The sequence below is a fragment of the Mycolicibacterium sp. XJ870 genome, assembly GCF_053483975.1.
In genome coordinates, this window is sequence record NZ_JBEFTI010000001.1 from 55840 (window position 1) to 168493 (window position 112654).

Annotated in this window: 120 protein-coding genes and 2 pseudogenes (2 of these 122 running past the window's edge); 85 read left to right on the forward strand and 37 right to left on the reverse strand. The window is 66.5% G+C overall.

The window, feature by feature from the left end; all coding sequences use genetic code 11:
* A protein-coding gene (locus ABQF30_RS00305) for a DUF2505 domain-containing protein (RefSeq protein WP_448460052.1) crosses the window boundary here: on the reverse strand, nucleotides 1-102 show its 5' portion. It extends 405 nt beyond the left edge of the window; 102 of the gene's 507 nt are visible here — the first part of the coding sequence; its start codon is at nucleotides 100-102; its stop codon lies off the left edge, out of view.
* Between the two features lie 26 nt (nucleotides 103-128).
* On the opposite strand from ABQF30_RS00305, the gene ABQF30_RS00310 reads away from it, so the two are divergent.
* The gene (locus tag ABQF30_RS00310) at nucleotides 129-1196 is read left to right on the forward strand and encodes a UDP-N-acetylmuramate dehydrogenase (protein WP_448460054.1); all 1068 of its coding nucleotides are present in this window, start codon (nucleotides 129-131) and stop codon (nucleotides 1194-1196) included.
* 6 nt (nucleotides 1197-1202) lie between these two features.
* A complete protein-coding gene (locus ABQF30_RS00315) occupies nucleotides 1203-2531 on the forward strand; it encodes a L,D-transpeptidase (protein WP_448460056.1) in 1329 nt (442 codons plus the stop codon).
* Here ABQF30_RS00315 and ABQF30_RS00320 read toward each other — a convergent pair.
* Entirely contained in the window at nucleotides 2515-3273 is a 759-nt protein-coding gene (locus tag ABQF30_RS00320; protein WP_448460058.1) for an SDR family NAD(P)-dependent oxidoreductase, read from the reverse strand. The two genes, ABQF30_RS00315 and ABQF30_RS00320, sit on opposite strands and share 17 nt — an antisense overlap.
* A 195-nt stretch (nucleotides 3274-3468) precedes the next feature.
* Here ABQF30_RS00320 and ABQF30_RS00325 point away from each other — a divergent pair, with 195 nt between their 5' ends.
* The 6 genes from ABQF30_RS00325 to regX all read left to right on the forward strand — a co-directional run bounded on the left by ABQF30_RS00325 (nucleotide 3469) and on the right by regX (nucleotide 9372).
* Nucleotides 3469-4767 carry an ROK family protein gene (locus tag ABQF30_RS00325; RefSeq protein ID WP_448463320.1) on the forward strand — a complete coding sequence of 433 codons (1299 nt, stop codon included), beginning with the start codon at nucleotides 3469-3471 and terminating at the stop codon, nucleotides 4765-4767.
* Between the two features lie 10 nt (nucleotides 4768-4777).
* A complete protein-coding gene (mshA, locus tag ABQF30_RS00330) occupies nucleotides 4778-6076 on the forward strand; it encodes a D-inositol-3-phosphate glycosyltransferase (RefSeq protein WP_448460060.1) in 1299 nt (432 codons plus the stop codon).
* On the forward strand, nucleotides 6073-6576 hold the full coding sequence (locus tag ABQF30_RS00335) for a type III secretion system chaperone family protein (RefSeq protein ID WP_448460062.1): 504 nt from the start codon (nucleotides 6073-6075) through the stop codon (nucleotides 6574-6576). Before mshA ends, ABQF30_RS00335 begins: the two co-directional genes overlap by 4 nt.
* A gap of 49 nt (nucleotides 6577-6625) precedes the next feature.
* A complete protein-coding gene (locus ABQF30_RS00340; protein WP_448460064.1) occupies nucleotides 6626-7369 on the forward strand; it encodes a phosphoglyceromutase in 744 nt (247 codons plus the stop codon).
* Between the two features lie 133 nt (nucleotides 7370-7502).
* Nucleotides 7503-8678 carry a sensor histidine kinase gene (locus ABQF30_RS00345; protein WP_448460066.1) on the forward strand — a complete coding sequence of 392 codons (1176 nt, stop codon included), beginning with the start codon at nucleotides 7503-7505 and terminating at the stop codon, nucleotides 8676-8678.
* A 7-nt stretch (nucleotides 8679-8685) separates the two neighbouring features.
* Nucleotides 8686-9372 (forward strand): two-component sensory transduction protein RegX, encoded by a 687-nt coding sequence (regX, locus tag ABQF30_RS00350; protein WP_448460068.1) that lies wholly within the window; start codon nucleotides 8686-8688, stop codon nucleotides 9370-9372.
* Between the two features lie 26 nt (nucleotides 9373-9398).
* Here regX and ABQF30_RS00355 read toward each other — a convergent pair whose 3' ends face one another.
* The 4 genes from ABQF30_RS00355 to ABQF30_RS00370 form a co-directional block, all read right to left on the reverse strand.
* Entirely contained in the window at nucleotides 9399-10166 is a 768-nt protein-coding gene (locus tag ABQF30_RS00355) for a DUF3109 family protein (RefSeq protein WP_448463322.1), read from the reverse strand.
* A 112-nt stretch (nucleotides 10167-10278) separates the two neighbouring features.
* Nucleotides 10279-11820 carry a tripartite tricarboxylate transporter permease gene (locus ABQF30_RS00360; protein ID WP_448460070.1) on the reverse strand — a complete coding sequence of 514 codons (1542 nt, stop codon included), beginning with the start codon at nucleotides 11818-11820 and terminating at the stop codon, nucleotides 10279-10281.
* Nucleotides 11820-12329 carry a tripartite tricarboxylate transporter TctB family protein gene (locus tag ABQF30_RS00365; protein WP_448460072.1) on the reverse strand — a complete coding sequence of 170 codons (510 nt, stop codon included), beginning with the start codon at nucleotides 12327-12329 and terminating at the stop codon, nucleotides 11820-11822. The genes ABQF30_RS00360 and ABQF30_RS00365 overlap by 1 nt, the downstream gene beginning before the upstream one ends.
* On the reverse strand, nucleotides 12329-13339 hold the full coding sequence (locus tag ABQF30_RS00370; RefSeq protein ID WP_448460074.1) for a Bug family tripartite tricarboxylate transporter substrate binding protein: 1011 nt from the start codon (nucleotides 13337-13339) through the stop codon (nucleotides 12329-12331). The genes ABQF30_RS00365 and ABQF30_RS00370 overlap by 1 nt, the downstream gene beginning before the upstream one ends.
* Before the next feature lie 133 nt (nucleotides 13340-13472).
* Here ABQF30_RS00370 and ABQF30_RS00375 point away from each other — a divergent pair, with 133 nt between their 5' ends.
* From ABQF30_RS00375 to ABQF30_RS00430, 12 genes are all read left to right on the forward strand, one after another.
* Nucleotides 13473-14171 (forward strand): GntR family transcriptional regulator, encoded by a 699-nt coding sequence (locus tag ABQF30_RS00375; protein WP_448460076.1) that lies wholly within the window; start codon nucleotides 13473-13475, stop codon nucleotides 14169-14171.
* The gene (locus ABQF30_RS00380) at nucleotides 14168-15685 is read left to right on the forward strand and encodes an MmgE/PrpD family protein (protein WP_448460078.1); all 1518 of its coding nucleotides are present in this window, start codon (nucleotides 14168-14170) and stop codon (nucleotides 15683-15685) included. Before ABQF30_RS00375 ends, ABQF30_RS00380 begins: the two co-directional genes overlap by 4 nt.
* Nucleotides 15682-16599 carry a methylisocitrate lyase gene (gene prpB, locus ABQF30_RS00385; RefSeq protein ID WP_448463324.1) on the forward strand — a complete coding sequence of 306 codons (918 nt, stop codon included), beginning with the start codon at nucleotides 15682-15684 and terminating at the stop codon, nucleotides 16597-16599. Before ABQF30_RS00380 ends, prpB begins: the two co-directional genes overlap by 4 nt.
* Before the next feature lie 57 nt (nucleotides 16600-16656).
* Nucleotides 16657-17628, forward strand: coding sequence for a Ppx/GppA family phosphatase (locus ABQF30_RS00390; protein ID WP_448460080.1), 972 nt, complete (start codon nucleotides 16657-16659; stop codon nucleotides 17626-17628).
* Nucleotides 17629-17658: 30 nt separating this feature from the next.
* Nucleotides 17659-18738, forward strand: a complete 1080-nt coding sequence (locus ABQF30_RS00395) for an Rv0497 family membrane protein (protein ID WP_448460082.1) — start codon at nucleotides 17659-17661, stop codon at nucleotides 18736-18738.
* A gap of 38 nt (nucleotides 18739-18776) precedes the next feature.
* Nucleotides 18777-19622 carry a sugar phosphate isomerase/epimerase family protein gene (locus ABQF30_RS00400; protein ID WP_448460084.1) on the forward strand — a complete coding sequence of 282 codons (846 nt, stop codon included), beginning with the start codon at nucleotides 18777-18779 and terminating at the stop codon, nucleotides 19620-19622.
* 17 nt (nucleotides 19623-19639) lie between these two features.
* Nucleotides 19640-20455 carry a thioesterase family protein gene (locus tag ABQF30_RS00405; protein WP_448460086.1) on the forward strand — a complete coding sequence of 272 codons (816 nt, stop codon included), beginning with the start codon at nucleotides 19640-19642 and terminating at the stop codon, nucleotides 20453-20455.
* Between the two features lie 26 nt (nucleotides 20456-20481).
* Nucleotides 20482-21342, forward strand: a complete 861-nt coding sequence (gene proC, locus ABQF30_RS00410) for a pyrroline-5-carboxylate reductase (RefSeq protein ID WP_448460088.1) — start codon at nucleotides 20482-20484, stop codon at nucleotides 21340-21342.
* Nucleotides 21343-21480: 138 nt separating this feature from the next.
* Nucleotides 21481-21708: a cell division/environmental response transcriptional regulator gene (locus tag ABQF30_RS00415; RefSeq protein ID WP_014876915.1), complete on the forward strand. Its 228-nt coding sequence runs from the start codon at nucleotides 21481-21483 to the stop codon at nucleotides 21706-21708.
* 111 nt (nucleotides 21709-21819) lie between these two features.
* The gene (locus tag ABQF30_RS00420) at nucleotides 21820-21921 is read left to right on the forward strand and encodes a 30S ribosomal protein bS22 (protein WP_003402602.1); all 102 of its coding nucleotides are present in this window, start codon (nucleotides 21820-21822) and stop codon (nucleotides 21919-21921) included.
* A 29-nt stretch (nucleotides 21922-21950) separates the two neighbouring features.
* Nucleotides 21951-23072, forward strand: coding sequence for an SDR family oxidoreductase (locus tag ABQF30_RS00425; protein WP_448460091.1), 1122 nt, complete (start codon nucleotides 21951-21953; stop codon nucleotides 23070-23072).
* Nucleotides 23073-23108: 36 nt separating this feature from the next.
* Nucleotides 23109-24176 (forward strand): lysophospholipid acyltransferase family protein, encoded by a 1068-nt coding sequence (locus ABQF30_RS00430; RefSeq protein WP_448460093.1) that lies wholly within the window; start codon nucleotides 23109-23111, stop codon nucleotides 24174-24176.
* Nucleotides 24177-24198: 22 nt separating this feature from the next.
* On the opposite strand, the gene ABQF30_RS00435 is transcribed toward ABQF30_RS00430, so the two are convergent.
* Entirely contained in the window at nucleotides 24199-24735 is a 537-nt protein-coding gene (locus ABQF30_RS00435; RefSeq protein ID WP_448460095.1) for an FAS1-like dehydratase domain-containing protein, read from the reverse strand.
* A gap of 102 nt (nucleotides 24736-24837) precedes the next feature.
* Entirely contained in the window at nucleotides 24838-25734 is an 897-nt protein-coding gene (locus ABQF30_RS00440; protein WP_448460097.1) for an HAD family hydrolase, read from the reverse strand.
* Between the two features lie 38 nt (nucleotides 25735-25772).
* On the opposite strand from ABQF30_RS00440, the gene ABQF30_RS00445 reads away from it, so the two are divergent.
* The 13 genes and pseudogenes from ABQF30_RS00445 (at nucleotide 25773) to ABQF30_RS00505 (ending at nucleotide 38481) form a co-directional block, all read left to right on the forward strand.
* Nucleotides 25773-26054 carry a glutaredoxin family protein gene (locus ABQF30_RS00445; RefSeq protein WP_448460099.1) on the forward strand — a complete coding sequence of 94 codons (282 nt, stop codon included), beginning with the start codon at nucleotides 25773-25775 and terminating at the stop codon, nucleotides 26052-26054.
* Nucleotides 26055-26112: 58 nt separating this feature from the next.
* Nucleotides 26113-27468 carry a glutamyl-tRNA reductase gene (locus ABQF30_RS00450; protein WP_448460101.1) on the forward strand — a complete coding sequence of 452 codons (1356 nt, stop codon included), beginning with the start codon at nucleotides 26113-26115 and terminating at the stop codon, nucleotides 27466-27468.
* A 3-nt stretch (nucleotides 27469-27471) separates the two neighbouring features.
* Nucleotides 27472-28428: a hydroxymethylbilane synthase gene (hemC, locus tag ABQF30_RS00455; protein ID WP_448460103.1), complete on the forward strand. Its 957-nt coding sequence runs from the start codon at nucleotides 27472-27474 to the stop codon at nucleotides 28426-28428.
* Nucleotides 28425-30110, forward strand: coding sequence for a bifunctional uroporphyrinogen-III C-methyltransferase/uroporphyrinogen-III synthase (locus ABQF30_RS00460; RefSeq protein ID WP_448460105.1), 1686 nt, complete (start codon nucleotides 28425-28427; stop codon nucleotides 30108-30110). Before hemC ends, ABQF30_RS00460 begins: the two co-directional genes overlap by 4 nt.
* Nucleotides 30111-30115: 5 nt before the next feature.
* Nucleotides 30116-31096: a porphobilinogen synthase gene (gene hemB / locus ABQF30_RS00465; protein WP_448460107.1), complete on the forward strand. Its 981-nt coding sequence runs from the start codon at nucleotides 30116-30118 to the stop codon at nucleotides 31094-31096.
* On the forward strand, nucleotides 31093-31524 hold the full coding sequence (locus ABQF30_RS00470) for a hypothetical protein (RefSeq protein ID WP_448463325.1): 432 nt from the start codon (nucleotides 31093-31095) through the stop codon (nucleotides 31522-31524). Before hemB ends, ABQF30_RS00470 begins: the two co-directional genes overlap by 4 nt.
* A gap of 19 nt (nucleotides 31525-31543) precedes the next feature.
* Nucleotides 31544-31927, forward strand: coding sequence for a hypothetical protein (locus ABQF30_RS00475; protein WP_448460109.1), 384 nt, complete (start codon nucleotides 31544-31546; stop codon nucleotides 31925-31927).
* A complete protein-coding gene (locus ABQF30_RS00480; RefSeq protein ID WP_448460111.1) occupies nucleotides 31920-32417 on the forward strand; it encodes a transport-regulating membrane protein Mce1N in 498 nt (165 codons plus the stop codon). Before ABQF30_RS00475 ends, ABQF30_RS00480 begins: the two co-directional genes overlap by 8 nt.
* Nucleotides 32414-32641: a hypothetical protein gene (locus tag ABQF30_RS00485; RefSeq protein WP_448460113.1), complete on the forward strand. Its 228-nt coding sequence runs from the start codon at nucleotides 32414-32416 to the stop codon at nucleotides 32639-32641. Before ABQF30_RS00480 ends, ABQF30_RS00485 begins: the two co-directional genes overlap by 4 nt.
* On the forward strand, nucleotides 32642-33415 hold the full coding sequence (locus ABQF30_RS00490) for an APH(3'') family aminoglycoside O-phosphotransferase (RefSeq protein ID WP_448463327.1): 774 nt from the start codon (nucleotides 32642-32644) through the stop codon (nucleotides 33413-33415).
* Nucleotides 33416-33868: 453 nt separating this feature from the next.
* The gene (locus ABQF30_RS00495; RefSeq protein ID WP_448460115.1) at nucleotides 33869-34843 is read left to right on the forward strand and encodes a MarR family winged helix-turn-helix transcriptional regulator; all 975 of its coding nucleotides are present in this window, start codon (nucleotides 33869-33871) and stop codon (nucleotides 34841-34843) included.
* A 1794-nt stretch (nucleotides 34844-36637) separates the two neighbouring features.
* Nucleotides 36638-37279: pseudogene (locus tag ABQF30_RS00500) on the forward strand (PE family protein); the annotation flags it as partial.
* A gap of 740 nt (nucleotides 37280-38019) precedes the next feature.
* Entirely contained in the window at nucleotides 38020-38481 is a 462-nt protein-coding gene (locus ABQF30_RS00505) for a hypothetical protein (protein ID WP_448460117.1), read from the forward strand.
* 346 nt (nucleotides 38482-38827) lie between these two features.
* Here ABQF30_RS00505 and ABQF30_RS00510 read toward each other — a convergent pair whose 3' ends face one another.
* Nucleotides 38828-40417: an HNH endonuclease signature motif containing protein gene (locus ABQF30_RS00510; protein WP_448460119.1), complete on the reverse strand. Its 1590-nt coding sequence runs from the start codon at nucleotides 40415-40417 to the stop codon at nucleotides 38828-38830.
* 121 nt (nucleotides 40418-40538) lie between these two features.
* Between ABQF30_RS00510 and ABQF30_RS00515 the strand changes: the two genes are divergently transcribed.
* From ABQF30_RS00515 to ABQF30_RS00525, 3 genes are all read left to right on the forward strand, one after another.
* Complete coding sequence (locus ABQF30_RS00515; RefSeq protein WP_448460121.1) at nucleotides 40539-41393, forward strand: oxygenase MpaB family protein; 855 nt, start codon at nucleotides 40539-40541, stop codon at nucleotides 41391-41393.
* Entirely contained in the window at nucleotides 41380-41973 is a 594-nt protein-coding gene (locus tag ABQF30_RS00520) for a TetR/AcrR family transcriptional regulator (protein WP_448460123.1), read from the forward strand. The genes ABQF30_RS00515 and ABQF30_RS00520 overlap by 14 nt, the downstream gene beginning before the upstream one ends.
* A gap of 93 nt (nucleotides 41974-42066) precedes the next feature.
* Entirely contained in the window at nucleotides 42067-42723 is a 657-nt protein-coding gene (locus ABQF30_RS00525) for a hypothetical protein (RefSeq protein WP_448460125.1), read from the forward strand.
* Here ABQF30_RS00525 and ABQF30_RS00530 read toward each other — a convergent pair.
* On the reverse strand, nucleotides 42715-43071 hold the full coding sequence (locus ABQF30_RS00530; RefSeq protein WP_448460127.1) for an ANTAR domain-containing protein: 357 nt from the start codon (nucleotides 43069-43071) through the stop codon (nucleotides 42715-42717). The genes ABQF30_RS00525 and ABQF30_RS00530 overlap by 9 nt on opposite strands.
* A 124-nt stretch (nucleotides 43072-43195) precedes the next feature.
* Between ABQF30_RS00530 and ABQF30_RS00535 the strand changes: the two genes are divergently transcribed.
* The 3 genes from ABQF30_RS00535 to ABQF30_RS00545 all read left to right on the forward strand — a co-directional run bounded on the left by ABQF30_RS00535 (nucleotide 43196) and on the right by ABQF30_RS00545 (nucleotide 44393).
* Nucleotides 43196-43399, forward strand: coding sequence for a hypothetical protein (locus tag ABQF30_RS00535; RefSeq protein WP_448460129.1), 204 nt, complete (start codon nucleotides 43196-43198; stop codon nucleotides 43397-43399).
* A 36-nt stretch (nucleotides 43400-43435) separates the two neighbouring features.
* Nucleotides 43436-43918, forward strand: a complete 483-nt coding sequence (locus tag ABQF30_RS00540) for a pyridoxamine 5'-phosphate oxidase family protein (protein ID WP_448460131.1) — start codon at nucleotides 43436-43438, stop codon at nucleotides 43916-43918.
* A gap of 175 nt (nucleotides 43919-44093) precedes the next feature.
* The gene (locus tag ABQF30_RS00545) at nucleotides 44094-44393 is read left to right on the forward strand and encodes a carboxymuconolactone decarboxylase family protein (protein WP_448460133.1); all 300 of its coding nucleotides are present in this window, start codon (nucleotides 44094-44096) and stop codon (nucleotides 44391-44393) included.
* Nucleotides 44394-44449: 56 nt separating this feature from the next.
* On the opposite strand, the gene ABQF30_RS00550 is transcribed toward ABQF30_RS00545, so the two are convergent.
* Nucleotides 44450-44830, reverse strand: coding sequence for a nitroreductase family deazaflavin-dependent oxidoreductase (locus ABQF30_RS00550; protein WP_448460135.1), 381 nt, complete (start codon nucleotides 44828-44830; stop codon nucleotides 44450-44452).
* 805 nt (nucleotides 44831-45635) lie between these two features.
* On the opposite strand from ABQF30_RS00550, the gene ABQF30_RS00555 reads away from it, so the two are divergent.
* From ABQF30_RS00555 to ABQF30_RS00590, 8 genes are all read left to right on the forward strand, one after another.
* Nucleotides 45636-47018 carry a cytochrome P450 gene (locus ABQF30_RS00555; RefSeq protein ID WP_448460137.1) on the forward strand — a complete coding sequence of 461 codons (1383 nt, stop codon included), beginning with the start codon at nucleotides 45636-45638 and terminating at the stop codon, nucleotides 47016-47018.
* 35 nt (nucleotides 47019-47053) lie between these two features.
* Nucleotides 47054-48358, forward strand: coding sequence for a glutamate-1-semialdehyde 2,1-aminomutase (hemL, locus tag ABQF30_RS00560; protein ID WP_448460139.1), 1305 nt, complete (start codon nucleotides 47054-47056; stop codon nucleotides 48356-48358).
* Nucleotides 48359-48396: 38 nt separating this feature from the next.
* Nucleotides 48397-48984, forward strand: coding sequence for a histidine phosphatase family protein (locus ABQF30_RS00565; protein ID WP_448463329.1), 588 nt, complete (start codon nucleotides 48397-48399; stop codon nucleotides 48982-48984).
* Nucleotides 48984-49598, forward strand: a complete 615-nt coding sequence (locus ABQF30_RS00570; protein ID WP_448460141.1) for a TlpA disulfide reductase family protein — start codon at nucleotides 48984-48986, stop codon at nucleotides 49596-49598. The genes ABQF30_RS00565 and ABQF30_RS00570 overlap by 1 nt, the downstream gene beginning before the upstream one ends.
* Nucleotides 49595-50368 (forward strand): cytochrome c biogenesis CcdA family protein, encoded by a 774-nt coding sequence (locus ABQF30_RS00575; RefSeq protein ID WP_448460143.1) that lies wholly within the window; start codon nucleotides 49595-49597, stop codon nucleotides 50366-50368. Before ABQF30_RS00570 ends, ABQF30_RS00575 begins: the two co-directional genes overlap by 4 nt.
* Entirely contained in the window at nucleotides 50365-51942 is a 1578-nt protein-coding gene (resB, locus tag ABQF30_RS00580) for a cytochrome c biogenesis protein ResB (protein WP_448460145.1), read from the forward strand. Before ABQF30_RS00575 ends, resB begins: the two co-directional genes overlap by 4 nt.
* Entirely contained in the window at nucleotides 51939-52907 is a 969-nt protein-coding gene (gene ccsB, locus ABQF30_RS00585; protein ID WP_448460147.1) for a c-type cytochrome biogenesis protein CcsB, read from the forward strand. Before resB ends, ccsB begins: the two co-directional genes overlap by 4 nt.
* Nucleotides 52908-52988: 81 nt before the next feature.
* A complete protein-coding gene (locus tag ABQF30_RS00590; RefSeq protein WP_448460149.1) occupies nucleotides 52989-54266 on the forward strand; it encodes a MinD/ParA family ATP-binding protein in 1278 nt (425 codons plus the stop codon).
* A 6-nt stretch (nucleotides 54267-54272) separates the two neighbouring features.
* Here the strand turns inward: ABQF30_RS00590 and ABQF30_RS00595 are convergent, their stop codons facing one another.
* Complete coding sequence (locus ABQF30_RS00595; protein WP_448460151.1) at nucleotides 54273-54437, reverse strand: hypothetical protein; 165 nt, start codon at nucleotides 54435-54437, stop codon at nucleotides 54273-54275.
* Nucleotides 54438-54513: 76 nt separating this feature from the next.
* On the opposite strand from ABQF30_RS00595, the gene ABQF30_RS00600 reads away from it, so the two are divergent.
* From ABQF30_RS00600 to ABQF30_RS00625, 6 genes are all read left to right on the forward strand, one after another.
* Complete coding sequence (locus ABQF30_RS00600) at nucleotides 54514-54795, forward strand: DUF4229 domain-containing protein (RefSeq protein ID WP_448463331.1); 282 nt, start codon at nucleotides 54514-54516, stop codon at nucleotides 54793-54795.
* Nucleotides 54792-55829: an aminotransferase class V-fold PLP-dependent enzyme gene (locus ABQF30_RS00605; RefSeq protein WP_448460153.1), complete on the forward strand. Its 1038-nt coding sequence runs from the start codon at nucleotides 54792-54794 to the stop codon at nucleotides 55827-55829. The genes ABQF30_RS00600 and ABQF30_RS00605 overlap by 4 nt, the downstream gene beginning before the upstream one ends.
* A gap of 189 nt (nucleotides 55830-56018) precedes the next feature.
* Complete coding sequence (locus ABQF30_RS00610; protein WP_448460155.1) at nucleotides 56019-57035, forward strand: TAXI family TRAP transporter solute-binding subunit; 1017 nt, start codon at nucleotides 56019-56021, stop codon at nucleotides 57033-57035.
* A 2-nt stretch (nucleotides 57036-57037) separates the two neighbouring features.
* Nucleotides 57038-59083, forward strand: coding sequence for a TRAP transporter permease (locus ABQF30_RS00615; protein ID WP_448460157.1), 2046 nt, complete (start codon nucleotides 57038-57040; stop codon nucleotides 59081-59083).
* Between the two features lie 138 nt (nucleotides 59084-59221).
* Nucleotides 59222-59437 carry a helix-turn-helix domain-containing protein gene (locus tag ABQF30_RS00620; RefSeq protein WP_448460159.1) on the forward strand — a complete coding sequence of 72 codons (216 nt, stop codon included), beginning with the start codon at nucleotides 59222-59224 and terminating at the stop codon, nucleotides 59435-59437.
* A gap of 2 nt (nucleotides 59438-59439) precedes the next feature.
* Nucleotides 59440-60003 carry a Clp protease N-terminal domain-containing protein gene (locus ABQF30_RS00625; protein WP_448460161.1) on the forward strand — a complete coding sequence of 188 codons (564 nt, stop codon included), beginning with the start codon at nucleotides 59440-59442 and terminating at the stop codon, nucleotides 60001-60003.
* 108 nt (nucleotides 60004-60111) lie between these two features.
* On the opposite strand, the gene ABQF30_RS00630 is transcribed toward ABQF30_RS00625, so the two are convergent.
* Nucleotides 60112-60984, reverse strand: a complete 873-nt coding sequence (locus ABQF30_RS00630; RefSeq protein WP_448460163.1) for a 1,4-dihydroxy-2-naphthoate polyprenyltransferase — start codon at nucleotides 60982-60984, stop codon at nucleotides 60112-60114.
* A gap of 48 nt (nucleotides 60985-61032) precedes the next feature.
* Here ABQF30_RS00630 and ABQF30_RS00635 point away from each other — a divergent pair, with 48 nt between their 5' ends.
* Genes ABQF30_RS00635 through ABQF30_RS00655 form a run of 5 tightly spaced genes read left to right on the forward strand, consistent with a single transcriptional unit; the run spans nucleotide 61033 to nucleotide 65024 of the window.
* Complete coding sequence (locus ABQF30_RS00635) at nucleotides 61033-61269, forward strand: hypothetical protein (RefSeq protein WP_448460165.1); 237 nt, start codon at nucleotides 61033-61035, stop codon at nucleotides 61267-61269.
* A gap of 6 nt (nucleotides 61270-61275) precedes the next feature.
* Nucleotides 61276-62052 (forward strand): S-methyl-5'-thioadenosine phosphorylase, encoded by a 777-nt coding sequence (locus tag ABQF30_RS00640; RefSeq protein ID WP_448460167.1) that lies wholly within the window; start codon nucleotides 61276-61278, stop codon nucleotides 62050-62052.
* Nucleotides 62049-63080, forward strand: coding sequence for an NAD-dependent epimerase/dehydratase family protein (locus tag ABQF30_RS00645; RefSeq protein WP_448460169.1), 1032 nt, complete (start codon nucleotides 62049-62051; stop codon nucleotides 63078-63080). Before ABQF30_RS00640 ends, ABQF30_RS00645 begins: the two co-directional genes overlap by 4 nt.
* Nucleotides 63080-63892 (forward strand): alpha/beta hydrolase, encoded by an 813-nt coding sequence (locus ABQF30_RS00650; protein WP_448460171.1) that lies wholly within the window; start codon nucleotides 63080-63082, stop codon nucleotides 63890-63892. Before ABQF30_RS00645 ends, ABQF30_RS00650 begins: the two co-directional genes overlap by 1 nt.
* A gap of 13 nt (nucleotides 63893-63905) precedes the next feature.
* Nucleotides 63906-65024 carry an NAD(P)H-dependent flavin oxidoreductase gene (locus tag ABQF30_RS00655; RefSeq protein ID WP_448460173.1) on the forward strand — a complete coding sequence of 373 codons (1119 nt, stop codon included), beginning with the start codon at nucleotides 63906-63908 and terminating at the stop codon, nucleotides 65022-65024.
* Between the two features lie 14 nt (nucleotides 65025-65038).
* Here ABQF30_RS00655 and ABQF30_RS00660 read toward each other — a convergent pair whose 3' ends face one another.
* A complete protein-coding gene (locus ABQF30_RS00660; protein WP_448460175.1) occupies nucleotides 65039-65443 on the reverse strand; it encodes a type II toxin-antitoxin system VapC family toxin in 405 nt (134 codons plus the stop codon).
* Nucleotides 65440-65676, reverse strand: coding sequence for a FitA-like ribbon-helix-helix domain-containing protein (locus tag ABQF30_RS00665; RefSeq protein ID WP_448460177.1), 237 nt, complete (start codon nucleotides 65674-65676; stop codon nucleotides 65440-65442). The genes ABQF30_RS00660 and ABQF30_RS00665 overlap by 4 nt, the downstream gene beginning before the upstream one ends.
* An 80-nt stretch (nucleotides 65677-65756) precedes the next feature.
* Between ABQF30_RS00665 and ABQF30_RS00670 the strand changes: the two genes are divergently transcribed.
* Both ABQF30_RS00670 and ABQF30_RS00675 read left to right on the forward strand, forming a co-directional pair.
* Nucleotides 65757-66404 (forward strand): glycosyltransferase family 2 protein, encoded by a 648-nt coding sequence (locus ABQF30_RS00670; protein ID WP_448460179.1) that lies wholly within the window; start codon nucleotides 65757-65759, stop codon nucleotides 66402-66404.
* Nucleotides 66404-67072, forward strand: a complete 669-nt coding sequence (locus ABQF30_RS00675; RefSeq protein ID WP_448460181.1) for a TIGR04282 family arsenosugar biosynthesis glycosyltransferase — start codon at nucleotides 66404-66406, stop codon at nucleotides 67070-67072. Before ABQF30_RS00670 ends, ABQF30_RS00675 begins: the two co-directional genes overlap by 1 nt.
* Here ABQF30_RS00675 and ABQF30_RS00680 read toward each other — a convergent pair.
* The gene (locus ABQF30_RS00680) at nucleotides 67044-68399 is read right to left on the reverse strand and encodes a hypothetical protein (RefSeq protein WP_448460183.1); all 1356 of its coding nucleotides are present in this window, start codon (nucleotides 68397-68399) and stop codon (nucleotides 67044-67046) included. The genes ABQF30_RS00675 and ABQF30_RS00680 overlap by 29 nt on opposite strands.
* A 74-nt stretch (nucleotides 68400-68473) precedes the next feature.
* Here ABQF30_RS00680 and ABQF30_RS00685 point away from each other — a divergent pair, with 74 nt between their 5' ends.
* On the forward strand, nucleotides 68474-69298 hold the full coding sequence (locus ABQF30_RS00685) for a GNAT family N-acetyltransferase (protein ID WP_448460185.1): 825 nt from the start codon (nucleotides 68474-68476) through the stop codon (nucleotides 69296-69298).
* Here the strand turns inward: ABQF30_RS00685 and ABQF30_RS00690 are convergent.
* Together ABQF30_RS00690 and menE are read right to left on the reverse strand one after the other, a co-directional pair.
* On the reverse strand, nucleotides 69295-69909 hold the full coding sequence (locus ABQF30_RS00690; RefSeq protein ID WP_448460187.1) for a pyridoxamine 5'-phosphate oxidase family protein: 615 nt from the start codon (nucleotides 69907-69909) through the stop codon (nucleotides 69295-69297). The genes ABQF30_RS00685 and ABQF30_RS00690 overlap by 4 nt on opposite strands.
* A gap of 17 nt (nucleotides 69910-69926) precedes the next feature.
* Nucleotides 69927-71015, reverse strand: coding sequence for an o-succinylbenzoate--CoA ligase (menE, locus tag ABQF30_RS00695; protein WP_448463333.1), 1089 nt, complete (start codon nucleotides 71013-71015; stop codon nucleotides 69927-69929).
* A 433-nt stretch (nucleotides 71016-71448) separates the two neighbouring features.
* On the opposite strand from menE, the gene ABQF30_RS00700 reads away from it, so the two are divergent.
* The 3 genes from ABQF30_RS00700 to ABQF30_RS00710 are packed head-to-tail and all read left to right on the forward strand — an operon-like array spanning nucleotide 71449 to nucleotide 75262.
* Nucleotides 71449-71877 (forward strand): MmpS family transport accessory protein, encoded by a 429-nt coding sequence (locus tag ABQF30_RS00700; RefSeq protein ID WP_448460188.1) that lies wholly within the window; start codon nucleotides 71449-71451, stop codon nucleotides 71875-71877.
* Nucleotides 71874-74777, forward strand: a complete 2904-nt coding sequence (locus ABQF30_RS00705) for an MMPL/RND family transporter (protein ID WP_448460190.1) — start codon at nucleotides 71874-71876, stop codon at nucleotides 74775-74777. The genes ABQF30_RS00700 and ABQF30_RS00705 overlap by 4 nt, the downstream gene beginning before the upstream one ends.
* Before the next feature lie 35 nt (nucleotides 74778-74812).
* Nucleotides 74813-75262: a DUF5078 domain-containing protein gene (locus ABQF30_RS00710; protein WP_448460192.1), complete on the forward strand. Its 450-nt coding sequence runs from the start codon at nucleotides 74813-74815 to the stop codon at nucleotides 75260-75262.
* Nucleotides 75263-75266: 4 nt separating this feature from the next.
* On the opposite strand, the gene ABQF30_RS00715 is transcribed toward ABQF30_RS00710, so the two are convergent.
* Genes ABQF30_RS00715 through ABQF30_RS00725 form a run of 3 tightly spaced genes read right to left on the reverse strand, consistent with a single transcriptional unit; the run spans nucleotide 75267 to nucleotide 77666 of the window.
* Nucleotides 75267-75839, reverse strand: a complete 573-nt coding sequence (locus ABQF30_RS00715; protein ID WP_448460194.1) for a TetR/AcrR family transcriptional regulator — start codon at nucleotides 75837-75839, stop codon at nucleotides 75267-75269.
* Between the two features lie 12 nt (nucleotides 75840-75851).
* Nucleotides 75852-76235, reverse strand: a complete 384-nt coding sequence (locus tag ABQF30_RS00720; RefSeq protein ID WP_448460196.1) for a VOC family protein — start codon at nucleotides 76233-76235, stop codon at nucleotides 75852-75854.
* Nucleotides 76236-76283: 48 nt separating this feature from the next.
* Nucleotides 76284-77666 (reverse strand): PucR family transcriptional regulator, encoded by a 1383-nt coding sequence (locus tag ABQF30_RS00725; protein ID WP_448460198.1) that lies wholly within the window; start codon nucleotides 77664-77666, stop codon nucleotides 76284-76286.
* A 165-nt stretch (nucleotides 77667-77831) separates the two neighbouring features.
* Between ABQF30_RS00725 and ABQF30_RS00730 the strand changes: the two genes are divergently transcribed.
* From ABQF30_RS00730 to ABQF30_RS00750, 5 genes are read left to right on the forward strand one after another with little or no spacing between them, the layout of a single operon-like run.
* On the forward strand, nucleotides 77832-79301 hold the full coding sequence (locus ABQF30_RS00730) for an APC family permease (RefSeq protein WP_448460200.1): 1470 nt from the start codon (nucleotides 77832-77834) through the stop codon (nucleotides 79299-79301).
* Nucleotides 79294-79992: an SDR family NAD(P)-dependent oxidoreductase gene (locus ABQF30_RS00735; RefSeq protein WP_448460202.1), complete on the forward strand. Its 699-nt coding sequence runs from the start codon at nucleotides 79294-79296 to the stop codon at nucleotides 79990-79992. The genes ABQF30_RS00730 and ABQF30_RS00735 overlap by 8 nt, the downstream gene beginning before the upstream one ends.
* Entirely contained in the window at nucleotides 79989-80750 is a 762-nt protein-coding gene (locus ABQF30_RS00740) for an SDR family NAD(P)-dependent oxidoreductase (protein WP_448460204.1), read from the forward strand. The genes ABQF30_RS00735 and ABQF30_RS00740 overlap by 4 nt, the downstream gene beginning before the upstream one ends.
* Entirely contained in the window at nucleotides 80747-81736 is a 990-nt protein-coding gene (gene speB / locus ABQF30_RS00745; RefSeq protein ID WP_448460206.1) for an agmatinase, read from the forward strand. The genes ABQF30_RS00740 and speB overlap by 4 nt, the downstream gene beginning before the upstream one ends.
* Nucleotides 81729-82571, forward strand: a complete 843-nt coding sequence (locus tag ABQF30_RS00750) for a polysaccharide deacetylase family protein (protein WP_448463335.1) — start codon at nucleotides 81729-81731, stop codon at nucleotides 82569-82571. The genes speB and ABQF30_RS00750 overlap by 8 nt, the downstream gene beginning before the upstream one ends.
* On the opposite strand, the gene ABQF30_RS00755 is transcribed toward ABQF30_RS00750, so the two are convergent.
* Entirely contained in the window at nucleotides 82572-83441 is an 870-nt protein-coding gene (locus ABQF30_RS00755) for an SDR family oxidoreductase (RefSeq protein WP_448460208.1), read from the reverse strand.
* 83 nt (nucleotides 83442-83524) lie between these two features.
* Between ABQF30_RS00755 and ABQF30_RS00760 the strand changes: the two genes are divergently transcribed.
* The gene (locus ABQF30_RS00760) at nucleotides 83525-84019 is read left to right on the forward strand and encodes a pyridoxamine 5'-phosphate oxidase family protein (protein WP_448460209.1); all 495 of its coding nucleotides are present in this window, start codon (nucleotides 83525-83527) and stop codon (nucleotides 84017-84019) included.
* Between the two features lie 56 nt (nucleotides 84020-84075).
* Here the strand turns inward: ABQF30_RS00760 and ABQF30_RS00765 are convergent, their stop codons facing one another.
* On the reverse strand, nucleotides 84076-84990 hold the full coding sequence (locus ABQF30_RS00765; RefSeq protein ID WP_448460211.1) for a 1,4-dihydroxy-2-naphthoyl-CoA synthase: 915 nt from the start codon (nucleotides 84988-84990) through the stop codon (nucleotides 84076-84078).
* 120 nt (nucleotides 84991-85110) lie between these two features.
* Here ABQF30_RS00765 and ABQF30_RS00770 point away from each other — a divergent pair, with 120 nt between their 5' ends.
* A complete protein-coding gene (locus ABQF30_RS00770; protein ID WP_448460213.1) occupies nucleotides 85111-85386 on the forward strand; it encodes a hypothetical protein in 276 nt (91 codons plus the stop codon).
* Between the two features lie 8 nt (nucleotides 85387-85394).
* Here the strand turns inward: ABQF30_RS00770 and ABQF30_RS00775 are convergent, their stop codons facing one another.
* From ABQF30_RS00775 to ABQF30_RS00795, 5 genes are all read right to left on the reverse strand, one after another.
* Nucleotides 85395-85844: a nitroreductase family deazaflavin-dependent oxidoreductase gene (locus ABQF30_RS00775; RefSeq protein ID WP_448460215.1), complete on the reverse strand. Its 450-nt coding sequence runs from the start codon at nucleotides 85842-85844 to the stop codon at nucleotides 85395-85397.
* A gap of 10 nt (nucleotides 85845-85854) precedes the next feature.
* On the reverse strand, nucleotides 85855-86532 hold the full coding sequence (locus ABQF30_RS00780; protein ID WP_448460217.1) for an HAD family hydrolase: 678 nt from the start codon (nucleotides 86530-86532) through the stop codon (nucleotides 85855-85857).
* 5 nt (nucleotides 86533-86537) lie between these two features.
* Nucleotides 86538-87785 carry an RNA polymerase sigma factor gene (locus tag ABQF30_RS00785; RefSeq protein ID WP_448463337.1) on the reverse strand — a complete coding sequence of 416 codons (1248 nt, stop codon included), beginning with the start codon at nucleotides 87783-87785 and terminating at the stop codon, nucleotides 86538-86540.
* Between the two features lie 51 nt (nucleotides 87786-87836).
* A complete protein-coding gene (gene fadD8, locus ABQF30_RS00790) occupies nucleotides 87837-89438 on the reverse strand; it encodes a fatty-acid--CoA ligase FadD8 (RefSeq protein WP_448460219.1) in 1602 nt (533 codons plus the stop codon).
* Between the two features lie 105 nt (nucleotides 89439-89543).
* Nucleotides 89544-90002, reverse strand: a complete 459-nt coding sequence (locus tag ABQF30_RS00795; protein ID WP_448460221.1) for a YciI family protein — start codon at nucleotides 90000-90002, stop codon at nucleotides 89544-89546.
* A gap of 185 nt (nucleotides 90003-90187) precedes the next feature.
* Between ABQF30_RS00795 and ABQF30_RS00800 the strand changes: the two genes are divergently transcribed.
* The 5 genes and pseudogenes from ABQF30_RS00800 (at nucleotide 90188) to ABQF30_RS00820 (ending at nucleotide 96702) form a co-directional block, all read left to right on the forward strand.
* Nucleotides 90188-91807, forward strand: a complete 1620-nt coding sequence (locus ABQF30_RS00800) for an amidohydrolase (RefSeq protein WP_448460223.1) — start codon at nucleotides 90188-90190, stop codon at nucleotides 91805-91807.
* A 29-nt stretch (nucleotides 91808-91836) separates the two neighbouring features.
* Nucleotides 91837-93402, forward strand: a complete 1566-nt coding sequence (locus ABQF30_RS00805) for a long-chain-fatty-acid--CoA ligase (RefSeq protein ID WP_448460225.1) — start codon at nucleotides 91837-91839, stop codon at nucleotides 93400-93402.
* A gap of 148 nt (nucleotides 93403-93550) precedes the next feature.
* Nucleotides 93551-94456, forward strand: coding sequence for an esterase family protein (locus ABQF30_RS00810; protein WP_448463339.1), 906 nt, complete (start codon nucleotides 93551-93553; stop codon nucleotides 94454-94456).
* Nucleotides 94457-94480: 24 nt separating this feature from the next.
* Complete coding sequence (locus tag ABQF30_RS00815) at nucleotides 94481-95452, forward strand: o-succinylbenzoate synthase (protein WP_448460227.1); 972 nt, start codon at nucleotides 94481-94483, stop codon at nucleotides 95450-95452.
* Nucleotides 95453-95554: 102 nt separating this feature from the next.
* A pseudogene (locus ABQF30_RS00820) lies at nucleotides 95555-96702 on the forward strand (LLM class flavin-dependent oxidoreductase).
* 86 nt (nucleotides 96703-96788) lie between these two features.
* On the opposite strand, the gene ABQF30_RS00825 reads toward ABQF30_RS00820, so the two are convergent.
* Entirely contained in the window at nucleotides 96789-97148 is a 360-nt protein-coding gene (locus tag ABQF30_RS00825; protein ID WP_448463341.1) for a type II toxin-antitoxin system HicB family antitoxin, read from the reverse strand.
* Nucleotides 97149-97237: 89 nt separating this feature from the next.
* Between ABQF30_RS00825 and ABQF30_RS00830 the strand changes: the two genes are divergently transcribed.
* The 5 genes from ABQF30_RS00830 to ABQF30_RS00850 are packed head-to-tail and all read left to right on the forward strand — an operon-like array spanning nucleotide 97238 to nucleotide 101891.
* Nucleotides 97238-98203: a GlxA family transcriptional regulator gene (locus tag ABQF30_RS00830; protein ID WP_448460229.1), complete on the forward strand. Its 966-nt coding sequence runs from the start codon at nucleotides 97238-97240 to the stop codon at nucleotides 98201-98203.
* Between the two features lie 10 nt (nucleotides 98204-98213).
* Nucleotides 98214-98930 carry a DJ-1/PfpI family protein gene (locus tag ABQF30_RS00835; RefSeq protein ID WP_448460231.1) on the forward strand — a complete coding sequence of 239 codons (717 nt, stop codon included), beginning with the start codon at nucleotides 98214-98216 and terminating at the stop codon, nucleotides 98928-98930.
* Between the two features lie 37 nt (nucleotides 98931-98967).
* Nucleotides 98968-99747, forward strand: a complete 780-nt coding sequence (locus ABQF30_RS00840) for an alpha/beta fold hydrolase (protein ID WP_448460233.1) — start codon at nucleotides 98968-98970, stop codon at nucleotides 99745-99747.
* A gap of 21 nt (nucleotides 99748-99768) precedes the next feature.
* Complete coding sequence (gene menD, locus ABQF30_RS00845; RefSeq protein WP_448460235.1) at nucleotides 99769-101388, forward strand: 2-succinyl-5-enolpyruvyl-6-hydroxy-3-cyclohexene-1-carboxylic-acid synthase; 1620 nt, start codon at nucleotides 99769-99771, stop codon at nucleotides 101386-101388.
* Nucleotides 101385-101891, forward strand: a complete 507-nt coding sequence (locus tag ABQF30_RS00850) for a DUF3592 domain-containing protein (protein WP_448460237.1) — start codon at nucleotides 101385-101387, stop codon at nucleotides 101889-101891. Before menD ends, ABQF30_RS00850 begins: the two co-directional genes overlap by 4 nt.
* On the opposite strand, the gene ABQF30_RS00855 is transcribed toward ABQF30_RS00850, so the two are convergent.
* Entirely contained in the window at nucleotides 101881-102552 is a 672-nt protein-coding gene (locus ABQF30_RS00855; RefSeq protein WP_448460238.1) for a DsbA family protein, read from the reverse strand. The genes ABQF30_RS00850 and ABQF30_RS00855 overlap by 11 nt on opposite strands.
* 109 nt (nucleotides 102553-102661) lie before the next feature.
* On the opposite strand from ABQF30_RS00855, the gene ABQF30_RS00860 reads away from it, so the two are divergent.
* Nucleotides 102662-103789 (forward strand): glycosyltransferase family 4 protein, encoded by a 1128-nt coding sequence (locus tag ABQF30_RS00860; protein ID WP_448460240.1) that lies wholly within the window; start codon nucleotides 102662-102664, stop codon nucleotides 103787-103789.
* Here ABQF30_RS00860 and ABQF30_RS00865 read toward each other — a convergent pair.
* From ABQF30_RS00865 to ABQF30_RS00875, 3 genes are read right to left on the reverse strand one after another with little or no spacing between them, the layout of a single operon-like run.
* Complete coding sequence (locus ABQF30_RS00865; RefSeq protein ID WP_448460242.1) at nucleotides 103786-105735, reverse strand: aconitate hydratase; 1950 nt, start codon at nucleotides 105733-105735, stop codon at nucleotides 103786-103788. The genes ABQF30_RS00860 and ABQF30_RS00865 overlap by 4 nt on opposite strands.
* Before the next feature lie 39 nt (nucleotides 105736-105774).
* Nucleotides 105775-106599, reverse strand: a complete 825-nt coding sequence (locus tag ABQF30_RS00870) for an alpha/beta fold hydrolase (RefSeq protein WP_448460244.1) — start codon at nucleotides 106597-106599, stop codon at nucleotides 105775-105777.
* Nucleotides 106600-106619: 20 nt separating this feature from the next.
* Nucleotides 106620-107444: an SDR family oxidoreductase gene (locus ABQF30_RS00875; protein WP_448460246.1), complete on the reverse strand. Its 825-nt coding sequence runs from the start codon at nucleotides 107442-107444 to the stop codon at nucleotides 106620-106622.
* A gap of 70 nt (nucleotides 107445-107514) precedes the next feature.
* Here ABQF30_RS00875 and ABQF30_RS00880 point away from each other — a divergent pair, with 70 nt between their 5' ends.
* Entirely contained in the window at nucleotides 107515-108204 is a 690-nt protein-coding gene (locus ABQF30_RS00880) for a demethylmenaquinone methyltransferase (RefSeq protein ID WP_448460248.1), read from the forward strand.
* A gap of 292 nt (nucleotides 108205-108496) precedes the next feature.
* On the forward strand, nucleotides 108497-109006 hold the full coding sequence (locus ABQF30_RS00885) for a hypothetical protein (RefSeq protein ID WP_448460250.1): 510 nt from the start codon (nucleotides 108497-108499) through the stop codon (nucleotides 109004-109006).
* Nucleotides 109007-109096: 90 nt separating this feature from the next.
* Here the strand turns inward: ABQF30_RS00885 and ABQF30_RS00890 are convergent, their stop codons facing one another.
* On the reverse strand, nucleotides 109097-110002 hold the full coding sequence (locus tag ABQF30_RS00890) for an oxygenase MpaB family protein (protein ID WP_448460252.1): 906 nt from the start codon (nucleotides 110000-110002) through the stop codon (nucleotides 109097-109099).
* 10 nt (nucleotides 110003-110012) lie between these two features.
* Nucleotides 110013-110177, reverse strand: coding sequence for a hypothetical protein (locus tag ABQF30_RS00895; RefSeq protein ID WP_448460254.1), 165 nt, complete (start codon nucleotides 110175-110177; stop codon nucleotides 110013-110015).
* A 53-nt stretch (nucleotides 110178-110230) separates the two neighbouring features.
* Between ABQF30_RS00895 and ABQF30_RS00900 the strand changes: the two genes are divergently transcribed.
* Nucleotides 110231-110461, forward strand: coding sequence for a hypothetical protein (locus tag ABQF30_RS00900; RefSeq protein ID WP_448460256.1), 231 nt, complete (start codon nucleotides 110231-110233; stop codon nucleotides 110459-110461).
* On the opposite strand, the gene ABQF30_RS00905 is transcribed toward ABQF30_RS00900, so the two are convergent.
* Together ABQF30_RS00905 and ABQF30_RS00910 are read right to left on the reverse strand one after the other, a co-directional pair.
* Complete coding sequence (locus ABQF30_RS00905; RefSeq protein WP_448460257.1) at nucleotides 110422-111645, reverse strand: MlaD family protein; 1224 nt, start codon at nucleotides 111643-111645, stop codon at nucleotides 110422-110424. The two genes, ABQF30_RS00900 and ABQF30_RS00905, sit on opposite strands and share 40 nt — an antisense overlap.
* A protein-coding gene (locus tag ABQF30_RS00910) for an MCE family protein (protein ID WP_448460259.1) crosses the window boundary here: on the reverse strand, nucleotides 111642-112654 show its 3' portion. Its footprint extends 46 nt past the window's final position; 1013 of the gene's 1059 nt are visible here — the last part of the coding sequence; the start codon falls outside the window, past its right edge — the gene reads right to left on this strand; it ends in the stop codon at nucleotides 111642-111644. Before ABQF30_RS00910 ends, ABQF30_RS00905 begins: the two co-directional genes overlap by 4 nt.

Below are 112654 nucleotides of genomic sequence, written 5' to 3' on the forward strand. Positions count from 1 at the left end.
ATCGGCAAGGCGGGCCAACCAATACCGTTGGTCGCCGAATGCCCGATGGACCTGTTCGACGCTGCCGTCGTACTCGGTGGCCATGTCGAATGATCGCGGCATAGCTGGTCAGGCTACCGTTACCGCCCGTGATCAGTTCGCATGTTGCCGGCGTGGAAGTCGCTGAAGCGGTTCCGCTGGTTCCACTGACCACACTGCGCGTCGGGCCCGTCGCCCGCAGGATGCTCACCTGCACCAGCACCGAGCAACTCGTGGCCGTTCTGCGTGCCCTGAATGGTGAAGCCGAACCCGTCCTCGTACTCGCAGGCGGTTCGAATGTGGTGCTGGCCGACGACATCCGCGATCTGACCGTGGTGCGGGTGGCCAATACCGAGATCACCGTCGAGGGCAACATCGTGCGCGCCGAGGCGGGTGCGATGTTCGACGACGTCGTCGTCACCGCGCTGGCGTACGGCCTCGGCGGGTTGGAATGTCTGTCCGGGATACCCGGTTCGGCCGGGGCGACACCGGTGCAGAACGTCGGCGCCTACGGGGCCGAGGTCGCCGACACCATCAGGCGGGTCCGGTTGTTGGACCGTCGCAGCGGCGAAGACCGTTGGGTCCCACCGGAAGAGCTGCGGTTCGGGTACCGCACCAGCGTGCTCAAGCATTCCGATGCGGTCATCGTGCTGGAGGTGGAGTTCGCCCTGGACGACAGTGGACACAGCGCGCCGCTGCGGTACCGCGAACTGGCCACCGCGCTGGACACCGAACCCGGGGAGCGGGCTGACCCGCTGCGGGTGCGCGACGCCGTGCTTCGGCTGCGGGCGGGCAAGGGGATGGTGCTCGATCCGGACGACCACGACACCTGGAGCGTCGGATCGTTCTTCACCAACCCGGTGGTGTCGCGTGCGGAATTCGACCGGGTGCAGGCATCGGCGGACGGGCCGGTGCCGAACTACCCGGCAACCGACGGCGTCAAGCTCGCGGCGGGTTGGCTGGTCGAGCACGCCGGCTTCGGGAAGGGATTTCCCGGCGAGGACGCGCCCGCGCGGTTGTCGACGAAGCACGCACTGGCGCTCACCAACCGCGGTGAGGCCACCAGTGCCGACGTGATTGCGCTGGCCAGGGCGGTTCAGACAGGTGTCCGGGAAGTCTTCGGGATCGAACTCACACCCGAACCAATTCTGCTTGGATGCTCTCTGTCGGTACCCTAGATCCACGTGAGCTCAGCCGATGATATGCAGGCCCTCGCGCCGTTGATGAATCGGCGGCGCGCCTTGACGGTGCTTGCCGTGGGTATGGGGGCCGGCGTGCTGGCTGCCTGCTCGAGCAATTCGTCGGATACAGCCGACAACGGTGCCGCTCCGACGGCTCCGACGTTGACTTATCACCCGGTCGCCGATACCTCTGACGTGCTGCCGACCACCCCGGTCGGCGTGGAGGTCAGCGACGGCTGGTTCCAGCGGGTCAGCCTGACCAATCCGGACGGCAGGGTCGTCGCAGGCCAGCTCAACCGGGAACGGACCGCGTTCAACGTCACCGAGCCGCTCGGCTACGCCGCTACCTACACCTGGGCGGGCTCAGTGGTGGGACACGACGGCAAGGCGGTGCCGGTCGAAGGCAAGTTCACCACCATCGCCCCGCAGACTCAGGTCAGCGGGCAGTTCCAGCTCGCCGACGGCCAGGTGGTCGGGGTGGCCGCGCCGATCATCCTGCAGTTCGACGCGTCGATCGACGACGAGCACAAGGCCACGGTCGAAAAGGCGCTGGAGGTCATCACCCAGCCCCACGCCGAAGGTAGTTGGGCGTGGCTGCCCGACGAGGCCCAGGGTTCGCGCCTGCACTGGCGCAGCCGCGAATACCTGCCGTCCGGGACGAAGGTGGCAGTCAAGGCGCCGCTGTACGGCGTCGATTTCGGCGAAGGCGCCTACGGCGCAGCCGATGCCACGCTCGACTTCGAGATCGGCCGGCGTCAGGTGGTCAGGGCCGACGCGTCATCGCACCGCATCCAGGTGCTCGACGGATCCGGCGCGGTGCTCATGGATTTCCCGTGCAGCTACGGCGAAGGCGACCTCGACCGCAACGTGACGCGCAGCGGTATCCATGTGGTCACCGAGAAGTACGAGGACTTCTACATGACCAACCCCGCGGCGGGCTACGCGAACCTGCGTGAGCGCTTCGCGGTGCGCATCTCCAACAACGGCGAGTTCATCCACGCCAACCCTGCCAGTTCGGGCGCGCAGGGCAGCAGCAACGTCACCAACGGCTGCATCAACCTGTCGCTGGCGGACGCCGAGCAGTACTTCCACACCGCCATGTACGGCGATCCGGTCGAGGTCACCGGCACCCGGATCGAGCTGTCCTACGCCGACGGCGACATCTGGGACTGGGCGGTGGATTGGAACGAGTGGAAGTCGATGTCGGCGTTGTCGGAGCAGGATGCGCCGTCGAACATCCCCGAGTCGGCCCCCGCGACGCCGACCGACGCCCCCAGGTTGTCGGGTATCCCGACGACGACCGCGCCGGCGTCGCCTACACCCGGCGGTTGAACCGGGACCCGCTCGCCCCGCTGACCTGATCACGCGGCCTGACCACGATGAGGTCGAGGTCGACGTGCGACGGCCGGCTCGCGACGAATCCGACGACCTCGGCGATGTCTTCGGCCACCAGCGGAGTGACACCTTCGTAGACCTTGGCGGCGCGTTCCTCGTCGCCGTCGAACCGGTTCAGCGAGAAATCGGTCTTGACCATGCCGGGCGCAACTTCGGTGAGCCGCACCGGTTTTCCGAGCAGCTCGCTGCGCAGCGTGCGGTGCAGCACACCTTGCGCATGCTTGGCGGAGGTGTAGCCCCCACCGTTGTCGTAGATCTCGACCGCGGCGATCGAAGTGACAGTGACGATCAAGCCGTCGCCGGACGCGATCAGCTTGGGCAGCAGTGCGCGCGTCACCAGCAGCGTGCCGAGGACGTTGGCTTCCCACATCCACCGCCAATTGTCGATGTCGGCCGTGGACACCGGCTCCAAACCCCTTGCCCCTCCGGCGTTGTTGACGAGCACATCGACTCGATCCAGTCCGGCCGCCAGAGCGTCGACGGAAGCCTGGTCTGTGACGTCGGCTACAACGGCGGTTCCGCCGATCTCGTCGGCCAATGCCTCTACCCGGTCCCTGCGCCGCGCTGCGCAGATCACGTGAAATCCAAGGGCTGCAAGGGTTCTGGCGGTGGCGGCGCCGATTCCCGCGCTGGCGCCGGTGACCACCGCCACCCGGCGATCTGACTGTGGTGTCGTCATCTGTCCAACTTTAGTTGGCGTGCTAAGTTCGTGATGTGTCCCGGAGTTCTCAGTTCGTCATCGCGCGGCGTGCGTGTTGTTGTTGCGCACCCCGCCGCCCCTGACTGAACCCCGGACATATTCGCTGTCCTGCCGAGTCGCCAGGTGTGGCCCCGACCCACCAGCCGACCGCCAGTAAGGACATCTTTCGTGACAATCGCCACTGCCGCACCTGTTCGCCGCACCGCCCGGACGGGCGCTCGCACCAACCGCGCGACCGGTGCGCGTTACCCCCAGTCGAGGCTGCTGCACATCGTCGCCCCCTCGCTCAAAGTCCCCGACGCCGCCGCCGCGTCGGTGTTCAGTGCCGTACGCATGCGCGGACCGGTCGCTCGTGACGTCATCGCCCAGCACACCGACCTGAGCATTGCGACGGTGAACCGGCAGGTCACCGCCCTGCTTGAGGCCGGCGTTCTGCGAGAACGGGCCGACCTCGCGGTATCGGGCGCGATTGGGCGGCCGCGGGTTCCGGTCGAGGTCAACCATGAACCGTTCCTCACGCTGGGCATCCATATCGGTGCCAGGACCACCAGCATCGTGGCCACGGACCTGTTCGGCCGCACCCTCGACGTGGTCGAAACCCCCACCCCATCGGGGGCGCAGTCTGCGGCGCTGGCCACACTGGCATCCAGCGCGCGCCGGTACCTGAGCCGCTGGCACCGCCGCCGTCCGCTGTGGGTCGGTGTCGCGGCGGGTGGTGTCGTCGACAGCAACACCGGATACCTCGACCATCCGCGGTTGGGCTGGAACGATGCCCCGGTCGGCCCCGTGCTCGCCGAGGCGTTGGGGCTGCCGGTGTCACTGGCCTCCCACGTGGACGCGATGGCGGGGGCGGAGTTGCTGCTGGGCGGGCGTAGGCCCGAGGCCGCCGGCGCCCCGGCCAGGACCAGCCTGTACGTCTACGCGCGCGAAACCGTCGGCTACGCATTGTCGATCGACGGCCGCGTGCACTCCCCGGCCAGCGGTCCCGGCACCATCGCAGGTCTGCCTGCGCAGTCCGAACTGCTCGGCGGCACAGGGCAATTGGAATCCACCGTGAGTGACGAGGCGGTGCTGACGGCGGCCCGCAAGCTGCGGATCGTGCCTGCCGACGGCCCGAACTCGACGCTGCCCGTGGTGTTGCGTGCGGCGCGCCAGGGCAATCCGCAGGCAGTCGAGCTGCTCGCGGACCGGGCCAGGGTGCTCGGCGAAGCCGTTGCGCTGCTGCGGGACCTACTCAACCCCGACGACCTGGTGGTCGGCGGCCAGGCGTTCACCGAGTATCCCGAAGGTATGCCGTTGGTCGAGGCCGCTTTCGAGCGGCGCTCGGTGCTGGGATCACGCGATATTCGGCTGACCGCCTTCGGGAATCGCGTTCAGGAGGCCAGTGCAGGCATCGTGTCGCTCGGCGGACTGTATGCCGATCCGATCGGTGCCATGCGGCGCGCTCAAACTCGCCGATCGGCAGCGGTGTAGACATGACTGTGTGCGTCTAGCAACAGAGGCCCCACGCCGCGTCGCGGTGCTGTCAGTGCACACTTCCCCGTTGGCGCAGCCGGGCACCGGTGACGCCGGCGGGATGAACGTCTACGTGCTGCAGACCGCACTGCAACTGGCCCGCCGCGGTGTCGAAGTGGAAGTGTTCACCAGGGCCACCTCGTCGGCCGACGCACCGGTAGTGCCCGTCGCACCCGGAGTGCTGGTGCGCAATGTCGTTGCGGGGCCGTTCGAGGGTCTGGACAAGAACGATCTGCCCACCCAGCTGTGCGCTTTCACCGCGGGCGTGTTGCGCGCCGAGGCCACCCACGAACCCGGCTACTACGACATCGTGCATTCGCATTACTGGCTGTCCGGTCAGGTCGGCTGGCTGGCAAGGGATCGCTGGGCGGTGCCACTCGTGCACACCGCGCACACGCTCGCGGCGGTCAAGAACGCAGCGCTGGCCGAAGGTGACTCGCCCGAGCCGCCGTTACGCGCGGTCGGCGAGCAGCAGGTGGTCGACGAAGCTGACCGGCTGATCGTCAACACCGAACATGAAGCACAACAACTGGTTTCGTTGCACCACGCGGATCCGGACCGCATCGACGTGGTTCACCCAGGGGTGGATCTCGATGTATTCACCCCCGGATCGCGCCAGGCCGCGCGGGCCGTGCTGGGCCTTGGCGCCGACGAACGTATCGTCGCGTTCGTCGGCCGTATCCAGCCGCTCAAGGCCCCCGACATCCTGCTGCGGGCGGCCGCCAAGCTGCCCGGCTTGCGGGTACTTGTGGCCGGCGGACCGTCGGGGTCCGGACTGGCCGAGCCGGACACCCTGGTTCGGCTCGCCGACGAGCTGGGTATCACCGATCGGGTGACATTCCTGCCGCCGCAGTCCCGCGAGCAACTGGTCAACGTGTACCGGGCCGCCGATCTGGTCGCGGTGCCGAGCTACTCGGAATCGTTCGGCCTGGTGGCCGTCGAGGCGCAGGCCTGCGGCACCCCCGTGGTGGCCGCGGCGGTCGGAGGGCTTCCCGTCGCGGTGGCCGACGGGGTCAGCGGTGTTCTGGTCGACGGCCACGATGTGGACCACTGGGCCGCCGCGATCGATTCGGTGCTGCAGCGGGACCCTGACGCGCTGAGCCGGGCCGCAGTGGCACACGCCGACAGGTTCTCCTGGGCGCATACGGTCGACGCGTTGTTGGCCAGCTACTCGCACGCGATGAGCGACTACCGGTCGCGGCATCCAAGGCACGCGACCCGCCGCTCGGTACGTCGCTTCTCGATGCGGCGAGGTGTACGGGCGTGACCCAACCGGCCATCCGGGACCTGATCGTGGAGACGCTCGACGAGCACGGGTTGGTCTACCACCATCACGAAGGTGTGCGCGGTGGTCTGCCCGGCATCGTCGTCGAACTTCCCGGTGAGCGCCGCCTGGTGACCAACACCATCCTGAGCATCGGAAAACACTCGGTGCGTATCGAGGCGTTCGTCTGCCGCAAACCCGACGAGAACTTCGAGGGCGTCTACCGGTTCCTGCTCAAACGCAACCGTCGTCTCTACGGCGTCGCCTATACCCTCGACAACCTCGGAGACATCTACCTGGTCGGCCGGATGGCGTTGAATTCGGTCACTCCCGACGAGATCGACCGCGTGCTAGGGCAGGTGCTCGAAGCCGTCGATTCGGACTTCAACACGCTGCTGGAGTTGGGTTTTCGGTCGTCCATTCAGAAGGAATGGGAGTGGCGGGTGTCGCGCGGCGAGTCGCTGAAGAATCTGAAGGCCTTCGAGCACTTGATCGACGACTGACGATTCATGCGAAGATTTCATTTCCCGCACGCGAGGAGGAAGACCACAGATGCCGACCCTGATCCTGCTCCGCCACGGCGAGTCCGACTGGAACCAGAAGAACCTGTTCACCGGCTGGGTCGATGTCGACCTCACCGACAAGGGGCGGGCGGAGGCAGTGCGCGGTGGCGAACTGATCGCAGAGCAGGGTGTGCTGCCCGACGTGGTGTACACCTCTCTGCTGCGCCGTGCGATCAACACCGCGAACCTGGCGTTGGACAAGGCCGACCGGCACTGGATCCCGGTGCACCGGGATTGGCGGCTCAACGAACGGCACTACGGCGCGCTGCAGGGCCTGGACAAGGCCGAGACCAAGGCCAAGTACGGCGACGAGCAGTTCATGGCCTGGCGGCGCAGCTACGACACGCCGCCGCCGCCCATCGAGAAGGGCAGTCAGTACAGCCAGGATGCCGACCCGCGGTATGCCGACATCAACGGCGGGCCGTTGACCGAATGCCTGAAAGACGTGGTCGAGCGGTTTGTGCCGTACTACGAGGGCACGATCGTGCCTGACCTGCAGGCCGGCAAAACCGTGCTGCTCGCCGCGCACGGCAACTCGCTGCGCGCGTTGGTGAAGTACCTGGACGGAATGTCCGACGCGGATGTGGTCGGCCTGAACATTCCGACCGGTATCCCGCTGGTCTACGAACTCGACGAGGACCTCAAACCGCTGGTCATCGGCGGTCAGTACCTGGATCCCGAGGCGGCCGCCGCGGGCGCGGCCGCCGTCGCGGCCCAGGGGGCGAAGTCTTAGGCCGGGGCCATTCGGCGAACGCAGGGTTACGCAGGGTTAACGGCAACCGAACTCCTGTGTTTGGTCGTGTGACATGTACCGTTTTGGCCGCACGCTGCTGGGATGACGTTCACCGGGTGCGTACGATTTTCGCGTGAGCTTGGTGTCGGCGTTACTGCTGACGGCGGTCGTGGCGTTGCTCGGGCTGATCGTCGGAGCCGGCGTCGGCGCAGCAGTGGCGCCCCGCATCGTTGCCCGACGGCGACGCCGCGAAGTGGACGAGGCAGGCATGACCGTCTCGCAGATGCTCCAGCACATCGTGTCGCTGTCCCCGACGGGAATCGTGGTTGTCGACACCTTCAATGACGTGGTCTACGCCAACGACCGGGCCGGTGAGCTGGGCGTCGTGCGGGATCGGCTGCTCGACGACCGGGCCTGGCGGGCCGCCGAGCAGGTGTTCGCCACAGGCCAGAACATCCAGGTCGATCTGTCACCACGCAAGGTGACCCACCCGGGGCGGTCCGGCATCTCGGTGCGTGGCGAGGTGCGGTTGCTCGCCGACGACGACGGCCGCTTTGCCGTGGTCTACGTCGACGACCAGTCCGAGCATGCGCGCATGGAGGCCACGCGGCGCGATTTCGTGGCCAATGTCAGTCATGAGCTGAAAACCCCCGTCGGCGCGATGGGAGTGCTAGCCGAAGCGTTGCTGGCCTCGGCCGACGACCCCGATACGGTGCGCCGGTTCGCCGACAAGATGGTCGCTGAATCTCACCGGCTGGCCGACATGGTCGGCGAGCTGATCGAGCTGTCCCGGTTGCAGGGCGGTGAACGGCTGCCGGATCTCGACGCCGTCGATGTCGACACCGTGGTGGCCGAAGCGCTGTCCCGGCACAAGGTGGCCGCCGACAACGCCGAGATCGGGATCAACACCGACGCGCCGACCGGCTACCGTGTCCTCGGCGACGAGGCGCTGCTGGTGACGGCCATCGCCAATCTGGTCTCCAATGCAATTGCATACTCGCCCAACGGGTCCGGCATATCGGTCAGCCGCCGACGGCGGGGCGGCAGCGTCGAGATCGCGGTTACCGACCGTGGCATCGGGATCGACAAGGCTGACCAGGAGCGGGTTTTCGAGCGCTTTTTCCGCGTGGACAAGGCCCGCTCGCGTGCTACCGGCGGGACCGGCCTCGGTCTGGCGATCGTCAAGCACGTCGCCGCCAATCACAACGGAACCATCCGGCTGTGGAGTCAGCCGGGAACGGGGTCGACATTCACGTTGTCGATCCCGGCCTACCCCGATACCAAAGACCCAGACGAACGAGAGGATTAACGAAACGATGACCAGCGTGTTGATCGTTGAGGACGAGGAGTCGCTGGCCGATCCGTTGGCATTCCTGCTCCGCAAGGAAGGCTTCGAGGCCACCGTGGTGGTCGACGGCCCGTCGGCCCTGGCCGAGTTCGAGCGCTCCGGTGCCGACATCGTGCTGTTGGACCTGATGCTGCCAGGGATGAGCGGAACCGATGTCTGCAAGCAGTTGCGGGCCCGCTCCAGCGTGCCGGTGATCATGGTGACGGCCCGCGACAGTGAGATCGACAAGGTCGTCGGGCTGGAACTCGGCGCCGACGACTATGTCACCAAGCCGTATTCGGCCCGCGAGCTGATCGCCCGGATCCGTGCGGTACTGCGCCGCGGGGCCGACAACGACGACAACGGGATCGCCGACGGTGTGCTGGAGGCCGGCCCGGTCCGGATGGACGTCGAGCGCCATGTGGTCAGCGTCAACGGTGAGCAGATCACGTTGCCGCTCAAGGAGTTCGACCTGCTGGAGTACCTGATGCGCAACAGCGGGCGGGTGCTCACCCGGGGCCAGCTCATCGACCGGGTCTGGGGTGCGGATTATGTCGGGGACACCAAGACTCTCGACGTACACGTCAAACGGCTGCGATCCAAGATCGAGGCCGACCCGGCAAATCCGGTGCATCTGGTCACCGTCCGCGGGCTGGGCTACAAGCTCGAGGGCTGACCTTCGTCTGCTCGCGGGAGGGTGAACTACTCGGCGGCGCGAGTGGCCGGGTGCACGGCGATCAGCCCTAAACTGCTGCGGCGCTTGCACATTGCGGCCAGTTCGGCGTAGGCCTTCTCGCCGAGAAGTTCGGTCAGCTCCGGCGCATAGGTCTCCCACACCTGGCGCGCACCGACATGGGCGGCCGGATCCCCGGTGCAGTACCAGTGCAGGTCGGCACCGCCCTCGCCCCAGCCTCGCCGGTCGTACTCGGTGATGACCGTCTTGAGTATCTGCGTGCCGTCCGGCCGGGTCACCCAGTCTTGGCTCCGGCGGATCGGCAGCTGCCAGCACACGTCCGGCTTCATCGTCAGCGGCTCGACGCCGAGCTTGAGCGCCTTGCTGTGCAGGGCACAGCCGATCCCGGACCGGAAGCCGGGCCGATTCAGAAAGATGCAGGCGCCCTTGTACTTGCGGGTGCGCAGGTTGGGCTTGCCGTCGTATTCGTCGTCCTCGAGGTAACCCTTTCTGCCCAGGCCCTTTTCGCGGAACTGCCAATCGTCGTCGGTCAGTTGCTTGACCGCATCGTCCAGCTTGGCGCGGTCGTCGTCGTCGGACAGGAAGGCGCCGTGCGAGCAGCATCCGTCGTCGGGCCGGCCGGCCACGGTGCCTTGGCATGCCGGCGTGCCGAACACACATGTCCAGCGGGACAGCAGCCACGTCATGTCGGCGGCGATGAGATGGTCCGCGTCGTCGGGGTCGTAGAACTCGACCCACTCACGGGCGAAATCGAGCTCCACTTCGCCCGGCCTCACGGTCTGCTCTTCGCGCGAGCGCTCATCATTCGTGGTCTGCTCTTCGCGCGAGCGCTCATCGCCGACACCTGTCACGCCGCCAACGCTACCTCCCACGGACACCCGGATCGAGTCAAGCCTGCCGCGCGCTCGTTTCGTTCTCGGCTTCGGTCGCCAATAGCTCGACGTCCCGTGAAGTCCGGCGGCGCAGCAGATATCCGCCCACCAGGGCCGCCACCAGTGTCACGTAGACCACAATGGTGAACGGTGTGCTCACCAGCGTGAGCACGTCGCCGCCGGCAATGTCGAGTGCGCGGCGCAACTGCACCTCGGCCAGCGGCCCCAGGATCGCCCCGACGATCATCGGCGAGATCGGGAATCCGAACCGGCGCATGAGATAGCCGAGCCCGCCGAGCACAAGCAGCACCAGCACGTCGAAGGTCGAGCCGTTGACGGCGTACGTGCCGAGCAGCGCGAACGTCATGATCCCGGCGAACAGGTATGGCTTGGGGATCTCGAGGATCTTCACCCACAGCCCGACCAGCGGCAGGTTCAGCGCCAGCAAAATGACGTTGGCGATGATCAAGCTCGCGATGAGCCCCCACACGAGCGTCGATTCAGTGTCCAGCAGCTGCGGTCCAGGCTGGATGCCGTATTGCTGGAACGCGACAAGGATGACCGCGGCGGTCGCCGAAGTGGGGATGCCGAGCGTCAACAACGGCACCAGGGTGCCCGCCGCGTTCGCATTGTTGGCTGCCTCGGGGCCTGCCACCCCTTCGATGGCCCCGTTGCCGAATTCATTTTTGTGCTTGGACAGCCGCCGCTCCATCGCATAGGACAGGAACGTGGGTATCTCCGAGCCGCCCGCCGGGATGACGCCGAGCGGGAAGCCCACGCTGGTTCCGCGCAGCCACGGCTTCCATGAGCGCGCCCAGTCCGCGCGGGTCATCCACTTCGCGCCCTTGTTCAGCGCGAGCACGTCGAAGTGGCTCGAAACTTGATGCGCCGCAACGTAAAGCACCTCGCCCATCGCGAACAGCGCGACTATCAACACCACTGTGTCGATGCCGTCGAGCAAAGCCACCTGGTCGAATACCAGGCGCTGCTGGCCGCTTTGGAAGTCGATCCCGATGAGACCGACAACGAGGCCCAGCGCCATCGAGACCATGCCGCGCAACGGTGACGACCCGACCAGCGCGCTCACCGTCAGGAACGCGACGACCATCAGGGCGAAGTAGTCCGGGGCACCGAGCTTCACGGCGATACTGACCATCCACGGCGCGAAGAAGGCGAGCAGCACAGTCGCGATGGTCCCGGCGACGAACGATCCGATGGCGGCCGTGGCCAGCGCCGCTGCGCCGCGGCCATTCCGAGCCATCTTGTTGCCGTCGATGGCCGTGATCACCGACCCGGATTCGCCGGGCGTCTTGAGCAGGATCGACGTGGTTGAGCCGCCGTACATGGCGCCGTAGTAGATACCGGCGAACATGATGAACGCATACTGCGGTTCCAGGCCGTAGGTCAGCGGCAGCAGCAGCGCGATGGTCAGCGCCGGACCGATGCCGGGCAACACACCGATGAGGGTGCCGACCACCGTGCCGAGTAGCGCGAACATCAGGCTCTCTGGCGTGATCGCCAGCGACAGCCCATGCAGCAGTCCTTCGATACCCGACATCAGAAGCCCAGGATTCCGGCCGGCAGCGAGATGTCGAGCAGCTGCGTGAAGGACAGATAAATGATCAACGACAGCGCGATCCCGATCCCCGCGGTGCGCACGACATGGCGCGCACCAAGGGCCCACGCGGTCAGCCAGAACGCGATCGAGCTGACGATGACGTAGCCGAGTGATTCAACGCCGACGATGAACACCGCCGCCGCGGCGATACACGTGGCCAGCGGCACCCACCGGGTGCTCCGAACGTCCACGTCGCCTTCTGCCTCGTCCGGTCGGCCGAGGTTGCCACGTCCTATCTGGACCATCAAGGCCACCGACAACGCGATCAGCAACACGCCGACCACTTTCGGCATGAATCCGGCACCAACGCCGGACGCCGAGGTGGACACCGGCTGATGCAGGCCGTCGAGCAACACCACGACACCGATGCCCAGCAGGGCGACTGTCACCGTCCACTCGCCCCACGGGATCGCTCGGTGGCGCGAAACGACGTTTGGTTCGGCAGTCACTAGCCTGCCTGCTTGGCCAAGCCGAGTTCGGTGAGCACCTTCTGCACTCGATCGGTCTCCTGGCCGAGCCAGGTCGCGAACTCGTCGCCGGCCAGGAAGTTGTCGGTCCAGCCGTTGTTCTTGACCAGTTCCGTCCATTCCGCGGAGTCGTGCATCCGCGTGAGTGCCTCGATGTACTGGGTCTTCAGGTCGTTGTCGATGCCGGCGGGGGCCATGACCGAGCGCCAATTCTGGAACTCCAGGGCCGGATCGATATCCCCGGCGGTCTGCGCGAACGTCGTGCCCTCGACCTGGTCGAGCGACGAGATCAGAATGCCTTTGAGGTTGCCGGTCTTGATCTGTTCGGAGAACTCGTTGAGCCCGGCCACACCGGCCTGGACCTTGCCGCCCAGCAGTGCCGTCGTTGCCTCGCCGCCACCGCTGTATGGAACGTAGTTGACGTCGGACGGTTTGACGCCGTAGTGCTGGGCCAGCAGGCCGATGAAGATGTGATCGGCGCTCCCGGCCGAACCCCCGGCAATGGCAACCGATTTGGGGTTGGCCTTGATCGCGGCGAAAAGTTCATCGGCGTTGTTGAACGGCACGTCCTTGGGCACCACGATCACCTCGTACTCGCCGACGACGCGGGCGAGGGGAGTGAGGTCATCGAGGGTGACCGCCGTGCCGTTGGTGACGATCCCGCTCATCATCGCCAAGCCCGATGCGATGAGCAGGTCACGTTTTCCACGCTGTGGTGCCACCTGGGCAAGTGCGACGGTGCCCGAGGCGCCCGGCACGTTCTTGACTTCGACACTGCGGGCCAGGTCGGCCCCCCGCAGAGATTCCTGCACCGCCCGTGCCGTCTGATCCCACCCGCTTCCGGGTGCCGCGGGGGCGATGATCTCGACGCGCGCCAGCGGCTGGAAGTCGCCGGCGGCCGCACCGTCCGAGCCTGAGTCGGTGTTGCCGCTGCAAGCGGCGAGGGCAAGCACGGCCGCTACGGCGGTGGCGGCGAGACGTGGGGTTCGCATGGAGATCCCTCCTGGGGCTGACGGCGCTGTCTAACAGGCTGAACGTATACATAAGTGGGCAACGTCGCAATGGATTGCGGGGAAAATCCATGTAATCAAAGGATATTCCGAAGCTGTGTATACACTGAGCCCCGTGGCATCGAAGCCTTCCAGCGCGGCGGCCCGCGCTTACGAGCAGCTACGGGCCGAGATTCTCGAGGGTGTGCTCGGCCCTGGTACCACGCTCTACGAGGTCGAACAGTCCGAGCGGTTGGGGGTATCACGTACCCCGGTCCGGGAGGCCTTCGGGCGGCTGGTCGCCGACGGTCTGCTGGACGACGGGCAGGGCCGGGGGACGGTGGTCACCGACGTCTCCGATCGCGATATCGACGCGCTGTTCGAGATGCGGACCTGCCTGGAGGCCCAGGCGGCCCAGCTGGCCGCCCGCCGCGCAGACCCCGACGTGTTCAACCAATACGCCCGAGAGTTCCGGGCCTGGCACACTCCGCTGCTCGACCTGGACGTCACCGATCGGCAAGTCGACGACTACTACGCGCTGATACGTCGCTTCGATCAGTCCGTCGACGTCGCAGCGGGCAACGGCTATCTGGTCGACGCCCTCGACACCTTGCGCACGCACGTGGCGCGGGTGCGCAGGAAGGCCGGCGCGTCGCCGGGCCGGCTGGCGGCATCGGCGCTTGAGCACGCACTCATCGCGTCGGCGATCGCCAACCGCGACGGCGAACTGGCCGTGCATGCGACCCACGTCCATCTGCACAACAGCCTCGAGCATTTCCGCCACGACTACACCGGCCTCGGTGCCGACATACAGGAAGGGCAACACCCCACATGAGGAACCATCGCGTCCGGGTCCATCGCAGCGAGGAAGGCCTGGCCCGGGAGGATCAGCTCGCCTGGGCGATGGCCGAGGTGGCCGCCGACCCGGTCGAGGTGGACGGTGACGTCACCGACATGGTCGTCAACCGCATCCTCGACAACGCTTCCGTAGCGGCGGCTTCGGTGGCTCGCTCGGCCCCGTCGGCCGCGCGCGAGACGGCCATCGCGCATCCACCGAGTTCGGGTGGGGCGGGCGCGGCTGTCTTCGGGCTGGACCTCCTCGACCGGGTGAGCCCGGAATGGGCCGCGTTCGCGAACGGGGTTGCGGTGCGCGAGTTGGACTTTCACGACACCTTCCTGGCCGAAGACTACTCCCACCCCGGCGATAACATCCCGCCGATCATTGCGGTCGCACAGCACACGGGCGCAGACGGCGCTGCGTTGGTGCGCGGCATCGCCACCGGCTACGAGTTGCAAATCGATCTGGTCCGGTCGATCAGTCTGCACAAGCACAAGATCGACCACGTCGCCCACCTCGGGCCGTCGGCCGCCGCCGGTATCGGCACGCTGCTCGGCCTGCCCGCCGACGTCATCTACCAGGCAATCGGTCAGGCCCTGCACACCACAACCAGTACCCGCCAATCCCGCAAGGGCGAGATCTCGTCGTGGAAGGCCTACGCGCCCGCGTTCGCAGGCAAGGTCGCCGTGGAGGCTGTGGACCGCGCAATGCGTGGCCAGACCAGTCCGTCACCGATCTATGAAGGCGAGGACGGCGTAATCGCCTGGCTGCTGGACGGACCGGAGGCCGGCTATGACGTCCCGCTGCCCGAACCGGGTGAGCCGAAGCGGGCGATCCTGGCCAGCTATACCAAAGAGCACTCCGCCGAATATCAGGCGCAAGCGTGGATTGACTTGGCCCGCAAGCTGTTACGCGAAAATCCGGCAGTGGCCGACCCGCAGCGGGTTCGCAGTATCGTGATCCACACGTCGCACCACACGCACTATGTCATCGGTTCCGGCGCCGGCGACCCGCAGAAGTACGACCCGCGCGCGTCGCGGGAAACTCTGGATCACTCGCTGCCGTACATCTTCGCGGTGGCACTGCAGGACGGGGCCTGGCATCACGAGACGTCGTACGCTCCCGAGCGTGCCGGCCGGCCCGACACCGTGGCGCTGTGGCGCAAGATCTCGACCGTCGAAGACGCCGGCTGGACCGCGCGTTACCACGCGGCGGGCGCCGAGGCGTCGTACGGCGGTCGGGTGGTGGTGACGCTGACCGACGGCAACGAGATAGTCGATGAGATCAGCGTCGCCGACGCACATCCCGCAGGCGCCAGGCCGTTTGGCCGCGACGAGTATGTCGAGAAGTTCCGCCGGCTGGCGGTACCGGTCATAGGTACGGATGAGGTGGACCGGTTTGTCAGCCTCGCGCTGCGCCTGCCCGAACTCGGGCCGGATGAGGTGCGCGCGTTGACGTTTACGGCGCTGCCGGGCGTGCTGCCCGCACCCAGCCGCCGCGGACTGTTCTGACAAAGGGGGAAACCGTGCTGTATGCGACGACGACATCTGCCGAGAAGCGGGCCAACCTACGCGAACGCTTGGCGTCGGGCCGGCTGTTGCAGTTCCCCGGTGCGTTCAACCCGTTGTCCGCCAAGCTGATTGAGCGTGCCGACTTTGACGGTGTCTATGTTTCCGGGGCGGTGCTCAGCGCCGACCTCGGCCTGCCCGATATCGGCCTGACCACACTCAGCGAGGTTGCCGGGCGTACCCGTCAGATCGCCCGCGTCACCGAACTGCCCGCGCTCGCTGACGCCGACACCGGTTTCGGTGCGCCCATGAACGTGGCCCGCACGGTGCAGGAACTCGAGGACTCCGGGCTGGCCGCTCTGCACATCGAGGATCAGATCAACCCGAAGCGGTGCGGTCACCTCGACGGCAAACAGGTCGTCGACGACGCCACCGCGATGCAGCGGATCCGCGCCGCCGTCGATGCTCGGCGTGACCCGAATCTTGTGATCATGGCGCGCACCGACATCCGGGCGGTCGACGGGCTGGCAGCGACGATCGAACGCGCCAAACGGCTCGTTGACGCCGGCGCGGATGCGATCTTCCCGGAGGCGCTGGAGTCGCTGGACGAGTTCGCGGCCGTCCGCGCGGCCATCGACGTGCCGATGCTGGCCAACATGACCGAGTTCGGCAAAAGCGAGCTGTTCACCACAGATCAGCTGCGCGATGTCGGCGTGAACGTGGTGATCTGGCCGGTTTCGCTATTGAGGATGGCGATGGGTGCCGCCGAACAGGCGCTGCGCACCTTGAAATCCGACGGTTCACTCACCGCCCAACTGGGGCGGATGCAGCACCGGCGCGAGCTCTATGACCTGGTCGACTATCCGGGCTACAACCGGTTCGACGAATCTGTCTTCAACTTCCGTGTGGCGGACTGACGGCGCGGGCTGCGATCCGCTCGGAAAGGCACTGGATAGACCGGTTAGGTTGTGGGCGTGCGGTTAGGCGTGCTCGACGTGGGCAGTAACACGGTGCATCTACTTGTCGTGGACGCCCGTCGCGGCGGCCATCCGACCCCGATGAGTTCGACCAAGGCGGCGCTGCGGTTGGCCGAGGCCATCGACAACTCCGGCAAGCTGACCCGCAAGGGTGCGGACAAGCTTGTCGAGACGGTCGACGAGTTCGCCAAGATCGCCACCAGCTCGGGTTGCGCGGAACTCATGGCATTTGCCACCTCGGCGGTGCGCGACGCCACCAACTCCGAGGACGTGCTGGCCAGGGTGCTGGCCGAAACCGGCGTTTCGCTGCAGGTGCTCAGCGGCGTCGACGAATCCCGGCTGACGTTTCTGGCGGTACGCCGCTGGTATGGCTGGAGCGCCGGCCGGATCATCAACATCGATATCGGCGGCGGTTCGCTGGAATTGTCCAACGGTGTCGATGAAGAGCCCGAGGTGGCGTTGTCGCTGCCGTTCGGCGCGGGGCGGCTGACCAGAGAGTGGCTGCCCGAAGATCCGCCGGGCCGACGGCGCGTCGGGATGCTCCGGGACTGGCTGGCGAACGAGCTTGCCGACCCGGGAGCCACCTTGCTCAAGGCTGGGACTCCGGATCTGGCGGTGGCGACCTCGAAAACCTTCCGCTCACTGGCCCGACTCACCGGTGCCGCCCCCTCCGGTGCCGGTCCGCGCGTCAAACGGACGGTGACGGCCACTGGATTAAGACAGCTCATAGCTTTCATCTCTAGGATGACGACGGCAGACCGTGCTGAACTGGAAGGGGTGAGTGCCGAGCGGGCACCACAGATCGTGGCCGGTGCTTTGGTAGCTGAAGCTAGTATGCGAGCACTGGAGGTCGATTCCGTCGACATTTGCCCCTGGGCACTGCGGGAGGGGTTGATCCTGCGGAAGCTCGACAGCGAGGCCGACGGAACCGCCCTGGTAGAGGCAGCGGCGCGGGATGCCGGACGTTAACGAATACCTAGCCGCAAAAGGCAACACAGGATGACAGGACCAGAAGATAGCCACACCGGCACCCGACCGATATCGGTCGCGGAGTTGCTGGCAAAAAACGGGACGATCGGTTCGCCGCCCGTCGGCGGCCGTCGCAGACGACGCCGCGGTAACAGCGACTCGGTAACCGTCGCGGAACTCACCGGGGAGATCCCGGTCATCAGCGACGATCCGCCCGACGCTCGCGACGAACCCGATCCCGGGCTCATCGATACCGCCGTCGTGGCGGCCGTGGACGTCAGGCCCAGCGGGCGCAACGGCCGCCCCGGAGCCTCGACGCGGCCCGACGCCGAGCCTGAGCAAGCGGCATACGACGACGCTCCAGCTGATTTCGCGCGAAACGACGCGGCCGAAGCCGACTACGACGCCCACCTCCAAACCCGCGAGGCCGACCCGGAACCGGTGGAGTTCCGGCCGCGGTCGCGGCGCCCGCAGTACTCCCGCCCCCCGCGTGCGTTCAAACCCACCGGCAGCGGCGCCGAACGGATGAGTCCGGACCCGTTGGACGACCTGGGCCACGACGACGGCCGCCCTGACGGCCTCGACGATGACAAGGCCGCGACGGCCAAGCGCTCCGCCAAATCGGTTCAACCCGCGGAGGATCCTGAGGCCGACGGGTCTTACCGGGGTTCCTCGTTGGGTCCGCTGTTCGGCGGTCAGTCCGTCGCTGACGACATCGCCCGCCGCGGGCGGCCCAGTCCCGAGGACGTCGATCTCGACGATGACGCCGACGCGATCGACCGCGTCGACGACCGCGACGAGTTCGACGAGATCGGTGAACGAGATGAGACCGCCGATGAATTCGAGGGTTCGCCGCTCGTACGGGGCGCCTGGATCGTCGGGCAGTGCATCCTCGCGGTTCTCTTCGGCGCCGGTCTGTTCATCGCCTTCGATCAGCTGTGGAAGTGGAACACCATCGTCGCGCTCGTGCTGGGCGTGCTGGTCATCCTCGGTCTGGCAGGCGGCGTTCGGGTGGTCCGCAAGACCGAGGACATCGGCAGCACGCTGACCGCGGTCGCGGTCGGGGCGCTGGTCACCTTCGGGCCGCTGGCGCTGCTGCAGGCGAGCTAGCTAGTACGCCAGTACACAATTACCTACACAATTACTCTGTGCGCCCAGCCATCAAGGTCGGCCTGTCCACGGCTTCGGTCTATCCGCTGAGGACCGAGGCTGCCTTCGAATACGCGGCCCGGCTCGGCTACGACGGCGTCGAGCTCATGGTGTGGGCCGAATCGGTCAGCCAGGACGTAGAGGCAGTCGCCAAGATGTCCGCCCATTACGGCGTGCCGGTGCTGTCCGTTCACGCGCCGTGCCTGCTCATCTCGCAGCGGGTGTGGGGCGCCAACCCGATCCCGAAGCTGGAGCGCAGCGTGCGTGCAGCCGAGGAGTTGGGCGCGCAGACCGTCGTGGTGCACCCGCCGTTCCGGTGGCAGCGGCGGTACGCCGAGGGCTTCAGCGATCAGGTCGCCGAACTGGAGGCGGGCAGCGACGTCATGGTGGCGGTGGAGAACATGTTCCCGTTCCGCGCCGATCGGTTCTTCGGGACCGGGCAGACGTCCATCGAGCGGATGCGTAAGCGTGGGGGTAGGCCTGGACCCGGCATCTCCGCGTTCGCGCCGTCCTACGACCCGCTGGACGGCAACCATGCCCACTACACGCTGGACCTGAGCCATACCGCCACGGCGGGGACGGATGCGTTGGACATGGCCCGTCGGATGGGGGACGGGCTGGTGCACCTGCACCTGTGTGACGGCAAGGGCTCATCCACCGACGAGCATCTGGTTCCGGGGCGGGGCACCCAGCCCACTGCCGAGGTGTGCCAGATGTTGGCCGGAGGCGGTTTCGCCGGTCACGTGATCCTTGAGGTCACCACGTCGGGGGCAAAGACAGCCGCCGAACGTGAGGTGCAGCTGACCGAATCGCTGCAGTTCGCCCGCAAGCACCTGCTGCGCTGAAATCACGAGGACACCACATGCCGGGATCAACCCTGTTCACCGACGCCATGGCCCTGACGCCCGCGGGCGACGGTGTGTACGACGGCGCCCTCAACGAGCACTGGACCATCGGTCCGAAGGTGCACGGTGGCGCCATGCTCGCGTTGTGCGCCAACGCGGCCCGCACCGAGATCGGCGGCTCGGCCCAGCCCATCGCGGTGTCGGGCAATTTCCTGTGGGCGCCGGACCCGGGGCCGATGCGTGTGGTCACCACGGTGATCAAGCGGGGCCGCCGGATCAGCGTGGTGGACGTCGAACTCGTCCAACGTGAGCGGGTCGCCGTGCGGGTGTCGGTGACACTCGGCGAGCCCGAACACCATGCCCCGCCGCTGTTGTCGTTCAACCCGGTGGTGCCGTTGATGACACCCGAGCCGCCGCCCGGCCTCGAACCGATCGGACCCGGCCATCCGATGGAGCACGTCGTGCACCTGGCGCACGGCTGCGACATCCGTCCCGCACTGCACACGCTGGGTCCGCGCACCGATGGCGGTCCACCGGTTTTCGAGTACTGGGTACGGCCCAAGGATGCCGCGCCCGACGTCCTGTTCGCGCTTCTGTGCGGTGACGTGTCGGCTCCGGTCACATTCGCCGTGGACCGCACCGGTTGGGCGCCCACGGTGCAGCTGACGGCCTATCTGCGTGGGCTGCCGGCCGACGGCTGGCTGCGGGTCATGTGCACCGCGGTGCAGATCGGCCAGGACTGGTTCGACGAGGACCACATCGTGGTCGACTGTGAGGGCCGAATCATCGTGCAGTCACGCCAACTCGCGATGGTCCCCGCAGCGGGCTCCTAGCTGCGGGACGTGTAATGCTGTGGCCCATGTCGAGAATCGCGATCATCGGCGGCGGCAGCATGGGCGAGGCGTTGCTGTCCGGGCTGTTACGGGCCGGCAGGCAAGTCAAGGACATGGTGGTCGCGGAGAAGTATCCCGACCGCGCGAAGTTCCTGGCGGAAAAGTATTCGGTGCTGGTGACTTCGGTCGCCGATGCGGCCGAGAACGCCACGTATGTCGTCGTCGCGGTCAAGCCCAGTGACGTCGAACAGGTCATCGACGAGGTCGCCGAGGCCGCCGCACGCGCCGAGACCGATGCGGCCGAGCAGGTGTTCGTCACCATCGCGGCCGGCGTGAGCACGTCCTACTACGAGGCCAAGCTGCCTGCCGGCGCGCCCGTCATCCGGGTCATGCCCAACGCGCCCGTCGTCGTCGGCGGCGGGGTGAGCGCACTGGCGCCCGGCCGGTTCGCCACCCCTGATCAGCTCAAAGAGGTGTCCGCTATCTTCGACGCGGTCGGTGGGGTGATCACCGTCGCCGAATCGCAGTTGGACGCCGTGACGGCCGTTTCAGGCTCGGGTCCGGCGTACTTCTTCCTGATGGTGGAGGCGTTGGTCGACGCGGCCGTGGACGCCGGGCTGTCGCGGGCGGTGTCCACCGATCTGGTGGTGCAGACCATGGCCGGTTCGGCTGCGATGCTGCTGGAACGTCTCGACGAGGTCGAAGCGGCCGGCGGTGCCGCGCTGAACACCACCGCCGCCCAATTGCGCGCCACGGTGACCTCGCCGGCCGGCACAACCGCCGCTGGGCTGCGTGAACTCGAGCGCGGGGGGTTCCGGGCCGCGATCGCCAACGCCGTCGAGGCTGCGAAAACGCGCTCTGAGCAGCTAGGAATTACATCAGAGTAATTAGATAAATTCCGATGGATTAGCCCACACCCGTCGCAGTAACCCCACCTGCCACGCTATTCTCCCTTTGTATGCGCGGGTCGGTGCCAGCGGTGGGGAAGCCGCTGGAACTGCCCGTGCCTGATTGATTGGGTTGCGATGACGTCTATGAACGGGCCGTCGGCGCGGGACGCTGGTGACGGCCAGCCCCGAGCTCAATTTCTGACAGTCGCCGAGGTGGCGAGCTTGATGAGGGTCTCGAAGATGACGGTGTACCGGTTGGTGCACAACGGCGAGCTGCCTGCGGTCCGGGTGGGCCGATCGTTCCGGGTACACGCCAAGGCTGTCCACGATCTGCTGGAGACCTCGTACTTCGACGCCGGCTGAGCAACGTCCAAAAGCCGCGTAGGTACGGGCGTTTTCCGTTTCCCTGGTAGGCCCGGGTAAAGTGACCGGGTCAATCAACTTGTGGTCCAGATAGCGGAGACACCGGGGTTTATGGGTTCAGTCATCAAGAAGCGGCGTAAGCGTATGTCGAAGAAGAAGCACCGCAAGCTGCTTCGGCGCACTCGAGTGCAGCGCAGAAAACTCGGCAAGTAGCTTTCCGCCGCGGCCGATAGGCTTAGCCGATGGATTCTGACGGTCGTTCGGGGGGACGCCCTACGGGAGTCTCCGGCGGTGGTGGGGGAACGGAATCCGCGGATGCGGTGCCCTACCCGAAAGTGGTTCTGGTCACGGGTGCGTGCCGGTTCCTCGGCGGTTATCTGACCGCCAGGCTGGCGCAGAACCCGCTGATCAACCACGTCATAGCCGTCGACGCCATCGCGCCGAGCAAGGATCTTCTGCGGCGGATGGGTCGCGCGGAGTTCGTCCGTGCCGACATCCGCAATCCGTTCATCGCCAAGGTGATCCGGAACGGGGATGTGGACACCGTCGTGCATGCCGCGGCGGCCTCGTACGCACCGCGGTCCGGCGGACGGGCGACGTTGAAGGAACTCAACGTGATGGGCGCGATTCAACTGTTCGCGGCCTGCCAGAAGGCGCCGTCGGTACGTCGCGTCGTCCTCAAGTCCACCTCCGAGGTGTACGGCTCCAGCGCGCACGATCCGGTGATGTTCACCGAGGACAGCAGCGCCCGTCGACCGCCCGGTGAGGGCTTCGCCCGCGACAGCATGGATATCGAGGGCTATGCCCGCGGGCTGGCCCGGCGTCGGCCCGATATCGCGGTGACAATCCTGCGGCTGGCCAACATGATCGGTCCGGCGATGGACACCGCGTTGTCGCGCTACCTGGCCGGCCCGGTGGTGCCGTCGGTGGTCGGCCACGATGCGCGGCTGCAGTTGTTGCACGAGCAGGACGCGCTCGGCGTCTTGGAGCGGGCCACGGTGGCCGGCAAGCCGGGCACGTTCAACGTCGGTGCGGACGGCATCATCATGATGAGCCAGGCGATCCGTCGCTGCGGCCGGATCCGCCTCCCGATGCCGCGTCCGGCGTTGTCGGTTGTAGATTCGCTGAGCCGCGCAACTCGTTACACTGAACTCGATCGCGAGCAACTGAACTACCTCAGCTATGGCCGGGTCATGGACACCACGCGGATGCGCAATGATCTGGGTTACAGTCCGAAGTGGACGACGGCGGAGGCGTTCGACGAATATGTGCGGGGGCGTGGATTGACGCCGATCCTCGACCCGCGATGGGTGCACTCACTGGAGAGTCGTGCCGTAGCAGTGGCACAGCGTTGGGGACAGTAGTACCGGATCAATCCGGGTGGGGGAGAGGGTATCGACGTGGCGGGCGAACCTAAGGCGAAAGTCATTCCGCTACACGGGAATCCAAACCGTGCATCGGCTCAGCGCCGTGCGGCCCAACGATCCGAGAGCGCACGTAGACATCCGTCGGTGCTGGCCGACCCCGGTACAAGGGCCTCGGCCGAGCAGATTGCCGCGGTGGTTCGCGAGATCGACGAGCGCCGCGGCGCCGCGTCGGGCGGTCCGGCCGCCGAGGAGAGTCCGACCGAGCTTGCCAAGCGCATTGCCGCGGCGTCTGAATTCATCCGGAAGCGAATGGCCGGGGATTACGGCGTCGACGAATTCGGGTTCGACGAACACCTCAACAACGCTATCTTTCTTCCTTTGCTGAGAGTGTTCTTCCAGTCGTGGTTCCGGGTCGAGGTTTCCGGCATCGAGAACCTCCCGGACACCGGAGCCGCACTCGTGGTGGCCAACCACGCCGGCGTGCTGCCGTTCGACGGGCTGATGACTCAGGTGGCGGTACACGACCACCATCCGTCGCACCGGCATCTGCGCCTGCTGGCCGCCGACCTGGTGTTCGACCTACCGATGGTCGGGCAGGCCGCGCGCAAGGCCGGCCACACCATGGCGTGCACCGCGGACGCGCACCGACTGCTGGATAACGGCGAGCTCACCGCCGTTTTCCCCGAGGGCTTCAAAGGGCTCGGCAAGCACTTCAAGGACCGCTACAAGCTGCAGCGATTCGGTCGTGGCGGGTTCGTCTCCGCCGCGCTCCGGGCCAAGGCGCCGATTGTGCCGTGCTCGATTGTCGGCTCCGAGGAGATCTACCCGATGATCGGCGACGTGAAGCTGCTGGCCCGGCTGTTGGGCCTTCCGTATTTCCCCGTCACGCCGCTGTTTCCGCTGGCAGGCCTGGTCGGTATGGTGCCGCTGCCGTCGAAATGGCACATCCAGTTCGGGGAGCCGATCGAGACCGCGGGCTACGACGAGAGCGCTGCCGACGATCCGATGGTGACCTTCGAGCTCACCGACCAAGTACGCGAAACGATCCAGCACACGCTCTATCAACTACTGGCCGGCCGCCGGAACATGTTCTTCGGCTGACTTTTCTCACGCAAGGAAAAGGTCAGCTGCCGGACTTTTGCCCAGCAATCATTCGGGCGATGGCGGCATCCCGGGCTGCGGCGATCTGCGAGCTGATCTCATCGGCCTCGTCGGGGTGGGCCGCCTCACCGAGCATGGTGACGATACTGGTGATCACGGGTTTGCCGTCGTCATCGGTGACCTCGGCGCGGATCTCGCAGATGACGGTTCCGTGCGACTCGATGACGGAGTCCAGGTACGAGTCGAACCACAGTTTGTCGCCGACCACGATCGGCCGGTGGAACACCAGCTTCTGGTCGCGGTGCAGCACCCGCTCGAGGTTGATGGGTACATCGAATTTCTCGAACAGATCGAGCTGCACGCGCCGGCCCGCGACGGCCACGAACGTCAGCGGCGCCACAACGGTGTCGTACCCGCATTCCTTGGCGGCGGCCTCGTCATGGTGGGCGGGATGCTCGTCCTTGACCGCGTGGGCGAATTCGCGGACCTTCTCGCGCCCGACCTCGAAATAGTCGGGGTAGCGGTAGTGCGTCCCGATGATGTCTGCGGCGATGCTCATGTGGCCTGTGCTACTCCCTGTGCGCTGCGCACAAACTGTGCCTGGCTGCGGAGCCCCACGTACGCGGCTCGCCGCGGAAGCCTATCAGCGCGTTGCCGACGCTCAGCGAACGTCGTGGCGGCGCGATGCGACCGCGGCCAGCGCGCCGCCCAGCGCGCCGAACGCGAGCGCCGACGGGACGCCGATCCGGGCGGCTTTGCGGGCGGTGCGGAAATCCCGGATCTCCCAGCCTCGTTCCCTGGCCACGTCGCGCAACGCCGCATCAGGGTTGATCGCCACGGCGGTGCCGACCAGCGACAGCATCGGGACGTCGTTGAAGCTGTCCGAATAGGCGGTGCAGCGGCGCAGGTTGAGCCCCTCCCGGATGGCCAGTGACCGCACCGCGTGGGCCTTGCCCGAGCCGTGCAGGATGTCGCCGACCAGCCGGCCGGTGAACACCCCGTCGACGGACTCCGCGACGGTCCCCAGCGCGCCCGTCAGCCCCAGCCGTTTGGCGATGGTGGCGGCCAGCTCGTACGGCGTCGCGGTGACCAACCAGACCTGCTGGCCGGCGTCGAGGTGCATCTGCGCCAGCGACCGCGTGCCCGGCCAGATCTTGTCGGCGATGATCTCGTCGTAGATCTCCTCGCCGAGCTCAGCCAGCTCGGCAGTGGAGCGGCCCTCGATGAACGCCAGTGCCTTGGTCCGCCCCGCGGCGACATCGTCGCTGTTCTCGCGGCCGGTGAGCTGGAATTTGGCCTGCGCATAGACGAACCCGAGTATGTCGCGGTAGGTGAAGTACTCGCGGGCCGCCAGACCGCGGGCGAAATGCACCAGTGACGAGCCGTGTACCAGCGTGTTGTCCACGTCGAAGAACGCTGCGGCGGTCAGGTCGGGCGGCGGTGCTGCAGGTCCCGCGTCAGCCTCGACGTCGGTCCCGAGATGGGTGACCGCCAATTCGGCACTGGCCTCGCCGCCAAGTTCCTGATCAGCCGCCTCGGCACTACCGGATTTGGACACGAATTCACCCTAAGTCACTGCGCCGGGATACTGGCGGCGTGGAGCACAAGCAGGCGGGTCCGGCGGGTCGGCATACCGTGACGTTGCTGACCAGGTCAGGATGCGGGCTGTGCGCGCGGGCTTCTCAGCAGCTGGTGGCGTTGCGCGACGAGCTGGGGTTCGATCTGGTGACCACAGACGTAGACGCGGCAGCCGCGGCCGGCGACACGTCTTTGCGGGCCCAGTTCGGGGACATGCTGCCGGTGGTCTTGCTGAACGGAACCGAGCACAGCTACTGGGAGGTCGACGAGCAGCAGCTGCGTCGCGACCTCGCACACTAAGTGAAATTTGGTGGCCGGGCTCCGTAACGATTACCTTTGTTGACGTGGTGATGAAGCCGTGAGCGTACTGCTATTCGGGGTTTCGCACCGCAGTGCGCCGGTGTCTGTTCTTGAGCAGCTGAGCACTGACGAGGCTGAGCAGACCAAGATCATCGACAAGGTGCTCGAATCGTCGTTGGTAACCGAGGCGATGGTGCTGTCCACCTGCAACCGCGTCGAGGTTTATGCCGTTGTCGAGGCGTTCCACGGTGGCCTGTCGGTGATCGGCCAGGTGCTCTCCGAGCATTCCGGGATGTCGCTCAACGATCTCACCAAATATGCCTATGTCCGCTACGCGGAGGCCGCCGTCGAGCATCTGTTCGCGGTCACCAGCGGTCTGGATTCGGCCGTCATCGGCGAAGCACAGGTGCTGGGCCAGGTCCGCCGCGCGTACGCATCTGCCGAGGCCAACCACACCGTCGGCCGCACCCTCCATGAACTGGCCCAACGGGCGCTGTCCGTCGGCAAGCGGGTGCACTCGGAAACCGGAATCGACGCTGCGGGCGCTTCGGTGGTCTCGGTGGCGTTGGGGATGGCCGAAACGAAACTCGCAGGCGGGCTCACCGGCCGCACCGCGGCCGTGGTCGGAGCCGGGGCCATGGGCGCGCTGGCCGGGGCACACCTGGTCCGAGCCGGCATCGAGCGCGTACACGTCGTCAACCGCTCACTGCCCCGAGCGCGGCGGCTGGCGCACAACCTCACCGAGCAGGGCGTCGTGGCCCATGCGGTGCCGCTGGAACACCTGCCGGAAGCGCTCGCCGACGCCGACGTCGTCGTCAGCAGCACCGGCGCGGTGCGCCCCGTGGTGTCGCTGGCCGATGTGCACCACGCGCTGGCGCAGCGCAACACCTCGGGCATCGAGCATCAAATCGTCATCTGCGACCTCGGCATGCCCCGAGACGTCGACCCGGCGGTGGCCGGTTTGCCCGGTGTCTGGGTGGTCGACATGGACCGCATTCAGCGCGAGCCGTCGGCGCGGGCCGCGGCCACCGATGCCGATGCGGCCCGCAACATCGTTGCTGCCGAGGTAGCCAACTACCTCGCCGGGCAGCGTATGGCCGAGGTCACGCCGACCGTCACCGCGCTGCGGCAACGTGCTGCCGACGTCGTGGAGGCCGAGTTGCTGCGGCTGGACAATCGCCTGCCTGAGCTTGATGAGGCACATCGCGACGAGGTCGCCAAGACTGTGCGCCGGGTCGTCGACAAGCTCTTGCACGCCCCGACAGTCCGGGTGAAACAGCTGGCCGGTGCGCCCGGCGGAGACAGCTACGCCGAGGCGCTGCGGGAGCTGTTCGAGCTGGATCCGCAGGCCGTCGAAGCCGTCGCAGCCAGTGAATTGCCTTTCATGACAACAGATCTCGATAAGACTGAGTAGAGCTTGGCAAATACGCGCGATACGGCGATCCGGATCGGCACCCGGGGGAGCCTACTGGCGACCACACAGGCCGGAACCATCAGAGACGCTCTGCTGGCTGCGGGTCATGCCTGCGAGCTGGTGATCATCTCGACCGAGGGCGACCGCAACCAGGGGCCGATTGCCGACATCGGGGTCGGCGTGTTCACCGCAGCGTTGCGGGAGGCCATCGACGACGGCCGGGTGGACATGGCCGTCCACTCCTACAAAGATTTGCCGACGGCCCAAGACGAGCGCTTCGTCATCGCCGCGACACCACGCCGTGAAGACGCACGTGACGCGCTGGTGGCCCGCGACGGGATGGTGCTCGGAGAGTTGCCGGTCGGCTCGACAATCGGCACATCGAGCCCGCGACGGGCCGCGCAGCTTAGAGCACTGGGTCTCGGTTTGGAAATCCGCCCCCTACGAGGCAACCTAGATACCAGGTTGAACAGGGTTACGAGCGGTGATCTCGACGGCATCGTGGTCGCCCGAGCGGGTCTGGCCCGTATCGGACGGCTCGACGTTGTCACCGAGACGCTCGAGCCGGTGCAGATGTTGCCAGCGCCGGCTCAAGGTGCGCTTGCGGTGGAATGCCGCGCCGGCGACACCGAGCTGATCGCAGTGCTGTCGGAGTTGGATGACGCCGACACACGCGCCGCGGTCACCGCCGAACGGGCCCTGCTCGCCGAACTGGAGGCGGGCTGTTCCGCACCGGTGGGCGCGATCGCCGAAGTGGTCGAGTCAATCGATGAGGACGGCAACGTCTTCGAGGAGCTGTCGTTGCGCGGCTGCGCAGCGACGCTGGACGGATCCGACGTGATCCGTGCGTCCGGCATCGGAACTCCGGATCGAGCCGCCGAACTCGGCGTCTCGGTCGCAGCGGAGCTGTTCGAACTGGGGGCACGCGAGCTGTTGGTAGAGCGCGGGAGTGAGACATGACCATGCGAGGCCGCAGGGCGAAGCCCGGCCGCATCACATTTGTTGGTTCAGGCCCGGGAGACCCCGGCCTGTTGACGACGCGGGCGCAGGCCGTGTTGGCGCGCGCCGAACTGGTGTTCACCGATCCCGACGTTCCCGAGGCGGTGCTGGCCCTGGTCGGCACGGAACTGCCGCCGGCGTCCGGTCCGGCACCCGCCGCGCCGGCAAAACCGGCCGACGCCGCGGATCCTTCGGCGGCCGAGGGTCCCGAAGCCGAGGCGCAACCCGCGGTGATCCCGGGTGGGCCAGAGATCCGGCCTGCGCTCGGCGATCCCGCCGAGGTGGCCAAGACACTGGCCACCGAAGCTCGCCACGGCTACGACGTGGTGCGCCTGGTCGCGGGCGATCCGATGTCGGTCGACGCGGTGATCAGCGAGATCAGTGCGCTGGCCAAGACCCACCTGAACTTCGAGATCGTTCCGGGCCTGCCCGACACCACTGCGGTGCCCACCTATGCGGGCCTGCCGCTGGGTTCGGCGCACACCGTGGCCGATGTCCGCGGTGATGTGGACTGGGCCGCCCTTGCCGCTGCGCCCGGGCCGCTGATCCTGCATGCCACCGCATCGCATCTGCCTGATGCCGCCCGCACCCTGATCGAGTTCGGGCTTTCCGACAACACGCCCGCGGTGGTTACCGCCAACGGCACCACCTGTCAGCAACGTTCGGTGGAGACCACGCTGGCCGGGCTGATCGACAAGGCCACCCTGGCCGGCGCCGATCAAACCGGGACGCCCGCGGGTCTCTTGACTTCGCCGCTGGTTGTCACCGTCGGTAAGACCGTCGCCAACCGCGCCAAGCTGAACTGGTGGGAGAGCCGTGCGCTGTACGGCTGGACCGTGTTGGTGCCGCGCACCAAGGACCAGGCCGGCGAGATGAGCGACCGGCTGGTGGGCCACGGCGCCCTGCCCATCGAGGTGCCGACCATCGCCGTCGAGCCGCCGCGCAGCCCCGCGCAGATGGAGCGTGCGGTCAAGGGTCTGGTGGATGGCCGGTTCCAGTGGGTCGTGTTCACCTCCACCAACGCCGTGCGTGCGGTGTGGGAGAAGTTCAACGAGTTCGGACTCGACGCCCGCGCGTTCTCCGGGGTGAAGATCGCCTGCGTCGGACAGGCCACCGCCGACAAGGTTCGGGCGTTCGGTATCAATCCCGAGCTGGTGCCGTCGGGCGAGCAGTCCTCGCTGGGTCTGCTGGACGAGTTCCCGCCGTTCGACGAGGTTTTCGATCCGGTCAACCGGGTGCTGCTGCCCCGCGCCGACATCGCCACCGAGACGCTGGCCGAGGGTCTGCGCGAGCGTGGCTGGGAGATCGAGGACGTCACCGCCTACCGCACCGTGCGCGCCGCTCCGCCGCCGGCGCACACCCGCGAGATGATCAAGACCGGTGGTTTCGACGCGGTCTGCTTCACCTCGAGCTCGACCGTTCGCAACCTGGTGGGTATCGCGGGCAAGCCGCACGCCCGCACCATCGTCGCGTGCATCGGGCCGAAAACCGCTGAAACCGCAGCGGAATTCGGACTTCGGGTGGATGTGCAGCCCGAGACGGCCGCAGTGGGCCCCCTGGTCGAGGCGCTTGCCGAGCATGCCGCCCGGCTGCGCGCCGAGGGTGCCCTGCCGCCCCCGCGCAAGAAGAGCCGTCGCCGCTAGCGGTCATGGCTTATCCCAGGCACCGTCCGAGACGCCTGCGTTCCACGCCGGCGATGCGTCGCCTTGTGGCGCAAACATCGCTGGAGCCAAGGCACTTGGTGCTGCCGATGTTCGTCGCAGACGGTCTGGCCGAGCCGCGTCCGATCACCTCCATGCCCGGGGTTGTGCAACACACCCGAGATTCGTTGCGGCGCGCCGCGGTTGACGCGGTGGCCGCCGGGGTGGGCGGGCTGATGCTGTTCGGGGTTCCGCGAGACGAAGACAAGGACGCCGTCGGCACTGCGGGCACGGACCCCGACGGCATTCTCAACGTCGCCCTACGTGACCTGTCCAAAGACCTGGGCGACGCCACCGTGTTGATGGCCGACACCTGCCTTGACGAGTTCACCGACCACGGCCATTGCGGCGTGCTCGACGACCGTGGCCGGGTGGACAACGACCTCACCAACGCGCGGTACGTGGAACTTGCTGTGGCACAAGCGGAATCGGGCGCGCATGTGGTGGGTCCGAGCGGCATGATGGACGGTCAGGTGGCCGCCATCCGCGACGGACTCGACGCTGCAGCGCACACCGACGTCGCGATCCTGGCCTATGCCGCGAAGTTCGCGTCGGCGTTCTACGGGCCGTTCCGGGAAGCGGTGTCCTCCAACCTGGTCGGCGATCGTCGCACCTACCAACAGGATGCGGGCAACATCCGCGAGGCTGTCCACGAGATCGAACTCGACATCGACGAGGGCGCGGACATCGTGATGGTCAAGCCGGCGATGAGCTATCTGGATGTGGTGCGGGCTGCGGCGGACATCTCGCCGGTGCCTGTCGCGGCGTATCAGATCTCGGGCGAATACGCGATGATCAGCGCTGCCGCGGCCAACGGCTGGATCGACCTGCAGGCCGCCGCGCTGGAGGCGTTGACCGGAATCCGGCGGGCCGGTGCCGACATCGTGCTGACCTACTGGGCGGCCGAGGTGGCCGGTTGGCTGAAGTGACGGACCGCGTGACCGATCAGGAGCAGCGCCCGGCGGGCCGTCCCGATGACGTCGATACCGGGTTCTGGTTGTGGGTGGTGGCGCTGCCGCTGCTGGTGATCGGTTATCTGCTCGACGTCGTCACGGGGGCCGGCGGCGATCAGCGGACGCTCGTGATCGTCTTGTCGGTGATGTTCATGGCGGTGCTGTCGTCGATCGTCACGGCGTTCCTGATCTTGATGCGTCAGGGTTATCGCTGGGCCCGCACACTGCTGACCAGCGGTGGGCTGGTTTCGGTGGTGCATTTGGTCAGCAGCTTGTTGACCGGGGACCGGCCGACCGCGGCGGCGGTGGGGTACGCCGTCACCGCGATCGTCGGATCCGTCCTGATCGCAGGCGGGATGTACCTGTTGCACCGCAAGGATGCGAACGGATTCTTCGTCCGCTGATTCGCTAGGCTTCCCGACAATGTCTTCCGAGCCATCACCGCCGCCGTCGCTCGCCGCGACCATCGGGTTTTATTTCTGGCTGGTTGCCGCGGTGCTGTTGATGGTCGGCGGCATGATCGCCGCCGCGGTCTCGCTGCCCGGTTTGGACAGTGTGGTGTTGCGGGGCGCGGGAGTGCTGACCGCGCTCGCCGGTGTCGGGATGGCGTTTCTGGCGGGCCGCAGCCGCAGCGGGGATCCCAGATTCCGCCGTGCCGCGATTGCTCTGTCATTGGCCATCGTGGTCATCGTGGCGGTGATCGCCCGATTCGGCCTCGTGCACATTCTGACCCTGCTCGCGATGATCCTGCTGATCTTCGGGACAATATTGAACGCTTTGCCGAGGCCGAGGAGAGAAGTTGACTGAGGCCGGAACTGGCGCCGGAACTGAAGCCGAGCAGCCGGAAGTGCTGTTCTACGAGCAGGGCGCGAGCTGGGCGTGGCTGCTGGCCGGGCCGTTCTCGGGCATCGGCATGGGGATCCTGCAGAAGACCGGGGGCTACGGGTACGACATATGGATTCCGCTGGCATTCCTGGTCCTTGTCTCGGGCTTCATCGCCATCCAGATCAAGGCGGCGCGGATCCACACCTCCGTGGAGTTGACGGCCGACACCCTGCGGCAAGGCGCCGAGCGAATCTCGATCGACGAGATCGTGAAGATCTATCCCGAGGCCGAAGGTTCGGAGGCCCGGAAATGGCAGTCGTACCGCGCGCTCGGCGAACTGACCGGGGTGCCGCGGGGCCGCACGGGCATCGGCCTGAAACTCACCGGCGATCGGTCCGCCCAGGCGTGGGCGCGCAAGCACCGCCGACTACGGGAAACGCTCACCTCTCTGGTCGAGGAGCGCACGCCTTGAAGCGCCGCGCAATCATCGAGCTGTTGATCGCGGCTTTAGCCGCCGTGGGGTGTGTGCTGAGTTGGGTGGCCGCGCGCACCACGATTGAGGTCGCCCCGGTGCTGGCCGGTGAGCCGGCCACCACGTCTGTCACCTACTCGGCACCGCTGCTCGTGTTGTCGTTGCTGTTGGCGACCGCCGCCGGGGTGCTGGCCGTGCTGGGGATCGCCCGGCTGCGGCGTTGACTGTTGTCTGGGTCGGTGCCTGGGTGGGGGCCCGTCACGCAGGGTGAGTCCGGCGCCCGGGTGTTCCGCAGTGCCGACGGATCGCGGTACCGCAAGGTCGTCGGCCCGACAGGTGCCGTTGATCTTGCCCACGAGCGCGATCGGGTTTCATGGGCGCACGACCATGGGTTGCCCGCACCGGCGGTGCTCGACTGGGGTGCCACCGACGACGGCGGTGCCTACCTGGTCACCAGTGCCATTGAGGGGATTCCAGCCGATCAGTTGACGGAACCCGTACTGCGTGCCGCCTGGCCGTCGGTGGTGGCTGCCGTGCGCGTGTTGCATGAGATTCCGGTCGGCGATTGCCCGTTTGAGCGTGGCCTCGACACCATGCTGGCCCGGGCGCGCGGGGTGGTGGCGTCAGGCTCGTTGAATCGGGACTTCCTGCGCGACGACGATCGCGGGATTCCGGTGGCGGTACTGCTGGCGCGCGTTGAATGCGAGGCCGACGAGCGTCGCCGCGAGGAAGCCATTGATCCGGTGATGTGCCACGGCGATCTGTGCCTGCCGAACATCCTCGTCGACTCCGAACGCTTCACCGGATTCATCGACCTGGGCCGCCTCGGCGTCGCGGACCGGCATGCCGATCTGGCGTTGTTGCTGGCGAACACCGCCGACACATTTCCGGGGTTCAGTGCCGACGCGGCAACGCAGCTGGCCGCGCGCTATCCGGTGCCCATCGACGACGCGCGGCTCCAGTTCTATCTCGCGCTTGATCCGCTGACTTGGGGATGACGGCGTCGGGGCTGGGTGGTTCGCGCGACAGCTGAAAGGCAGTTAGCCCGGCATCGTGGACCGCGTCGCTTAGATTCTCAAGCTTCTTGATCCTCGTCCAGACCAACGGCACGTCCAGGGAGCAGCAGGTTAGGGCCGGTGTCCCAATCTGCATAGATCGCGGGCTCTGGGTGCGGTTTGATCCGAAAGCGGCAAGCAATTCGGCAGGTCGCACGATTGGTGTCCCCATCGGCGGAGGAGATATCGCGACCTGCTGGCAGTTGGCCTTGAGGAGCGGAGCCTCCTCGATGTTCTCTGACGCATATTCCGAGGTAGAGCTTCGCACTCCACTGCCTTTGGTCGCCCGAGCCCGTTCCGATTGGAACGCCGAGCGTTTGTATCTCGACCAGATCAGGAGAGTCCGTTGCGACATGCACTTCGGCCTGGTGCGGTCGCCGTCGTGGCGACACGGATGTGAGCGGCCGTACCACCGGTCACCTCCCGGGACTCGATATCGCAGAGGCGAAGTCGTGGCAGAGCTACCTGGAAGGCGTTTCTTGCTTTGAGGCGGTGCAGGCCCGTCTGTTGAGTGGCAAGCACCACTTTGCGATGGTCGACCTGCAGATTCTGGACTTCCTGAATAGATCGACCAACGGTTATGCGCGTATGGGTGATCTGGCTGATTCCCTGGAGGTGCAGCCGGCCCGCCTGACCAAGCGGGTCCGTCGCCTGAGGGCGCAGGCTCTTGTGCGGCAGGAGCCCAGTCCAGAGGACAAGCGTGGAGTGCTGGCCGTCGTCACCGACAGCGGCAGAGAGGTCGCTCGGCAGGCCACGCTCACCTACGCGCACGGTGTCCGGGCCCATTTGATCGACCCATTATCGCGTCCGCAGGTCATCGCGCTGGAGAAGAACTGCCGGCGGATCAGCATCAAACCGGACCACACACGTCCCGGACTGCCGACGTGTGACCTGCCAGGTCTCGATGACACCGAGATGAGCTGCTGGCGACGATTCGTGGGCTCTTCACAGCACCTGTTTGCCAGCGTGAACAGCACGCTTGTGACGACGCATCATCTCAGCCTGCCCGACGTCTTGGTGTTGTACGTTCTCGCCACTTGTGACGGGTCAGCGCGGATGAGCGTCCTAGCCAGGACCCTCATGCTGAGTCCCAGTCGGGTGACCCAGCAGATCAGCCGCCTGGAATCGCTGGGGGGGGGGCTTGTCAGGCGCACCTCGGCCCCGGGCGACATGCGGGGGGTGCTTGCCGACATCACCGTTCGGGGGCGGATGCGAGCCCAGCCCGCCGTTGAGACGTACGCCCAAGCGATTCGCACGCACTACCTCGACCGGTTGTCGCGCCAGCAGATGATCGCCCTCGGCGAGATCTGCCGCCGGATCAGCACACCGCTAAAAAGTGAAGGCCTCCCGGCGAAGCCTAAGCCGCCCTAGCAGCAGGCTGCCCAGTCGCCTAGCGGGGTCTTGGGTGGGTCGGATGCGAGGGTACCTACCCTTCGCGCACCAGCGAAGACACGCGACTGGACGACGGTTTGCGCACCGGGAGCCCCGGCGTCCTGATGCCCTTCAGCGTGCCGACTGGGAACCGATCATCACGGATGCCTCGCATGAATCCTGCTCGTCCGCAAATCATCGATGGACATGAGAAGTGCGAACGCCCTACTAGGGTGAACACCTGAATGGCCTTAAGGAACGCGTTCTACTTGATATTCACATACTATCCGATTGAAATGTACACGGTTAAATAATCCGTTGCTGTAGACGTAAATTTAGCACAATGATCAGCTATTTTATTTCCGTAGACCAATCGCTGGTTCGAAACCGCTTGACGCGATATGAACACGAATAGTCATAGTTGATAAAACTCAGCCGTTACTCAGGTACGTTCATGCCTCGTCAAGCAGTGACGACACCAGCAAAGGGGAATTACAAGTGGAAGTATCCGTTCGTTCATGTCTGACCGCTACCACCGCGCTTGTTGGTGCTGGTGCGATGGCATTGAGTCCGGTCAGTCCCGTTGATCCAGATGTGGACGTTTGGCGGGTTCCTGCGGTGGCCGCTGATGTGGAGTTGGTGGCGGCGCCGTTTCCGTTGCAGACGTGGTTGAACACGGCCATCAATGCGGCCAACAATGTGACTGCGGTGGGGCAGGGAGTGTGGGCGTTGCCGGCGCCTGTGGCGCAGCAGGTTACGGCCAATCTGATCGAATACGCCTCGATTGAAATCGGCGCGTTTCAGGCGGCTGCCACTGCCGCAGTGACGTACTTCGGGACGACGTTCCCGGAGATCATGCAGACCGCGATCGCTGCGTTGGACTCCGGTGATGTCGTGGGGTTCATGACTGGTGTGAACGACGCGATCTTCCAGGTGTTCTTAAATGTGTTGTTGCCGATGCAGTCGGCGCTGGCGATCCCGCAACACATCGCAGCGAACCTCGCGGCCACGGTCACCTGGGTCACGGGGGGCTTTATAACCGCTTTGGGGGCCGCGTTTCTGATGGGGACGATTCCCGCGGTCACAGCTGCTTTCGGTGCCGGCATGCAGACCATCTATGACGAGGCCAGCAGCGGTGATTGGGTGGGCACGATTGCTGGTCTGGCTGACCTGCCCGCCGGGGTGACCAACGCGGTCCTCAACGGGGTGGACGACGTCGGGGGCCTGCTTGGGCCGGCCGCCGGCCTCGCCACCGGCGGTGGCATCTTAGGTGCGTTCGCGCAGACACTGCCCCGCTATCTGGCGTCGGCGATTGTGACCCCGGGCGCACAGAACATCGTGGCCGGGGGCACCGTGGGGGCGGCGTGGCAGGACCTTGTCACTCAGATGACCACCGAGTGGCCCACGCCCAGTGAGTTGGCCAACATCCCGGCGGATATCGGGGCAGGGCTGCAGGGCCTGCCGGCAGCAGCGCTGAATGCGACCGGCGATGCGTTGCGCGGGTTGTTCGGTGGCGGCGGTAGTGCTGCGATCGCCCCGGGAGCGCAGATCGCCGCGCTGGGCCGGTCTGGCGGTGAGGCGTCTTCGGTCGCGGCTGTCAGTGGCGGTCCGGCTGACAGGCCTGCTGGTCTGAATCTCGGTGGCCTCGACACCGGGGGCCGCGGACTGATCGGGACGTTCATCGGTAACGGGACTGCTGAGCACCCCGACGCCGGGATCCTGATCGGGAAGGGTTACAGCTACGGCACGGTGGCCGGGGACTGCGCATCCAGCTGTGATGGTGGCAGGGGCGGGATGGTGTTTGGTCAGGGCGGTAACGGCTTTGGCGGTGGGACCGGCGGAGGTGTCGGTCTGATCGGCAACGGCGGCGCCGGCGGTGCGGGCACCGCCGAGCATCTCAACGGTGGTGTCGGCGGCACGGGCGGCATCTTCGGCAACGGCGGCGCCGGAGGGGCCGGATTCGGCACCGGCAGCGGCGGTACCGGTGGGAACGCCGGCGTGTTCGGTCGAGGCGGCACCGGCGGGGCAGCGGGTGCGACCGGCGGGACCGGCGGCGGCGGTGGTCTGGGTGGGCTGCTCACCGGTAACGGTGGCGCCGGCGGGATTGGTGGCGGCGCTGGTGGTGATGCCCGCGCCATCGGCAACGGTGGCACCGGCGGTGCCGGCGACACCAACAACCCCACCGGTGGTGACGGTGGTAACGGTGGCGCGGTGTTCGGCAGCGGCGGCACCGGCGGTGACGGCATGCGCGGCACCCCAGCCACCGGCGGGGTTGGCGGCGACGGTGGTCGGGGCGGTGACGCGATCTCCCTGGTCGGCAATGGCGGTACCGGCGGGAAGGGCGGCACCGGTCAAACGGTTCAGGGCAAGACCGGCGGCAACGGCGGCGACGGTGGCACCGGTGGAAAGCTGTTCGGCCAGGGCGGCACCGGCGGGGAAGGCGGCACCGGCAGCAACTCTGGAGCCGCCCCGGGCAGCGGCGGTACCGGCGGGAATGGTGGTAGCAGCACCGGCCTCCTGGGCACCGGAGGCACCGGAGGTGCCGGCGGCAGGGGCGGTGCCGGCACCGCCACCGCCGCCGGTCCCGCCGGCAACGGCGGGACCGGAGGTGACGGTGGGGCCGGTGGAATCAGCGGCGGCGCGGGCGGGACCGGCGGGGCGGGTGGCAACGGCTCCGCCTCCGGCACCAAACCGGGCGGCTCCGGGGGCACCGGCGGCACCGGCGGCACGGGATCCGGCGGCAGCCGCCCCGGCAGCAGCGGAGAAACCGGCAGCGCAGCCAGCGGCAACCGCGGCGGAGAAGGTGGAGCCGGCGGCGGCGGAGGCGGTCTATGAGGCAACTCGCTAATGCAGTCACAACGCTGGTGGCCCAGTGCAACTCACCATGGCCAGTCGTGACTTCGGCATAAGGATTCCGCGCTAGCCGGTCATGGCAAGGACGATCCACCCCCTCCCCCGCCATCACGGAGGGGGTGGATTGCGTTGTGGGGCAGTAAGTGTCGCCATAAGCGTAGAAAGGTCAATATGGTGTCGTGTCGAAATCCTATGCAAAGTAACGAAATTCAGCCAGCAGCTCTGTTAGCATCGCGCCTATGTCATCGCCAAGTGGTCAGGGAACTCGCGCACGCTCGGCTTCACGCGTACCAGCCTCGGAACCCAGCCGCACCCCTCTCATCGTGGCGATCGTCGCGTTAGTGGCGGCGTTGGCCGCGTCCGGGGTCGCGGTCTGGGCACTGCTGGACAAGCCCGAGGCAACTGGGGCATCCGAGGCCGTCGCGGCGACGCCGACCTCCGAGCAGGTGAGCACTGCCCACACGCGTACGTGCGAGAACTTCAGGAAAGTCGCGTCCGGGGTCGCCGTCCAGACGCACACCCAGCCGGAAGACAATCCCACCTCAGGGCAAGCCGTCGCAGCGAATGCCCGGCTGTCCATGCTCGGCGGTGGCACGTATCTGCTGGACAATATCCATCCCGCCGCACCCAGCGACCTCAACGATGCGGTCAAGGAATTCGCCGGTACCCTGCAGACAGTCGCGGTGAACGCGCTGGCCGGCATCGGCAACGACGCGCCCGACCAGGCCGGCCTGCTGCAGAAGGCGCAAATCGAGACCGAGCGAGTCGAAGCGCTCTGCAAGTAGTGGTGCCGCCCGAGGTCGAAAGAAGTACCAGCGAACGGGGTCGTCGGCCTCCTCTCCGGCCCGCCGGTTGCCGTGTCTTCTGGGGAGTGCTTCTCCTCGGGGAGGGAGTCGATTTCCTTGCCCGACCAACCAATTGAGACGTCGTAGACGGACGCCGTGTGGTGGCCACTCGTACTCACGGTCGCGACGACTCTGCAGCTGCTGTTCATCAACATCTGTCGGCAGCAACGAGCTTGAGAAATCTGCTCGATGAAATCGCTTGAGACAACCCGCATTACCGCGGGCCGGGAGGTCGCGGGGTGATACGGGGTCTGAGAACCTACAGTGCGGCTCGCCGCGGGTTCCGCTAGTAGGGCGGGGGTTTGTTCAGTTCGATGTTGAGTCGGCGTTCGGCGTTGATGCGTTGTCTGCGGGTTTGTTGGCGTGTGCGATTGCGGACCGGCATCTTGTGGGTCCGGTCGGTGGTTGGTGTCGGTGTGGGTTTTGTTGGTGGGGGTGGGGTTTGGGTGGTCCAGCCGGGGAAGAGGATCTGGCTGAAGGGTGTGGTGTGGTAGGTGTGGCCGGTGGGTGCGGTCCAGGTGTGGCTGCCGTCGGGATGTTGAAGGTCGGTCCAGCCGTCCTCGCCGGTCTCAAATGTTTTTACTAGGTGGTGATTTCGGCATTTGGCGCCGAGGTTGCCGGGGTGGGTGGCACCGGCGGGCCATGGGGTGCTGTGGTCGAGGTCGCAATAGTCGGCTGAGACTGCGCAGCCGGGGAACATGCACCGCATGTCGCGCATCCGGACGTACGCGGCCATTTTCGTGGAGGGCCGGTAGCCGGTCTGGTCGTCGAGGTCGGCTGGGGTGCTGAGGTATTTGACGGTGGCGCCGGTGGCGATGAGTTCGGCGAGCAGTGGGGCGGGCACGATCCCGCCGCCGAGGATGACGGCCGGGCCACCGCACACGGCGGGCACCCGGTCGGCGTCGAGATCGTGGGCGCCGCATTCACCGTGGATCCGCGGATCCCGTGGCGCGGTGGCCGCAGGCATGGTTTTGGTGGACTGCGCGACGGGCTGCGCGTCGATGTCGGTGTCCTGCTGGGTGTCGCCGCCGTTGTGGTCGGGGGTGGCGGTGGCCGCTTCGGGCAGTGTCTGTGCGAGGAGGTGGATCACCACGGCGCGGGAGCGGGGGTCGATGCCGGTGGCCTGGCAGTCGGGGTTGCCGCATTGGCAGGTGAGGTGGTCGGCGCCGGCGCCGATGGCGCCCAGTGCGTCGGAGCGGCGTTGGCCCATGGTGCGTGGGTCGTTGTCGCAGACTCCGCGGGCCATGGTGTTGAGCAGCTTTTTGAGCAGCTCTGCGTCGGTGGCCAGCAGGCGTCCCCAGACCGAGACGGTGCCGTTGGGGTCGTCGGCGTCACCGAAGTGGATGTCGCGGTCGCGGGCGGCGGTGCGGGTTTTGCGCACGGCGGCGGGGTCGAATTTCTCGACCCACACGTCGATGGCGTGCTCGGCTTTGGTCACCGAGAGCGCTCCGTAGGTGGTGGCGGCGCCGGCCAGGGCGGTGTCGATCAAGGCCAATGCGTCGTCGTCGACGATGAGGTGGGTGCGCCAGGTGATGGTCGAGATGACTTTCGCCGAGATCTCGCCGCGGGCGAACACGGCCGCGACTTTGGGAAGTCGTTCGCGTAGCGCTTGGGCGATGCACATCTGGGCCGAGGCGGCGCCGCGGGTCAGGTTGCAGGCGGCGCTGACTGCCGCGGTTGCGCATTCCCAGCCGTCGATCACCTGCAGGGCTGAGGTGTGGTCTTCGTCGTCGCAGTGCCGGGACACGATTTCGGCGATGAGGGCCAGGCGTTGAGCGGCCGCGGCGGCTTCGGTGCGGGTGCGGTGAGCGAGGGCGTCGATCAGCGCGGCGTCAGTGAAATCACTGAGCATCGACCGATCGAGCAACTCGAACACATGTTCGATACTACCTGCATTTGGTGAGGTGGGCAACGCTTTTCGGTTGCGCTGAAGCGTCGCTGCGTGAGTCTGATCACGGCCGCTTGGTACAAAGGGCAAAATCTGTAACACTGTGTCCATGACGGAACTGGCTGAGCAGCCGCAGCAGACCGACGCCCTGCCCCTTGGGTCGCAGTCCCTGGTCTGGAAGTACTTCGGGGACAACCGCATGTACCTGATCGGGCCGCGGCCCGCGGTCTTGCAGAACATGCTGGCTGAATTGGGCCAGGGCGTACTGGACCATTCGACCTTCTTCTCCGACACTGCCGAGCGGCTCAAGCGCACGATCCCGCCAATTTTCCGCACGGTTTACGGCGCCGAGGACGATAACGCCGGCACCCAGGTCCGCGACTTCCACCACCACGTCAAGGGCGATATGCCAGACGGAGGTCGGTATCACGCACTGGATCCGGAGACCTACTTCTGGGCCCATGCCACCTTCGTCGAGCAGGTGTTCTACTTCGCCGACACCTTCGTCAAGCGTCTGACCGACGCGGAGAAGGAGCAGATCTACCTGGAGTCCAAGACCTGGTATCGCCGCTACGGCGTCAGCGACCGCCCGATGCCGGCCACCTATGCCGAATTCGAGCAGTACTGGGACCGGATGATGGATGAGGTCGCGGTCGCTCACAAGAGTGCGCGCTACGGCGTCGGCTATGTCACCAAAGGATTCCCGTGCCCCAAGGGCGTGCACCCGGCGTTATGGCGGGTCATCGCGTTGGTGTTCAACCCCGCGGCGGCCTTCCTGACCGCAGGCGGCCTGCCGCCACGGGCACGTGACCTGCTCGAGCTTCCGTGGAGCGAGCGCCAGGAACGCAACTACCAGCGCTTCGCGGCGTTTTGGCGGTCCCGCCCGGTGAACTGGGTGTGGGATCATCTGCCGATGAGCGTGCGCTACAACAAATTCGCGCAAAAGGGCTATGCCAGGGGCTGACGCCGCCAGCGAGGCAATCCTCGACGCGGCACTCGTCGAGTTCGAGCGGCACGGTTTCCGCCGGGTCGCGCTCGACGATGTAGCCCGCCGCGCCGGAGTCAGCCGCACCACCATCTACCGCAGGTTCGCCAACCGGGACGAACTGGTGGGGGCAGTGATCGAGCGCGAGAATGTGGCGCTGTTCGCCGACATCGCCAATGAGTTGAAAAGTTCGGGGCCGCAGTCGAACTACTACGTCGAGGCGTTCACGCTCTCGATCCTGCGGTTCCGGCGGCACCGGGTGCTCAACCGGATGATCGGCGACGAGCCCGCGTTGGTGATGGAGATGATGCACCGCCACTACGGCGCGGCAGTCGAGCGCATGGCCGCTGCGCTCAAGGTGATCTTCCCGCCCGGTTTTGCCGACCGAATCGGTGAGCAGGCCGTCAACGATCTGGCCGACACCATCCTGCGCTACGCGGCAATGGTGCTGTTGCTGCCCAGCGTTCAGCCTCTCGATACGGCTGATGACATCCGGGCGTTCGCCACCCGGCATTTTCTGCCCAGCCTCCCTGCTTCCGTTCGGGCCGTACCGGCCTGAAGGTTTCAAGGTGGTGCACGGACGGGAAGGCGAGTTGGTACGGGGTGTGACGGGCCGCTCGAGGTGGCGCCGCGGCCTCGGGACAGGACACCGTTGACCTTGCCCAGCGACAGGACGCCGAGAGATCACATCGCCGCAGTGGTGGCCGCCCACACTGCCCTGGCCGACACGGTTGCTCAGGCTTCCCAGCTGATGCGGGCCAACGCGCACGATAGGTACGCCGCACACCTCGACGAGCATCGCGCTGAGCTCAACGTCGCCATCGGCGAGCTGGCTTGGTGGCTGGACAGTTTCGGGCATTGGCCTCCCGTCGACTTCGACGAGGGCATTCGTCCGCCGAGCACCGACCAGGTGCTCGCGGGCGCGTCGTTCGAGGCTCAGTTGCGCACGGTGCGTGAGGGGCTGAAGGCCAGCCGCAGGCACTTGCTCGGCGAGCTGGCCGACGCCCGCTCAGGTTTGGACCGTGCCGGTCTGCCGGCCGGCGAGATCACCGCTTATCGCAGGGTGGTGCGGGTGTGGGCCGGCGAAGCCGTTGACGTGGTCTCCGCTGTGCACCGGTTGACGCTGGCCGACCACTACATCCGCAAGCTCGGACGACTCACCGGTGGCCGGGCAGACCGCGAGGGTCCAGATCTACTGCGGCAATGGATGCAGGATTTGGAAGAAGCTGACCGCGAAGGTGAATTGGCGCTCGCCGCGACCTGTGGGTACGGGCAACTCGTCGCGCGTTACCGCGCCGAATCATCCTGAAGGCGTGGCCATTGCGCCCGACGCAACGGCGTCTTGCTCGGTGCGTCGTAGCTCCATCCACAACGCGTGGGCGGCGGTGACGGAACTTCCGTCGAGATGTTGGGTCGGCGCGTCCTGCGCAATCGTGACGAGAGCTTCGGCTAGGCAGATAGGCCCGACGCGGTGCCGATGAGCTTTCTGAACGATAAGTGCGAACGCTTCACTCGTGCTGCACCGGCGCAAGGCGACCACGATTCCTTTGGCGGTATCGAGAGTCCGCGCGCCGGCACGTTGATCTTCGGGCGATCCGGTCTGGGCGTACACCAGATCATCACCTCCACACCAAGTCGCAGCTTCATTTGTTGGCATACCCACCCGTGTGCGGGTGAACCCCGTCCAGGCGGACAAAACCGATGGAACCACATTTGAGGGCTACCGTCTCCGGTACAGATCTAGCCGTTTGGCAGCTCCCAATTTCGGGCAGTCGATAGCCATGGATACCGAAGAAGGCCGGCCCACCGAGCGGCCACCGGTCACCGATAAACATCGGGAAGAGGCCAAGCGCGTCATGGAGACGTACGACGACGATCGTCCGACGACCACGCTGCCGGGCAGCGGAAAAACGGTGTCCGGCACGGCCGTCAACGACTGGGTCGACGACGAGGGCAAGCCGGTCTACGGCAAAGAAAAGGAGTGACCGACCTGACGGCCATGTAGTGCCTAGGGTGGCGCTGTGACTCCTTTGCGCCAGATTGCGCCCGCGTTCGTCGAGATGGCTCATTCGATCGTGTGGGCCTCAGTGGCCACCGTCGATGCCGACGGGCAGCCGCGCACACGAATCTTGCACCCGATCTGGGAGTGGGACGGCACTGATCTGTTCGGGTGGGTCGCCACGGTGCCCAGCCCCGTCAAACGGGCGCATCTTGCCGTGCACCCGCATGTCTCGGTGAGTTACTGGACGACGAGCCACGACACCTGCTCGGCCGAGTGCCTGGTGGAGTGGTACACCGACGACGAGACCTGCACCCAGGTGTGGGACAAATTCGCCAACGGCCCCGAACCGGTGGGCTACGACCCGCACATCATTCCGCAGTGGAGCGCGGGCCCGACGTCGGACGAGTTTGCCGTGCTGCGGTTGACCCCGTACCGGTTGCGGGTGATGCCGGGGACGGTGATGACCGCGGGTGCCGGCGACGTACTCAGCTGGCGGGCCTGAACCCGTATCGACGAGGCTAGGGCTGTTTTGCCCAGGCGGCCGACGGGTCATGTAGCGCTATGCGGTACCGGGGTAGGGTATATCTGGCAAGTCGGTGATTTCAGTTCGGTGGAGCGGCGGCTCCACCGATGGGAAAGGTGTACGGATGCATTCGCATGACGGGGAAGTGCAGTTCATGACCGACCTTCGCGAGTCGGCTCCCGAGATGGTCTCGGCTTTCTTTGGTTTCGATAAGGCGGTGTTCAGTAAGAACTCCGGCAACCTCGATCTCGCAACCCGTGAACTCATCGCGGTTGGAGTAGCCGTGACAACACAATGCCCATACTGCATCGCCGATCATTCAAAGCGAGCCGTGCAGGCGGGAGCGTCCAAGTCCGATGTTGCCGAGGCTGTGATGGTCGCGACCGCGCTGCGTGCCGGAGGTGCGGTTACGCACGGCTGGAAGGCCATGAAGAGCATCGCCGACAGCGAGTGAGGCGCCACGCCGGCGAAGATCGCTGAATGCGGCCGGCCAACTAGGCCTGCGACGGACTAGACACGCCGCAGCAAGACGGCCTGTTCGAACGGCAGCCGGGCGACGACCTTCTGCATCGGTCCCGTCACGTGCGTAGCCGCTTCATCTTTGGACACCATCCGTGGGTCGGTGAGCCGGATCGTGTGGCCATGGCGGCGCATCTCGGCGCCGCCGGCCGTGGTGATGTTCTTGAGCCAGTCCCGGTTCGGGCCGTAGGTCAGCACGATCGCCACCCCCTCCTCGGTGCTGAACACCGACAGCGGGGTGCGGTACCGCCTGCCGGATTTGCGTCCGACGTGTTCGAGGATCCCAAACGTCGGCGCCCAACCCGCCCACATGCGCTGGATCGGGTTGGTGACGTACCGGTTGAAGCGGGCCAGCCACTGCGGTAGTTGCATGGCTTCATCATGCGTGAATAAGGCTGTGCTGCGCCAAACCGCCGAGGCCGGCGCGCGCTTCTCGCGAGTCGACACCTCATTGCGGCGTAGCGCATCTGGTGGAACTGGGGTAGTCGACTACGCCAGTCACCCGGCGGGGACCGCTTTACGTTCAGTCTTCACGATCTCGGGTGAGACCCACTCGGACGGGGCCTCGGGGATCGGGAGGAGCAGACAATGACCATTGCCACGCATGCAAAGCCGAGCAAGAACGCGACTCGCAATGTGAAGCGGGTCGTCGTCGGCGTGCTGCTGTCAGGCGGTGTCGCCGTCGCCGGTTTGGGGCTGGGCGCAGGTAGCGCCCCGGCGAGGCCATGGCCGGGTTGCCCCGCCGACAGCCCAAGCGGTCCATGTCGTTGGTGCCCAGGAGATCCGCCGGTGCAGACCGGCAATCTCCGTGTGAACCCGGTGGTTTGGGATAACAACGTCTGCCACACGTACTTCTACGTCTACCACGGGCAGGGCAATGTCGCGGACAACATTTTCGAGGGAGCGAGTCCGCCTCCGCCACCACCACCGCCGCCGAACCTGACTCCACCCCTTCCGCCAGGGTGGTGCTGGTCGCTCTTCTTACCGGGGCCTTGCCCGCCGGGTTGAACTCCTGGCTCAGATTCAGGCACGAATCAAACTCGGGGACGTTGTCGCTCTGTAGAAATCACCACACGCGGCACAAGAACACGACGTGGCGCGGCACCAAACCAGAGCCCGAGAAAGAAATGCGCCCCTTGTTACTACTAGGGCGTCATCGGTTGCGAGACTGGTGGCCATGCGTGTCGATGTCAGCACCCTGCCGCTGGCGCCCCGCAACCCGCTGTCCATCCGGCAGTTGGCGCATGCGGTTCGGACACTCGACACCGGGCAGGAACTGATCCGCGCCGCCGGCGGACCCGTCACCCGTGTGCAGTTGGGGCCCAAGTGGCTGGTTCCACCACTCGTCGCGGTCTTCTCCGCCGACGGCATCCGCGACGTCCTGGGCCGCAACGACGCCTTCGCCGAGCGGTGCATCGTGCACGACGAGGTACGGCATGCCGCCGGCGACAGCCTGTTCGTGCTGCCCAACGAGCAGTGGCGGCCACGCAAACGGGCACTGCAGCCGGTGTTCACCAAACAGCAGGTGCGCGCGTTCGGCGGCCACATGTCCCGGGCCGCGCAGAACGCCGTGGACAGCTGGCGCGACGGTGCAGACATCGACTTGGATGCCGAATGCCGCCGCGTCACCATGCAGTCGCTGGGCCGCTCGGTGCTGGGCCTCGACCTCAACGAGCGCGCCGACGTCATCGTCGAGCACATGCACGTCGCGTCGTCCTACGCCACCGACCGCGCACTGCGACCGCTGCGGGCGCCGCGCTGGCTACCCACCCCGGCGCGGGCACGCGCCCGCAACGCAGTGTCGGCCATGCGCGGGGTGACCAGTGAGATCCTGCAGGCCTGCCGCGCCGATCCGACGCACGACGCACCGCTGGTGCAGGCGCTGATCGCGGCGACCGACCCGGAGACCGGGCAGCCGATCTCCGATGAGGACATCTGCAACGACCTGCTGATCTTCATCTTGGCCGGGCACGATACGACCGCGACGGCCCTCACCTACGCGTTGTGGGTGCTGGGGCACCATCCTGAGATACAGGACCGGGTGGCCGCCGAGGCCGCTGCGATCGGCGATCGCGAGCTGACCCCCGCCGATGTGCCGAGGCTCGGCTACACCGTCCAGGTGCTGCACGAGGCGCTGCGAATGTGCCCGCCGGCTGCCGGCGTCGGCCGGCTGACGCTGCGTGACATCGCCGTGGGCGGCTACCGGGTCGAGGCCGGCAGCCTGGTGGCGGTGGGCATCTACGCCCTGCACCACGACCCGGACCTGTGGCCGAACCCGCACGTGTTCGACCCCGACCGGTTCAGCTCAGAAAACATGGCAAAGCGCGACCGGTGGCATTTCCTGCCGTTCGCCGGCGGCGCGCGGGCGTGCATCGGTGAGCATTTCGCGAGGCTGGAGACGACGCTGGCGCTGGCCACCATCATCCGGGCGGTCGAGGTCGTCTCGGCCGACGACGACTTTCCCGTCGAGGTGCCGTTCACGACAGTGGCCAAGGGGCCGATCAGGGCCAGCGTGCGTGCGCGGCCAAAACCAACTACGTCGAACTATTACACCCTGTAGTTGACGCATTTGCACCGGCTGGGACACTGGTGGCCATGCGTGTCGACCAGACCCAGCGCTCGGCCCAACTGTTCGCCGACGCCTGCGCAGTGATCCCGGGTGGAGTGAACTCCCCGGTCCGCGCGTTCAGCTCGGTCGGCGGCACCCCGCGGTTCATCACCTCCGCGAACGGCTACTGGCTGACCGACGCCGACGGCAACCGTTACGTCGACCTCGTCTGCTCGTGGGGACCGATGCTGCTCGGCCATGCCCACCCGGCCGTCGTCGAGGCGGTGCAGAAGGTGACCGTCGATGGGTTGAGCTTCGGCGCCCCGACGCCTTCGGAGACCGAACTGGCCACCGAGATCATCGACCGGGTGGCCCCGGTCGAGCTGCTGCGCCTGGTCAACTCCGGTACCGAGGCCACCATGAGCGCCATCAGGTTGGCCCGCGGCTTCACCGGCCGCGCCAAGATCATCAAGTTCTCCGGCTGCTATCACGGCCACAGCGACGCGCTGCTGGCCGACGCCGGCTCGGGTGTCGCCACCCTCGGGCTCCCGTCCTCGCCTGGGGTAACCGGTGCGGCCGCGGCCGACACGATCGTCCTGCCGTACAACAACGTCGCCGCCGTCGAGGAGGTCTTCGGCCGGTTCGGCGACGAAATCGCTTGTGTCATCAGTGAAGCCAGCCCGGGCAACATGGGCACGGTGGCTCCGCTGCCCGGATTCAACGCTGCCCTGCGCCGCATCACCGCCCAGCACGGCGCCCTGTTGATCCTCGACGAGGTGATGACCGGATTCCGGGTGAGCCGAGCCGGCTGGTACGGCCTGGACCCGGTGGATGCCGACCTGTTCACCTTCGGCAAGGTGATGAGCGGCGGCCTGCCCGCCGCAGCGTTCGGCGGCCGCGCCGAGGTGATGGGCCGGCTGGCCCCGCTGGGCCCGGTCTATCAGGCAGGCACGCTGTCGGGTAATCCCGTGGCGATGGCGGCCGGGCTGGCGACCCTGCGCAATGCCGACGACGCGGCCTACGCCCGACTCGACGCCAACGCCGACCGGCTGGCCGATCTGCTCACCGGCGCGTTGACCGAAGCCAGTGTGGCGCACCGGGTGCAGCGCGCCGGGAACATGCTCAGCGTGTTCTTCACCGACGAACCGGTCAACGACTTCGCCGCGGCTAAGGCCACCGAAACCTGGCGATTCCCACCGTTTTTCCACGCGCTGTTGGATGCTGGGGTCTACCCGCCGTGCAGTGCATTCGAAACCTGGTTTGTATCAGCGGCTTTGGATGACGACGCGTTCGCCCGCATCGCCGACGCGCTGCCCGGTGCAGCCCGTGCCGCCGCGGAGGCCAAGGCGTGACAGAAAGAACAGTGCCCATAAGAACGACAGTGCACGTGATGCGGCACGGCGAGGTTCACAACCCGGAGAAGGTGCTCTACGGTCGGCTGCCCGACTACCACCTCTCCGACCGGGGCCGGGCCCAGGCGCAGGCCGCAGCGGACTGGCTGGCGACGCACGACGTCGTGTACGTGGTGGCTTCGCCCCTGGAGCGGGCGCAGGAGACCGCGGCGCCGATCGCTGCAAGCCACGGCTTGTCGATCGACACCGACGACGACCTCATCGAGTCGTGGAACCAGTTCGAGGGCAAGCGGGTTTCGCCGGGCGACGGTGCGCTGCGCGACCCACGGAACTGGCGGCTGCTGCACAACCCGAACAAGCCGTCCTGGGGTGAGCCCTACGCCGAGGTCGCCGAGCGCATGACGGCTGCGCTGCACCGCGCCCGCCTCAAAGCGGCAGGCCACGAGGCGGTCTGCGTCAGCCACCAACTCCCGGTCGAGACCCTGCGCCGCGCGATGATCGGGCGCAAGCTCGCACACCTTCCGTTGCCGCACAGCCGGCTGTGCAACCTGGCTTCCGTCACGTCGTTCACGTTCGACGACGACCGCCTGATCCGGTGGGGCTATTCGGAGCCCTGGGGTATCTAGTGACGCGGTGGGTCGCGCGGGTCGTGGTGGTGGCGTTGTTGGCGCTGCTCACCGGATGCTCGACCGGTGAGGACGCAGTGGCCCAGGGTGGCACGTTCGAGTTCGTCGCCCCGGGTGGCAAGACCGACATCTTCTACGATCCGCCGGAAAGTCGCGGCCGCCCAGGCCCATTGGCCGGCCCGTCGCTGACCGAGCCGTCCAAAACCATCTCGCTCGCCGACTTCGCCGGCAAGGTGGTGGTGATCAACGTGTGGGGCCAATGGTGTGGGCCGTGCCGCACCGAGATCACCCAGCTGCAGAAGGTCTTCGAACAGACCCGTGGCCAAGGCGTTCAGTTCCTGGGCATCGATGTCCGCGACAACAATCGCGAAGCCGCAGTCGATTTCGTCACCGACCGCAGCATCACCTTCCCGTCCATCTACGACCCGCCGATGCGCACCATGATCGCCTTCGGCGGCAAGTACCCGACCACAGTGATCCCGTCGACCGTGGTCTTGGACCGACAGCATCGGGTGGCCGCGGTGTTCCTGCGCGAACTGCTGGCCGAGGATCTGCAACCGTTGGTAGAGCGGCTGGCCTCGGAGTCAACCGGAGTACCGGGGCCACAGAAATGACCGGGTTCGCCGAGATCGCCGCTGCCGGGCCGGTGCTGCTGGCCCTGGGCGTCAGCGTGCTCGCCGGGCTGGTGTCGTTCGCGTCGCCGTGTGTGGTGCCGCTGGTTCCGGGCTACCTGTCGTATCTGGCCGCGGTCGTCGGCGTCTCGGAGGAGCAGCCTGGCCAGGTTGCGCTCAAGACCGCACGGCTGCGGGTAGCCGGTGCGGCCGCGCTGTTCGTCGCCGGGTTCACCGTCGTCTTCCTGCTCGGCGCCGTCGCGGTGCTCGGTATGACCACCACGCTGATCGCCAATCAGCTTCTGCTGCAACGCATCGGCGGCATCGTCACGATCGTGATGGGTCTGGTGTTCGTGGGCTTCATCCCGGCGTTGCAGCGTCAGGCACGCTTCACCCCGCGGCAGCTGTCCACGGTCGCGGGGGCACCGCTGCTGGGGGCGGTGTTCGCACTGGGTTGGACGCCGTGCCTGGGGCCGACGCTGACGGGCGTGATCGCGGTCGCGTCGGCCACCGACGGCGCCAGCGTGGCGCGCGGCGTGGTGCTGGTGCTGGCCTACTGCCTGGGTCTGGGGATCCCGTTCGTATTGCTCGCGCTGGGCTCGGCGCACGCCGTTGCAGGCCTGGGTTGGCTGCGCCGGCACACCAGGACCATCCAGATCTTCGGTGGGATCCTGCTGATCCTGGTCGGCACCGCACTGGTCACCGGTCTGTGGAACGAGTTCGTGTCCTGGGTGCGCGACGCCTTCGTCTCCGACGTCAGGTTGCCGATATGACCGGGTTCCTCGCGCTGGTACGGAACACCTGGCGGACGCTGACGTCGATGGGCACGGCCCTCGTGCTGTTGTTCCTGCTCGCGCTCGCGGCCATTCCGGGTGCGCTCCTGCCGCAGCGCAGCCTCAACGAATCCAAGGTCGACGAGTATCTCGTCACCCACCCGACCCTGGGCCCCTGGCTGGACCGCCTGCAGGCCTTCGACGTGTTCTCCAGCTTCTGGTTCACCGCGATCTACGTGCTGCTGTTCATCTCGCTGGTGGGCTGTCTGACGCCGCGGATGATCGAGCACGTCCGCAACCTGCGGGCCGTCCCGGTCGCCGCGCCCCGCAACCTGGGCCGGCTGCCCAAACACCACGTCGAGCAGGTGGTGGCCGACCGCGACGCGCTCGCCGAGACGCTGACCAAACGTCTCAAGGGCTGGCGCACCGTGACTCGCCGCACCGACGACGGCACCGAGATTTCAGCGGAGAAGGGCTATCTGCGGGAATTCGGCAACATCGTCTTCCACTTCTCCCTACTCGGTCTGCTGGTCGCGGTGGCCGCCGGAAAGTTGTTCGGCTACGAGGGCAACGTGATCGTGATCGCCGACGGCGGGCCCGGTTTCTGCACGGCCTCGCCTGCGGCGTTCGACTCGTTCCGTGCGGGCAACACCGTCGACGGCACCTCGCTGAACCCGATGTGCGTGCGCGTCAACAACTTCGAAGCCGACTACCTACCGTCCGGTCAGGCGCTGTCCTTCGCCGCCGACATCGACTACCAGGCCGGGGACGACCTGACCGCCAACACCTGGCGGCCCTATCGACTTGAGGTCAACCACCCGTTGCGGGTTGGCGGCGACCGGGTGTACCTGCAGGGCCGCGGGTACGCGCCGTCGTTCACGGTCACCTTCCCTGACGGCCAGACCCGCAGCCAGACCATCCAGTGGCGACCCGAGGAACAGATCACCTTCCTGTCCTCCGGCGTCGTGCGCATCGACCCGCCCGCAGGCACCTACCCCGACGAGGACGAGCGCCGCAAGCATCAGATCGCGATCCAGGGCTTGTTCGCGCCAACCAAACAACTCGACGGAACCCTGCTGTCGTCGAGCTTCCCGGCGCTCAACGACCCCGCCGTCGCGGTGGACATCTACCAGGGTGACGCGGGCCTCGACACCGGCCGCCCCCAGTCGTTGTTCTCGCTGGATCCCCGGTTGATCGGGCAGAACCGGCTCACCAAGGTCGCCCGGGTCAACCTGGAGCAGGGGCAGGAGACGACGCTCGATGACGGCACCAAAGTGCGGTTCGACGGGGCGAAGCCGTTCGTCAACCTGCAGGTGTCCCACGACCCCGCTCAGATCTGGGTGCTGGTGTTTGCGCTGTCGATGATGGCTGGATTGCTGGTGTCGTTGGTGGTGCGCAGGCGCCGGGTCTGGGTTCGGGTGGGAGCCGCTGGCGGGGGTACGGTGAGCGTCGAGCTTGGCGGGCTGGCCCGCACCGACAACTCCGGGTGGGGCGACGAGTTCGAGCGGTTGACCGAACGGCTGCTGGAGGGCTGTGACGTGCCGACAGAAGAGAAGACAAAGGCGGATCAGTGAATACCGAGCACATCGACATCGGGCTGGCCAGGTACTCCGACTGGGCTTTCACCTCGTCGGTGCTGGTGCTGGTGGGGGCATTGCTGTTGTTGGCCGTCGAGCTCGCCTACAGCCGCAGCCGTCGAGTCCAGTCCCGCGAACTGGTCGGTGCGACGGTGGGTGCCGACAGCGTCACCCCCGGCGTCATCGTCGAGGAACCGAAGCGGCCGTTCGATGAGCGGGTCGGCAAGACCGGCCTGGCCCTGACTTACGTCGGAATCGGTCTGCTGCTCTTGTGCATCGTGCTGCGCGGCATGGCCACCTCACGGGTGCCGTGGGGCAACATGTACGAGTTCATCAACCTGACCTGCTTCAGCGGTTTGATCGCCGCCGCTGTCGTGCTGCGCAGGCCGCAGTACCGCGCGCTGTGGGTGTTCGTCCTGGTGCCCGTTCTGATCCTGCTGACGGTGTCGGGCCGCTGGCTCTACACCAACGCCGCCCCCGTCATGCCCGCGCTGCAGTCCTACTGGTTGCCCATCCACGTGTCGGTGGTCAGCCTCGGTTCGGGTGTGTTCCTGGTGGCAGGCGTCGCCAGCCTTCTGTTCCTGGTGAAGATGTCGCGACTGGGCGAGGGCGACGGTGCCGTGGCACGCGTCCTGCAACGCCTGCCCGACGCGCAAACCCTGGACCGGATCGCCTACCGCACCACGATCTTCGCTTTCCCGGTGTTCGGCTTCGGGGTGATCTTCGGCGCCATCTGGGCCGAGGAGGCCTGGGGCCGGTACTGGGGCTGGGACCCCAAGGAGACGGTGTCCTTCATCGCGTGGGTGGTCTACGCCGCATATCTGCACGCCCGGTCAACGGCTGGCTGGCGTGACCGCAAGGCCGCCTGGATCAACGTCGTCGGCTTCGTCGCCATGGTGTTCAACCTGTTTTTCATCAATCTGGTTACTGTCGGTCTGCATTCGTACGCCGGAGTCGGCTGAGCGGCTGACGCCGCGCGCGCCCCGACGACGTGGCGCGATATTGTCGGGCCCGTCGGAAGCTGTCCGAGAAGAGGGGATTCCGTGTCCGAGTCATCCGAACACCCTGTATCCAGCACGGTGGACAAGTCCACGACAGGACCGGACACCCCGCCGGCCGTCGAGGAACCGGTCGTTCCGTCGGTGTTCGCGCCGGTGCCCGGCTTCCGCAGTCAGCAGCGGTTCAGCGACCCCTCCCAGCCCGGTGTCGGCACGCCGCTGCCTGCGGAGTGGACGGCTCCGACACCGCCGCACGGTATTCCGGTGATCACCGCGCCACAGGTGCCCAACTCGTCCGTGCCGCCGGTGCCCGTGCCGCCCGTGCTTGTGCCGCCGCCCGCCGCTACAGGTGCTGAGCGGCCCGCCGCTGAAGACATCGCTTCGGCCTACCGCGACCTCTCCACCACCGCGCTGCTCGGCCAGCGCAATGCGCCGCCCTCGGCGGGCTGGCGCAAGTGGCTGTACCTCGCGTCGTTCAAGAAGATCAATGTCGGCGAGAGCCCGAAGGCCAGCCACCACAACGATCTGATCGGCCAAGTCAGCCAGCCGTTGCAGGGTTGCTACCGGATCGCGCTGCTCTCGCTCAAGGGTGGGGTGGGCAAGACCACCATCACCGCCACGCTGGGCGCCACGTTCGCCTCGATCCGTGGTGACCGGGTGGTGGCCGTGGATGCCAACCCCGACCGCGGCACGCTGAGCCAGAAGGTGCCGTTGGAGACCGCTGCCACGGTGCGTCACCTGCTGCGTGACGCCGAAGGCATCGAGCGCTACAGCGACGTGCGCGCATACACCTCCCAAGGACCCAGCCGGCTGGAGGTGCTGGCCTCCGAGAGCGATCCGGCGGTGTCGGAGGCGTTCAGCTCCGAGGATTACATCCGCGCACTGGAGGTGCTGGAGCGGTTCTACAGCCTGGTGCTCACCGACTGCGGCACCGGTCTGATGCATTCGGCGATGTCATCGGTGCTGTCCAAGGCCGACGTGCTGGTCGTGATCAGCTCCGGCTCGGTGGACGGGGCCCGCAGTGCCGCAGCGACCCTTGACTGGCTCGACGCGCACGGCCACCAGGACCTGGTGCGCAATTCGATCGCGGTGATCAACGCGGTGCGACCGCGCTCCGGAAAGGTCGACCTGTCGAAGGTCGTCGACCATTTCTCCCGGCGTTGCCGTGCGGTGCGGCTGGTCCCGTTCGATCCGCATCTCGAAGAGGGCGCCGAGATCAGCCTGGAGCGGCTAAAGCCCGCGACGCGCGAGGCGCTCATCGAGTTGGCGGCCGTGGTGGCCGGCGACTTCCCCGGGGCACGCCGGGCCGCCGACCCGCGCTGATCCGCGCTAGGGCCGCGGGTTGTTGTCGTTATGCCCGAGCCGCCGTAAGAAATCCGGATCGTCGTCGGGACCGATTACGCGCCTTCGGGGTTGGTTGCCCGAAGCCCGCGCCAATCGCCAGCCGACATAGACCAGGCAAGCTACAGCGAGAATCAGGAGTAGATACGCCACTCGAAACCTCCTTGCTCCGAATATACGCGTCGTCGGTAGGCTCGAGTACGTGCCAGGAAGTCGTCCCGCCTCTCGCATGGTTGTCGATGTGCTGACCTACACCGCGGCCAGGTTGGTGCTGGTGGTGGTGTTGACCGCAGTGATCTACGGGGTGGGTCAGCTGATCGTCGGTGACTTCCCTGTCGTGGTGGCATTGCTGTTCGCATTTGTGATCGCGTTGCCGTTGGGCATCTGGTTGTTCCGGCCACTGCGGGAGCGGGCCACCGCGTCCATCGCGGTGTTCGACGAACGCAGACGCACCGACCGCGAACAGCTGCGAGCTCGGCTGCGCGGTGACGAGCCGCCCACAGAGCAGTGAGGGAGGCGTTCGGCGCGGAATTCGCGGGCGCCGAAGGGTTTCTCAACTCTCCGACCTACGGACTTCCGCCGCAGTTTCTGGTGCAGGCGTTGCACCGGTGTATCGGCGACTGGCAGGCCGGCACGATGGACGCCGCGTCGTTCGACGAGCCGGTGCGCCTCGGTCGGGCCGGGTACGCGGCGCTGGCCGGGGTGCCGGTTGAATCGGTGGCGATGGCCGGCAACGTGTCCGCCGCGCTGGGCCTGGTGGCAGCCGCGATTCCCGACGGCAGCCGCGTCGCGGTCGTGGCAGGCGAGTTCACCAGCACAACATTCCCGTTTGCGGCCCAGTCCGCACGTGGCGTCAAGGTGACCGAACTCGCGCCCGACGAGCTGGCGCGCGACGCTTCCGACTATGACGTGGTGGCGGTCAGCTTGGTGCAGTCGGCTACCGGTGCGCTGCTCGACGCTGCAGCATTGCGCGACGCCGTCGCCGGAACCGACACCTTGACCGTGATCGACGTGACGCAGGCGGCCGGCTGGAAACACCTGGATTTGGGCTGGGCCGACGTCACCGTCGCGGCGGTGTACAAATGGCTGCTGGCTCCGCGGGGTACGGCATGGATGTCGTTGAGCGAGCGCCTCGCCGCGTTGATGACACCGCACGCGGCCAACTGGTACGCAGGCGAGGAACCGTGGCAGTCGATCTACGGACTGCCGCTGCGCCTGGCCTCCGACGCGCGCCGGTTCGACACCTCACCGGCCTGGTTCGGCGTGCTCGGCGCGGGTCTGACGTTGCCCTGGCTGGCTTCGCTCGACCCGGTCGCGGTGCAATCCCACGCGGTCGGGCTGGCCAACCGGCTGCGGGTCGAGATCGGTTTGCCACAACAGGATTCGGCCATCGTGTCGATCCCCATCGACGGCGCGGCGGACCGCCTCCAGCAGGCAGGCATTCGTGCGTCGATGCGGGCGGGCGCGGTGCGGGTGGGCTTTCACCTCTACAACACCGAGGACGATCTGGACCGGCTGCTCGACGCTCTGGCGGTCAACCGGTAACTCGGCGGCTCGCGTGTACGAGATGCCTTGCCGTGCAATACCGTGGCCGGCACCGGTCCGGCGTCAAATGGTGGATTGTGCGAGAAATATCCGTCCAACGCGCTCATTCTCTTACGCGCCGGCGGTGATCCGCGACATGATCGGCACACGACTTGCCGATGACGATGCCGCTGATCCGAAGGGAACATGATGGGGAAGAACGCGACAACCACCGGGCTGGCTGTCCTGGGCGCAATGTTGTTGGCAATGACCGGGTGTGGTGGGCAGCGCGGTGAAGACAATGCCGCGCAGACGGCCCAGCCGACATCGTGCGAGGTCACCACCGATGCGCGGCTCAGTATCGCGACCGGCAACACCACCGGCGTCTACTACACCCTCGGCGGCGCGTTGGCCGAGGCGATCAGCCAGCAGACCGCGGGCAAGCTCAAGGCCACCGCCGCCGAGACGTCGGCGTCGCTGCAGAACATTCAGCAGCTGGTGGCGGGCACCCACCAGATCGCGTTCTCGCTGGCCGACACCGCAGCCGACGCCGTCAACGGCACCGCGTCGTTCACCGAGAAGCAGCCGATCGCGGCGCTCACGCGGCTCTACCCCAATTACACCCAGGTGATCGCCCGCGCCGGCACGGGCATCAACTCGGTCGCAGACATGCGCGGCAAGCGGGTATCCACCGGTGCGCCCAACTCCGGCACCGAGGTGATCGCCAACCGGATGCTCGAGGCCGCCGGCCTCAACCCCGCCGGCGATGTCCAGGCCCAGCGCACCGAGCTCGGCAAGACGGTGGAGGGCATGAAGGACGGCTCGATCGACGCCATGTTCTGGTCCGGCGGGCTGCCCACCAGCGGCATCACCGACCTCTTCGTCAGCAGGCGCGATCAGGTCAACTTCATCGACGTGACGGACACGCTGACGAAGCTGAAGGAGATCAACCCCATTTACGAGCAGGGTGTCATTCCCGCCGCCACGTACCAGACTCCGGCGGACGTGCCGACCGTCGTGGTGCCCAACTTGCTTCTCGTCAAAGACGATATGGACGGCAACACGGCGTGCGTGCTGACCAAGGCACTGTTCGAGCACAAGGCCGATCTGGTCAAGGCGAACAAGGCGGCCGACAACATCGCGTTGGACACCGCCCGTCAGACCAGCCCGGTCCCGCTGCATCCCGGCGCCCAGAAGGCTCTCGACGAGCTCGGCGCGGCCAGCTAACGGTGACCGAACGCGATACCGACCGGCCGGCGCCGGCCGGAGAGGTCGTGGCCGCGGCCGCATACGAGGATGAGAAGCCGGCGCGCCGGTTGACCGGGTGGGTCGGCCGTGCGGTAGCCGCGGCCTGTGTGCTGCTCGGACTGTTCGCGATCTATCAGGTGTTCTTCCCGCTCGCGCAGGGCAACCAGTACTCGCTGATCTTGTTCCTTGCCGCGGTGTTGCCGTTGACGTTGCTGTGCTACCGCTCCGGGCTGCGGTTGCGCCGGCTGTGGTCGCGTGGTGACCAGCCGCCGCAGGAACGACGGGACAACCCGACGCCGGTCGACTGGTTGCTCGCCGCAGTGGCATTGGTGGCGTGCCTCTATCCGGTGCTGCCGTTCGAAATGGCGGGCGGCGGTGGGGGATTCGATGAGTTCCTGAGCCGGCAGGCCACGCCGGTCGCGATCGACGTGATCGTCGGGACAATCGTGTTGCTGCTGGTGCTGGAGGCGTGCCGGCGCACCACGGGTCTCGCGCTACCCATCGTCTGCCTGCTCGCCCTCGGCTACGCCTACTACGGGGGCTACCTGCCGCAGGGGGCGGCGATCGCCCACGCAGGCGTGGACTGGGAACAGATCATCAGCGCGTCGTTCCTCCAGTCGACGGGCCTCTACGGCGTGCCGCTCGACGTCGCGGCCACCTACATCGTGCTGTTCACCATCTACGGCGCAGTGCTCGACGCATCCGGTGCCAGCAAGTTTTTCATCGATCTGTCCTTCGCCGCGTTCCGCCGGTCTCGCGCCGCGCCGGGACGGACCGTGACACTGGCAGGCTTTCTGCTGGGCAGTGTCTCGGGGTCGGGCACCGCAACCACCGTGAGTCTCGGCTCGGTGTGCTGGCCGATCCTGAACAAGGCCGGCTACCCGAAGGAGAACGCGGGCGGCATGCTGGCCGCCGCCGGCATCGGCGCGATTCTGTCTCCGCCGACGTTGGGCGCCGCGGCGTTCATCATCGCCGAATACCTGCAGGTGTCCTACCTGACCGTGCTGTTGTGGGCCGTCGCGCCAACCATCCTGTACTACCTCGGAATTCTGTTGGCCGTCGAGATCGATGCCCGCCGTTATGGCACCCGCGAAGTCGAGGTGACCGCCCAGCCGGCGTGGCGGCTGCTCGGACGATTCGGCTATCACCTCATCTCGCTGGTGATGATCGTCGTATTCCTCGCGATGGACATGTCGGCGATCCGAGCAGTGGTGTACGCCACCGCAATTCAAATCGTGCTGTCGTTCCTGGACCGCGAACACCGGCTCACACCCGCCCGGCTGTACAGCGCGCTGGCCACCGGGGTGCGAGGCGTGCTGTCCGTGGCGGCGGTGTGTGCGGCGGCAGGCGTCATCGCGGCGATGATCACCAGAACCGGCCTGGGCCTGCAACTGAACTCCATCCTGGTGAACACCGCCCGCTTCATCAGCGAAAACCCCACGGCCGTATTGATTTTCACGGCGCTGTTCGCCGCAATTGCGGTGTCGGTCCTCGGGCTGGCGGTGCCGGTCACCGCGTCGTTCGTGATCAGCTGGGTGATCATCGGACCCGCCCTGCAGGATCTCGGCGTCGCGGCACCGGCGGTGGCCATGTTCGTCTTCTATTTCGCGGTGCTGTCCGAAGTGACGCCTCCGACCGCGTTGGCCTCGGTCGCGGCGTCGGCGATCACCGGCGGCCGGGTGATCGCCACGATGATGCAGACCTGGAAGTACACGCTTCCGGCGTTCCTGGTGCCGTTCGCCTTCGTGCTCACCGAGAACGGCGAGGGCCTGCTCGGCCTGCGGTCGTTCGGTGATGCGGTCTGGACGGCGGCGGTCGCGGCGCTGGCCGTCGCCGGGCTCGCGGTGGTGACCGGTGGGTGGATGATCCGTCGGGCGCGGTGGCCGGAGCGGGTTCTGTGCGCGCCGGCCGCGGCGTTGTTGTTGTACTTCGAGCCGCTGACGATCGCGGCAGGAGCCGGGCTACTTGCGATAGCGCTGGTCCTTCACCTCGTGTTAGGTCGCCTTCTCCGCCGAGCAGAAAATTAGGCCGACTGTGCGGTTTCGTACGCAACCCTCCGGGCGAGGCGTACGAGATCGCACACTCGCGCAGTCGACGACGGGTACGGCGGCCAACAGTGTCAACTTTGCTTGACACGTCGTCTGCACCGAACTACCTTCGCGAATATGAGTGATGTCGACGCGCTGTCGACCGACGGCTTCAGCAGTTCCGACCCCGCTGTCGGTTTGCGTGCGGTGCGGGCACTGCAGCGACTGCAGGAGCGCCTGGAAGCCATTCACGTGGCGAACGCCCGCGAACAAGGCTGGAGCTGGCAGGCGATCGCCGATGCGCTCGAAGTCAGCCGCCAGGCAGTGCATCAGAAGCACAACCGGAGGAAATGACCATGTTCGAACGGTTCAGCCGCAACGCCCGGGTGGCAGTGGTTCTGGCGCAGGAAGAGGCCCGCGAACTCGAAGCCAACGATATTCGGCCAGAACACATTCTGGTCGGGGTGTTGCAGAGCTCCGGACGTGAATTGTCAGCGCTGCTAGCGGGTTTCGGGCTCACCTCCGATACTGTGCGCAGCAAGCTGGTGGCCGCTGACGCACCCGGCGACGAGTCGTTCGATGGTGACGCGGAAGCTCTGCGATCGATCGGGATTGACCTGCGGGCCGTGCGCGACAGCGTGAATCACACATTCGGAGCCGACGCATTCGACAACGCGCTGCGTCGATCCGGGCGCCGTCGCCGCCGTGGGCATATCCCGTTCACCAAATCCGCCAAGAAGGTGCTGGAGCTGGCGTTGCGAGAAGCGCTGGCGCACAAGGACGGCGTTATCGGGTGCGAACACATCCTGCTGGGCATTCTGCGCGGGGGCGACGACTACACCGTCGGCTTGATCACCGAGCACGTCAGCGCGGCCGAACTGCGCGACGGCATCGTCGGCCTGCTGGACAAGGCCGCCTGAACTTCAGAACCGGTGCATTCGCGAGTGTGTGATCTCATACGCCTCGCCCGGAGTGTTGCGTATGAAACCGCACACCGCACCGCGCAGCTCTCCCGGCAGCTGCTCGCGCTAAGAACCGAAACCCAGCGCCAAAGCCACCGCGATCGCCCACACCAGCATCGTCAGCCCGGTGTCGCGCAGGACCGGAATCAGCCCAGCGCCACCAAGACCGGAACGCACCGGCCGCAACGCCCGCAACGCCAACGGCAAGGCCACCAGTCCGACCGCGCACCACGGCGTCGCCGCCATCAAAACCAGCGTGAGCAGGAAGGCAACAGCCAGCAGGACCTGAAACAAAAGACGGGTCCGGGCGTCGCCGAGGCGCACCGCAAGCGTGATCTTGCCTGACTGCGCATCGGTGGGAATGTCGCGCAGGTTGTTGGCCACCAAGACCGCCGACGACAGCGAGCCCATCACCACCGCGGCAACCACACCGACCCAGTCGACGCGCAGCGCCTGGGTGTACTGCGTGCCCAGCACGGCAACCAGGCCGAAGAAGATGAACACCGCCACCTCGCCGAATCCGAGGTAGCCGTAGGGCTTCTTGCCGCCGGTGTACAGCCACGCCCCCGCGATACACAGCGCGCCGACGGCGATCAGCCACGGCTCGCTCAGCGCAGCCAGCACCACTCCGGCGGCCGCGGCGACGGCCAGGCTCGCAATCGCGGCGGTCAGCACCGCGCGGGGCGACGCCAACCGGGAACCAACAAGTCGCAGCGGCCCGGACCGCACGTCATCGGTGCCGCGGATGCCGTCGGAGTAGTCGTTGGCGTAGTTCACGCCCACGATCAGTGCGAGCGCGACCACCAATGCCAGCAGCGCCTTCCACCACACCGTGGAGCCCAGCCAAGCCGCCGCCCCGGTCCCGGCGATCACCGGCGAGACGGCGTTGGGCAACGTGCGCGGACGGGCGCCCTCGATCCACTGCGCGAAACTGGCCACGAGCGCCATCGTAGGAGTACGGCGGCATACCGACCTACACTGATGGTCATGAAGGACCAGCTCAGCAAGACCGAAATCGGTAAGGATGTGCTGCAGGAGTCCGTCGAGGCAGTGGCCTCGACGGTGGGGGAGGTCGCGACCATCATCACCACCGCGGTGAAGGATGTGGCGACGGCAATCGGTGGTCTGGCGACCGACGCCTTCGAAATCCGGGACAGCGCACGCCAAGCCAAAGCCCGGCTCGACGCCGAAACCGACGCGGAATCCGCCGAACCGACCGAATAACGCTGCATGCTCGGAGTTATCGGCGGCAGCGGCTTCTACTCGTTCTTCGGGCCCGACGCGAGGGCCGTCAGCCTGGACACCCCTTACGGTGCACCAAGCGCACCGGTCACAGTCGGCACGGTTGGCGAGCACGAGGTCGCGTTCCTGCCTCGCCACGGGGTCGACCACGAGTACTCGCCGCACACCGTGCCCTACCGCGCGAACATGTGGGCGCTGCGGGCGCTCGGGGTGCGGCGGATCTTCGGTCCGTGTGCAGTGGGCAGCCTCACCGCCGAACTGGGGCCGGGGTCGATGGTTGTGCCCGATCAATTGGTCGACCGCACCAGCGGCCGCAGCGACACGTACTTCGATTCCGGCGGGATCCACGTCGCCTTCGCCGATCCGTATTGCCCGGCGTTGCGCGCCGCGGCGGCCGGGCTTCCCGACGTCGTCGACGGCGGCACCATGGTGGTCATTCAGGGGCCGCGGTTCTCCACTCGCGCTGAGAGCCGGTGGTTCGCAAGCCAGGGCTTCACGCTGGTGAACATGACCGGCTATCCCGAGGCCGTGCTCGCACGGGAACTCGAAATGTGTTATGCAGCTATCGCTTTGGTGACTGATCTGGATGCGGGCATCGATATGGAGTCGGCCGTCAGAGCTGTTGATGTGTTCGCCGAGTTCGAACGCAACATGGTGCCGTTCAAAAAGCTCGTGCACGAGGCGCTTGAGGCCGTGGCAGTCGAACGGACCTGCACGCACTGCCTCGCCCACGACGGTGTGAAACTGCCGTTCGAGTTGCCGTGAGGGTTCTGCTGACCGGTGCGGCCGGGTTCATCGGAACCCGGATCGCCGTGGCATTGCGGGCCGCCGGGCACGACGTGATCGCCGTCGATGCGATGCTGCAGGCCGCGCACCGGGCCGGCACCGAACCGCCGCCGGAGTGCCGGGTGGTCGACGTTCGTGACAGCGCCGCCCTGGCCCCGTTGCTCGACGGGGTCGACGTGGTGTGTCACCAGGCCGCGGTGGTGGGGGCCGGGGTGAACGCGGCCGACGCCCCGTCCTACGGCAGCCACAACGACTTCGGCACGTCGGTGCTGCTCGCCGAGATGTTCAACGCCGGGTGTGAACGGTTGGTGCTGGCCTCCTCGATGGTGGTGTACGGGCAGGGCCGCTATGACTGCCCTGAGCACGGTCCCGTCGAGCCGCTGCCGCGCGACCGTGCGGATCTGGACAGCGGGGTGTTCGAACATCGCTGCCCGATCGGTGGAGAAGCGTTGCGGTGGCAGCTGGTTGGTGAGGACGCACCACTGCGGCCCCGCAGTCTGTATGCGGCGAGCAAGACCGCTCAGGAGCACTACGCGCTGGCCTTCAGCGATGCTGCCCGGGCCTCGGTCATGGCGCTGCGTTATCACAATGTCTACGGTCCGGGCATGCCGCGGGACACCCCGTACTCGGGGGTGGCCGCGATCTTCCGCTCGGAGCTGGAATCCGGCGATGTCCCAAGGGTTTACGAGGACGGCGGGCAAATGCGCGATTTCGTGCACGTCGACGACGTAGCCGCTGCCAACGTGGCCGCGGTCGAGGCAGGGCTTGACGGGTTCGCCGCGTTCAACATCTGCTCGGGGCACCCGATCTCGATCATGGATGTCGCCACCCAGCTATGTGAGGTGCGCGGCGCCCCCGCCCCCGTCGTCACCGGCCAGTACCGCACTGGCGACGTCCGCCACATCGTCGCGGACCCGGCGAAGGCAGCGGACGTATTGGGCTTCCGGGCCGTGGTCGATCCGCGGGACGGTCTGCGCGAGTTCGCATTCGCTCCGCTGCGGGGATAATGCGCCGGCTGCTGGCGGTCGTCGTTACGGTCGTACTCGTGACGACTGGTCTGCTGGCCGCGCTGTGGTCTGCGCAGCGGCGGCTGATCTACTTCCCGTCGCCGGGCCCGGTACCACCGGCAGCGACGGTGTTACCCGGCGGCCGGGACGTCGAGCTGACCACCGACGACGGAATCCGGTTGGGCGCCTGGTACTTTCCCGGTCCGAGCCGCTCGACGGTGCTGGTATTCAACGGCAATGGCGGCGACCGGACATTGCGCGCACCGTTGGCGGCCGCGCTGAACCAGATGGGCATGTCGGTCCTGCTGTTCGACTACCGCGGCTACGGCGGTAACCCGGGCCGCCCTTCCGAGGAGGGCCTGGCTGCCGATGCACGCGCCGCGCAGGGGTGGTTGGCTGACCAGCCCGACGTCGAGCGCATCTCCTATTTCGGTGAATCGCTCGGCGCGGCCGTCGCACTCGGCCTCGCGGTCGAGAAGCCCCCGGCGGCACTGGTGCTGCGGTCGCCGTTTACGTCACTGGCGGACGTCGGAGCGGTGCACTACCCGTGGCTGCCGGTGCGGCGCCTGCTGCTCGACCGGTATCCGTCGCTCGAGCGCATCGGGTCGGTGCATGTGCCGGTGCTGGTGATCGCCGGCGACCGCGATGACATCGTCCCCGAGCAGCTGAGCAGGCGGCTCTACGACGCGGCGAACGATCCGAAGCGATATGTCGCCGTGCCCGGCGCCAATCACAACGACCCGTCACTGCTCGACGGCCGGCAGATGCTCGGCGAGATCGAAGGGTTCCTGTCCTCGACTGGTCTGACCTAGTAATACTGGTGGGGTGAAACCCGCCATCTGTGAGCAGTTCGGTATCGACTTTCCGATCTTCGCCTTCAGCCACTGCCGTGACGTGGTGGCCGCGGTGACCAACGCCGGCGGCTTCGGCGTGCTGGGCGCCACCGCCTACACCCCCGAACTGTTGGACCAGGAACTGTCGTGGATCGACGAGCACGTCGGCGGGAAACCGTACGGCCTCGACCTCGTCGTGCCTGCGAAGTTCGAGGGCAAGGGGGAGAACCTGTCGCGCGGTCAGCTGACCGACCGGATCCCGGCTGAGTACCGCGAGTTCGTCGCGCAACTGCTCGCCGACCACGGCATCGAACCTGAGGCGTCGCCCCGGACCGGCCCGTCTTTCCTGTCCGGCGACACCGGCCACGACCTGCTGGACGTGGCGTTGAGCCACCCGATCAAGCTCATCGCCAACGCGCTGGGCGTGCCGCCCGATTACATGATCGAGGCGGGCAAGGAGCGTGGTGTTCCGGTCGCCGCGCTGGTGGGAGCGAAGGAGCACGCCGTCAAACAGGTGCAGGCCGGCGTCGACCTGATCGTCGCGCAGGGCACCGAGGCGGGTGGGCACTGCGGTGAGGTCACCACGATGGTGCTGATCCCGGAAGTTCTCGACGCGATCGAGGGGGCGGTACCCGTGCTGGCCGCGGGCGGCATCGTCACGGGCCGTCAGATGGCCGCGACGGTGGCCATGGGTGCGGCCGGGGCGTGGACGGGTTCGGTGTGGCTGACCACCGAGGAGGCCGAGACCGCGCCGCACACCGTGCAGAAGATGCTCGCGGCGACATCGCGGGACACCGTGCGCTCGGCGGGACGCACGGGCAAGCCTGCCCGGCAGCTGGTTTCGGAATGGACCGACGCGTGGTTGCCGAACAAGGGCGGGCACCAGCCGTTACCGTTGCCGTTGCAGAACATGCTGGCAGAACCGGTCATCCGGCGCGTCGATGTGCTTGCCGCCCAAGGCCATCCCGGCGCGCAGGCGCTGGCGACGTACTTCGTCGGGCAGGGCGTGGGATTGATGAACAAGGTCAAACCGGCCCGCGAGGTGGTGCGTGAGTTCATCGAGGACTACCTGGCCGCGACCGAACGGCTGAGCAACTCGCTGCCGGACTGACGGTTGCGGTGCGACTACAGCATGTTGACGCGGAGGTTAGGTGTCGTTTGTTGGGCCGCTTTGGCAAGTCGGGCATCAAATGTGACCAACGGAGCATCGCGCAGGGCCGCGACGGCCAGGTAGGCCGCGTCGTAGACCGAGACGTTGTGGCGCATGGCCCAGATTGCTTGCAGTAGAAGCGCATCCGTTCCGACGTATTCGATCTGCATAGTGGTAAGGGTTCGAAATGCGGCGCTGGCGTCGTCGGCGTTCATATGACCGCCGCCAACGGCCTTGGAAATCGTGCGCATGACTTCGAGCGGCATGTGCGCGGGGGCGATCCAGTCGTCGTCGGCGGCCATCGCCGCGTGGGCGACGTCGCCTTGGGCCGTCGCGCTGGACAGCGCCATCACCACAACGTTGGCGTCGACGACGATCACTCGTCGCCCTCGCGCCCATCCCTGATCGTGGCGACGACGTCCTCGGCGGTCAGGTCGAGACTGCGATGCTCGACCATGCGCTCGAGGAGCTGCTTGTTGCGTTCGGCGCGGAATTCACGCTCCAACAGGGCGCGCAGATAAACCTGTGTGGACTGGCCTTGAGCAGCGGCGCGCGCAGCGATGGCGTCTCGCACCTCTTCAGGGACGTCTTTGATCTGGATCGCAACAGCCATACAGGCGAGCGTACATGCGCATGGCATGCGCATGCTTGATTTGCCCGGTGGCCGCCCTCCCCCTGCCCTACCGTCGAGGTATGCCCGGCGTCACGGTGGTGTTGCCTTGCCTCAACGAGGCCGCCTCATTGCCCGGCGTGTTGGCCGCCATCCCGAACGGATATCAGGTCCTGGTGGTCGACAACGACAGCACTGACAACACCGCCGAGGTCGCTCGCGCGCATGGTGCCCTGGTGGTCGCCGAACCCCAGCCTGGCTACGGGTCTGCGGTGCATGCAGGGGTGACGGCGGCGACGACACCGATCGTGGTGGTGCTCGACGGGGACGGGTCACTGGACCCGGGGGAGCTACCGCCGTTGGTCGACGAACTCGATCGCGGCGCCGATATGGCCATCGGACGGCGCAGGCCCGTCGAAGGGCTGCGGTGGCCGTGGCACGCCCGTCTCGGCACCGCCGCCGTGTGCTGGCGGCTGCGGCAGCGCTACCACCTGCCGGTGCACGACATCGCGCCGATGCGAGTGGCCCACCGTGAGGCGCTGCTGGCGCTTGGAGTGACCGACCGCCGGTCGGGCTACCCGCTGGAGCTGTTGGTACGAGCGGCTCAGGCGGGTTGGCGGGTCGTCGAACGCGACGTCACCTACGGTCCGCGGACCGGCGGAAAGTCCAAGGTGAGCGGGTCGCTGCGGGGGAGTATCACTGCCGCGCTGGACTTTTGGCGGGTCATCTGATGTTGCCGGTGGCTGTTCTGGTAGTGGCCAAGGCTCCGGTGCCGGGGCTGGCCAAGACCAGGCTCGCCGCGGGCGTCGGCCCCGCTGCGGCCGCGGACATCGCCGCGGCCTCGCTGCTGGACACCCTTGACGCGGTGGCTGCGGCGCCGGTGGCAGCACGGGTGGTGGCGCTCACCGGGGATCTCGGCCAGGCGGTCTGCAGAGACGAAATCCGCGACAGGCTGCGCGGTTTCACCGTGGTGGCGCAGCGGGGAGCAGACTTCGGGCACCGGTTGGCCAACGCGCACGTCGACGCTGCACACGCGACCGGGTTGCCGGTGCTGCAGATCGGGATGGACACCCCGCAGGTGACTGCCGACTTACTGGCCCGAACAGCGGAAGAATTGCTCGACGCCGATGCAGTGTTGGGACTCGCGCACGACGGCGGCTGGTGGGTGCTCGGTGTCACCGGCCCCGCGATGGCCGACTGTCTGCGAGCAATCCCGACCTCACGATCTGACACCGGTATGCGTACGCTGAAGGCATTGCAGGACAAACATATCGATGTTCGGCTCGTCGCCGAGCTGGGTGACGTCGACACCATCGATGACATCGAACCGGTCCGGCAGCTATGTGCACCCGATAGCAGGTTCGCGCACATCACCAGTTCGTCAGGATCACGTGATTGAGCACAAGCGCACCAATCACGTTGAGCGCCAGCCACCAACGGTGTGAACGCGGTGGCAGCAGAGCTCCTGCGGCAGTGAGCCACACCGTGAACGGTAGCCAGATGCGTTCGGTCTCAGCCTTGCTGAGCATGCTCAGGTCGGCGAAGACGATCGCGAGCAGCGCACCGATGAGCAGCATCTGCAGCCCGGCCCGGCGACGGATCGCGGCGATGTCGAAGACCCGACCGAGACCTGCCACACTGCCCAGCCCGATCGCGCACACCACCGACGCCAGGTTGGCCCACGACCAGTACTGGAACGGCCGATCGTTGGCGATGCCCTGCCAATAGCGTTCCTGGACAAGGGTGTAGCCGTCGAACCACCAGAAACCCGCCGTCCAGAACACCACCACCACGGCCAGGGCCGCAATGACGGCCGGAGTGAGAACGCGTAGAGCGGCGCGCCAGTCGGTGGCGGTGAGCAGAACGGCCAGCGCGGGCAGCGCCATGAGCACCAGACCGTAATTGAGGAAGATGCCCCAGCCCAGCAGCAGCCCGGCGCCGGCCGCGGACAGCATCGGCCGGCGCGCAGCCCCACTGACCGCCAGTGCGAGAAGGGCGATGCCCCACGCGGCCACGCCGGCGAAGTAGCCGTCGGCCGATACAGCGATCCAGATCGCCGTCGGTGCCACCGCCACGAATGGTGCCGCCAATCGCGCGGTGGTTTCGTCGGCCAAGGCACGGATCGCGATGATGATCGCGGCCGCTGCACTGGATCCGACCAGCAGACACAGCAATCCGGCCCAGGCGCCACCGCCCAATCCGATGCGATCCAGCCAGACGAACGTCAGCAGCGCTCCCGGTGGATGGCCGGATACGTGAGTCATCCACGAATCCGGTTGGAAATCGAGGATTCTGCTGGAGAAGGTGCGCAGCGCCTCGGGGATGTCGTCGATCGTCGGCACCTGGCGCAGATATTCGTGTCGGGCGGTGAGTCGCCCGGCGAACCCACGCTGCCAACCGTCGATCATGGCCAGCGAGAACGCCCATGCAGCCGACGTCGCCCAGGCCGTCAACGTCAATGCCCGCCATCCCAGCCGCTGCGCCACCGCCTGGCCCCACCACACCGCGGCGGCGCCGATGAGAACGGCAGGGACGGTGCCCCATCCGACGTGCGCGTTCCACCACCCGAAGATCGGCGCAGTGTCGGCGAAGCTGTAGATCTGCCCGGGTGTGCTGTTGATCAACGGCGTGACGATGCCCAGATCAAGGTGTGGCACTACGAAAGCCGCCACCACCAGCGTCACCCCGATGGCCACCGCCACCACTTCCCGGCGCCCGATCTTCATGGCTCCCAGCCTATGGGGGCCTGCCGGGGCGGCCCTGACGTTTCAGTAACGTCGGGGACGGGCACAATGTCGATGTGTCCGAACAATTGTTCTGCGGTATCGAGTTGGCCCGGCGGATCGAGCGGGCGGAGGCCCAGCTCATCGTCGCGGCCACCGAGGCCGCCCGCGGCAGGGGCGCAGCGGTACTGGTGCTTCCGGTGGCCGGTGGCTTCGCGTGCTTCGCCGAGAAGGGTTCGCCGATCAACAAGGTCGTCGGGCTTGGGTTCAGCGGAGTGCCCGACGAAGCGGTGCTCGGCGAGATCGAGCGGGTACTGGCCGGCCGCGGCAGCGCAACTCAGGTGGAGTTGTCCAATCTCGCCGATCCTGAGATCGCCGGGCTGCTGACCGGTCGCGGCTACCGGCTGGTCGGCTTCGAGAATGTGCTGGGCCGCAGGGTCAACGCCGACGAACTACCTATGGCCCCTGAGGATGTCGAGGTCCGCCGCGCCGACGATCTCACCGCGTGGGTCGACGTGGTGGTCGACGGCTTCGCGCATCCGGACGACGAGGGCGTGCCCGCCCATGAGGAGTTTCCCCGCGACGTCATCGACCGGGTTGAGCGCGACTACGAAAAGGCAGGCGCCACAGCGTATATCGCGCTATGTGATGGAGTGGTCGCGGGAGGTGGCAGTGTTAGGTTCACCGACGGCATCGCCCAGTTGACCGGTGCTGCGACGGCCCCGGCATTCCGACGTCGCGGTGTGCAGACAGCACTGCTGGCGGCGCGGCTCGCCGACGCCGCCGGTGCCGATATCGCCGTCGTCACCACCGGGCCGGGCTCGAAGTCTCAACAGAATGTCCAGCGCAGGGGATTCCAACTGCTTTATACCCGTGCGGTGTTGGTCAAGCCGGTTGACTAGTACAGCATCTTCCGCAGGCTGTCCTCGGTGTAGTACGCATCCAACTCGGCCTGGGTAAGGTCCGGTTTGAAGGACTTGGCCAACTGTGCGACCGACGGGACGGCGGTCGGGTTCCAGGTCTCCGGCTTCCAGGCATCCGAGCGCAGGAAAGCCTTGGAGCAATGCCAGAACACCTCTTCGACATCGATCTCCAGCGCCAGGATCGGGCGCCTTCCGCTGACTGCCAGATCGTCGAAATAGTCTGCATCGGAAAGGATTCGGGCTGTACCGTTGATCCGTAAGGTGTCGCCGCGGCCAGGGATGACGAACAGCGTGCCGACATGCGGTCGTTGCAGCACGTTGAGGTAGCCGTCTACGCGCTTGTTGCCCGGTCGTTCCGGGATGACGATCGTGGTGTCGTCGATGACGCGGACGAATCCCGGCGGATCGCCTTTGGGTGAGACGTCGACGCGGCCGTCGGCGTCGGTGGTTGCGACGAAGCACAGCGGTGAGGCGCCCAGCCAATCCTGCTGTACCGCGGAGAGCCGTTTGGTCACCTTGTTGGCGACGTACTTATTGGGTTGCCCGACGATGGCACGCAGCTCTTCCACGGTTGTGACTTCTTGGCGCATGGCTCCATCATGCATGGTCAGCCGAAACGGGATGTCAGGGCACGACGGTCGATCTTGCCGATGCCCCGCCGGGGCAATTCTTCGACGACGTGGACTTCACGGGGGGCTGCCGTGGCGTCGAGCATTCGTGCCACATGTGCGCGCACTTCGGCCAACGCGGGCAGCACCGCGCCCGGTGTGAGCACCACGGCAGCCACCACCCGTTGACCGAGTCGCTCGTCGGGCACGCCGAACACCGCGCACTCGGCGATGGCCGGGTGAGTGGCCAACGCCGATTCGACCAGCTGCGGCAACACCGTCAGCCCGCCGGTGCTGACGGCGTCGTCCACCCGGCCGAGCACCCGCAGCACGCCCGAGTCATCTACGACGCCAAGGTCATCGGTGCGGAACCAGCCCGGCTCGGCGAACGGGTCGGGGCTGATCGGATTGCGGTACCCCTTGGCCACGGTCGCACCGCCGAGCAGGATGCGGGAATTGTCGATCCGCACGGAGACGCCCTCGAGCGGCACCCCGTCGTACACGCAGCCGCCTGCGGTTTCACTCATCCCGTAGGTGCGCACCACTGTCACCCCGGCGGCCGCAGCACGTTCGGCGACCCCGGCGGGCATCGGGCCCCCGCCGATCAGCACCGCGTCGAGTTCGGCCAGTGCGGCGGTGGCCGCCGGATCGCGTAACGCCTTGTCCAGCTGAACGGCCACCAGTGAGGCATACCGGCGTCCGGAACCCAATGCGGCTACGGCCGACGGCAATTCGGTGGGATCGAACGAGGGCGAGAGCGTGACGGGCGTGGTCCCCGCCACCGCACTGCGCACCAGGACCTGAAGGCCGGCGATGTGATAGGCAGGCAGCGCCAGCAGCCATCGGCCGACGCCGCCCAGCCGCTGGTGGGTAGCGTCGGCGCTGGCGTTCAACGCCCGGCCGGTGAGCATCGCGCCCTTGGGAACGCCGGTGGTGCCGGAGGTTGACACCACCACGGCGACGTCGTCGTCGATCGGCTCGCCGGCCCGCAAAGTGGTTGTGAGCAACGAACTTTGGCGTTCGTCGTCGGCGGGGACGGGCAGGATCGGCGCTCCGCGGCCGGCCAGCAGGTCAACGAGCACGGGCAGTAACGAGTCCGCCGACGAATCGACGGCAACGGGGCGCAGGCCGGCTATTGCGGGCCCCCCGTGTCGGGCAACGGCACCCGGTCGGGCCCGGGTACACCCGCCGGGTACGCGGCGTTGAGTCGGGCCGCGATCACGGCCAGAAATGCGTTCACTGCGAAAACTCCTGAGTGACAAGCGCGTGAGGAGCACCGAAGACTGCATAGATCGTAATGCCCGCCGTGAGTAGACGGCGACGATCCGCTGTTGGCCGCGCTGTGTGCTCTGGCCAACTCGCCCTATATTGACGTGACCCAGTTCACTGTATGGCTAGGTGTAGTTAGCCGTTCGGCTTGTTTCGAGTGGGGCACTTGTATAACTTGAGTGCGAACGATGGCCGCGGCGTGTCATCTGCATCAGGTAACCGGGGACCACGGAGTGCAGGAGGAAAGCGGCGATGCAATTGCTCAAGCGGGTGTGGTTGCCCTTGGTGATCGTCGTGGTGGTCGGCATCGCGGGCTTCGCCGTGGAACGGATCCGCGGGGTCTTCGCCTCCGACCCGCCCCTGGTGACACCGGTGAACTTCGCCAACGATCCCGAGCCGTTTGATCCAAAAGTCGTGACCTATGAGGTCTTCGGCCCGGAAGGGGCTGCGGTGGACGTGAACTATGTGGACCTCGCCGGCGAGCCGCAACGGGTGGACGGCGCGACGCTGCCGTGGTCCATCACGTTGCAGACCACCGAGCCATCGGCGGCGGCGAACCTCGTGGCGCAGGGCAAGACGAGCTTTCTGGGCTGCCGGGTGCTCGTCGACGGTGAGCTCAAGGATGAGCGCACCAAGTCCGGCACCAATGTCCAGACCTACTGCATCGTTAAGTCCGCGTGAGCGCGCACAGCGCGCACAGCGCGGACGCGCCCACCGGGCCCATCGCGGTGCAGCCCCGCCACGAAACGGCGCACTTCGGCCGCATCGCCCGGCTGTTCCGCAAGCTGTCCGTCCCCTTCATCCTCGGCTGGATCGCCATCGCGGTCTTCCTGAACGTCGCGGTGCCGCAGCTGGAGGCGGTCGGCGAGATGCGTTCGGTGTCGATGAGCCCAAATGAGGCGCCGGCGGTCATCGCCACCGAGCACATCGGCGAAGTGTTCCAGGAGTACGAGTCCAACAGCTCGGTGATGATCGTGCTGGAAGGTCAGGAGAAGCTGGGCGAGGACGCTCGGCGCTATTACTCCGAACTGATCGCCAAACTGGAGGCCGACACCAAGCACGTCGAGCACGTCCAGGATCTCTGGAGCGATCCGCTGACCGCCACCGGCGTGCAGAGTGGTGACGGCATGGCCGTTTACGTCTCGGCCAACCTTGCCGGCAACCAGGGCGAGGCGCTGTCGCTGGAATCCATCGAAGCCGTCAAGAACATCGTGGAGAGCACCCCTGCGCCCGATGGCGTCGAGGTGTTCGTCACCGGCTCGGCGGCGATGACCGCCGAACAGACCGAGGCCAGCCACGGCAGCATGCGGTTGATCGAGGCACTGACCTTCCTGGTCATCATCATCATGCTGCTCGTCATCTTCCGTTCGATCATGACGACGCTGATGATCATCGTCATGGTGCTCGTCAGCCTCATGACGGTGCGCGGTGCGGTGGCCTTCCTCGGCTACCACGAGATCATCGGGCTCTCGTCCTTCGCGACCGGTCTGCTGGTCACGTTGGCGATCGCGATTTCGGTGGACTATGCGATCTTCCTGGTCGGTCGCTACCAGGAGGCCAGGGGTAGCGGTGAGGACCGAGAATCGGCCTACTACACCATGTTCGGCGGTACCGCACATGTGATCGTCGGCTCTGGCCTGACCATCGCCGGCGCCACTTTCTGCCTGAGCTTCACCCGACTGCCGTACTTTCAGACCCTCGGTGTGCCACTGGCGGTGGGCATGTTGGTCCTGATCGTGACGGCCATGACCTTCGGCCCGGCCATCGTCACGGTGGGTTCTCGGTTCCTGGACCCCAAACGCTCGATGCGGGTGCGTGGTTGGCGCAAGGTGGGCGCCGCGGTGGTGCGCTGGCCCGGCCCGATCCTGATCACTTCGATTGCGGTCTCGCTCATCGGGCTGCTTGCCCTGCCGGGGTACAAGACCAGTTACAACGACCGTCTGTACCTGCCGGACGACATCAGCTCCAATGAGGGTTACGCCGCCGCCGAGCGGCACTTCTCGCCGGCCCGGTTGAACCCGGAGATCCTGATGATCGAGAGCGACCGGGATCTGCGAAACCCGGCCGACTTCCTGGTGATCGAGAAGATCGCCAAGGCCATCTTCCAGGTCGACGGTATCGGCCGCGTGCAGACCATCACCCGTCCCGATGGCACGCCGATCGAGAACACCTCGATCCCGTACATGATCAGTCAGCAGAGCACCCTGCAGCGACTGAACGAGAAGTACAACTCCGACCGCACCGCCGATATGACCAATCAGGTTGCGGATATGCAGAAGACCATCGACAACATGGACCGGATGCAGACCATCACCGAGGAGATGGCCGCCACCACGAACAAGATGGTGACGACGATGGACGGCATGGTGCTCACCATCGAGGAACTGCGCGACAATATCGCCAACTTCGACGATTTCTTCCGTCCGATACGCAACTACCTCTACTGGGAACCGCACTGCTTCAACATCCCGATGTGCTGGTCGCTGCGGTCGGTGTTCGATGTCATCGACGGCATGGACGTGATGACCAACGACATGAACGAGATGATGCCGCATATGCACCGGCTCAACGAGTTGATGCCGCAGATGATCGCGATCATGCCCGAGATGAAGCAGACCATGGTGAGCATGCAGCAGATGATGCTGACCATGCAGCAGACCCAGCAGGGTATGCAGGAGCAGCAGCGCATCATGCAGGAGACCTCGACCGAAATGGGCAAGGCCTTCAATGACGCGATGAACGACGACTCGTTCTATCTGCCCGCCGAAGCGTTCGACAACCCGGACTTCGCAAAGGGTTTGGAGCAGTTCCTGTCGCCCGACGGTCACGCGGTGCGGTTCATGATCAACCACGAGGGTGATCCGATGTCCGCCGAGGGCATCGAGAAGATCGACCCGATCAAGACCGCGGCCAAGAACGCGATCAAGGGCACCCCGCTGGAGGGGTCGACGATCTATCTGGGCGGCACCGCGTCCACGTTCAAGGACATGGCCGACGGCACCCAGTACGACTTGCTGATCGCCGGGATCGCCGCGATCTGCCTGATCTTCTTGATCATGCTGTTGCTCACCAGGGCCATCGTGGCCGCCGCCGTGATCGTGGGCACGGTGGTGCTCTCGCTGGGCGCGTCATTCGGGGTGTCTGTGCTGCTGTGGCAACATCTCCTCGGTATCGAGTTGCACTGGATGGTGTTACCGATGGCGGTGATCATCCTGTTGGCGGTGGGCGCGGACTACAACCTGCTGGTCGTGTCCCGGCTCAAGGAGGAGCTACATGCCGGCCTGAACACCGGCATGATCCGGGCCATGGGTGGTAGCGGTTCGACCGTCACCGCGGCCGGCATGGTGTTCGCGTTCACCATGATGGTGATGGCGGTCAGCGATCTGACGATCATGGGCCAGGTCGGCACCACCATCGGTCTCGGACTGTTGTTCGACACCTTGGTGATCCGCTCATTCATGACACCGTCCATCGCTGCGCTGATGGGCAAGTGGTTCTGGTGGCCGCAGCAGGTGCGTCAGCGGCCCAAGCCGCAACCCTGGCCGCCCATTCAACGCCGACCACAGGATGCGTTGGTGTGATGAGGATTTCGACTACCGCTGAGGAGCCAAACCCCATGCGCAAGAAATTCATCGGTACCTGCCTGGCTGCGGCCGCCGCCGCCACGACCCTGGTGTTCACGCCCGGCGTCGCGGCCGCCGATGCCACCGACGAGTACCCGATCCCAAGCAACATGCTGAAGACCACCTGCACCGTCGACCAGTACATGGCCGCGGTACGAGACACCAATCCGGTGTACTACGAGCGCTACATGATCGACTACAACAACAAGCCCGCCGCCGATCAGCAGGGCGCGCGGGACCGAATCAACTGGTTCTTCTCGATGGACTACGCCGGCCGCCGCCAGTACTCGGAGAACATGGCCACCAACGCCTTCTTCGAGCAAATGTCCTGGCGCTGGCCGAACTGGGCGAAACTGTTCTTCAACAACAAGGGCGTCGTGGCACACGGTACCGAGCACTGCCCGACCTATCCACCCAGCGATCCGAGCGTGTGGACCTGGTAGCTGCTCACTTGAAATATGAAGTGGTGCGCAGCAATTGCTGCGCGGCCTCCAGTAGCGTCTTGTGCAGGTCCTCGTCGCTGACATCCTCAAGCGTCTTGTCGCTGACCGCGGAGTAGACGCCGTTGGTGACCATGGAGATCACTACCCGGCCCGCCGGACCGTGCCCGCCGCCCAGCAGCAGATTGGTGAAGCGGTCCACGATATCGGTGAGATCCTCGCGGGTTTGAATCATGCTCTCCAGCACCGGGTCACCGGTGAGCACCGCCGCCAGCCTCCGATGCCGGACACTGAACTCGATGAAACCGCTGACGGTGATCTCCCGGCGGGTGTCGGCGTCGGGGACCGCTTCGGCGATCGTCACCACGCGCGCCATATCGTCGAACATCGGTTGGGCCGCGGCCGCCACGATCTCTTCCTTGGAGTGGAACTGGTAGTAGACCGACGCCTTACCCACGCCGATGCTGTCGGCGATCATCTGCAATGTGGTGCCGCTGACGCCGTGCTCACCGAATAGCGTCAGCGCGGCCTCCAGTACCCGTGCGCGCGCGGTGCCGCGCCCCAGTACCGATCTCGCCACGACGGTCTCCCGTCAATCCCGGACGTCGCGCCGCAACGGATGGGTGGCGGGCACCTGGACGAATATCAGTGTGACGCCGTCGGGGTCGGTGACGTGCAACTCGTGCAGACCCCAGGGTTCCTGGGCGGCGGCGCGGGTGATCGGGACTCCGCGGCCTTCCAGTTCGGCCTGGGTGGCATAGACGTCGCGCACCTGTAACCACAGCGCGCCCGGGAAGGTGGTGGATTCCGTCGGGCTGTGGTGGCCGGCCAGTTCAATCAACGATTGCCCGGCGTAAAACACTGTGCCCGCACCGTATTCGCGGGCAATGGCCAGTCCGATCCCGTCGCGGTAGAACTCCAGCGATTTCGGGTAATCGACCGGCCGGATCAGCATCCGGCTGGCCAGGATCTCCATAACTGCCTGTCTACCATCGCGCGTCGACGCGCGGGGGATTGACACGGATCACGTCGGCTGACCTGGCATGCGGCGGGCACGGTCGCTGGCTCGCAGGCCGATGGCGAACGCGGTCTGGTCGTCGAAATGGAGCGGATTGCGGCCGGTGATCTCGTGGATGCGCGACAGCCGATGCCTAACGGTATTGGTGTGCAGGAACAGCTCGCGCGCGGTTTCGATGAGTGAACCGTTGGTGGCCAGAAACACCCGCAGGGTGCGCACGTGTTGGGTGCCGCGTTCGTGGTCGATCTCATCGAGAGGATCGATCAGCTGATGCTTGAACGGTGCGAGCCGGTTGAGCGGTAGCCCCTCGAGCAAGCTGTCAAAGGTGCTCAGCTGGTCGGGCCCGATGCTGCCGCCGTGCTGGGAGGCCAAGTCGAGCGCGATGCGGGCTTGAGTGATCGCCGAACCCAGCTCGGCCAGGGGCCCGGCCGCGGAGTGTCCGGACGGCAGTGACAGCTCCGCAGCGATATCCGCCAATGGGCCGGCTTCGCTCGTCAGCACCAGACAAACCTCCGGAGCGTCGCCGACCAGGGCGTCGGGAAACGCCATGGACAGCAGCGCGCCGGCGCCGGCCGGCCATGCCGAGCAGGCCACCTCGCGAGCTGTCAGACCCGGCCAGTCCAGTAACTGATTCAGCGCGTCGGGCAGCAGCATGCGCCGTTCGACCAGGGACAGCAGCTGCCCGACACGTTCGCGGGCCAGGGCCGATTCGATGTCCCGTTCACCTTGCGTGGCTTGCAGGAACCGGGCGATGACCTCCAGTAGCGCCATGTCCGGCGGCTCGCCGCTGCCCACCCACGACAGCGTGCCCAGGCCTTCGACCGGCACCGCCGCGCCGCCGGACTCGGCTGGCCCTTCGGGGTCGAGCAGGAAGTAGCAGCCCAGCACGTGACCGGCCCGATCCAGCAGCTGACGTACCGATTCACGCCGGCGCTGCGACGAAAGCATCTCAGGGACAAGCGTATTGGTCGCCCGGGCGACCGCGAGCTCACCTCCGGCCTGGAAGTCGGCAACGTAGCGGCTGAGCGTGGTGAACGGAACATTGGGCGGCGCGATCAGCAGCGGAAGTTGCTGGCTCGCACATGCCGCGATCAGCGATTGCGGGACGTCGTCGTGTACATCTCCAATGCCGAAGCACATTCCGGCGGCACCGGCCCGCGATATGGAGTCCACGAAGGTCTGACAGTCCTGCGCTGTCTGCAGACTGATGCCCACCGTGCAGACCAGTTCTCCGCCCCGAAGGTACCGCGACGGATCCCGCAGCTCGGTCGTGTGCGCCCAGCTGATCGGCCGGTCAAGGTCACCGGTGAGGGGTTCGGGGGCCAGCAGCCCGAGGTTTGAGCCGAGCAGATCGCGCATCGTCGGCGCGACGTCGCTGCGGTCCGACATGAGCCGAGCGTAACGCCGTCGTCACCTGGCTGCCGGCGTCCGTTGTTCGATCCTCCAATGCCAGGGTGCGGTGACGGTGGATTCGCAGCGTCTTCCCGTCAAACACTTGGCGGGGCTACCGCACCGGCGTGATAGTTCGTCCAACCGAATCTAAGGGAGCACCGGATGTCCACACCCGACGAGTCGCAGGTCTTGAGGCGCGAGTTCTCGCTGTGGTCGGCGTTCGCGTTCGCGTTCGCGTTCATCTCGCCGATCGTCGCGCTCTACGGCATCTTCGGTCTGGCCCTGTCGGCCGCCGGGCCGAGTTTCTGGTGGGGCTTTGCGCTGGTGTTCGGCGGCCAGCTGCTGGTCGCACTGGTCTTCGCAATGCTGGTGTCGCGCTGGCCGTTGGAGGGCTCCATCTACCAGTGGTCGCGCCGGCTGCTCGGCACCTCCTACGGGTGGTTCGCCGGTTGGGTCTACATGTGGACGCTTGTGATCGCGATGGCAACCGTGGCGCTCGGCGCTGCGGGTTTCGTGGCCAACATCGTCGGGATCGAGGCACCCTCGGGTACGACGCTCGCGCTGATCGCGTTGGCGATTCTGCTGGCCGGAACTGCGGTCAACCTGGCCGGGCGTCAAGCGCTGAAGATCTTCATGATGGGCAGCATCATCGCCGAGGTCATCGGCTCGGTGGTGCTGGGCACCTGGCTGCTGTTATTCCATCGCCAGAACTCGCTTTCGGTGCTGTTCGAAGGTGGCGGCACGGAATTGGACACCTGGGCCTACCTGAGCGGTCCGTTCCTCATGGCGGTCGCCTTCATCGGCTGGTCGTTCGTCGGGTTCGAGAGTGCCGGCTCCATCGCCGAGGAGGTGCACGAGCCGCGCCGGGATCTGCCAAAGGCGGTGCTGTTCTCGCTGGGGTTCATCGCGCTGGTGGTGGCCTACTCGAGCCTGGCGATCATCCTGGCCATCCCCGATCTTGATGCGGTCGCGGCGGGTGCGGTGGACGATCCGGTGTACGAAACCCTCACCACCGCACTTGGACACGGTATCGCCAGACCCGTCGAAGTGATGTTCGTGATCGGCTTCCTTGCCAGCTTCCTGGCGCTGCAGACTTCGGCGTCGCGGGTCATCTGGGCGTATGCCCGCGACGGCGCGTTCCCTGCCGCCGCGGCGTTGGCCAGGCTGCGCGGCCAGGCCCGCATTCCGGTGGTCGCGATCCTGGTCACCACCGTCGTCGGCGGTGGCCTGTTCCTGCTGTCCATCGTCGCAGGCGATGTGTACTCGCTGATGGTCAACTTCACTGCCGGCGGGTTCTACCTGGCGTTCCTGTTCCCGCTGATCGGGTTCTTGGTGGTGCTGTGGCGCCGGACGTGGACGCCCGCCAAGTTCTCGCTGGGCCGCGCGACGCTGCCGGTCGCGGTGGTGGCCGTGGTGTGGGCGGTACTGCAATTCCTCAATATCGCCTGGCCGCGGCCGGCATTCGAGCAGCGTTACCTGGACTGGTCGGTGTGGATCGGCGTGGCCGTGCTGGGCTTGATCGGCCTGGCGATTCTGCTGAGCGTGCGTAGCCGCATTGTGGCGGTGGCGGTGATCGACGATATCGAGGCCGCCGACGAACGCGCCGACGACAAGGTCGTGACGCATGACTGAGGCGCCGGTAGCGGTCGTCACCGGCGGCGCCAGCGGAATCGGCGCAGCCATCGTCGGCGCCCTGCAGAAGCGCGGCTACCTGGTCGGAACTCTGGACCTGGCCGGGAAGACCGACGCGAACCACACTGTCGCCGTTGATGTCTCCGACGGGTTGGCGGTCGCAGAGGCCGTCGCCGAGATCAGGCGCCGGCTCGGACCGGTCAGCGCACTGGTGACATCGGCGGGGCACTACGAGATGGCCCCGGTCGCGCAGATCAGCGCCGAGGCTTGGCGACGCATGCTGCGCGTACACCTCGGTGGTTTGTTCAACGCCGCGCGGGCCTGTCTGCCCGACATGCTTGACCGTGGAACCGGTGCGGTGGTCGCCGTGGCCAGCGAACTCGCGGTCGGCGGCGGCGAGCACGACGCGCATTACGCCGCGGCCAAAGGGGCCATCATCGGGCTGATTCGCAGCCTGGCGGCCGAGGTCGCCGACCGTGGCGTTCGGGTCAACGCCGTCGCGCCCGGCCCGACCGACACCCCGCTGCTGGCCGCCGACTCCCCCTGGCGCGCAGCAGATTATCTGGCGACACTGCCGCTGCGCAGGCTGGCTACCCCGGCCGAAGTGGCACGCTGTGTGGAATACCTGGTGTGCGACGCGACGTTCAGCGTCGGCGACGTGGTCAATGTCAATTCGGGAGCGGTGATATGAGCGCGCTGCAGGGACGCGTCGTCCTCGTCACCGGTGCGGCGCAAGGGATGGGCGCTGCCCACGCCCGTCGGCTCGCTGCCGCCGGTGCGACGGTGGCGGTCAACGACATGCGAGCCGGCGCTGCACTCGATGCACTGGCCCGCGAGATCGGTGGCCTGACCGCGCCCGGTGACGTCTCCGATCCGGACGCGATTGCACGGATCGTCGAAGGCGTCGTAGAGGCCACGGGGCGGCTCGATGTTCTCGTCGCCAACCACGCCTACATGACGATGGCGCCGCTGCTCGACCACGACGAGCAGGACTGGTGGCGTGTGGTCGACACCAATCTCGGCGGCACGTTCCATCTGGTGCAGGCGGTGCTGCCGCACATGCGCCGGTCGGGTCAGGGCCGCATCGTGGTGATCGCCAGCGAATGGGGTGTCACCGGCTGGCCGGAGGCCACAGCGTATGCGGCAGCCAAGTCCGGGCTGATCTCGTTGGTCAAGACCCTGGGCCGGGAGCTTGCGCCGGAACGGATCATCGTCAACGCCGTGGCGCCTGGGGTGACCGACACCCCGCAATTGCAGGTCGACGCCGATGCCGCCGGGGTCGACCTGGCCACCATGCACGCGCGCTATGCGAAATCAATCCCGTTGGGACGCATAGGTTCCCCCGACGAGATCGCCGCGGCAGTGGAGTTGTTGGCCGATTTCGATATCGAAGCGGTCGTCGGGCAGGTCATCTCCTGCAACGGCGGGTCCACCAGGGCACGAGCATGACGGGAGGAGATCAGGTGGAAAGCCAGCCGTATGTGCGGTCGGCGACGGGGAAACTCGGACAGGTCGATGCGCAGGCGGTACCGCGGTACGCGGGCATCGCCACGTTCGCGCGGCTGCCGCAGCGCCACGAGGTCGAGGACTACGACATCGCGGTGGTCGGGGTACCGTTCGACAGCGGTGTCACCTACCGGCCGGGCGCCCGGTTCGGCCCTGCCGCCATCCGACAGGCGTCGCGCCTGCTCAAGCCCTACCACCCGGCCCTCGATGTCAGCCCGTTCGCTTCCACCCAGGTGGTGGACGCCGGCGACATAGCAGCGAACCCGTTCGACATCGGTGTGGCGGTGGATCAGGTGCGAGAGGGCGTCGCCGGACTGCTCACAACACCGCAGCAGCGGGTGGTGATCCTCGGCGGTGACCACACGATCGCCCTGCCCGCGCTACAGGCGATGTACCGCGTGCACGGGCCGGTGGCGCTGGTGCATTTCGACGCCCATCTCGACACCTGGGGTCCCTACTTCGGTGCGCCGTGCACCCACGGCACCCCGTTCCGCCTTGCGGCAGAACAGGGCCTGCTCGTCAAAGACCGCTCCGCGCACGTCGGCATCCGCGGTTCGCTGTATGACCGGCAGGACCTACTCGACGATGCCGAGCTGGGTTTCACCGTCGTGCACTGCCGCGACATCGACCGCATCGGTGTCGACGGTGTCATCGACCGCGTCCGGGAGAGGGTCGGCGAGCACCCGCTATACGTCTCAATCGACATCGACGTGCTCGACCCGGCATTCGCGCCCGGCACCGGTACGCCGGAGATCGGCGGCATGACCAGCCGCGAACTCGTTGCGGTGCTGCGTGCGATGCGTGGGTTGCACATCGTGGGAGCCGACGTGGTGGAAGTGGCACCGGCCTACGACAACGGTGAAGTCACCGCGGTCGCCGCCGCGAACCTCGCCTACGAACTCATCACCCTGATGGCCGATGATGACTGAATTCGCCTGGCCCGAGGGTAAATCCGCCGCCGCGGCGTTCACCTTCGACGTCGACGCGGAATCCGCTGTGCTGTGGGGCAACGAGGCGGCCGCTGCGCGGATGAGTGTGATGTCGCATCAGGCCTACGGACCGTTGGTGGGTATCCCGCGCATCCTCGATCTGCTGGAGCGCCACCAGATTCCGTCGACGTTCTTCGTGCCCGGCCACACTGCGCATCGCTATCCCGAAGCGGTGCGCAGCATCGTGGCCGCCGGACATGAGATCGCCCACCACGGCTATCTGCACGAGCAGCCCACCGCGCTGACCGTCGACGAAGAGGTCGTAGCGCTTGACCGCGGTCTGGAGGCCCTGGCCGAGGTGGCAGGGGTGCGGCCGGTCGGTTACCGCGCGCCCATGTGGGATTTGTCTTGGCGTACACCGGGATTGCTGGCCGCCCGGGGGTTTCTGTATGACTCCAGTTTGATGGACGCCGACAATCCCTACGAGCTCGCCGTGGGGGATACCTCGTTGGTGGAGATTCCGATCCAGTGGGCACTCGACGATTGGGAGCAGTACTGCTACCTGCCCGACATCTCGGGCAGCGGGCTGATCGAGAGCCCTCGCAAGGCCAGAGAGCTGTGGCAGTTGGAGTTCGACGCGCTGCGCCGGGCCGGTGCGTGCTGGGTCCTGACCAATCACCCGTTCCTGTCCGGGCGGGCGTCACGTGCCGCTGAACTCGACGATCTGATGCGCTACGTCCTCGAGCACTCCGATGTGTGGACGACGAATCTCGGTGCCATCGCCGAGCATGTCCGGTCGCTTGGGCTGACCCCGCGCACCATCACCCCGCCGTGATCACGTCGGCTGAACGCGCTGCCGCTTCATCACCGCGTCGACGACTCCGGGCAGCACACTGTTGATGGCCTTGGCCGTCACCGCCATGCGCGGTGCGATCTGCACCGGCCGGGTGCGCGCCGCGGTCACCATCCAGTCGGCGGCCTCGTCGGCGGACAGCCCAGGAAGCCCGTCGTAGGCGCGGGTCGGCGCGATCATCGGTGTCTTCACCAGCGGGTAGTACACCGTGGTGGAATGCACGCCCTCCGCCGCCCATTCGGTCTCGATGACCCGGCTGACGGCTGACAGCGCGGCTTTCGACGCGTTGTACACCGAGAACAGCGGCGAGGATTCGTTCATCACGCCCCACGTCGAGACGTTGATGATGTGGCCGTCTCGGCGCTCGCGCATGCCCGGCGCCAGGCCGCGGACCAGTCGCAGCGGGGCGTAGTAGTTCAGGGTCATGGTGCGCTCGACGTCATGCCAACGCTCCAGCGATTCGGCCAGTGGGCGCCGGATCGAGCGGCCGGCGTTGTTGATGAGGATGTCGACCCCGCCGAGGTCCTGTTCCACCTTGGCGACCAGATCGTCCACGGCATCCATATCGGACAGATCCGCGGCGTGGGCCCGGGCGTCGCCGCCGGCAGTGGTGATCCGCTCGACGAGGTCGTCGAGCAGTTCCTGACGACGTGCGACGGCGACCACGGTGGCGCCGCGGGCAGCGAACTTCTCGGCCGCGGCCTCGCCGATGCCCGAGGAGGCGCCGGTGAGCAGAATCCGTTTGCCGGCCAGCTCGATGTTGTCGCTTCTCTGCAGGCGTTCGGTCAGTGGTGGTCGCATGCTGGTCAGCAGCAGCTGATCAGACAGCCGGCGCAGCGGGCTCTTGCTCATGCGATGAGTTTAGGTTGCCTAGCTTTCGAGGCTTACCGGCGGTTCTGCGATGAATCGGCGGGCCCAGGTGAGTCGATATCGGTATGACTCCGACGCCAAGACTCGACGCCCGATTCAGCGAAGCCACCCATCCCACCGACTGGCAGACCACCACACAGGATCTCACCGCCGCGGGACTGTACTGGTTGACCACTGTCCGCGCCGACGGACGTCCGCACGTCACCCCGCTGGTCGGGGTGTGGGTCGACGACATGTTCGTGTTCTGCACCGGGCCCACCGAGCAGAAGGCGCGCAACCTGCAGAGCGGCGCGGCCGTCGTCGTCACCACCGGATCCAACACGTGGAACACGGGTCTCGACGTCGTCGTCGAGGGCACGGCCACCCGGGTCGCGGGACGTGAGCAGCTGACCGCGCTTGCCGATGCCTACCGCGCCAAGTACGGCGACGACTGGAACTTCGATTGCGACGACGAGGTTTTCGACCCTGACGGCGAGGCGGCCATCGTGTTTCGCGTGACCCCTACCAAGGTGCTGGCATTCGCGAAGGCACCGCACGGCCAGACCACGTTCCGGTTCTAGCCCGCGATTTCGGTGCATCTACCGGCGCCCACCGCCGGTAGATGCACCCAAATCGCTCAGAAGTAACGGGGGAACGAACTCCAGTCGGGATCGCGCTTCTCCAAGAACGCGTCCCGGCCCTCCACGGCCTCATCGGTCATGTACGCCAAACGTGTTGCCTCACCGGCGAATACCTGTTGGCCCACCAGCCCGTCGTCGATCAGGTTGAACGAGAACTTCAGCATCCGGATCGCCTGCGGGGACTTGCCGTTGATCTCGGCGGCCCATTGCAAACCCACCTTCTCCAGGTCGGCGTGGTCGATGACGTCGTTCACCGCGCCCATCTGATGCATGGTCGCGGCGTCGTAAGGCCGGCCCAGGAAGAAGATCTCGCGGGCGAACTTCTGCCCGGCCTGCCGCGCCAGATACGCGCTGCCGAAACCGCCGTCGAAGCTGCCGACGTCGGCGTCGGTCTGCTTGAACCGGGCATGCTCACGGCTGGCCAGGGTCAGATCGCAGGTGACGTGCAGGCTGTGGCCTCCACCGGCCGCCCACCCGTTGACCAGGCAGATCACCACCTTCGGCATGAAGCGGATGAGGCGCTGCACCTCAAGGATGTGCAGCCGGCCGGCCCGTGCGGCGTCGACGGTCTCGGCGGTTTCCCCCGACGCATACTGGTAGCCGGTACGTCCGCGGATGCGCTGATCGCCGCCGGAACAAAACGCCCAGCCGCCGTCCTTGGGAGACGGGCCGTTCCCGGTCAGCAGCACGACGCCGACGTCGGAGGACATTCGCGCATGGTCGAGCACCCGGTACAACTCGTCGACGGTGTGCGGCCGGAAGGCATTGCGTACCTCGGGTCGGTCGAATGCCACGCGCACCGTCGGCCGGCGCGCCCCATCCGCGATATGACGGTGGTAGGTGATGTCGGTCAGATCGTCGAAGCCGGCTACCGGCTCCCAGGCAGAGGGGTCGAATGGGTTGCTGCTCACCTGCTCGACTGTAGAGCGGCGCGAGCCTCAGGTTTCATCGGCACCGTCGCAGGGTATGAAACCGGCCGCGATGGTGCGTACCGCGCATCACCAGACGAGAAGGGGCCCACTTTGACCATGATGAAGCGCTCAGCAGGCGTGTTGTTCTCGGCATTGGTCGCGGGCGGGCTGCTCGCAGGATGCTCGCCGGCGGTCACCGGTGGCGACACCACTTGTGAGGATTTCCTCGGCCAGGACGAGAAGACGCAGAACGACGCGGTGGCCAAGATGCTGAAGGACGAAAAGGGCACCGACGCGGCGCAGCTCGAGATCACCGGCACTCGGCTGTCGGTGCAGACGTTCTGTCAGACCGCCGGTAAGCAGGAGAGCAAGATCAAGGAGGCGCCGCACCTGTAGAGAGGCGGCTAAACGGGGTCGAGGCGGAACACCGGGCACCGGTCGGCGAGAGCTTCGAACTCGTCCGGATTGGGCCCGGTGACCAGCCCGGCGTTTTTCATGAAGCCGACGCCGGTGGGGACCAGGATGGGGAATTCACGCAGCAGCGGGCGAGCCTGTTCCGCGGGGATTTCCACCATCTTGACCCGCTGGGCGCGCCGCCCCTGATGCACGGTCGCCTCTCCGGCGGCGCGCGCGTTGGCGGCCCAATCGCCGCCGGGCAGGCCGGCGACGATATAGCGTGCGCCGTCGACTGTCATCGGCGTCACCGGTGTCGAGCGCGGCTTCCCCGTTTTGCGGCCGGTCACGGTGAGCACCACCGGCCCCTTGTCACCGCCAACGCCGACCTTGTTCAAGCCGATCATCACTTTGTTCACGTACTTGAGCCACCAGGGCGGCCGGATCCGGTCGTCAGCCATGACCGCCAGCTTAAAGCGTGCCGAAGCCCGTCAGGGTTGTCAGGAGCCCGTCGGGCCGCTCGGCGGTGGGCAACGGGTCGACCAGCGCGAACTGGCAACCGATCGCGCGCGCACCGCCGTCGGCTTCCTCGCTGTCGCCCACCATCAGCGCGTCGTGGGCTGCCACCCCGAGCCGGTCCAGTGCCGTGGTGAAGATCGCGGCATCCGGCTTGACCGCACCGACTTCGAAGGACAGCACGAATTCGTCGACATCTCCCTCGGCTCCGATCGCGGCGAACGCGGGCCGCACGTCGAATGCGATGTTGGATACGACTGCGGTCTTGATGCCTTGCCTCTTAAGGGTTTTGAGCACCTGGGCGGTGTCGGGGTAGGTGGTCCAGCTCGCCGGGTCGATCACCCGTGAGTACAGCGACTCGGCATGATGGTCGGCCAACCCGGACTCCCTCAACACGTGCAGGTAGGCCTCGCGGTGCAGATGCGGCGCCAGGTCGCGGTTGACCCAGGCGTGGTACTGCTCGTCGCTCATCTGCACTGAGCGTCCGGTCGGTGCAGTGAGCCTGCGCATCAGCTCAGCTTGGACATGTCCGTCGACCTCGCGTTCGTCGACGGCCATCCCGGTAAACCAGCTTTCGTCCTCTTCGAGGCGGAACAGAGTTCCGGAAAAGTCGAACAACACCGCTTTGACCATGACCACTATGGTGCCAGTGTTTTGGCGCGTTCCCGGGCAGCCTTCTCGTCCAACACTTCCCGTTCGCGCTCATTGTCCGTCAGTTCGGCGGCGCGGCTGAACTCGGCGGCGGCTTCCTCGGTGCGGCCGAGCCGCGCCAGCAGTTCCCCGCGCACGCTGGGCAGTAGATAGGTTTCGCCGAGTCCGGTCAGCCCGTCGACGATCTCCAATGCCTCGGCGGGGCCCGCGCTCATCGCCACCGCCACCGCCCGGTTGAGCTGCACGACCGGTGACGGCGAAATCTGTAGCAGCGCATCGTAAAGCGCCACGATGCGGTTCCAGTCGGTGTCGGCCGCGGTCGGCGATACGGCGTGGCATTCGGCAAGGGCGGCCTGCAGCGCGTATGGACCCCAACCCGAACCGCGTTGCTGCCGTACGGTATTGGAATGCTGCAGGGCTGCGACGCCACGTTGGATCTGGGCGCGGTCCCACCGGGCGCGGTTCTGGTCCTCCAGCATGATGGGCCTGCCCTCGGCGTCGGTGCGCGCCCCGAACCGCGACGACTGGAACTCCATCAGCGCCAGCAGCCCGTGCACCTCGGGTTCGTCGGGGACGAGGGCGGCCAGCACGCGGCCCAACCGCAATGCCTCGGTACACAATTCGTCGCGGATCCAGCGTTGCCCGAACGAGGCCGAATAGCCTTCGTTGTAGATCAGGTAGATGACCGCGAGCACCGCTGACAGCCGCTTCGGATGCTCCTCGCGCGGCGGCACCTCGAACGGTGGATTGGCTTCAGACAGGGCTTTCTTTGCCCGGGTGATGCGGGCCGCTGTGGTGGCCTTGGAGGTCAAAAAGGCCCGGGCGATCTCTTCGGTGCTCAGGCCGCCGACCAGGCGCAGCGTCAACGAGATCTGTGCGTCGCGGGACAGCACCGGGTGCGCGGTGATGAAGATCAGTCGCAACACGTCGTCGTCGATGCGGTCCGGATCCCACGCCTCGTCGACGTAGTCGCCGAGTTCCCGGGCCAGCACGGCGTACTTGGCGTCGCGGGTTTCCTGCCTGCGCCAGTGGTCGATGGCCTTGCGCTTGGCGACCGTGGTCAGCCAGGCTCCGGCATTGCGCGGTACGCCCGTCTGCGGCCATTGGGTCAGCGCGTCGACCAGCGCCTCCTGGGCCAGATCCTCGGCCAGGCCGACGTCGCCGACCACACGGGTCATCGTCGCGACGATCTTCGCGGCTTCCATGCGCCAAACGGCGTCGAGGGTCTCGCGCATGTCCGCTGAAGTGCCCGCCGCCACGTCACCCATTGTGCTCGGCGGGAGAACTCAGCCGATCGCGCGGGCAGCGCCCTCCCAGAACTGGGCGCGCACAGCCTTCTTGTCGGGCTTGCCCAACGCCGTCACGGGCACGGAGTCGACCACGACCACCTGCTTGGGTGACTGCACCGAACCTTTGCGCTCCTTGACCGCGTTCTGGATCTCGGTGGTCACCCGCGCGACCGCCTCCGCGTCGGAGGCAGCATCGGGCCGCAGCACGATCACCGCGGTCACCGCCTCGCCCCACTTCTCGTCAGGAGTGCCGATAACGCACACCTGCGCCACTGAAGGATGTTCGGCCACAACGTCTTCCACCTCGCGCGGGAACACGTTGAACCCGCCGGTGACGATCATGTCCTTGACCCGGTCGACGATGAACCAGTATCCGTCCTCGTCCTCGCGGGCCATGTCGCCGGTGCGCAGCCAGCCGTCCTTGAACGTCTCCGCGGTCGCCTCGGGCAATTTCCAGTACCCGCCCGCCAGCAGCGGCCCGGACACGCAGATCTCGCCGACCTCGCCCTGCGGCACCGGATTGCCGTCGGGATCCAGTAAAGCCGTCCGCGCGAACAACGTCGGCCGCCCACACGAGGTCAGCCGCTTCTCGTCGTGATCCTTCTTGCCCAGGTACGAGATCACCATGGGCGCCTCGGACTGGCCGTAGTACTGCGCGAAGATCGGCCCAAACCGCTTGAGCGCCTCGGCCAGCCGCACCGGGTTCATGGCAGAGGCCCCGTAGTAGACGGTCTCCAACGACGACAGGTCGCGGGTGTGTGAATCGGGGTGATCCATCAGCGCGTAGATCATCGAGGGCACCAGCATGGTCGCGGTGATCCGACGCTCCTCGATCACCCGCAGCACCTCGGCCGGATCGAACTTGGGCAGCACGATCATCTCGCCGCCCTTGACGATCGTCGGCACGAAGAACGCCGCACCGGCGTGCGACAGCGGCGTGCACATCAGGAAGCGCGGATTCTCGGGCCACTCCCACTCGGCGAGCTGAACCGTCGTCATCGTGGTGATCGACCGCACCGTCCCCATCACGCCCTTGGGCTTGCCGGTGGTGCCACCGGTGTAGGTCAGACCGCCGATGTGGTCGGGCGGCAGCTCCGCCGCCTGCAGCGGCTGTGGGGAGTACTTGGCGGCTTCGGCCACCAGGTCGGTCGCCACCCCGTCCAAAGCCCGCGGCACCGGGCCGATGGTCAGCACCTGGCGCAGCGAGGGAACCTTCTCCAGCAGACCCAGCGCACGCTCGACGAACGCCGGCGTGGGGTCGATGATCAGCGTCGTCACCTCGGCGTCGGACAACACATACGCATGGTCGTCCAGCGAGCCGAGAGGGTGTAGTGCGGTGCGGCGGTACCCCTGCGTCTGCCCGGCGCCGATGATCATCAGCACTTCCGGCCGGTTCAGCGACAGCAGGCCGACGCCTTCCCCGGTTCCCGCACCCAGCGCCTCGAACGCCTGAATGTACTGGCTGATGCGCTCCGCGAGCTGCCCGCCGGTCAGCGTGGTCTCGCCGAGGAACAGCACCGGGCGGTCTCTGTTGCGCTTCAGCGCGCCGACAGTGAGGTGGCCGGAGTGGATGGGATGGTGCAACAAGGCATCACTCATGACCAACAGACTAGAACGTGTTCCAGAAATGGTGTAGGGGATACCCGCCCAAACGCCGAAACGGCATTCCAGCAGACCCTGGAATGCCGTTTCGCCGGAAAGAACTCAGCGGTTGGCTGCCTTGCGGGCGTCAGCGGCCACCTTTTCGGCGAGGTCGGCCTTCCACTGGATCTCCTTTTGGATCCACTCGTTGTCCTGCGGAAACTCGTCGGTCTCGCTGACACGCCGGACTTCGAGCTTGACGCCGGTGCCCAGCGGGCATTTCCGAGCCCACTGCTTGGCCTCCTCCTTCGAGGAGACATCGAGGATCCAGAAGCCGTTGAACAGCTCCTTTGCCTCGGTGTACGGGCCGTCGGTGACCGCCGGCGGGTCGGCGTTGAAGTCGACGACGAAGCCCTCGTCGGGGTCTGTCAGCCCTTCGCCGGCGAGCATCACACCGGCCTTGATGAGCTCTTCGTTGTAGCGACCCATCTGCGCGATGATCTCGTTGAAGTCGATGTTCTGGTCAGCCATGGCCGCCTCGGCTTCGGGGGTGGACCGCATGATCAGCATGTAGCGCGACATTGTTGTCTCCTTCTGGTGTGGGGAAGGGGCCCGTCCATCGTGCCCTCACTGACGCGTCGAACGACACCCCGCGAAATCGACACGGGGCGGAAAAGTTTTTGACGAGCGCCAGTCCGGTGGAGATCGGCGATGCGGATTTCTGGGGGAAGCCCCGGGCCAACCTCGTCGCGCCTTAGCATTCGCGCATGGCCAGCCCTACCGAGTCTGCTGATCTCGTCCTCTTCGGAACCATCCTGACCGTCGACGCAAACCAACCCACCGCCGACGGGCTCGCGGTGTCCGACGGCCGGATCGTCGCGGTCGGGCGCCGCGCCGACGTGCAGGGCTGGGTTGGGCCTGAAACCGAGGTGCGCGAGGTCGACGGCTGTGTGATGCCGGGATTCATTGAGGCGCATGGCCATCCGCTGATGGAGGCGATCGCGTTGTCGGGCCGCATCGTCGACATCCGGCCGGTCACGCTGATATCCGCTGACGCGGTGCTCGACGCCATCCGCGCTGAAGTCGCGCGAAGAGGTGCCGACGGCGCCTACCTCAATGGCTGGGATCCGCTGTTGCAAACCGGTTTACCGGAGCCGACCCTGGCCTGGCTCGACAACCAAGCCCCCGACGCCCCGCTGGTGATCATGCACAACTCTGGGCACAAGGCCTACTTCAACTCCGCGGCGGCCCGGGCCGCCGGGCTCACAAGGGACACCCCGGATCCCAAGGGCGCCAGGTACGGTCGCGACGCCGATGGCGAACTCGACGGCACCGCCGAGGAGTCCGCCGCCGTGTTCGCCCTGATGGGCGGGGCCATCTCGCTCGATGGCTATCCGGCGATGCTGGTGGCCGAATGTCAACGGCTCAACCGGGCCGGCGTGACCACCTGCTCGGAGATGGCGTTCGACCCGATGTTCCGGCCGCTGCTCGGGCAGCTGCGCGACCAATTGACCGTCCGGCTGCGCACCTACGAAATGTCCACCGAGGCATTGCACACCGACGCCGAGCCGTTCGAGGGTGACGACGTCGTCCGCCAGGTCGGCATCAAGATCTGGGTCGACGGTTCCCCGTGGATCGGCAACATCGACCTGACCTTCCCGTATCTGGACACCGAGGCCACCCGGACCATCGGCGTCGTGCCCGGCTCCTGCGGGAGCGCCAACTACTCGAAAGAACAGCTCGCCGAGATCGTCGGCGCGTTCTATCCGCAGGGCTGGCAGATGGCCTGTCACGTGCACGGCGACGCCGGCGTCGACACCATCCTCGACGTCTACGAAGAGGCCTTGCGCGCCAATCCACGCGACGATCACCGGCTGCGGCTCGAACACGTCGGCGCCATCACGCCCGAACAGCTTCAGCGCGCCCACGCCCTCGGCGTCACGTGCAGTCTGTTCGTCGACCACCTCCACTACTGGGGCGACATTCTCGTCGACGGACTGTTCGGCCCGGAGCGTGGTGGACGGTGGATGCCCGCCGGTTCCGCGGTGGCCACGGGTATGCGGATCTCACTACACAACGATCCGCCCGTCACGCCCGAGGAGCCGCTGCGCAACATCAGCGTCGCGGTCACCCGCACCGCCCCCAGCGGCCGGGTGCTGGCACCCGAAGAGCGGCTGACCGTCGAGCAGGCGATCCGGGCGCAGACCATCGATGCGGCGTGGCAGTTGTTCGCCGACAACGTCCTCGGCTCCATCGAACCCGGCAAGTACGCCGACCTTGTGGTGCTGTCGGCCGACCCCCGCGCGGTACCCGCCGAGACCATCGCCGACCTGGAAGTACAGGCGACATTCTTGGCGGGCCGACAGGTTTATCCGAAAGCCGGTTGACAGCATCCCCGGCGTGGCACGCTCGGAACATGTCTGATTTGCCAACGCCGAAATTTCTCGACGAACGCGTGGCCCACTGGTCGGCAACCAAGCCCGATGAAGAAGCAGTCACTTATCTCAGCCGGACATGGACGTGGTTTCAGTTCGACGACCGGATCCGGAGGTTGGCCGGTGCCCTGAGTGCGTGGGGGATAAAGCGTGGCGACGTCGTTGCTTTCCTGGACAAGAATCACCCGGCCTGTGTGGAGCTGACCCTCGCGGCAGCATCGCTTGGCGCGGCCAACGCCATCATCAACTTCCGGCTCGCAGCCGACGAGACGGACTTTGTCCTCAACGACTGCGGCGCGAAGGTGTTGATCGTCGGCGCGGAGCTCAAAGCGGGCATCGACAAGATCGCCGACAAGCTGACTGCCGTCGAACACGTCGTCACCGTCACGCCGGAAGGCGAAGGCCGCGACGAGTACGAGGCACTGTTGGCGGGCGCGACGCCCGTCGGGCGCTCACCGGACGTGCAGCCAGACGACGTGTGCATCGTCATGTACTCCTCGGGCACCACCGGTCGGCCCAAAGGCGTCGCGCTGACGCACGCCAACGTCATCGCACACACCGTCAATGCTTTCCAGGGCTGGACGCTGGGCCAGGGTGACAAGAGCCTGGTGGCCATGCCGCTGTTCCATGTCGGCGGCACGTCCTACATGCAGTTCGGGCTGCACAACGGCGCGCCGACCTATATGACGCGCGACGTTGACGGCGCGGCCCTGGCCGGCGGGATCCTGGCCGGAGCCAACCGGACGTTCCTGGTGCCCGCGGTGCTGGCGAAGGTGTTGGAATCCGGCGAGGATGCCGTGAAGCTGTTCGGTGCGCTGAAGACGTTCGCCTACGGTGCGTCGCCAATGCCGTTGCCGCTGTTGCGTTCTGCGTTGCAGGCCTGGCCGGACACCGAGTTCATCCAGGTGTACGGGTTGACCGAGGTGTGCGGGGTGATCAGCCTGCTCGGCCCAGAAGACCACCGCGGCGCCAGCGAAGAGCGGCTGATGAGTGCCGGCAAGGTGATAGCCGGCGCCGAGGTGCGGGTGGTCGACCCGGACACCGGCGAGGACGTAGCTCCTGGCGAGCAGGGCGAGTTGTGGTTCCGTACACCGCAATTGATGAAAGGCTATCTGAACCGACCGGACGCGACTGCCGAGTCGATCACCCCCGACGGGTGGTTCCGCACCGGTGACATCGGCCATGTCGACGACGGTGGCTACATCTTCGTCGAGGACAGGCTCAAGGACATGATCATCTCCGGCAGCGAGAACATCTACTCCATCGAAGTCGAGCGCGTGCTGGGCGAGCATCCCGCGGTCACCGAGGTCGCCGTCATCGGGGTGCCCGACGAGAAATGGGGTGAGTCGGTGAAAGCCGTTGTAGCGCTTGATGATGACGTGTCTGATCGGGATCTCATCGCGTTCGCCCGGGAACGATTGGCGGCCTACAAGTGCCCCAAGTCCGTCGATATCGTCGATGCGTTGCCGCGCAATCCCACCGGCAAGGTTCTCAAGAAAGATCTGCGCAAGCCGTATTGGGAAGGCCGCAACCGCGCCACTGTTTGATCAATTAACTGCGCCATTACTCTATATTTCCTGTTCCGAGCGGAGTATTTTCGCCCCATACGTGTGCGCGGAGATGTGGGGTGCCGACATGACGGATGCACATAGATTGCACGGGCGTTGCCGCGGGATGGCGATTCTGACCGTCCTGATGCTGGCGTTTACTTTCGGACTACTCGGGCCGCCGCCGCCGACGGCGAGTGCCTGGTCGCGAGCGGGTCTGCCGGTCGAGACCGTGGCGGTGCCGTCAGCAGCCATGGGCCGCGACATCAACGTCCAGTTCCAGGGTGGCGGACCTCATGCGGTCTACCTGCTGGACGGCTTGCGTGCCCGGGATGACTTCAACGGCTGGGACATCGAGACGCCGGCGTTCGAGTGGTTCTACCAGTCGGGGTTGTCGGTGGTCATGCCGGTCGGCGGGATGTCCAGCTTCTACACCGACTGGTACCAGCCCGCCGCTGGTAACGGCGGAGTGCACACCTACAAATGGGAGACGTTCCTCACCAGCGAGTTACCGCAGTGGCTGGCCGCCAACAAGGACGTGTCCACGTCGGGCAATGCCGTTGTCGGACTGTCGATGTCAGGCAATTCGGCGATGATCCTGGCCGCGTACTACCCCGGCCAGTTCATCTACGCGGGGTCGTTGTCGGCGTTCCTGAATCCGTCGGCCGGGCCATGGCCGGGGCTGATCGGGTTGGCGATGGGCGACTCCGGTGGCTTCTCCCCCAACGCCATGTGGGGCCCGCCGGGTGATCCTGCCTGGGCGCGCAACGATCCGACAGTCCAGGTCGGTCGGTTGGTGTCGAACAACACCCGCATCTGGGTCTACTGCGGTTCGGGCACGCCGGGCGAGTTGGGCGGCGGCGACCTTCCCTCCACGTTCCTCGAAGGCACCGCGCTGCAGAGCAACCTCAACTTCCGCGACCAGTACATGGCCGCCGGCGGTAACAACGCGGTGTTCAACTTCCCGCCGACCGGCACTCACACCTGGGGCTACTGGGGTGCGCAGCTCAACGCGATGAAGCCGGACATCCAGCGGGTACTGGGCGCCGGCTGACACGGATTAGGCATCATTGGGCACGTGGATAACCGCGTGGCGTCGCTCGACGACGTGCTCGAGCGTCTGCACGTCGTCGCGCTGCCGATGCGAATGCGGTTTCGCGGCATCACTGTCCGGGAGCTCGCACTGATCGACGGACCCGTCGGCTGGGGAGAGTTCGGCGCATTCCTCGAGTACGACCCGCCCGAGGCGGCGGCCTGGCTCGCCTCGGCGATCGACGCCGCGTACCGGCCGGCTCCATCCGTGCACCGCGACCGTGTCCCGATCAACGCGACAGTGCCCGCGGTGGATCCTGCCCAGGTTCCTTCCGTGCTGGCCCGCTTTCCCGGTGCGCGGACGGCCAAGGTCAAAGTGGCCGAGCCCGGGCAGACACTTGCCGACGACGTCGCAAGAGTCAACGCGGTGCGCGCCGAGGTCCCGGTGGTGCGGGTTGATGCCAACGGGGGATGGACGGTTGACGAGGCGGTCGCCGCGGCCGCCGCACTGACCGCCGACGGCTCACTGGAGTATCTCGAACAGCCTTGTGCGACAGTCGAAGAGCTGGCGGCGCTGCGAGGACGCGTGAAGGTGCCGATCGCCGCCGACGAATCGATCCGTAAGGCATCCGATCCGCTGCGGGTGGTTCGGTTGGGCGCCGCCGATATCGCGGTGCTCAAGGTTGCGCCGTTGGGCGGGGTATCCCGCACGCTCGACATCGCCGCCCAGATCGAGATGCCCATTGTGGTGTCCAGCGCACTGGATTCGGCTGTGGGTATCGGCCGAGGGTTGTTGGCCGCCGCCGCGTTACCCGACTTGCGGCATGCCTGCGGGCTGGGCACGGGCGGATTGTTCGTCGAGGACGTCGCTTCGGCGCGAGTTCCGGTCGACGGGTATCTGCCCGTCGAGGCGGTGGTCCCGGATCCAGCGCGACTGGCGGCGTTGGCCGCTCCCGCGGAGCGCCGGCAATGGTGGATCGAGCGGGTGCGGGCGTGTTACCCGTTGCTGAATGCGTAGCGCGCCTTACGGTTAGTCACATCAGCCCCACTGGCACCTGCCAGGTCACCATGTATGGGTTTCGAAATGCGGTACCGCGGGTGATATCACCTTCGTAACCTGTTGGTTTTTCGAGTAGCCGCCTACGCTAGGCCGCGGGGGCGATCGGTCAGAGACTCGGCCGACTCGTTCACCCGCGGCAGTTATCTCAGCGCAGTGGCCAGTGGCGTCGATTCGTTCTGGGTGCCTGACCACCTCAACGGATTGTTCCCGCGTGCACTGTGGCAGCCGCAATACTCTGGTGCTGCCAAGCTCATGCCGTCGGCGGACGCCTGCATGGAGCCGTGGACGATTTTGGGAAACCTGGCTGCCCGCAACAGGCTGGCCAGGCTCCGGCTGGGCGTGTGCGTCACCGACACCGGGCGGCGCAACCCGGCGGTGACCGCCCAGGGGGCCGCGACGATGAATCTGCTGACCAAGGGTCGGTTCATCCTCGGCATTGGTACCGGGGAGCGCGAGGGCAACGAGCCCTACGGCGTGGATTGGTCGAAACCGGTGGCCCGGTTCGAAGAGGCTCTGGCCACCATCCTGGCGTTGTGGGACTCGAAAGGTGAACTCGTAACACGTGATTCGTCGTACTTCCCCCTGCGCAACGCAAGCTTCGACCTGCCGCAGTACCGCGGCAAGTGGCCGGAGATCTGGATCGCTGCGCACGGTCCGCGCATGCTGCGCGCCGTCGGTCGCTACGCCGATGGATTCTTCCCGGCTTTCCTGCACACCCCCGCGGAATATGCCGAGCGACTGGGCATTGTGCGGTCAGCAGCCTCAGATTTCGGACGGGACCCTGGCGCGATCGTTCCAGCCATGTACCGATTGGTGGTGACGGGGCGACACCGCTCCGAGGTCGACGACGCACTGGACTCCGAGCTGATCAAGGCGGCTGGATTGCTCGCGTGGGATGACGTCTTTGCCCGCCATGGTGCACAGCATCCGATGGGCGCCGGCTTCACCGGTGCGCAGGACATTCTCCCGCAGGCCCTGGACGAGGAGACCGCGCTGTCGTACGTGAAAGCAATTCCACGATCCATCGTGCAGGGGATGGTGCTTGCCGGGACACCCGACGAGGTGGTCGATCAAGCTGCGGAATGGCGCGACAGCGGTGTTCGCCACCTGGTGTTGTCCAACATCAGCCCGTTGCAGCGCAGCCTGCGCAAAGGGTGGCGTCGCAGATTCCGTTCGTGCAGATCATCCGCAAGGTCAAGAAGCTCTAGTGGGTGTGCCTTGGAGATGTGGTACCGCGGGCGGTATCGGGTTTTCAGGTTGGGTATGCCTTCGGAGCGGGGCGGCTGCAAAAAAATTAGTACAGATCACTCAGCGACACGGAAGGCCGGCCTGCGAGTTTCTGAACCACCCACTGGTTCAATGACACTCCCTGTTCAGCGGCCTCCACGGTCAGTTTGGCATGCAAAACTGGCGAGATCCGCACCATGAACCTGCCGCTGTAGTGGTGGTCGGTCAGCGATTTCGGCGGGTCGTAATCGTCGGCCAGAATGTTCGCGACTTCGTCGGCGACCTTCTTCTCGACAGCGGCGATCGCCTCGTGCGCTGTGAACCCATTCGCCGACAGGTTCGGAAACTCCAGACAGATCCCCAGATACCAGCGGTCATCGGGCATCCATTGGGCCCGGTAGGTGTACTCGGTCATGCCAACGATCATCGCGGCGCTGTCCGACAAATCCGGCGCGTGTCCTAATTTGTGGGGTACATGGCGTAGACGCCATCCGACACATCGCCAACACTGAAGACGTGACGCGCAGCGTGGTGATCCTCGGCTACTCGGGCGTGCAGGCGCTGGATCTGGTCGGGCCGTTCGACGTGTTCACCAGCGCGACGTTGTGCCTGGCCGGAAGGGGCCACACCGACGACGGCTACGCAGTCACCGTCGCCTCCGTCGACGGCCGGCCCGTCACCACCCTGACGGGCCTGGAATTCGTCGCCGCAGCGCCACCCGACCCGCGTGACCCGATCGACACGGTCGTCATCCCCGGCGGCATGGGCGCCGACGCCGCCCGCGCCAACCCTGACGTCGTCGAGTGGATCCGAACCGCCTCCAAAAACTCCCGCCGTATCGTCAGCGTCTGCACCGGTGCGTTCCTGGCCGCCCAGGCAGGTCTCCTCGACGGCTGTCCGGCCACCACGCACTGGGCTTATGCCAACCGACTGGCGCAGGAATTCCCCTCTGTCACAGTCGATCCAGAGCCGATCTTCGTGCGCAGCTCACCGAAAATCTGGACGGCGGCCGGGGTGACCGCGGGCATCGACCTGGCGTTGTCGTTGGTCGAGGACGATTACGGCACCGACGTCGCGCAAACGGTCGCGCGCTGGCTGGTGCTGTATCTCAGAAGGCCTGGCGGACAGACCCAGTTCGCGGCGCCGGTGTGGATGCCGCGGGCCAAACGAGCCCCGATCCGTCGCGTGCAGGAAGTCATCGAATCCGAACCCGCTGGGGCACATAGTATTTCCGAGCTTGCCCGACGTGCCGCGATGAGCCCACGGCATTTCACCCGGGTCTTCACCGACGAGGTGGGGGAGGCGCCCGGCGCGTACGTCGAGCGGATCCGTACCGACGCGGCGCGTCGTCAGCTCGAGGAATCCGATGACACCGTGACGGTCATCGCCGCCCGCTGCGGATTCGGCACTGCAGAGACCATGCGTCGCAATTTCGTTCGTCGCCTTGGTATTTCACCTGACCAGTATCGTAAAACCTTCTAGAGGAGACACCATGCAGATCGCCATCGTGCTGTACCCGAGTTTCACCGCGCTGGACTTCATCGGTCCCTACGAGGTGCTGCGCAACCTTCCCGACGCCGAGGTGCGGTTCGTCTGGCATGAACCGGGGCCGATCACCGCCGACTCCGGCGTCCTCACGGTCGGGGCGACGCACTCGTTCGAGGAAACGCCTTCACCGGACATCGTGCTGGTGCCGGGCGGACCGGGAACCATGGCTGCCGCGCGCGACGAGAAGGTGCTCGACTGGATCCGCCAGGTCTATCCGGCTACGACGTGGACCACATCGGTGTGTTCGGGTTCGGTGGTGTTGGCCGCCGCGGGCCTGCTCGACGGCAAACGCGCCACCTCACACTGGTCGGCGCTCAGCGGACTGAAGATGTTCGGCGTCACGCCCGTCGGTGATCAGCGCGTCGTGCGCGAGGGGAACATCCTCACCGCGGCGGGTGTATCGGCCGGAATCGACCTGGGCATGTGGCTGGCCGGTCAGATCGGCGGTGAGGCCAAAGCCAAGGCCATTCAGCTGATGATCGAGTACGACCCGCAGCCGCCGTTCGACTCGGGGCACATGTCCAAGGCGTCGGCGACCACAAAAGCGGGCGCGACCGCCCTGCTCGGCAAGGACATGGTCAAGCCCGAGCCGCTGAAGGCCACTGTGCTGTTGGCGTGGGACCAGGCGATCCGGAAGGTCCGCGGCCGGCGCAGTGCGTGATCTGTTGCACTGACCGCCATCAAGTAGCGTCGGCCAGGTGAATCTGGCTTACGACGACCGAGGTAAGGGCGACCCGGTGCTGTTCATCGCCGGTCGTGGCGGCGCCGGCCGCACCTGGCACCTGCATCAGGTGCCGGAGTTTCAGCGGGCCGGCTACCGCGTCATCACGTTCGACAACCGTGGCGTGGGTGCCACCGAGAACGCCAGCGGTTTCACCACCGAGCAGGTGGTCGCCGACACCGCTTCGCTCATCGAGAAGGTGGTCGGCGGCCCGGTCCGGGTGGTCGGGGTGTCGATGGGGTCGTTCATCGCGCAGGAATTGATGGTGGCCCGCCCTGAGCTGGTCACCAAGGCGGCGTTGATGGCCACCCGCGGCCGTCATGACAAGGCCCGTGAGTTCTTCACCGACGCCGAACGCGCCCTCATCGACGCAAATGTCACCTTGCCGCCCGCCTACGACGCGAAAATCCGGCTGCTGGAAAGCTTCTCGCCGAAAACCCTGAACGACGACCGCGCCGTCCGCGACTGGGCGGAAATGTTCACCATGTGGCCCACCAAGAACACCCCGGGCTTGCGCAGCCAGCTTGCGGTGTCGCCCGAATCCAACCGGCTGCCGGCATATCGGCACATCAAGGTGCCGGTCCTGGTGCTCGGTTTCGCTGACGATCTCGTGATGCCCACGCATCTGGGGCGCGAGGTTGCCGACGCCATCCCGGGCGGCCAGTACCTTGAGCTTCCCGACACCGGCCACCTGGGTTTCCTCGAGAAACCGCAGGATGTCAACGCCGCGATTCTCAAGTTCTTCAGTGCCGTTTAGGGCGACGAATAGGGTGGTGTGGTGAACCCATCGACGGCACAGGCCCGCGTCGTCGTCGACGAACTGATTCGCGGCGGTGTCCGCGACGTCGTGCTTTGCCCTGGGTCGCGCAACGCGCCCCTGGCGTTCGCGTTGTCCGACGCGGACCGTGCCGGGCGGATCCGGCTGCACGTCCGCATCGACGAGCGCACCGCCGGTTATCTGGCGATCGGGCTCGCGGTGGCCGAACGTGCCCCCGTCTGTATCGCGATGACCTCGGGTACCGCGGTGGCCAATCTCGGCCCCGCGGTGGTGGAGGCCAATTACGCCCGGGTGCCGCTGATCGTGCTGAGCGCCAACCGGCCCTACGAACTGCTGGGCACCGGCGCCAACCAGACGTTCGAGCAAATGGGCTATTTCGGGACCCAGGTGCGGGCCAACATCAGCCTCGGGCTGGCCGAAGAAGCACCCGAACGGATGGACGCCCTGAACGGGCAGTGGCGCTCGGCGACCTGCCGGGTGCTGGTCGCCGCCACCGGGTCGCGGACCGCCAATGCGGGCCCGGTGCAGTTCGACATCCCGTTGCGGGAACCGTTGGTACCCAACACCGAAGACAAGTCATTTCCGCCCGGTCGGCCCGACGGCAGACCGTGGACCTACACCCCGCCGGTGACGTTCGACCAACCACTGGACATCGACATCACTCCCGACACCGTGGTGATTGCCGGGCACGGGGCGGGCGTGCATCCCAACCTGGCCGAGTTGCCGACGGTTGCCGAGCCGACCGCACCGCCTGCCGCCAACCCGCTGCACCCGTTGGCGCTGCGGCTGGTGCATCCACAGCAGGTCATCATGCTGGGCCGGCCGACGCTGCATCGCCCCGTGTCGGCCTTGCTTGCCGATCCGTCGGTGCCCGTCTACGCGCTCACCACGGGCCCGCGCTGGCCTGATGTCTCCGGGAATTCGCAGGCGACCGGCACCCGGGCCGTGACCACCGGCACCCCGAGCCCGGCCTGGCTGCGCCGCTGTGCCGAGGTGAACGGGCACGCCGTGGCCGCCGTACGCGACCAGCTCAAGGCGCACCCGCTGACCACCGGCCTGCATGTTGCGGCGGCGGTCGCCGACGCCATGCGGCCAGGTGATCAGCTGGTGCTGGGGGCATCCAACCCGGTCCGTGACGCAGCGCTGGTCGGGCTGAATCCGCAGGACGTCAAGGTGCGGTCCAACCGCGGCGTGGCCGGTATCGACGGGACGGTGTCCACGGCCATCGGGGCGGCCCTGGCGCACGAGGGCAGGACCATCGCATTGATCGGTGATCTGACGTTCGTGCACGACAGCTCCGGGTTGCTGATCGGGCCGACGGAGCCGACGCCGCGCAGCCTCACGATCGTGGTGTCCAACGACAACGGCGGTGGCATCTTCGAGCTGCTGGAACAGGGCGATCCCCGCTTCTCCGATGTGTCGTCACGGGTCTTCGGCACCCCGCACGATGTGGATGTCGGCGCGTTGTGCCGGGCCTACCACGTCGAGAGCCGGCAGATCGAGGTCGACGAGCTCGGCGCCGCGTTGGACGAGCCCTTCGTCGGTATGCGGGTGCTGGAGGTGAAGGCCGACCGGTCGTCGCTGCGTGCCCTGCACGCGTCGATCAAGGCGGCCCTGTGAAGGTGCCGGAGGTCGTGGATCGGCTGAAGACCTGGATCCAGCCCGTGCTGCCGCATCTCTACGGTGGGCCCGGCGAGACCCGCGCTCAACGCATCATCCGGCGCGTGCGGATCGGGATCGTGATCGCTGCCTGTCTGGTGACGCTGCAGTCGGCGCTGTTGGTGCTGGGTGCGTGGCGCAACGATCAGCAGATCGAGCGCAGCATGGGGGTGGCCGCCGCCGAGGTGCTCAGCGCGGGGCCGCGGCGTTCGACGGTCGAGTTCGTGACGCCGGATCGGGTGACCTACCGCCCGGAGCTCGGGGTGTTGTACCCGTCTGAGCTCGACGCCGGTATGCGCATCTACGTCGAGTACGACAAGAACAACCCCGATCTGGTGCGGGTGCGGGACCGTAACGCGTCGCTGGCGATCATCCCGGCCGGATCGATCGCGGTGGTGGGCTGGCTGATCGCCGGTGCGGCCCTGGTGGGCTTGGCGGTGCTGCAGCGACGGCTCAACCCTTGACCGTCGACATCAGCTTGGACAACCAGTTGTCGTCGTAGATGTCGAGTACTTCGCCGTTGATCAGGTCGTAGACCGTAGGGGTGGAGATACTGGTCTGGACGTCGTAGAGAAACCCGACGTTCTGGTCGGCCATCGCCTGCACGTCGACGCTCTCCTCGCCTGCGGCGATCTTCGCCACCTGCTCGGACCCCACACCGCTTTCGCGTGCCATCTCGGCCATTTCGTCGTCGCTCGGCCCGGACCCGTTCGGATTCTGGTGACCCCACAGGTCCTCGACGAATGCCTGGAACGCCAGCCCGTCGGTGCCCGGGCCCGCCGCCAGGAACATGGCGTTGCTGACCCTTGCCGAATAGTCGGTGTCACGGTCGAGGAAGGTCATCGGCCGGTAGGTCACGGCGAGCTGGCCCAAGGCGATATAGCTGGAGATCTCCTCGCCGAAGTCTTGTTGCAACTGGGCGCAGTGCGGGCACTGCGGTTCGGTGAACACCTCGATCCGGGCGCCGGCGTCCGGATAGCCGATGAGAATGCCGGAACCGTCCTTGGAGATATCGCTGGCCGGCTTCCTCGGATCGGGCAGCGCGCTGCCGTCGATCACCTTGCTGCAACCGGCGGTGAGTGCCAGCACAGCCAGCAGCGCAGCGAGAACGCGCGAGAACCGCATGTCGGCCACCCTAGTCCGGTCCGATGACAGCGGTTGCGGGCATCAGGTATTTGCGTGTCGTATCCCCGGAGGCAACCTGTGCGACAGCTGTCGGGGAGACCATCGTGACGTGCGCGTTGCAATCGTCGCAGAGTCGTTCCTCCCGAATGTCAACGGCGTCACCAATTCGGTGCTTCGGGTGATCGAGCATCTCCGCCGCACCGGTCACGAGGTTCTCGTGATCGCTCCGGACACGCCGCGTCGGCAGCCGCCGGCCGAGCGGGTCTACGAAGGCGTGCGCGTACATCGCGTGCCGTCCCGGATGTTCCCCAAGGTCACCTCACTGCCGCTGGGCGTTCCCCGTCCGCGGATGGTCGGGGTGCTGCGCGGGTTCGCCCCCGATGTCGTGCATCTGGCGTCGCCGGCGTTGCTGGGCTACGGCGGGCTGCACGCTGCCCGCCACCTCGGCGTGCCGACGGTGGCTGTGTTCCAGACCGACGTGGCCGGCTTCGCCCAGAGTTATGGCATCGGGATGGCGTCGCGGGCAGCCTGGGCGTGGACGCGGCATCTGCACAGTCGTGCCGACCGCACGCTGGCGCCCTCCACGTCGGCAATGGAAAACCTTGCCGCCCATCGGGTTCCGCGGGTATTCAAGTGGGCCCGCGGCGTGGACATCACTGGCTTCGCGCCGTCGGCGCGCGATCAGCAGTTGCGCGCCTTGTGGTCGCCCGAGGGCAAGCCGATCGTCGGGTTCGTCGGCAGGTTGGCGCCGGAGAAGCATGTGGAGCGGCTGGCCGCGCTCGCCGACCGTGACGATCTGCAGCTGGTCGTGGTCGGCGCAGGCATCGACCGGGACAAACTCGAATCAGTGCTGCCGACAGCAGTTTTCACCGGCGAGTTGCACGGCGAAGCGCTTGCCGCCGCCTACGCCAGCATGGACGTGTTCGTCCATCCCGGAGAGCATGAGACGTTCTGCCAGGCGGTGCAGGAGGCGATGGCGTCCGGGTTGCCGGTGATCGCTCCGGATGCCGGCGGACCGCGGGATCTGGTGTCGCCGTACCGCACCGGGTTGCTTCTGCCGGTGGACGAATTCGAGACCGCACTGCCTGCGGCGGTCGAGCATCTGATCGCCGAGCGGTCGCGGTACTCGACGGCAGCCCGTCGCAGTGTGCTGGGCCGAACCTGGCCGGCGATCTGCGATGAGCTGATCGGTCACTACGAGGCGGTCCAGGGCCGGCGCCGCCTGCGTGCCGCCTAACTTTCCTCGCGCGCAAGAAACGGGATCAGGCCGCCGGCCAGAACATGCTGGATCTGCCGTGGCGAAAGCCTGTGCCGTACCGGGAAAGAACTGTCCTTCGTGGTGTTGGTGACCGTGATCTGCGCGCCGTCTTCCAGGGCCTTACGTAACCCGGTGAGGGTCAGCACGTCATCCTGCGCCACCGAGTCGTAGTCGGCGGCATCGTCGAATTCCAGTGCCAGCACACCGAAGTTGGCCAGGTTCTGCCAATGGATGCGGGCGAACGATTTGGCGATCACCACCAGCAGGCCGAGGTGGCGGGGTGCGATGGCGGCGTGCTCACGCGATGAGCCCTGACCGTAGTTCTCCCCGCCGACGATGATGTGCCCCGGAACAGCTTGCGCCCGCTCAGGATACGACTCGTCGATCTGGGTGAAGCTGAACATCGCCAGCTTCGGGATGTTCGAGCGGAACGGTAGAGCCCGCGCGCCGGCCGGGGAGATCTCGTCCGTCGAGACGTTGTCGCCCACCTTGAGCAGCACCGGCGCCTCGATGTCATCGGGCAGCGGGGTCAGGTCGGGCAGGGCGGAGATGTTGGGGCCCTTGATAACGTCTACTTCACGGGCCTGCTCGGGTGGGGGCGGCTCGACCAGCATGGCGGTGTTGACGCTGTGGCGTGCCGGCAGATTCAGCGTCGGGTAATCGATGCCCGCGTCGCGCGCCCATTGCCGTGGATCGGTGATGACGCCGGTGATCGCCGATGCCGCAGCGGTTTCCGGCGAACACAACCACACCGAATCTTCCCTGGTGCCCGAGCGCCCCGGAAAGTTGCGCGGCATCGTGCGCAATGAGTTGCGGCCCGTCGCCGGAGCCTGGCCCATGCCGATACATCCCATACAGCCGGCCTGGTGGATGCGTGCGCCGTTGATGACCAGCTCGGTCGTGGCCCCCATTTTGGTGAGGTCGGTCAGGATTTCGCGAGATGTCGGATTCACGTCGAAGCTGACCTCGGGCGAGGTCTGACGGCTCCGCACCATGGCCGCCGCGATCGCGAAGTCCCGCAGTCCCGGATTGGCGCTCGAGCCGATAACCACTTGTGCGACGGGCTCACCGACGACCTCCGACACCGGCACCACGTTGCCAGGTGACGACGGCTTGGCGATCAACGGCTCGATCTGCGACAGGTCGATCACCTCGTCGATGTCGTAGCCGGCGCCGTCGTCGGCGACGAGTTCGATCCAGTCGTCGCCGCGGTCCTCGGCGGTCAGGAACTCGCGCACTTCCTCGTCGCTGGGGAACACCGTGGTGGTGGCCCCGAGTTCGGCGCCCATGTTCGCGATGACATGGCGGTCCATCGCCGAAAGACCGGCCAGGCCGGGCCCGTAGTACTCCATGATCCGGTTCACCCCGCCCTTCACGTCGTGGCGGCGCAGCATCTCCAGGATCACGTCTTTCGCCGAACACCACTGCGGCAGTGAACCTTCGAGGCGAATACCCCATACCTCGGGCATCCGCAGGTGCAGCGGTTCACCCGCAATGGCCAGTGCCACTTCCAAACCCCCGACGCCGATCGCAAGCATGCCGAGCGATCCGGCGGCCGGCGTGTGTGAATCGGAGCCAACCATCGTCTTTCCCGGCACACCGAACCGCTGCATGTGCGTCGGATGCGAAACACCGTTGCCGGGCTTGGAGAACCAGAGACCGAAGTGCTGTGCGGCGGTGCGCAGGTACTCGTGATCCTCGGCGTTCTTCTCGTCGGTCTGCAGCAGGTTGTGGTCGACGTACTGCACGCTCACGTCGGTGCGGGCCCGGTCCAGGCCCAGCGCCTCCAGTTCCTGCATGACCAGTGTGCCGGTGGCGTCCTGCGTGAGCGTCTGGTCGATGTGAATGGCGATCTCTTCGCCGGGCGTCATCGACCCGGAGACCAGATGCGAACCGATCAACTTCTGTGTGACGCTCTCGGGCATCTACCCAGGTTTCCCCTGAGGCACCTTGGTGAAACCGCCTCAGGAGCGGATGAACTCCAGCAGATCGGCGTTGATGGTCTCGGCCTGCGTGGTCGGCATGCCGTGTGGGAAGCCGGCGTAGGTCTTCAGCGTCGCGTTCGGCAGCAGCTTCGCCGAAAGGGGACCGGAATTGGCGTACGGGACGATCTGGTCGTCGTCGCCGTGCATGACCAGCGACGGCAGCGTGATCTTCTTGAGGTCCTCGGTGAAGTCCGTCTGGGAGAACGCGACAATGCCGTCGTAGTGGGCCTTGGCGCCGCCCATCATGCCCTGCCGCCACCAGTTTTCGATGATGGCCTCGTCCGGTTCCGCGCGGTCGCGGTTGAAGCCGTAGAAGGGACCCGACGGCAGCGCCCGGTAGAACACGGACCGGTTGGCCGCCAGTTGGGCCTGCAGATCGTCGAACACCGATTTGGGCAGGCCACCGGGGTTGGCGTCGGTCTGAACCATCAACGGCGGAACCGAGCTGATCAGCACCGCCTTGGCCGCGCGGTCCTGACCGTGCCGGGCCAGGTAGCGCACCAGTTCGCCGCCGCCGGTGGAATGCCCGACGTGGATCGCGTCGTGCAGATCGAGGTGCTCGATCACTGCCGCGAGGTCGTCGGCGTAGTGGTCCATGTCGTGGCCGTCGGCCACCTGCGCCGAGCGGCCGTGGCCGCGCCGGTCATGTGCGACGACGCGGTAGCCGTGGTGCAGGAAGAACAGCATCTGGGTGTCCCAGTCGTCAGCTGACAGTGGCCAGCCGTGGCTGAACACGATCGGCTGGCCCGAGCCCCAGTCCTTGTAGAAGATTTCGACGTTGTCGGAGGTGGTGATGACGGGCATGGTGCTTAACGTATCCCGAATCAGCCCTGGGCTTCGATCGAAACGGGTTGCCATTCCTCCCAGGTCGCCAGCCGGCTCTCGTAGTCGGCCTTGGCCAGTTGCAGCGGCACTTCACCGAAGAACACCCGCAGCGGCGGCTTGTCCGCGTCGACGATCTTGAGCACAGCTGCCGCCGACGCCTGCGGGTCTCCCGCTTTCGCGTTGCGCTGCCTACGCGCTCGTTGTGCAGCTTCGCGGGCCTCGTCGTAGTCCGGCAGCGGCGTTGCGTGCCTGGCCGACGATCCGGCCCAGTCGGTGTCGAACCCGCCCGGCTCGATCAGCGTCACGTGAATGCCGAACGGTGCCACCTCCTGCGCGAGTGATTGCGAGAAACCCTCCAGTGCCCACTTGGACGCGTGGTACATGCCCACGAGCGGGAAGGCGGTGATGCCGCCGATCGACGACACCTGAATGATGTGCCCGCTGCGCTGGGCGCGCAGGAACGGCATTGCGGCCTGGGTGACCCACAGGGCGCCGAACAGGTTGGTTTCGATCTGATCGCGGGCGTCGGCTTCGGACAGTTCTTCGATGAAGCCGAACTGGCCGTAGCCGGCGTTGTTCACGACGATGTCGAGGTGCCCGAAGTGGTCATGGGCCTGCTGGACAGCGGCGAAGTCCGCCTCCCGGTCGTTGACATCCAGGCGCAGCGGCAGCAGCGCGTCGCCGTACTTCTCGGCCAAGTCGGTCAGCGTCGCGGTGTCGCGGGCGGTGGCGGCGACCTTGTCGCCCCGGTCAAGGGCCGCGATCGCCCATTCCCGGCCGAAGCCGCGTGACGCACCAGTGACGAACCAGACTTTTGCACTCATGTCGGGCTACAGCGAGCCAGCGGCCGTCCCCATTCCCGGATTACGGAAATTGACAGGTAGCGTCGGCGTCGTGAGTCGAGCAAGCCTGGAGAAGAACCCCCGCGAAGTCGCGTCGATGTTCGACGCCGTCGCCCGGCGCTACGACCTCACCAACACCGTGCTGTCGCTCGGGCAGGACCGGTTCTGGCGCCGCGAGACCAAGTCGGCACTGGGCGTCGGGCCGGGGGACAAGGTGCTGGACTTGGCGGCAGGCACCGCGGTGTCGACGGTCGAACTCGCGACCTCGGGGGCGTGGTGCGTGGCCGCGGACTTCTCGGTGGGCATGCTCGCTGCCGGCGCTTCGCGGCAGGTGCCCAAGGTCGCAGGCGACGCCACGCGGCTGCCGTTCGCCGACGGCGTGTTCGACGCGGTCACCATCAGCTTCGGGCTGCGCAACGTCGTCGACCATGTCGCCGGGCTGCGCGAGATGGCCCGGGTGACCCGGCCCGGCGGGCGGCTGGTGGTGTGCGAATTCTCCACCCCGACCAACCGGCTGTTCTCGACGTTGTACAAGGAGTACCTGATGCAGGCGCTGCCGCGGATGGCCAGCGCGGTGTCGAGCAATCCGGACGCCTATGTCTATCTGGCCGAGTCCATCCGCGCCTGGCCGGTCCAGCCCGAGTTGGCCGCGCAGATCGGTGCGGCCGGCTGGTCTTCGGTGCGGTGGCGCAACCTGAGTGGGGGCATCGTCGCGCTCCATGCCGCGACGAAGCCTGCCTGAGTAGGCGGGGTCCCCTCGCACCTTGCCGCGCGAGCGTGCGTGTCTGCTGCCCGCCACTCCGTGTCGGGACAGCAGGACGCGCACGCTCGTCGCCGCCGACTGTTCGGCGACGCTGTAGATCTCCTCGACGACTGGATGGACGTCTGTACGCAACAGCACGACGCGTTGCGCATCTGAGCGCTCGCTCGCGGCGTCAATTGGGGTACACGACTACCTCAGCCACTCGCGGGCTCCCGCTTTAGCGTTTGGTGACTGCGCAAAAGTGCGCCGCATCTGTGGAGGGAAGAACACGGTGGCTGGAATCATTACGCCGGTATCGCTTGAGCCGGAAGAGATCATGAGCATTCCGGTGGCAGCCAGCGGGGCCGTATGCCGGGTGGTGTCCGGATATGCCAACTTTCACGACAAGGACAACCACAATGTCCACGGCGCTCCGATCGGGCTCGATCCGCTACCGGGAGAAGATGTCCTGCAAGAACTGCCGCTTATCGGCGACACCTATCCCAACGATGACGACAAGAAATGGTCGCCATATGAGGTTCATATGGTTGTAGGTCCGACCTGGCGCAGCGTGCGGGATGTGTCACCAATTGTCGGCGTGGCGGGATTCTCGTTCAAGGACAGTGACGCGGCGGATGCGTCTGGTACTGAAATCCTGAGATGCACGTGGGACACGGTCGGGCTTACCGGCGACCAAAGTGAAATGGAACGTATCCGCCTCAAGGTCAACCTCCGGCTATGCGGCGGAAACGATTACGCAATCATCAAGCTCGGTTACCACCTGGTCGCCGTGGGCAGGTAGCACGAGCGTGCGCAATTGCATGGCATATGGCGGCGTGGCGGGCAACAGACACGCACGCTCGCGGTGCAAGGGGTACAGGTCAGATCAGGATCAGATCAGCGGCTTCTTGCGGCGGATCCGGTGGCGCAGGTCTTTCATCAGCACCGCATAGTTGCCGTTGCGCAATGCCTTTGGAATGAACCGGTTGACGAACGACACGAACAGGAACAGGTGCTCGAAGCGCCTACGGTCGGTTTCCGTCCATTCGAACTCCATCACGTCGCGGAACACCGGCGCGAGGAAGCCGACCGTCAGGAACCGCAGCAGCGGCGCCAGCATCATCCGCATCGGCCAGTTGATCATCTTCAGATTGACCAACACCATCAAGTAATCCTTGATGAACGGGGTCATCTGGACACGTTCACAGGCGATGTTCCAGTAGGCGTCGAAATCCGCACGGGTGGCCGGCCACTGCTCCTCAATTACCTGGAGTGTGGTGCCGATCGTCATGGCGCTCTGGTAGAAGGTCTCGGCCTGCTCGTCGGTCATCTTGCCGTACAGCAGCTGATGGGTGTCCTCATAGAAGATGAACAGGCATGCGGCAACCCACAATTGGAGTTCGCGGTTGAATGCGTTGTAGCGCACCGGGCTGTCCTCGGTGGACTGGACCTGCCGATGGGCGGTGTTGACGGCCTCACGGTAGGCGGCGCGTTCCTCATCGGTGCCGAGGATCGCGACGGCCAGGTACTGCGCGGTGGTGCGCAACCGCTTCCACGGGTGGTGCGCGAGACTTCCTGACGTGACGCGGCTTTCGGCGACGCCATAGCCGACCTCGGGCCAGCTCATCTGCATGATGACGTTGGCGGCCGCTCCGGCGGCCGACCAGAAGTCCAGTGCGTCGGTCAGATCGACGTGCTTCTTGCGGACCCAGCGTGGCACCTGCTGGGTGATGGTGATCCGGGTTTCAGCGGTGGTCAACCGCGGTGGCGCATCGAGGTCGACGTAAGTCATTGGCATGGCGGTCCTTTCACACAGTCTGAACGTCGTTGACGATCCAGCGATCACCACTGCGCAGCAGAGTGACCACCATCCGGTACTTCTGTTCGCTGCCCTCGGGTGCAGTGACATTGGTGACGTGCTGGTCGACGAAGGCGACGACGGTGACGGTGTCACCGTCGATCCGGTCGACCACCTGTAGTCGTGCGAGGTGGCCACGGCCTCGGCCCGCAGTGCCTCCGTCTGGCGATGGCGGTACTCGCTCACCGACAGCATCACCAGCGCCGCCAGAGCGGCGACGGTCACCAGGCCGACGAGCGCGGTGACAAGCCGGCGTGGTGTTCGGCGATGTGGCGAATCGTCCACCGGATCTGGGTCTTCGGATTCCGGCCGTTCCAAGGTGAGCACCGCTTCACCGCGCTCATCGTCGTCATCGGGATTCACTGGGGGCCGCCTTTCAGGATGCTGCGCCACTTGTAGGCGAGTTGCGCGAGGGTGGGAATCTTCACCGGGTCCTCGACCACTTCCGGTCCAACCGGGTGTCCAGGGGTCTGCGAGTTCTGCAGACCGAGATCGTCGGGTCGGGGCGCGTTGATCGCGCCGCGCATGAGCATGTCGGGCGCGGGCGGGCAGTACATCACCAGGTTGGGTTCGCGTGCGCTCACATCGCCAATGGCGCGTCGGTCCACGTCGTAGTTGCATACCGGTCCCTGGGTGGCGATCAATGAGAAGTCGGCGCGGGTCTGTCCGGTGGCGTCCTGCTTGACGATCGACGTCAGATCAGCCAGACCCTGCGGGATAGCCGACAGCCCGGCCTGCAGGGATTGGCTGCGATTCCCGATGATCGGGGTGACGGTGGCCAGGTTGGCCAGCGTGGCGCCGAACGTGCCCTGGTAGGTGTCGAAGACGCGCTGCAGTGAATTCAGCGCTGCCGGCGAGCGATCCGTCAGGTAAAGGAACACGGGCCCGCTGCCGTCGAGTTGGGTGGCCAACCGCGCGCCGGCGCCCATACCGCGCACGAACGGGTCGCCCACAGCGGCCATGGTGGTGACGAGTTCGGCGGTGCCGTCGATCAGTAGTTGCAGTTGTCCGGCCTGATCGCGGATCTGCCTGGAGATGTCCGCGCCGTTGTCGATGAGGGTGGCCATGCTGGGCCCCAGACCTTCGAACGCGTTGGACAGTTCGGAGCCGACCTGTTGGACAGCTTGCGTGTCAACGCCTTTCACCAGCTGCGCGGCCTCGCCCATGATGCGGTCCATCTGCACCGGCTGGCGGTCAGCGGGCGCAGCGATCCGGTCTCCGGAGGTCAAATAGGGCCCGGAGTCGGTCTGAGGCAAGATGTCGACGCTCTGGATCCCGGCGGCGGTGCCCATGCCGACGGTGAGGATGCTGTCGCGCGGTATCCGGGTGCCCGGGTCGATGGCCAGCCGCACCATCGCCGTGCCGTCGGGATCCAGCCACACGTCGTCGACCGTGCCCACCTGCACACCCCGCACGGTGACGCTGGTTCCCGGGGTCAGGCCGAACGCGTCGGCCATCGTCGCGGTCAACGTCATCGGTGTCCGGAAGCCTTGCGGCCCGGCCACATACCGGATCCCGAACGGCACTACGACAGCCGCGATCACGGCGAAGATCACCAGCTGGACCAGAACCAGGCGTTTCACTTGAGGCCTCCGGACAGGAATCCGTCGAGTGCGACCTCGCCGGTGATCGGTGTGCCGTTGACGATCAGCCCGCCCGTCAGCAGCTTGTCGATGGTGCCCGGAATGTCCAGGGCCCCATCGAACATCAGGTAGTCACCTTTCACCGACTGGCCGAACCGCTCCATGAACGTGTTCATGGTGGTCAGCGTCGCGCCGAGCCGATCGTTGAACGTTCCCAGCATGCTGACGACCGTCTCGGCATCGTTCACCATGGCGTCGATGTCCGCCGACGACAGCACGTTGTTCGCGGTGGCGGCCAGCGCAGTGGTCGAGGCGAACAGCGTCTGCAGTTCGGCGCGCTGCGCGTCGAGCATCGCCACCACCTTCGGCACCGCATCGAGGTAGCCGGTGACGGATTGCTGTTCGCGGCCGAACTGATCGGTGATGTTGGCGGCCAGGGTGATCGCCTGGTCGAATTCGCCCTGGTACTGCGCGGCTTTGGCCGTCAGCAGCGACATCGAGTCGATCAGGCCGCGGACCTTGTCGGCCCGCCCGCCGAACGCCTTGTCCAGTTCGGCGACGATGGTGGCGAGTTGGTCGACGCCGCTGCGACTGAGCAGGGCGCCGAATGTGGCCAGCGCGCTTTCGATCTGCGGTCCCAGTTCGGTCTGGCTGGGCGGTATCACGTCTCCGTCGCGCAGCGCGCGCTGCGGCGCAGGCTGTTGAGCGCTGAGCCGCACGAACGGATTGCCCAGTGCGGAAGGGAGTTCCACACTGGCCACGGTATCGGCGCCCAACCCACTGGCGTCGCGAAGGCTCAGGTGCACCGATGCCCCGGACGCGGCCAGCGTCATCCCGCTGACCCTGCCAACAACCTTCTGGCCGTTGCGGACGTCGGCGCCGATGGTGATCCCGTCGGCGGTGGGCAGTACCACCGTGACGGCCATGGTGTCCCCGGGTGCGGTGCGACCGACGGGAAGATCCTGGATCCCGATATCGCTCCACGCCCACACCGACGCGGCGGCGATCG

Bases quoted from the DNA above. Each gene is read 5' to 3' on its own strand.
- ABQF30_RS00735 (WP_448460202.1), top strand. From the start codon at position 79,294: ATGACTGAGGCGCCGGTAGCGGTCGTCACCGGCGGCGCCAGCGGAATC.
- ABQF30_RS00780 (WP_448460217.1), bottom strand. From the start codon at position 86,532: ATGGTCAAAGCGGTGTTGTTCGACTTTTCCGGAACTCTGTTCCGCCTC.
- ABQF30_RS00825 (WP_448463341.1), bottom strand. From the start codon at position 97,148: ATGATCGTTGGCATGACCGAGTACACCTACCGGGCCCAATGGATGCCC.
- ABQF30_RS00690 (WP_448460187.1), bottom strand. From the start codon at position 69,909: ATGCGCCAAGAAGTCACAACCGTGGAAGAGCTGCGTGCCATCGTCGGG.
- ABQF30_RS00610 (WP_448460155.1), top strand. From the start codon at position 56,019: ATGGGGAAGAACGCGACAACCACCGGGCTGGCTGTCCTGGGCGCAATG.
- ABQF30_RS00750 (WP_448463335.1), top strand. From the start codon at position 81,729: ATGACTGAATTCGCCTGGCCCGAGGGTAAATCCGCCGCCGCGGCGTTC.
- ABQF30_RS00775 (WP_448460215.1), bottom strand. From the start codon at position 85,844: ATGGCTGACGACCGGATCCGGCCGCCCTGGTGGCTCAAGTACGTGAAC.
- ABQF30_RS00760 (WP_448460209.1), top strand. From the start codon at position 83,525: ATGACTCCGACGCCAAGACTCGACGCCCGATTCAGCGAAGCCACCCAT.
- ABQF30_RS00600 (WP_448463331.1), top strand. From the start codon at position 54,514: ATGGTTGTCGATGTGCTGACCTACACCGCGGCCAGGTTGGTGCTGGTG.
- ABQF30_RS00420 (WP_003402602.1), top strand. From the start codon at position 21,820: ATGGGTTCAGTCATCAAGAAGCGGCGTAAGCGTATGTCGAAGAAGAAG.
- ABQF30_RS00710 (WP_448460192.1), top strand. From the start codon at position 74,813: ATGCGCAAGAAATTCATCGGTACCTGCCTGGCTGCGGCCGCCGCCGCC.
- ABQF30_RS00520 (WP_448460123.1), top strand. From the start codon at position 41,380: ATGCCAGGGGCTGACGCCGCCAGCGAGGCAATCCTCGACGCGGCACTC.
- ABQF30_RS00475 (WP_448460109.1), top strand. From the start codon at position 31,544: ATGTCTTCCGAGCCATCACCGCCGCCGTCGCTCGCCGCGACCATCGGG.
- fadD8 (WP_448460219.1), bottom strand. From the start codon at position 89,438: ATGAGTGATGCCTTGTTGCACCATCCCATCCACTCCGGCCACCTCACT.
- ABQF30_RS00785 (WP_448463337.1), bottom strand. From the start codon at position 87,785: ATGCGCGAGACCCTCGACGCCGTTTGGCGCATGGAAGCCGCGAAGATC.
- ABQF30_RS00620 (WP_448460159.1), top strand. From the start codon at position 59,222: ATGAGTGATGTCGACGCGCTGTCGACCGACGGCTTCAGCAGTTCCGAC.
- ABQF30_RS00635 (WP_448460165.1), top strand. From the start codon at position 61,033: ATGAAGGACCAGCTCAGCAAGACCGAAATCGGTAAGGATGTGCTGCAG.
- resB (WP_448460145.1), top strand. From the start codon at position 50,365: ATGACCGGGTTCCTCGCGCTGGTACGGAACACCTGGCGGACGCTGACG.
- ABQF30_RS00550 (WP_448460135.1), bottom strand. From the start codon at position 44,830: ATGCAACTACCGCAGTGGCTGGCCCGCTTCAACCGGTACGTCACCAAC.
- ABQF30_RS00625 (WP_448460161.1), top strand. From the start codon at position 59,440: ATGTTCGAACGGTTCAGCCGCAACGCCCGGGTGGCAGTGGTTCTGGCG.
- ABQF30_RS00810 (WP_448463339.1), top strand. From the start codon at position 93,551: ATGCTGGCGTTTACTTTCGGACTACTCGGGCCGCCGCCGCCGACGGCG.
- ABQF30_RS00435 (WP_448460095.1), bottom strand. From the start codon at position 24,735: ATGAGCATCGCCGCAGACATCATCGGGACGCACTACCGCTACCCCGAC.
- ABQF30_RS00720 (WP_448460196.1), bottom strand. From the start codon at position 76,235: ATGGAGATCCTGGCCAGCCGGATGCTGATCCGGCCGGTCGATTACCCG.
- ABQF30_RS00730 (WP_448460200.1), top strand. From the start codon at position 77,832: ATGTCCACACCCGACGAGTCGCAGGTCTTGAGGCGCGAGTTCTCGCTG.
- ABQF30_RS00835 (WP_448460231.1), top strand. From the start codon at position 98,214: ATGCAGATCGCCATCGTGCTGTACCCGAGTTTCACCGCGCTGGACTTC.
- proC (WP_448460088.1), top strand. From the start codon at position 20,482: ATGTCGAGAATCGCGATCATCGGCGGCGGCAGCATGGGCGAGGCGTTG.
- ABQF30_RS00700 (WP_448460188.1), top strand. From the start codon at position 71,449: ATGCAATTGCTCAAGCGGGTGTGGTTGCCCTTGGTGATCGTCGTGGTG.
- ABQF30_RS00875 (WP_448460246.1), bottom strand. From the start codon at position 107,444: ATGAGTGCAAAAGTCTGGTTCGTCACTGGTGCGTCACGCGGCTTCGGC.
- ABQF30_RS00795 (WP_448460221.1), bottom strand. From the start codon at position 90,002: ATGTCGCGCTACATGCTGATCATGCGGTCCACCCCCGAAGCCGAGGCG.
- ABQF30_RS00805 (WP_448460225.1), top strand. From the start codon at position 91,837: ATGTCTGATTTGCCAACGCCGAAATTTCTCGACGAACGCGTGGCCCAC.
- ABQF30_RS00405 (WP_448460086.1), top strand. From the start codon at position 19,640: ATGCCGGGATCAACCCTGTTCACCGACGCCATGGCCCTGACGCCCGCG.
- ABQF30_RS00890 (WP_448460252.1), bottom strand. From the start codon at position 110,002: ATGCCAATGACTTACGTCGACCTCGATGCGCCACCGCGGTTGACCACC.
- ABQF30_RS00680 (WP_448460183.1), bottom strand. From the start codon at position 68,399: ATGAAGATCGGGCGCCGGGAAGTGGTGGCGGTGGCCATCGGGGTGACG.
- ABQF30_RS00755 (WP_448460208.1), bottom strand. From the start codon at position 83,441: ATGAGCAAGAGCCCGCTGCGCCGGCTGTCTGATCAGCTGCTGCTGACC.
- ABQF30_RS00870 (WP_448460244.1), bottom strand. From the start codon at position 106,599: ATGCCCGTCATCACCACCTCCGACAACGTCGAAATCTTCTACAAGGAC.
- ABQF30_RS00415 (WP_014876915.1), top strand. From the start codon at position 21,481: ATGACGTCTATGAACGGGCCGTCGGCGCGGGACGCTGGTGACGGCCAG.
- ABQF30_RS00425 (WP_448460091.1), top strand. From the start codon at position 21,951: ATGGATTCTGACGGTCGTTCGGGGGGACGCCCTACGGGAGTCTCCGGC.
- ABQF30_RS00360 (WP_448460070.1), bottom strand. From the start codon at position 11,820: ATGTCGGGTATCGAAGGACTGCTGCATGGGCTGTCGCTGGCGATCACG.
- ABQF30_RS00675 (WP_448460181.1), top strand. From the start codon at position 66,404: ATGTTGCCGGTGGCTGTTCTGGTAGTGGCCAAGGCTCCGGTGCCGGGG.
- ABQF30_RS00515 (WP_448460121.1), top strand. From the start codon at position 40,539: ATGACGGAACTGGCTGAGCAGCCGCAGCAGACCGACGCCCTGCCCCTT.
- ABQF30_RS00530 (WP_448460127.1), bottom strand. From the start codon at position 43,071: ATGCCAACAAATGAAGCTGCGACTTGGTGTGGAGGTGATGATCTGGTG.
- ABQF30_RS00340 (WP_448460064.1), top strand. From the start codon at position 6,626: ATGCCGACCCTGATCCTGCTCCGCCACGGCGAGTCCGACTGGAACCAG.
- ABQF30_RS00740 (WP_448460204.1), top strand. From the start codon at position 79,989: ATGAGCGCGCTGCAGGGACGCGTCGTCCTCGTCACCGGTGCGGCGCAA.
- ABQF30_RS00640 (WP_448460167.1), top strand. From the start codon at position 61,276: ATGCTCGGAGTTATCGGCGGCAGCGGCTTCTACTCGTTCTTCGGGCCC.
- ABQF30_RS00900 (WP_448460256.1), top strand. From the start codon at position 110,231: ATGGCGGTACTCGCTCACCGACAGCATCACCAGCGCCGCCAGAGCGGC.
- ABQF30_RS00535 (WP_448460129.1), top strand. From the start codon at position 43,196: ATGGATACCGAAGAAGGCCGGCCCACCGAGCGGCCACCGGTCACCGAT.
- ABQF30_RS00545 (WP_448460133.1), top strand. From the start codon at position 44,094: ATGACCGACCTTCGCGAGTCGGCTCCCGAGATGGTCTCGGCTTTCTTT.
- ABQF30_RS00395 (WP_448460082.1), top strand. From the start codon at position 17,659: ATGACAGGACCAGAAGATAGCCACACCGGCACCCGACCGATATCGGTC.
- ABQF30_RS00320 (WP_448460058.1), bottom strand. From the start codon at position 3,273: ATGACGACACCACAGTCAGATCGCCGGGTGGCGGTGGTCACCGGCGCC.
- ABQF30_RS00725 (WP_448460198.1), bottom strand. From the start codon at position 77,666: ATGTCGGACCGCAGCGACGTCGCGCCGACGATGCGCGATCTGCTCGGC.
- ABQF30_RS00670 (WP_448460179.1), top strand. From the start codon at position 65,757: ATGCCCGGCGTCACGGTGGTGTTGCCTTGCCTCAACGAGGCCGCCTCA.
- ABQF30_RS00865 (WP_448460242.1), bottom strand. From the start codon at position 105,735: ATGCCCGAGAGCGTCACACAGAAGTTGATCGGTTCGCATCTGGTCTCC.
- ABQF30_RS00370 (WP_448460074.1), bottom strand. From the start codon at position 13,339: ATGCGAACCCCACGTCTCGCCGCCACCGCCGTAGCGGCCGTGCTTGCC.
- ABQF30_RS00665 (WP_448460177.1), bottom strand. From the start codon at position 65,676: ATGGCTGTTGCGATCCAGATCAAAGACGTCCCTGAAGAGGTGCGAGAC.
- hemL (WP_448460139.1), top strand. From the start codon at position 47,054: ATGCGTGTCGACCAGACCCAGCGCTCGGCCCAACTGTTCGCCGACGCC.
- hemB (WP_448460107.1), top strand. From the start codon at position 30,116: ATGGCTTATCCCAGGCACCGTCCGAGACGCCTGCGTTCCACGCCGGCG.
- ABQF30_RS00565 (WP_448463329.1), top strand. From the start codon at position 48,397: ATGCGGCACGGCGAGGTTCACAACCCGGAGAAGGTGCTCTACGGTCGG.
- ABQF30_RS00800 (WP_448460223.1), top strand. From the start codon at position 90,188: ATGGCCAGCCCTACCGAGTCTGCTGATCTCGTCCTCTTCGGAACCATC.
- ABQF30_RS00650 (WP_448460171.1), top strand. From the start codon at position 63,080: ATGCGCCGGCTGCTGGCGGTCGTCGTTACGGTCGTACTCGTGACGACT.
- ABQF30_RS00555 (WP_448460137.1), top strand. From the start codon at position 45,636: ATGCGTGTCGATGTCAGCACCCTGCCGCTGGCGCCCCGCAACCCGCTG.
- ABQF30_RS00460 (WP_448460105.1), top strand. From the start codon at position 28,425: ATGACCATGCGAGGCCGCAGGGCGAAGCCCGGCCGCATCACATTTGTT.
- regX (WP_448460068.1), top strand. From the start codon at position 8,686: ATGACCAGCGTGTTGATCGTTGAGGACGAGGAGTCGCTGGCCGATCCG.
- ABQF30_RS00380 (WP_448460078.1), top strand. From the start codon at position 14,168: ATGAGGAACCATCGCGTCCGGGTCCATCGCAGCGAGGAAGGCCTGGCC.
- ABQF30_RS00575 (WP_448460143.1), top strand. From the start codon at position 49,595: ATGACCGGGTTCGCCGAGATCGCCGCTGCCGGGCCGGTGCTGCTGGCC.
- ABQF30_RS00770 (WP_448460213.1), top strand. From the start codon at position 85,111: ATGAAGCGCTCAGCAGGCGTGTTGTTCTCGGCATTGGTCGCGGGCGGG.
- ABQF30_RS00855 (WP_448460238.1), bottom strand. From the start codon at position 102,552: ATGCGGTTCTCGCGCGTTCTCGCTGCGCTGCTGGCTGTGCTGGCACTC.
- speB (WP_448460206.1), top strand. From the start codon at position 80,747: ATGACGGGAGGAGATCAGGTGGAAAGCCAGCCGTATGTGCGGTCGGCG.